This window comes from Rhodococcus sp. JG-3, from assembly GCF_000482405.1.
Taxonomy (GTDB): domain Bacteria; phylum Actinomycetota; class Actinomycetes; order Mycobacteriales; family Mycobacteriaceae; genus Rhodococcoides; species Rhodococcoides fascians.
This window is the reverse complement of the sequence record NZ_KI519398.1, coordinates 3164197-3279539: the sequence shown is the minus strand read 5'-3', so window position 1 is coordinate 3279539 and position 115343 is coordinate 3164197. Positions and strand designations below refer to the sequence as shown.

The window sequence follows — 115343 nt, the reverse complement described above, 5'->3', positions numbered from 1 at the left end:
AGTACCTCGCACCGACCGTCATGACCCGCAAGGGTCAGGCGTACCCCGACACCTGCGTCGGAACCGACTCGCACACGACGATGGTCAACGGCCTCGGCGTGCTCGGCTGGGGCGTCGGCGGAATCGAAGCCGAAGCTGCCATGCTCGGCCAGCCCGTGTCGATGCTGATCCCGCGTGTCGTCGGCTTCAAGCTCTCGGGCGAGATTCAGCCGGGCGTCACGGCCACCGACGTCGTTCTGACCGCCACCGAGATGCTGCGCAAGCACGGCGTCGTCGGAAAGTTCGTCGAGTTCTACGGCGAAGGTGTGGCCGAGGTTCCCCTCGCCAACCGCGCCACCCTCGGCAACATGAGCCCCGAATTCGGCTCCACCGCAGCCATTTTCCCGATCGACGAAGAGACGATCAACTACCTGCGCCTCACCGGCCGCAGCGACGAGCAGCTCGCTCTCGTCGAGGCGTACGCCAAGGAACAGGGCATGTGGCACGACCCGAAGAACGAAGCCGTGTACTCCGAGTACATCGAGCTCGACCTCAACACGGTCGTCCCGTCCATCGCAGGCCCGAAGCGCCCGCAGGACCGAATCCTGTTGTCGGAGTCCAAGGTTGCGTTCCGCAAGGACATCCACAACTACGTGGAGGAGAACCACCCGGCGCACGAGGGTGACAGCAAGCTGGACGAGGCCCTCAACGAGTCGTTCCCGGCCAGCGATCCCGCGTCGCTGAGCTTCGCAGAAGACGATGCAGTCGACGTGCGGTCCGCCGCATACGGCTCCGAAGGTCGCCCGAGCAAGCCGGTTCGTGTCATCACCGACGAAGCAGGCGAATTCGTTCTCGACCATGGCGCCGTCGTGGTGGCAGGTATCACCTCCTGCACCAACACCTCCAACCCGTCGGTCATGCTGGGCGCAGCACTGCTCGCTCGCAACGCCGTCGAAAAGGGCCTGTCCACCAAGCCGTGGGTCAAGACCAACATGGCACCCGGTTCGCAGGTCGTGACCGACTACTACGAGAAGGCCGGCCTGTGGCCGTACCTCGAGAAGCTCGGCTACTTCCTGGGCGGCTACGGCTGCACCACGTGCATCGGTAACACGGGCCCGTTGCTCGAGCCGATCTCGAAGGCGATCAACGACAACGATCTTTCGGTGACTGCCGTGCTGTCGGGCAACCGCAACTTCGAGGGTCGCATCTCCCCCGACGTCAAGATGAACTACCTGGCGTCTCCGCCGCTGGTCATCGCTTACGGCCTTGCGGGCACGATGGACTTCGACTTCGAGACCGACGCGCTCGGTAACGACCACGAGGGCAACCCGGTGTACCTCAAGGACATCTGGCCGTCGTCGCAGGAGATCGAGGACACGATCAAGTCCTCGATCAGCCGGGACATGTTCAGCAAGTCCTACGAGACGATCTTCGCCGGCGACAGCCGCTGGCAGAACCTGTCGACCCCCGAGGGCGACACGTTCGAGTGGGATCCCAACTCGACGTACGTGCGGAAGCCTCCGTACTTCGACGGCATGACGATGGACCCGGCTCCGGTCGAGGACATCAAGGGTGCCCGCGTGCTGGCCCTGCTCGGCGATTCGGTCACCACCGACCACATCAGCCCGGCAGGACCCATCAAGGCCGGTACGCCTGCCGCTCAGTACCTCGATTCGCACGGCGTGGAGCGCAAGGATTACAACTCGCTCGGATCGCGTCGTGGCAACCACGAGGTCATGATTCGCGGAACGTTCGCGAACATCCGTCTGAAGAACCAGCTGCTCGACGACGTCTCGGGTGGCTACACCCGCGACTTCACCCAGGACGGTGGCCCGCAGTCGTTCATCTACGATGCGTCGCAGAACTACCAGAAGGCCGGCATCCCGCTGGTCGTGCTGGGCGGCAAGGAGTACGGCTCCGGAAGCTCCCGTGACTGGGCGGCCAAGGGCACCTCGCTCCTGGGCGTCAAGGCGGTCATCACCGAGTCGTTCGAGCGCATCCACCGCTCCAACCTCATCGGCATGGGCGTCGTTCCGCTGCAGTTCCCGGCAGGCGAGAGCGCCGCGTCGCTCAAGCTCGACGGCACCGAGACGTTCGACATCATCGGCGTCGAGAAGCTGAACGAGGGCACCACCCCGAAGACGATGGCGGTGACCGCGACCAAGGAAGACGGAACCAAGGTCGAGTTCGACGCCGTGGTCCGTATCGATACCCCCGGTGAAGCGGACTACTACCGCAACGGCGGAATCCTGCAGTACGTCCTGCGCAACATGATCAGAGGCTAGTCACACGGCACTGTAGACAAACGCCACGCACAGCGATGGGCCCGGAACTCGATACGTGTTTCGGGCCCATCGCCGTATCGGTACGGGCCCCTTCATCGGAAAGTAGGAGTTTCACACGTGCCCAAGGTCAGTGAAGACCACCTGGCGGCCCGCCGCAGCGAAATTCTCGACGGCGCGCGTAAATGCTTCGGAGAGTTCGGCTACGAGGGCGCGACCGTGCGACGCCTCGAGGAGGCGACGGGCCTCTCCCGCGGAGCCATCTTTCACCACTTCAAGGACAAGGACGGTCTCTTCCTCGCATTGGCGCAGGAGGACGCCCGGCGCATGGCAGAAGTCGCTGCGACGCAGGGTCTGGTTCAGGTGATGCGAGACATGCTGGCTCAGCCGGAGCAGTTCGAGTGGCTCGGAACGCGGCTCGAGATCACCCGACGACTACGAACCGACGCCGACTTCCGAACCAGCTGGGCCGAGCGGTCGGCCGAGCTGACCGACGCGACACTCGGCCGACTCGAACGCCAGAAAACGGCAGGAAAACTGCGGGACGACGTGCCGAACGATGTTCTGGCCGACTATCTGGACCTCGTTCTCGACGGTCTGGTCGCCAGAATCGCGTCGGGCAACGGCGGGTCGAACCTGTCGGCCATTCTGGATCTGGTGGAAGAATCGGTACGCAGGCGCGACCCGGGTCAGGCCAGCTGAATCAGTTCCAGGTAGTCCTGCGACCAGTGGTCCTCGGTGCCGTCGGGAAGGAGGATGACACGTTCTGGTGAGAGCGCCTCGGCGGCACCCGGATCGTGAGTCACCAGAACGACAGCACCCTTGTAACTGCGCAGTGCGTCGAGAACCTGCTCGCGTGAGATCGGATCGAGGTTGTTGGTCGGTTCGTCGAGCAGCAGAACGTTCGCAGCCGAAGACACCAGTCCGGCCAGCGCCAGACGCGTCTTCTCACCGCCGGACAGCGTTCCTGCGGGCTGTTCGAGCTGTGGTCCGGTGAACATGAAGGCACCGAGTAGCGATCTGAGCTCCTGCTCGCCGGTGTCGGGTGCCGCATGCCGGATGTTCTCCCACACCGACGCCATGTCGTCGAGGGTGTCGTGCTCCTGGGCGAAGTAACCTACGCGCATGCCGTGGCCGGGTTCGATCTCTCCGGTGTCTGCCTTCTCGGTTCCGGCCAGAATGCGCAGCAGTGTCGTCTTACCGGCACCGTTGAGCCCGAGCACCACCACGCGGCTCCCCCGGTCGATCGCCAGATCTACGCCGGCAAAGATCTCCAGCGACCCGTACATCTTGGTCAGGTTCTTGGCCATCAACGGTGTCTTGCCGCAGGGGGCAGGCTCAGGAAAGCGAATGTGCGCAACCTTGTCGGATACGCGCTCCGCATCGAGGTTGGCCATCAACTTGTCTGCTCGCTTCGCCATATTCTGTGCCGCAACGGCTTTGGTTGCCTTGGCACCCATCTTGGCGGCCTGGACGCGCAGCGCACCCGCCTTCTTCTCCGCGTTCGCGCGTTCGCGACGGCGCCGTTGCTCGTCCGTGGCGCGTGCGTCGAGGTACTTCTTCCAGTTCATGTTGTAGATGTCGGCCTCACCGCGCACGGCATCGAGGAACCACACCCTGTTCACGACATCACCGAGCAGTTCGACATCGTGACTGATCACGATGAGTCCGCCCTCGTGGTTCTGCAGGAAACTGCGCAACCAGGTGATGGAATCGGCGTCGAGGTGGTTGGTGGGCTCGTCGAGCAGCAATGTGGTGTTCGAGCGTCCGCCACTGCCGTCGGATGCGGCGAACAGAATGCGAGCGAGTTCGACGCGTCGACGTTGACCACCGGACAGGGTCCGCAGCGGTTGACCGAGGATGCGATCGGCCAAGCCGAGGCTGTTGCAGATGCGAGCCGCTTCGCTTTCGGCTTCGTAGCCGCCGAGGGACGCGAACCGCTCTTCCAGCTCGCCGTACTTACGGACGGCTTTGTCGAGCAATGTCTCGTCGGCAACCTCGGCCATCAGAGCCTGCTGCTTCTCCATACTGTGCAGGAGGGTGTCCAGCCCGCGGGCCGACAGCACCCGGTCCTTGGCCAGCACGTCCAGGTCGCCCTCTTTGGGATCCTGCGGGAGGTAGCCGAGATCTCCGGTGCGTACGACCTCGCCGGCATACGGTTCGCCCTCGCCCGCCAGGATGCGCAGCGTGGTGGTTTTTCCGGCACCGTTGCGGCCGACCAGCCCGATGCGGTCACCTGCCTGCACGCGGAGCGCGGGCCCCTCGGTGGACAGAAGGGTCCGCACACCGGCACGAACTTCGAGGTCGGTGGCGGTGATCACGCGTGAGCTCCTAGCGATTGCCGAACAAGATGAGTGCTCGTCGACCGACGAGCGAGCAATGAAAGCGCCGTAGGTCGGCACAGCAAACCCCCATTTTAGCTCAGCATTCACGTGCCTCCACCCAGGAACGCAGGTGACCCCGGTAACGTCTGAGCGATGACCGACGTCACCGAAACGGCCACTGCCCGCCCAGCCCTGCCCCTCGACCTCACCGGACGGACCGCACTGGTCACCGGGGGTAGTCGAGGCATCGGCCGCGCGATCGCCGCAGAACTGCTCGCGCGCGGTGCCAACGTGGCCATCACTGCGCGTAAGCGGGAACCGTTGCTGGCCGTCGCGGCGGAACTCGGCGACTCCGTACTCGCGCTGGACGGTAACGCGGGCGACCCGGAACACCGGCGCACCGCAGTGGACCGCACCGTCGAGACCTTCGGTTCGCTGGACATCCTGGTCAACAACACCGGTATCAACCCCGTCTACGGCTCGCTGATGGATGCCGACCTCGTCGGTGTCAGCAAGATCTTCGACACCAACGTCGTCGGCACACTCGGTTTCGTGCAGAACGCATTCCATGCGTGGATGGGAGAACACGGCGGTGCGGTCGTCAACATCGCCAGCGTCGCAGGCATCCGCTCCACCGGAGTCATTGCCGCGTACGGCGCATCCAAAGCTGCGTTGATTCGGCTCACCGAGGAGCTGGCATGGCAGCTCGGTCCGAAGATCCGCGTCAACGCGGTGGCGCCGGGCGTGGTGAAGACCAAGTTCGCCGAGGCGTTGTTCTCCGGCGGTGAAGAAGCAGCAGCGGCCGGCTACCCGATGAAGCGACTCGGTACCCCCGAGGACGTGGCATCGCTCGTCGCGTTCCTGGTCTCGGACGCGTCCTCGTGGATCACCGGCGAGACGGTGCGCGTCGACGGTGGCCTGCTCGCCACCGGCGGAATGTGAGCGACCTGTCGGCCGACGTCGCCGTGGTCGGGCTGGGACCGGCGGGTCGCGCGATCGCCCACCGCTGCGCGGCCGCGGGTATGGACGTTCTCGCACTCGATCCGCACCCGTCCAGAACCTGGACGCCGACCTACTCGGCATGGGCGGACGAATTGCCGTCATGGCTCTCGGAGTCTGCAATCGCCTCGACTGCACGCAGGCCCGCAGTGTGGACCGATCGGCATCGCGTCATCGACCGGACGTACTGCGTGCTCGATACGCGTGCCCTGCAAGCCTCGCTGTCCCTCGACCTCGTACGAGTGCGCGCGGGCACCGCAGTCGACGTCACCGGCACCCGCGTCACCACCGTCGACGGGACGGTCGTCACGGCTCGCCACGTCGTCGATGCGCGAGGAACGCTCGACTCGCGTGATCTGGCGCAACAGACCGCATACGGAATCGTCGTCGAGCGGGAACGCGCCGAGCCCATTCTGGAAGGCTCCGACGCCTGGTTCATGGATTGGCGTACCGACAACGGCGTACGACCCGGTGAAGTTCCGAGTTTTCTCTATGCCGTCGCACTCGACGACCACCGCGTTCTGCTCGAAGAAACGTGCCTGGTCGGCAGGCCCGCCCTCCACCTCGATGTACTCCGGACTCGTCTGCATCATCGTCTCGCCCGACGCGATCTCGTGCCGACCGGGACCGAGGACGTCGAGCGGGTGCGCTTTTCGGTCGAACCTCCGCCGCGCTCGCGGCTGCACACCCCACGAAGCGGGCCCGTCCTGTTCGGGTCGCGGTCGAATCTGATGCATCCGGCGACGGGATACAGCGTCGCCGCGTCGTTGGCGTCTGCCGATCACCTGGTCGACGGACTTCGCATCGGCAAGCCGGGGAGCCGACGTGCACTCCACACCTGGACGGTGCAGAAGCTACGCAATCTCGGTCTGCGCACTGCGTTGAGCCTCGAGCCGGAGATGGTTCCGCAGTTCTTCGCCAGCTTCTTCTCGCTGCCGGTCGAACTGCAACGCTCCTACCTGTCCGGTCACGACGACGCCATGGGGACCATGACCGCGATGCTGAGAATGTTCCCTACGCTTCCGGTCTCGGCCAGGCTCGCCATCGCGCGCACCGTCGTCCACGCTCCGAGACGCGGCTGAGTTTCTCGGCAACGGTCGACACACAGGCGCCCGGTCGGCGATCATGAACACATGCGCAGCATTTGGAAAGGCTCGATCGCCTTCGGACTCGTCAACGTTCCGGTGAAGGTCTACTCGGCCACCGAGCAACACGACATCCGGTTTCATCAAGTGCACGCAAAGGACGGCGGACGAATCAAGTACGACCGCATCTGCCAGGAATGCGGAAAATCGGTCCAGTTCGCCGACATCGACAAGGCGTACGACTCGCCCGACGGCGAGCGCGTGATCCTCACCGACGACGACTTCGACAAACTCCCCGCTGCCGAGAAGCACGAGATCCCCGTTCTCGAATTCGTTCCGACCGAGCAGATCGATCCGATCCTCTACGACAAGAGTTACTTCCTGGAGCCCGACTCGTCGTCGCCCAAGGCGTACGTACTGCTGCGAGAGACGCTGGAAGAAACCGAACGCACCGCGCTGGTCCATTTCACGCTGCGACAGAAGACGCGGCTGGCCGCCTTGAGGGTCCGTGACAACGTGCTGGTCATCCAGACTCTGCTGTGGCCGGACGAGGTACGAGCCGCAGAATTCCCGTCGCTCGACGACGCCCCGTCGGCGCGCCCGCAAGAAGTGAAGATGGCGACGTCGCTCGTCGAGAGCATGTCCTCGGAATTCGATCCGACGGAGTACACCGACGACTACCAGATCGAACTGCGCAAACTGATCGACGAGACACTGGCGAACGGTGGCGAGAAGGTCATCCACACCGAGGCCGAGTCACAGGACGACGGCGAGGACGCGGAGGTCGTGGATCTGGTCGCCGCCCTCCAGCGCAGCGTCGAGGCCGCGGGAAAGAACGCTAAGTCGGGGTCCGATTCGTCGACAACATCATCTTCGAAATCTTCGTCGTCGAAAACACCGGCCAAGAAGGCCGCTGCCAAGAAGACCACTGCGCGGAAGACCCCGGCAAAGAAGGCTCCGGCCAAGAAGGCCGCAGCGAAGAAGGCTGCCCCGTCGACCGACGAAGCGAAGGGTGCGTGACGGGGCAGCCGGACCGGACCGTCAGACGGTGAAGCCGAGGGCCCGAAGCTGCTCGCGTCCGTCGTCGGTGATCTTGTCCGGTCCCCACGGCGGCATCCAGACCCAGTTGATCTTGAGGTCGGCGGCGAGCCCACTGCGCACGAGCGCACCACGGGCCTGATCCTCGATGACGTCCGTCAACGGGCAGGCCGCCGATGTCAGTGTCATGTCGACGGTGACGATGTCCTCGGCGTCGATCTTGATGTCGTAGACCAAACCGAGATCGACGACATTGATTCCCAGCTCGGGGTCGACGACGTCGCGCATCGCTTCTTCGAGGTCCTCGAGCACCTTGATCTCGTCGGCGGTGAGTTCCACCGGCGTCGTCGTCACAGCCGGTGTGGTCTCTGTTGCGTCGGTCATGATTGCTGTCCTCCGGAAAGTGCCGACTGGGCGGTCTCGCCCGTCGTAGCTGTCGTATCTGCGTCCACTACTTGAACAACCGCATCCTTGAAAGCCATCCAACCCAGCAAGGCGCATTTCACGCGAGCCGGGTACTTGGCCACACCGGCGAACGCAATGCCGTCGCCGATGACGTCTTCGTCTCCCTCGACGGTACCTCTGCTGCCGACCATCTCGCTGAACGAATCCACGGTCTTCAGGGCGTCCTGAACTGACAAGCCGACCACCTGATCGGTCAGCACCGACGTGGCGGCTTGGCTGATCGAGCAACCCTGGCCGTCGTACGAGACGTCCGCAACGGTGCCGTTGTCGACGTGAACCCGCAGAGTCACCTCGTCGCCGCAGGTGGGATTGACGTGGTGCACCTCCGCACCGAACGGCTCGCGCAGTCCACGACCGTGCGGATGCTTGTAGTGATCGAGGATCACTTCCTGGTACATCTGTTCCATTCGCATCAGGCGTGTCCCTCCTCACCATTGCGGTCGGTGCCGAAGAACGATTGCGCGCGACGAATCGCGTTCGCGAGCACCTGCACTTCCTCGACCGTGTTGTACAACGCGAAAGACGCCCGCGCGGTCGCTGCCACTCCGAAGCGCCGATGCAGTGGCCACGCGCAATGATGACCGACGCGAATGGCGACGCCTTCGTCGTCGAGAATCTGCCCCAGGTCGTGTGCGTGGATACCGTCGACGACGAACGACACTGCCGAACCTCGATCGACGTTCTCCGTCGGACCGATGACTCTAACGCCGTCGATCTTTGCGAACTCGGCGAGAGTCGCTGCGACCAAGGTCTTTTCGTGAGCTGCCACGGCGTCGATACCGATGTTGTCGAGGTACCGCACGGCGGCACCGAGCCCGATGACCTGCGACGTCATGGGCACACCGGCCTCGAAGCGTTGCGGCGGAGGCGCGAACGTCGTCTTCTCCATCGTGACCGTCTCGATCATCGATCCGCCGGTGATGAACGGCGGCATCGCATCGAGCAGCGCGGCCTTGCCGTACAACACTCCGACACCTGAGGGTCCCAGCATCTTGTGGCCGGAGAACGCTGCGTAGTCGACATCGAGGTCGTGGAAATCGACCTTCATATGGGGCACGGATTGGCACGCGTCGAGAACGACGAGCGCGCCGACAGCTCGGGCGCGACGCACCAACTCCTCGACGGGAGCGACGGCACCGGTCACGTTCGACTGGTGGGTGAACGCGACGACCTTCACCGCGGACGACAATTCCAGCGAGTCGAGGTCGATCCGACCGTCGTCGGTCACCCCGTACCACCGCAGAGTTGCGCCGGTACGGGCCGCAAGCTCTTGCCACGGAACGAGATTGGCGTGGTGTTCGAGTTCGGTGACGACGATCTCGTCACCGGGTCCGAGATGACGATCGAAGCGCTGATCGGCCAACACGTACGTCACGAGGTTGAGCGACTCGGTTGCGTTCTTGGTGAAGACGATCTCGTCGACGTCTGCACCGACGAACGCGGCGATATCCGCCCTGGCTCCCTCGTACGCGTCGGTGGCTTCCTCGGCCAGCTGATGCGCCCCGCGGTGCACCGCCGCGTTACAGGTGGTGAGGAACTCGCGTTCGGCGTCGAGTACCTGCACCGGCCGCTGCGAGGTTGCGCCGGAATCCAGATACACCAACGGCTTTCCGTCGCGGACGGTGCGCGAGAGGATAGGAAAATCGCGGCGAACGGTAGCGACATCGAACGATGTCGCTACCGTCACAGCTGCCGGTGCAGCCATACTCATGCTCCGGTGGTCGCGGCCTGCGTGTAGCCGGCGTAGCCGTTGGCCTCGAGCTCGTCGGCCAGCTCGGCGCCGCCGGACTTGACGATCTCACCGTTGACGAAGACGTGCACGAAGTCGGGCTTGATGTAGCGAAGAATGCGGGTGTAGTGCGTGATCAGCAGCACTCCCCCGTCTTCACGCTCCTTGTACTTGTTCACGCCCTCGGACACCACGCGCAAAGCGTCGACGTCGAGGCCGGAATCGGTCTCGTCGAGGATGGCGATCTTCGGCTTGAGTAGTCCCAGCTGCAGGATCTCGTGACGCTTCTTCTCGCCGCCGGAGAAACCCTCGTTGACGTTGCGCTCGAGGAAGTTCGCCTCGATTTCGAGCTCGCTCATGGCGGTCTTGGCTTCCTTGACCCAGTGCCGCAGCTTGGGGGCTTCGCCGCGCACGGCGGTGGCGGCGGTGCGCAGGAAGTTCGACATCGACACTCCGGGCACCTCCACCGGGTACTGCATCGCCAGGAACAGACCTGCGCGGGCGCGCTCGTCGACGCTCATCTCGAGAACGTCTTCACCGTCGAGGGTGATGGTGCCGGAGGTGACGGTGTACTTCGGGTGGCCGGCAATGGCGTACGACAAGGTGGACTTGCCGGAGCCGTTGGGCCCCATGATCGCGTGCGTCTCGCCGGACTTCACGGTCAGATCGACACCTTTGAGGATGTCGATCGGCTCGGCGGACGAGTCGGTGTTGGCGACGCTGACGTGCAGATCGCGGATTTCGAGTGTGGACATCAAAGTTCCTTTGTGCAGTCGAGAAAGGTTCGGTTGGGCCTACGCGCCGACGACGGCGAGCTCGGTCTCGATGGCAGCATCGAGACGCTCGCGTACGGCGGGGACCGGAATCTTGTCGATGATTTCGTGGAAGAAGCCGCGGACCACCAGTCGACGGGCCACCTCCTCCGAGATGCCGCGAGCACGCAGGTAGAACAGCTGCTCGTCGTCGAATCGGCCGGTAGCACTGGCGTGCCCTGCTCCGACGATCTCGCCGGTTTCGATTTCCAGGTTCGGTACCGAATCGGCGCGAGCGCCGTCGGTGAGCACGAGATTTCGGTTCAGTTCGTACGTCTCGGTGCCCTCGGCCTCGGCGCGAATGAGAACGTCGCCGATCCATACGGTGTGTGCGTCGACGGTGCCGGGTCCGGTTTCACCCTGGAGCGCGCCCTTGTACATCACGTTCGACTTGCAATGCGGAGCCGAATGGTCGACGAGCAGTCGCTGCTCGAGGTGCTGACCGGCGTCGGCGAAGTACACACCGAGCATGTTCGCGTCACCGCCGGGCGCGCTGTAGCGCACGGTCGGGCTGATGCGCACCAAGTCGCCGCCGAGGCTGACGTTGTAGTGGCGCAACACCGAGTCACGTCCGAGCAGGGCGTGGTGGGCGGCCACGTGCACCGCGTCCGACTGCCAGTCCTGGATCAGCACGACGTGCAACTGCGAGCTGTCACCCAGCACGAACTCGACGTTCTCGGCGTACGTGCCGCTGCCGCGCTGATCGATCACCACGGTGGCGCGAGCAAACGTGCCGAGGCGAATCTGCACGTGTCCGTAGGCGACGTGGTCGACGCCCGGTCCGTCGATCGTGATCTCGATCGGCTCCGCTACCTCGACCTCGTTGGGAACACTGACGATCGTGGCCTCGGTGAAGGCCGAATATGCCTGTGCGGCAATCCGATCGGCAGGCACGCCGGCCTTCCCGAGTCGATCGTCGTCGCGTCCCACGGTCTCCACGACCACCTGGTCCGCAGCCCCGACGGTGACCTGAGCGGTCCCGTCGGCGACTGCCGAACCGTCGTGCAGGCCGCGAAGGCGACGCAGCGGCGTGAAGCGCCACAGTTCGTCACGGCCCGACGGCACCTCGAACGCGTTCACGTCGTACGACGTGAATTGAGCGCCCTTGTTGGCGACGAGCTTCGACTTGTCTTCCTTGGCGGAATCGGGGTTCTCGGATGCCACGGCACCCATGACTCCGGTGAGGGGGTTGTTCACTTATCCGACCGACCCTTCCATCTGCAACTCGATGAGCCGGTTGAGCTCGAGCGCGTACTCCATCGGCAGTTCGCGAGCAATGGGCTCGACGAATCCGCGGACGACCATGGCCATCGCTTCGTCCTCGGTCATGCCACGGCTCATCAGGTAGAACAACTGATCGTCGCTGACCTTCGAGACAGTGGCCTCGTGACCCATCGACACGTCGTCCTCACGGATGTCGACGTACGGGTAGGTGTCGGACCGACTGATCGTGTCGACCAGCAGGGCGTCGCACTTGACCGTCGAACGCGAGCCGTGCGCGCCCTTGTTGATCTGGATCAGACCGCGGTAGGACGTCCGTCCACCGCCACGGGCGACGGACTTGCTGACGATGTTCGACGACGTGTGCGGTGCCAGGTGCAGCATCTTGGAACCGGTGTCCTGGTGCTGATCGGGCCCTGCGAACGCGACCGAGAGAACCTCGCCCTTGGCGTATTCGCCGGTCATCCACACAGCCGGGTACTTCATGGTGACCTTGGAGCCGATGTTGCCGTCGACCCACTCCATCGTTGCGCCTGCTTCTGCCTTGGCGCGCTTGGTGACCAGGTTGTAGACGTTGTTCGACCAGTTCTGAATGGTCGTGTACCGGCAACGACCACCCTTCTTGACGATGATCTCGACCACGGCGGAGTGCAGCGAATCGGACTTGTAGATCGGCGCGGTGCATCCCTCGACGTAGTGCACGTAGGCACCCTCGTCGACGATGATCAGCGTGCGCTCGAACTGGCCCATGTTCTCGGTGTTGATCCGGAAGTAGGCCTGCAGCGGGATGTCGACGTGCACGCCCGGCGGGATGTAGATGAACGATCCACCGGACCACACTGCGGTGTTCAGGGCGGAGAATTTATTGTCGCCCGCGGGGATGACGGTGCCGAAGTACTCGCGGAACAGCTCCGGCTGCTCCTTGAGTGCGGTGTCGGTGTCGAGGAACAACACACCCTGTGCCTCGAGGTCCTCACGGATCGAGTGGTAGACGACCTCGGACTCGTACTGAGCGGCAACACCGGACACGAGGCGCTGCTTCTCGGCCTCGGGGATGCCGAGCTTGTCGTACGTGTTCTTGATGTCCTCGGGCAGGTCGTCCCACGTAGCGGCCTGCTTCTCGCTGGACCGCACGAAGTACTTGATGTTGTCGAAGTCGATGCCGTCCAGGTCGGAACCCCAGTTGGGCATGGGCTTGCGGTCGAAGGTCTTGAGAGCCTTCAGACGGGCTTCGAGCATCCATTCGGGCTCGCTCTTCTTGGCCGAGATGTCACGGACGACAGCCTCGGACAAGCCGCGCTTGGCGCTCGCGCCGGCCACGTCGGAATCGGCCCAGCCGTATCCGTAGGTGCCGAGCGATGCGATGGTCTCGTCCTGAGTCAGCGGCGCGGCGGGTGTCACCTGGTCTGGTGTGACGGTCATGCGGGCTCCTTCCGGAGGCGTGTGCGTTCTCCGACACGGGGCTGCGTGTCGGACGTCATCTTGTGTGAACTATCTGTCGATACGTCGGTATCGGATCGACCGCTCCTCGATCGCGTCGAGGTGAGCGGTACGTGTGTGGTGCAAGCGCAGTTGCCGTTCGCAATGGTGGCAAGACGCTGCACATGCGTGCCGAGGATCTCGGCGAACGCTGCTTGTTCGGCCTCGCACAGTTCGGGAAACTCTGCTGCGACGTGCGACACCGGGCAATGGTGTTGGCAGATCTGCACTCCGTTGCCGACTTGCCGCGTGGTGGCCGAGAATCCCGCCGCACTGAACGCGTCGGCAATTCTTCCCGCCGCCGTTTCCACGGCATGTGCGTCGGAACCGGTCGCGGGTTCGACGTCGGCAACGATGGTGTTGACGCGTTGCCGCGCGAACGTCTCGATGGCGTCGTTGCCACCGATCTTGCGCAGCTGCCGCATGGCGGCTCCGGCCAGATCGTCGTAGGTGTGGCCCAGCCGATTGCGGCCGGCTGCCGTGAGCTGAAAATGCTTGGCCGGTCGCCCGCGTCCACGCTGACGTGCTCCCGCCGGGGTGGTGATCCTGGCCTCGCCTGCATCGATGAGCGCATCGAGGTGGCGCCGGACACCGGCCGCGCTCAATCCCAGGCGAGTGCCGATATCGGACGCGGTGATGGGGCCTTCTTCGAGCAGTAGGGTGACCACTGCGCCCCGCGTCTGCCCCTCGGGGGCCGATGCCGGTCGCACCGACGACGCGCCTGCTCCGGCGGTCGATGGATCGACGCTTTCCGGACGCACGAGCGAGCTCTCGGTTGTTTTCACAACACCAGTGTGACGGAATTGTTTCACCTGGTCCAGCAAGGGTGCCCTATCCCTCAGGTGAATCCGAGCCGGGCGACGCAGGCCGCGGAGTCCGGAGGACCGCGTGAATCGCGCCATGGCACACAGCTACGCTCCCACTGTGCCATCGACCGAGAGTGAGCAGAGTTCCGAGAACTCGCCTTCCGCGACCGGTGCCAGCTCGTCCCCCGATCCCGAGAACCCCGAATCCACGCGCGGCACGCTGCTGCACAGGATGATTCTCACCCCTGCTCGGCGCGTGTTCGGCCTGGAACCGACCCCACCGGGTGCCGGTGTCGCCACGTTGCACGGCGACGAGCCGGAGGCACCCGGTCTCGATCCCGCCGAGACCGTTCAGCTACGCAACATTCGCCGTTTCGGAGCCGCGGGCGCGCTGCTGATGGCGATCGGCGCGCTCGGCGCGGGTGCGCAGCCGGTACTGCAGAACCCGATCGCGGGCGTCCGGTTACTGAGCCTGCCGTCGCGCATGGCCACGTCGGCTCTGACGGTGACCATGACGGGAACCGTCGTCGTGGTCCTCGCGTGGCTACTGCTCGGCAGGTTCGCGTTGGGGCGGACGCGATCGGGCGCGACTCCTCGCCGCCTGTCCCGATCGCAGATGGACCGAACTCTGCTGCTGTGGATCCTGCCGCTGAGCGTCGCACCGCCGATGTTCTCGCGCGACGTCTACTCCTACCTGGCCCAGAGCGAGATCACGGCCCGCGGTCTCGACCCCTACGAGATCGGCCCCGTGGATGCACTGGGGGCCGACAACGTCCTGACCCGGACGGTGCCCAACATCTGGCGAGAGACTCCGGCACCCTACGGTCCGCTGTTCCTGTGGATGGGGCGCGGGATCACGTACTTGACCGGCGAGAACATCGTCGCCGGCATCTTCCTGCACCGACTGCTCGCCTTGGCGGGAGTCGCGCTGATCGTTTGGGCGCTGCCGCGTCTCGCACGCCGCTGCGGGGTCGCGTCGGTCACGGCACTGTGGCTCGGTGCAGCGAATCCGCTGTTGCTGTTCCACCTGGTCGCCGGAATTCACAACGAGGCCCTGATGATCGGGCTCATGCTCGCGGGTACCGAACTGGCGCTGCGTGCGATCGAGCGCCCGGGTGCGTTGCGCAGCACCGATATCGCGTTCCTCGTCGGCGGAGCGGGTGTGATCGCACTCTCGTCGACGATCAAGATCCCGTCGCTGATAGCGCTGGGGTTCGTCGGCATGGCGCTGTCGAGACGGTGGGGCGGCACTCTGAGATCGGTCGTCTACGCTGCGCTGCTGCTCGGCACGATCGCCGTTGCCGTCCAAGTCGCCGTGAGCCTGGGTAGCGGACTCGGATTCGGTTGGATCCACACTCTGGGTACCGCGGGGGTGGTGCGCAGCTGGATGTCGATTCCCACGATTCTCGGCCTGGCTACCGGATTCGTCGGCGTGCTGCTCGGCCTCGGCGATCACACCACCGCTGTGTTGAGTCTCACTCGGCCGATCGCAGCCGTCGTCGCCGGCGTCATCGTGATCCGCATGCTGGTCGCTGTCCTGAGGGGCCGACTGCACTCGGTGGGAGCGCTGGGGGTGGCGCTGGGAGCAGTGGTTCTGCTGTTCCCGGTAGTCCAGCCCTGGTACCTGCTGTGGGCGGTGATCCCGCTGGCAGCATGGGCCACCACTCCGTCCTTCCGGCGTCCCGCCATTGCCTTCTCGTCCTTGGTCAGCGTGATCCTCATGCCGAACGGCAGCGAATACCAGCCGTTCCAGATCGTGCAGGCCGCAGTGATGACCATCCTGACCATCGTCGTGTTGTATCTGCTGACACGGAACCGGCTGCCGTGGCCCACGCGCAGCGGACCACCGGCACCCGAGCGGCACACCGACGAATACGCTGAGTCCTCGTGATCTCCGGGACTTCGAATGCGGCGCAACCTGTCGTGCAGTTGACCGACGTGCGCAAGTCCTACGACGGCACCACCGCCGTCGACGGACTGAGCCTGAGCATCGGTGCGGGTGAAGTTCTCGCGCTGCTCGGCCCGAACGGTGCCGGAAAGACCACCACCGTCGAGATGTGCGAAGGCTTCGTCGTACCCGACAGCGGCACGGTCAGAATCCTCGGCCTCGACCCCATCGCCGAGTCCGCCCAGCTCCGACCCCGCATCGGCGTCATGCTGCAGGGCGGCGGTGCCTACCCGGGGTCCAAGGCGGGCGAAATGCTCGAGCTCGTCGCCTCGTACTCGGCCGACCCTCTCGACACGACGTGGCTGCTCGACTGTCTGGGCCTGACCTCGGCGGTCCGCACACCCTATCGGCGGTTGTCCGGTGGCCAGCAGCAGCGACTGGCGTTGGCCTGTGCCATCGTCGGCCGCCCCGAGTTGGTGTTTCTCGACGAACCGACAGCCGGACTCGACGCCCAGGCCCGACTGCTGGTGTGGGAATTGATCGACGCACTTCGACGCGACGGCGTCGGCGTTCTACTGACCACACATCTGATGGACGAGGCCGAGCAGCTGGCGGATCGGTTGACGATCATCGACAACGGCCGCATCGTCGCCTCCGGATCCCCGTCCGAGCTCACCAAGCAGGGAGCCGAGGGACAGCTGCGCTTCTCCGCTCCCCCAGGTCTCGATCTGTCCCTGCTCGACGCGGCCCTGCCCTCCGGTTACGTACCGTCGGAGACGTCACCGGGGTCGTACGTGGTCACCGGAGTGATCGAACCGCAGATCCTGGTGGTCGTCACCTCCTGGTGCGCGCAACAGAACGTGCTTGCGACGGAGTTGCAGGTCGATCAGCGGCGGCTCGAGGACGTCTTCCTCGAACTGACCGGCAGAGAATTGAGGATGTGACGGTGCGCAGAGAAGCCCGGCTCGCCGACAACCGTTTCGAGACAGGACTGTTCGCGCCGCGCCCACAGCCGGCGTCGGCCGCCCGGATGCTGTTCGCGCAGTCGCGTCTCGAGCTGAAGTTGTTGCTGCGCAACGGTGAGCAGCTGCTGTTGACGATGTTCATTCCGATCACGCTGCTGATCGGACTCACTCTGCTGCCGTTCGGTGAGCTCGGCGACGACCGCGTCGCGCGGGTCGTCCCGGCGGTGATGATGGTGGCCATCATGTCGACGGCATTCACCGGACAGGCGATCGCCGTCGGGTTCGATCGACGCTACGGCGCCCTCAAGAGACTCGGTGCCACGCCGCTCCCACGGTGGGGAATCATCGGCGGCAAGTCGGTAGCCGTCGTGATCGTGGTGATCATGCAGTCGGTTCTGCTGGGCTCGATCGGCGTCGCCCTCGGCTGGCGACCGAGTCCGGCAGGTCTGCTGCTGGGAGCGGTCGTCATCGCTTTGGGGACGGTCACGTTCGCCTCGATGGGGTTGCTACTCGGCGGCACCCTGCGGGCGGAGATCGTGTTGGCATTGGCCAACGTCGCCTGGTTCGTGATGCTCGGGATCGGCAGCGCGGTGTTCGTCGACGACCAGATTCCGCAGGGCCTGCAGAACGTCGCACGGATAGTCCCGTCCGGCGCACTCGGCGAGGCGCTCAACCGCGGTGTGGCCTCGTCGTTCGACCTCTTCGGGATCGCCGTGCTGCTCGTCTGGGCTGCGGTCTGCGGCACTCTTGCGGTCCGAACCTTCAAATTCACCTGAGCGAGGCTTTCCGCCGGTCGCTCTACCCAACGACGCTGTGTAGTTGATCGGCGTTTACCATCGTGGAGTGCCCTACCTCCTACGGAAGCTCTACGGCGTGTTCCTGCGCCTCGTGGCCTACCTGCCCCTGCCCTCGCTGCGGGTACAGCGGGTGCTGGCGTTCATCGCCATCCTCACCCAGGGCGGCATAGCCGTCACCGGTGCGGTGGTTCGAGTGACCGGCTCCGGGCTCGGGTGCCCCACCTGGCCACAGTGCTTCCCCGGAAGCTTCACGCCGGTCGGAGTATCCGAGGTTCCGGTGCTGCATCAGGCAGTCGAGTTCGGCAATCGACTGCTCACCTTCGTGGTGGTCATCGCCGCTGCGGCGGTCGTTCTCGCTGTCACTCGCGCGGCCCGGCGGCGCGAGGTGTTGCTCTTCGCGTGGTTCATGCCGCTGGGAACCGTCGTGCAGGCCGTCATCGGTGGCGTCACCGTGCTGACCGGCCTGCTGTGGTGGACAGTGGCCATTCACCTCGTGGTGTCGATGGCAATGGTCTGGCTGGCTACCCTGCTGTTCGTCAAGGTGGGTGAAACCGACGCCGCGCCGAAGTCGCTGCCCACCGTCCCCGCCGCGCTACGCGGGCTCACTGCCCTGTCCGGCGTCGCGCTGACCGGCGTACTGATCGCCGGGACGATGGTGACCGGTGCCGGCCCGCACGCCGGCGACAAGAGCATCGACGAGCCGGTACCGCGCCTGGGCATCGAGATCGTCACGCTGGTGCACGCCCACTCGCAATTCCTGGTCGGGTATCTCGCGCTGCTCGTCGGGCTCGGTTTCGCTCTGTACGCGGTCGGAGCGCCGACTGCCGTCAAGCAGCGGCTGCACGTTCTGGTGGCGATCGTGCTGGCCCAGTCCCTGATCGGCCTGGTGCAGTACTTCACGGGCGTTCCCGCAGTACTCGTCGCGTTCCACGTTGCCGGTGCCGGTGCCTGCACGGCTGCCACGGCTGCGCTGTGGGCATCGTGCAGAACACGCGGGCCTGCGGTTGCCGATCGGGAAGCCGACGTGGACAGGGTCGCCGCAGCGTCCTGAGGCCCGGCAGTCTTCGGGTGTCGGCTCCTCAGCCGGCTCGACACGCGCGTGTCCGAGCACAGCAGTTTCGAATCGCAGTGGAGGGGCAGCCGACCTCCCCCTCAGATGGCCGACTGCCCCTCCACTGATTTCGACGCATAGGACCGCGAGACGGTTCCCGTCGAGTCGAAAAAACTTTGCGACTCTCGTCCTACCCGACGATGGCCTGGTTGCGGGCCTTGGGGAACTTCTTCTGCCGAGCGACCCAGCCGGCCATCTTCTCGTAATGGCCCGGTGCCGGATTGACCGAACTGACCAGCTCGCGGTCCCACTCCGCCTCGGTCAGTTCGTCGAACCTGGCGACTATCGCGTGTGCGACCGCTGTGGACGGAACCACCTGGTCTCCGAGCACTCCGTCTGCGCCGACCAGCGTGAGCCGGGTTCCGGCCCGACCGATGGGTTGGATCACCACACTTGCCGAGTTGCCGTGATCGGCGAGAAAAGCCTTCACAGCCGCGAGAGTTCCCTTCGGAACCTCGTTGGACGTGTCCTTCTCGTTGCCCGCACTGTCGATTTCGGTAGCCATGCAGACACGATACCGAGGTCGTCCACCGTGGCGGCATCGGCCCGCCGAATCGCTACTGATCGGTAACTTGTCGCACCCGTCGTGGAAGCGTGCGTCCGCTCTCGAACTCACATCGCTCCCGTGTAGAACAGGGATATGCGTGCCATTCGAGTAGACAACACCGGCGGACCCGAGGTCATGGTCGTCGTGGACGTGCCCATTCCCGAGCCCGGACCGGGGCAGGTTCTCGTGCGCGTCGACGCCATCGGGATCAACTACATCGACACCTACTTCCGCCGCGGCCTGTATCCACGGTCCCTGCCCTACATCCCCGGCGACGAGGGTTCCGGAGTTGTCCACGAGGCCGGCCCTGACGTCACCGCGTTCGCTCCTGGGGACCGCATCGCCTGGGCGGCCGCGCCGGGTAGCTATGCCGAGTTCGTCGTCGTGTACGCCTCGTCCGCCATATCCGTTCCCGACGGCGTTCCGGCCGATCAGGCGGCGTCGGCGCTGCTCCAGGGCATGACTGCGCACTACCTGATCGAGTCCACCTACCCGGCGCGCAGCGGCGACACGGTCCTCGTGCACGCGGGCGCGGGAGGCGTCGGACTACTGCTGACCCAGATGGCGGTCGGAAAGGGCGTACGGGTCATCACGACGGTGTCCACCGATGCCAAAGCAGAGCGGTCGGCCCAGGCCGGTGCCGCCCACGTACTGCGGTACGACGACGACATTGCGGCCCAGGTTCGCGAGCTCACCGGCGGCGAGGGCGTCCATGCCGTCTACGACGGTGTCGGAGCCGACACGTTCGAGGCCAGTCTGGCGTCGCTGCGCATCAGAGGCACGCTGGCCCTGTTCGGTGCTGCGAGCGGACCGGTACCGCCGTTCGACCCACAACGGCTCAACGGGGCCGGATCGGTGTTTCTGACCAGACCCACGCTGGCGCATCACATACGGGACCGGGCCGAGCTCGAATGGCGTGCGGGCGATGTGTTCGAGGCGTTGTCGAGCGGCGCTCTGACGGTCGAGGTCGGCGCTCGCTACGCGCTCGAAGATGTCGCGCAGGCACATATGGACCTGGAAGGACGTAAGACGACCGGTTCGATCGTTCTCGTCCCCTGATCGGGTGCAGATGTGAGGAGGCGCTCGCTCAGGAGACCAGCTGGGCGAGCGTCTGCCAGCCGAGGACAGAGTCGACGGCGAGGCCGCAGAACACCAGCGCCAGGTATTCGTTGGACAGGATGAACAGTTTGAGAGGCTTGACCGGTGTTCCAGCCCGCACGCCTGCGTACAGGCGATGCGCCACGACGAGGAACCAAATTCCCGATGCCACCGCGATCACCGCGTAGACGACGCCGGAGCCCGGGGCCAGTGCCAACGTCGCAGCAACCGTGGCCCACGCGTAGAGCACGATGTGCTTGGTCACCTTGGTCTCCGACGCGACGGCAGGAAGCATCGGGACGTTGGCCGCCTGGTAGTCCTCCTTGTAGCGAAGCATCAAGGCCCAGGTGTGCGGCGGTGTCCACAGGAAGATGACGAGGAACATCACCAGCGCCTGCCAGCCGATCGTGCCGGTGACGGCGGACCAGCCGATCATGACCGGCATGCAGCCGGCGGCACCGCCCCACACCACGTTCTGCGAAGTTCGGCGCTTGAGCACCAGGGTGTAGACGAAGATGTAGAAGCAGATCGTGACGACGGCCAGCACGCCGCTGAGGAGGTTGGTCGTCGCCCAGAGCCAGAAGAACGAGAACACCCCGAGGACGAGACCGAACACCAGTGCGTGCGACACAGGCATCGCGCCGCGGGCCAACGGCCGCTTCTCGGTGCGCTTCATCACCTTGTCGATGTCTGCGTCGACCACCATGTTCAAGGTGTTCGCGCTCGCCGCGGCCAGCATTCCACCGAACAGTGTGGTGAGAATCAGCCACGGGTCCACGTGACCGCGATCTGCCAGCAGCATCGCGGGAATGGTCGTGACGAGAAGTAGTTCGATGACCCGAGGCTTCGTCAGCGCGACATAGGCCAGGAAGAGAGCCCACGCTCTGCGCGGCGCCGACGCCGGCGCGGCGTGTTCGGTGTCGCCCTGGTCGTCTGCTCCGAATCCGGGGCCGCCGGCGAAACCGTGTCCGCCCGGCTGCTGCCCAATTCGCACTGCGTCTCCTCGCACGACTGTCGTTCTCTGGCGCTCGGCCACTTGCCACGCGCCGTCGGGCACGCGGGTTCGTTCCTGGCGGCCGACCGATCCTGGGAGAACCCTCACGAGGACCTCGGCCACCGACGCGCACGCGGATGGTCCCGGTTCGGAAATTGCCCCCGGGAGCCGTCGAGCATGCGCCTACTACAGACGATGGTAGACGGCGGGGTTTGCACGTCCAATTCGCAGGGCACCCAAACCGAAGAACGATGCGGCGACGCCACACACGTTCGTGCTCCGACGGGGGAAGGCACGACAGTAGCGTCGGTCGGAACTAGGCTGGTGGGGGACGTCCTTCGGCATCGACTACGTTCGCGCCTCACGCAGGCGCTGTGCAGTTACCGCCGAGCGACGAATCCTCGGAGCCACAACTCGAACGAATGTCAGGAGATTTCTGCTCGTGTCGATCACAGACGATATTGACGTCCTCACCACGGCGCACCACCCCAGCGACTGGACGGACCTGGACACCCGGGCGGTCGACACCGTTCGTGTCCTGGCAGCGGACGCAGTGCAGAAGGTCGGCAACGGCCACCCCGGAACCGCGATGAGCTTGGCTCCCCTCGCGTACACCCTCTTCCAGCGCACCATGCGCCACGACCCCACCGACACCCACTGGATCGGCCGCGACCGGTTCGTACTGTCGTGCGGTCACTCGAGCCTCACCCTGTACTTGCAGCTCTACTTGGGCGGTTTCGGTCTCGAGCTCGCAGACATCGAAGCACTGCGGACCTACAAGTCCAAGACCCCGGGGCACCCCGAGTTCCGCCACACCGACGGCGTCGAGATCACCACCGGCCCACTCGGCCAGGGACTGGCATCCGCTGTGGGAATGGCAATGGCATCGCGCCGTGAACGCGGACTGTTCGATCCCGAACCTGCGCTCGGCGAGAGCCCGTTCGATCACTTCATCTATGTGATCGCCTCCGACGGCGACATCGAAGAGGGCGTCACGTCCGAGGCGTCGTCGCTCGCTGGCACCCAGCAGCTCGGCAACCTGATCCTGTTCTACGACGACAACAAGATCTCGATCGAGCACTCGACCGACATCGCCCTGTCCGAGAACACCGCCGCGCGGTACGAGGCCTACGGGTGGCACGTACAGGTCGTCGAGGGCGGCGAGAACGTCACCGCGATCGAGGACGCCATCGAGGCCGCCAAGGCCGTCACCGACAAGCCGTCGATCATCGTGCTGCGGACCATCATCGGGTTCCCGGCTCCGACGATGATGAACACCGGTGCCGTCCACGGTGCCGCGCTGGGCGACGACGAGGTCGCGAAGGTCAAGCAGGCCCTGGACTTCGACCCGGCCAAGACGTTCGAGGTCAGCGACGAGGTCATCGGCCACACTCGCAAGCTCCAGGAACGCGGCCGCGCCGCACACAACGAGTGGATGACGCAGTTCGAGTCCTGGGCAGCCCGTGAGCCCGAGCGCAAGCAGTTGCTCGACCGTCTTCAGCAGGGCACGCTGCCCGAGAACTGGACCGACGTGCTGCCCACGTGGGAGCCCGGCAGCAAGGCCGTCGCCACGCGTGCGGCGTCGGGCGAGTTCCTCAACGCCGTCGGACCCGTTCTTCCGGAACTGTGGGGCGGCTCGGCCGACCTCGCAGGCAGCAACAACACCACGATCAAGGGTGCGAAGTCCTTCGGCCCCACGTCGATCTCCACCGACGACTGGGACGCCGAGCCCTACGGCCGCACGCTGCACTTCGGTATCCGCGAGCACGCCATGGGTGCGATCCTGTCGGGCATCGTCATGCACGGTCCGACCCGCGCGTACGGCGGAACGTTCATGCAGTTCAGCGACTACATGCGGCCGTCGGTTCGCCTGGCGTCGCTGATGGACATCGATCCCATCTACGTATGGACCCACGACTCCATCGGCCTCGGCGAGGACGGCCCGACGCACCAGCCGGTCGAGCACCTCGCGGCCCTGCGTGCGATTCCCAACCTGTCTGTCGTACGCCCCGGTGACGCCAACGAGACGGCCTACGCCTGGCAGTCGGTGCTCGCCAGGTCGAGCAGCAGCGGGCCCGTCGGCCTGGCGCTGACGCGTCAGGGCATCCCGATCCTGGAAGGCACCAGCTTCGAGGGCGTCTCGAAGGGTGGCTACATCCTCTCCGAATCGTCGAAGGCCAGCCCTGACGTCGTCCTGATCGGCACCGGTTCCGAACTGCAGTACGCAGTGGAGGCCCAGAAACTGCTCGAGGCGCAGGGCATCGCGGCACGCGTGGTGTCGATGCCGTGTGTCGAGTGGTTCGAGAGCCAGGACCAGAACTACCGCGACCAGGTCATTCCGCCCACCGTCAAGGCGCGGGTGTCCATCGAGGCCGGCATCGCGATGCCGTGGTGGAAGATCGTCGGCGGTTTCGGCGAGATCATCTCGCTCGAGCACTACGGCGAATCTGCCGATGCGGCAACACTTTTCCGCGAGTTCGGCTTCACGGCCGACGCCGTCGTCGCGGCCGCGCAGCGCTCCATCACCAACGTGAAGGGATAACTCATGACCCAGAACAAAAACCTTGCCGAGCTGTCCGCCGCCGGAATTTCGGTCTGGCTGGACGACCTGTCCCGCGACCGCATTCGGTCGGGCAACCTCAAGGACCTGATCGACACCAAGAGCGTCGTCGGCGTGACGACCAACCCGTCGATCTTCCAGGCCGCATTGAGCAAGGGCGATGCTTACGACGAGCAGGTCACCAAGCTCGCCGGCGAAGGTGCCGATGTCGAGACCACGATTCGCACCGTCACCACCGACGACGTCCGTGAGGCGTGCGACATCCTCGTACCGCAGTACGAGGCCAGCGCGGGCGTCGACGGCCGCGTGTCGATCGAGGTCGACCCCCGCATGGCGCACGACGCGGACAAGACGTACGAGCAGGCCGTCGAACTCTGGAAGATCGTCGACCGTCCGAATCTCCTCATCAAGATTCCGGCAACCGAAGAAGGCATCCCCGCCATTGCCAAGGTGATCGGTGAGGGAATCAGCGTCAACGTGACCCTGATCTTCTCCGTCGAGCGCTACGAGCTGGTCATGAACGCGTACCTCGAGGGTCTCGAGGCCGCCCGCGCCGCCGGTCACGACCTCGACAAGATCCATTCCGTGGCGTCGTTCTTCGTGTCCCGCGTGGACAGCGAGATCGACTCCCGCCTGGACGCCATCGGCACCCCCGACGCCGAGGCCCTCAAGGGCAAGGCCGCGCTGGCCAATGCGCGCCTCGCGTACGTGGCGTACCAGCAGGTCTTCGAGGTGGCTCCTCGGTTCCGCGAACTCGCGGGCAACGGTGCACGTCCGCAGCGGCCACTGTGGGCTTCGACGGGCGTCAAGTCCGACGCCTACCCGGACACCATGTACGTCACCGAGCTCGTCTCTCCGAACACCGTGAACACGATGCCGGAGAAGACCATGGACGCGGTCGCAGACCACGGCGAGATCGTCGGCGACACCGTCTCGGGTAAGGGACCGGAGTCGCAGGAGATCTTCGACCGCATCTCCGCCCTGGGAATCGACCTCACCGACGTCTTCCTGACGTTGGAGAACGAGGGCGTCCAGAAGTTCGAGGCTGCGTGGAACGAGCTGCTCGAAGCTACCGAGGAGCAGCTCCGCCAAGCAGGTCAGAAGAGCTGACCTGTGCCCACCGCAGACACAGAAAACCTGAATTCCGCGGACTGGCGTAATCCACTTCGCGACGCGCGAGACAAGCGGCTCCCCCGCATCGCCGGGCCGTGCAGCATGGTCATCTTCGGGGTGACCGGTGATCTCGCGCGTAAGAAGCTCATGCCTGCGGTGTACGACCTGGCGAACCGGGGGCTCCTACCCCCCGGTTTCGCCCTGGTCGGCTTCGCTCGCCGTGAGTGGCAGAACCAGGATTTCGAGAAGATCGTGCACGACTCGGTACGCGATCATGCTCGAACTCCGTTCAGCGAAGAGGTGTGGAACACCCTTGCCGAGGGCTTCCGGTTCGTTCAGGGTTCGTTCGACGACGATGCCGCGTTCGACGAGTTGTCGCGGACTCTCACCGAGCTCGACACCACCCGCGGCACCGGCGGAAACCATGCCTTCTACCTCTCGATCCCACCCGGCGCGTTCCCTGTTGTACTGCAACAACTTTCACGCTCCGGACTGGCCCAGGCGCAGGACGGCAACTGGCGACGCGTCGTCATCGAGAAGCCGTTCGGTCACGATTTGCAGAGCGCCAAGGAGCTCAACGCGATCGTAAACCGAGTGTTCCCCGAGGACACCGTCTTTCGGATCGATCACTACCTGGGCAAGGAGACGGTGCAGAACATTCTCGCGCTGCGCTTCGCCAACCAGTTGTTCGATCCGATCTGGAACGCGCACTATGTGGACCACGTGCAGATCACGATGGCCGAGGACATCGGATTGGGTGGCCGCGCAGGCTATTACGACGGAATCGGGGCAGCCCGCGACGTCATTCAGAACCATCTCCTCCAGTTGCTCGCGATCACTGCGATGGAGGAGCCGGTGAGTTTCAACCCCACCGAGCTGCAGTCCGAGAAGATCAAGGTGCTCTCGGCGACCAAGCTCGCCGAGCCGCTCGATCGCACGTCCGCCCGCGGGCAGTACTCCGCCGGGTGGCAGGGCAGCCAGAAAGTGAAGGGGCTCAAGGAGGAAGAGGGGTTCGACTCCGAGTCGAACACCGAAACCTACGCCGCCATCACCCTCGAGGTCGACACTCGGCGCTGGGGTGGAGTTCCGTTCTATCTGCGTACGGGAAAGGCGTTGGGCCGCAGAGTCACCGAGATCGCAATGGTGTTCAAGCGTGCCCCCCATCTGCCGTTCGACGCCACCATGACCGAGGAACTGGGGCAGAACGCACTGGTCATTCGAGTCCAGCCGGACGAGGGCGTCACGATGCGCTTCGGTTCCAAAGTTCCCGGGTCCAGCATGCAGGTGCGCGACGTCAGCATGGACTTCAGCTACGGCCAGGCGTTCACCGAGTCATCTCCGGAGGCGTACGAGCGACTGATACTCGACGTACTCCTGGGTGAGCCCTCACTGTTCCCGGTCAACGCCGAAGTGGAACTGTCGTGGAAGATTCTCGACCCGATTCTCGAGTACTGGGCCTCGGGCGGCACCGCCGAACCGTACGAGGCCGGCACCTGGGGTCCGTCCTCGGGTGACGAGATGATGCACCGCACCGGACGCGAATGGAGAAGGCCGTGATTGTCGACATTCCCGCCACCACGACGGCCGAGGTCGGCAAGAAGCTCGTCGAGGTTCGTGAAGCAGGTGGCGCGGTCACCATCGGCCGTGTGCTGACCTTGATCGTCGCCAGCCGTGATGCGAGCAAGGCCGAACGGGCGATCGATGCCGCGAACGAGGCGAGCCGGGAACATCCCTGTCGCGTCATCGTCCTCATCCACGGTGATCGGTCCGCCGAGTCGAGTCTCGACGCCCAGATCCGCGTCGGTGGAGACGCCGGCGCGTCCGAGGTCGTCGTACTACGACTGAACGGCGAGCTCGCCGATCACGAACACAGCGTCGTCATTCCGTTCCTGCTGCCGGATACGCCGATCGTCGCCTGGTGGCCGGACGAGGCACCGACGGTACCGGCGAAGGATCCACTGGGCCGGTTGGCGATCAGGCGGATCACCGACGCCACCAATTCGTCGGATACCACCGCAGCGATCAAGGGACGGCTGAGCAGCTACACCGAGGGTGATACGGATCTGTCGTGGAGCCGAATCACCTACTGGCGCGGCCTGCTGGCGACTGCCCTCGATCAGGCACCGTTCGAGGCCGTCACCTCGGCCACCGTGTCGGGACTGGCAGAGGAGCCTGCACTCGACATTCTGGCCGGCTGGTTGGCGGCGAAGCTCGACGTGCCGGTCTACCGGCGAGCCGGCGAGCTCAAGGTCGAGCTGACCAGGGAGAACAGCAGTATTTCGCTGACCCGTCCGCAGACCGGAAAAACCGCCACACTGCGGCGTACCGGTCAGCCCGACGCTCAGGTTGCTCTGGCACGTCGCAACACCCGCGAGTGCCTGGCCGAGGAACTGCGGCGGCTCGATACGGACGAAATCTACGAACTCGCCCTCCACGGTCTGTCGAAAGTGAGCTATGAGTAATCAGTCGGTCCTCCGATACCTCGACGCACAAGGGCTGGTCGATGCCGCCCGCACTCGCTTCGTCGACGTTGTCGTCGCGGCGCAGGCCGAGCGCGGTGTCGCGTCGGTGGTGTTGACCGGAGGCGGGACAGGAATCGCCCTCCTCGAGGCATTGCGCGCGGATTCCGGGGCCATCGACTGGTCGCGGGTGGATATCTACTTCGGTGACGAGCGCTTTCTGCCCTCGGGCGACCCCGAGCGCAACGAGGTCCAGGCATCGGACGCGCTGCTGAAGCACGTGGACGTGCACCCGGATCGACTGTTCACGATGGCGACGTCGGACGGTGCCTACGGCTCCGACCCGGAAACGGCTGCGGCGGCGTACGCACAGACGCTGCACTCACGGGCCGACGACGGTCAATGCCCCGACTTCGACATCCACCTGTTGGGTATGGGCGGCGAGGGCCACATCAACTCGCTCTTCCCGCACACCGACGCGGTGCGCGAACAGCATCGCTTCGTCGTGGCCGTCGAGGACTCCCCCAAGCCGCCGCCGGTACGCATCACACTCACCCTGCCCGCCGTCCGGAGGGCGAAGCACGTGTGGTTGCTGGTGTCCGGTGCAGGGAAGGCCGAGGCCGTTGCCGCCGCCGTCGGCGGAGCAGCGTCCGACGACTGGCCGTCGGCCGGTGCCATCGGCGCGGAATCGACGGTCTGGTTCGTCGACGAGGCAGCGGCCTCACAGCTGGACCGGTGATCGGCTCGAGCCACAGCTGACAGCAGACGTACTGCGGCGTCGATTCAGGAGATTCACTCCCCTGAATCGACGCCGTAGTCGTTCGAACCGACGCCGTCCGAAGCACTGCCGTCCGAACCACGCATGGACTCGCCGTCGTCACCGAGTCCGCCTCGGAAGTCCGCATACCGCGATCGAGCGATCACCCGATACGCCGTCCCGTCCCGCCACCCGTCGAGAGTGTTTCTGCACGTCCTCATACCCGGTTGGACGCAGACTGTCGGCCACCGGTTCCGCGGCAGCGCAGCGAGACGTACGGTGCTAGCCGCTGTTGCGTAGTGCCGTGGCCAGGCCGTTCATCGTCAGCAGGATTCCTCGTTTGACCCGTTCGTCGTCGTCGCCGTTGCGGTATCGACGCAACATCTCGACCTGCATCTGGTTGAGAGGTTCCAGGTACGGGAACCGGTTGTGTACCGATCGCTCCAGCGCCGGGTTGTCCTCAAGCAGTCGACTGTGACCGGTGATCTTCAGATACATCCGAACGGTGGTGGCGTGTTCGGCCTCGATCATGCCGAAGATGCGTGCGCGGAGGTCGGCGTCGGGAACGAGTTCCGCATACCGAGCGGCGATGCCCAGATCGGACTTGGCCATGACCTGCGCCAGGTTGGACAGCACAGTGCGGAAGAACGGCCACTTTCGATACAGATCCGCGAGTACCTCCAGCTTGGAGTCGTCGTCACCGACCCACTCCTCGAACGCCGATCCGGTGCCGTACCAGCCGGGCAGCATGACGCGGCACTGACTCCACGACATCACCCAGGGGATAGCACGCAGGTCGTACACGGAATTCGTCGGCTTACGCGACGCCGGACGCGACCCGATGTTCAACTCGCCGACCTCGGCAACGGGCGTGGACGTGCGGAAGTACTCGACGAACCCGGGCTCCTCGTGCACCAGCCGGCCGTACGCTGCCCGAGCTTTGGCCGCGAGATCGTCCAGAACGTCGTAGGCGGCCTCGGCGCCGTCACCCAATCCTTCGAGGTCGAGCAGCGTCGATTCGAGTGTGCCCGCGACCAACGATTCGAGGTTGCGCCGCGCCATCGACGGTTCGGCGTACTTCGCTGCAATGATCTCGCCCTGCTCGGTGAGACGAAGCGATCCCTGCACCACGCCGGGCGGTTGCGCCAGAATCGCGTCGTAACTGGGGCCGCCGCCGCGCCCGACGGTGCCACCGCGACCGTGGAAGAGTCGCAACCGAATTCCTGTCTTACGGGACGCTTCGAGCAGGTCGAGTTCTGCCCGATACAGCGCCCAGTTGGCCGCGAGATAGCCACCGTCCTTGTTCGAGTCCGAGTAACCGAGCATGACCTCCTGGTTCATGCCTCGACCGGCGACGAGAGCTCGATAGATCGGAACGTCGAGAGTGGCGAGCAGCGTCGCGGCACCCTGCTGCAGGTCCTCGATCGTCTCGAAGAGCGGCACGACACCCACCGTCGACGTAGGTGCCGAACCGTCGACGCCGGGATCGAAGATCCCCGCTTCCTTGAGCAGCAGGGCCGCCTCGAGCATGTCACTGACGGACTGACACATGCTGATGATGTAGTTCTGAACGGTGTCCGGGCCCAGGTGGTCGATGGCCTCCTTGGCCGCCTTGACGATGCCCAGTTCCTTCGCAGCGAGGTCACTAAGTTGCGCGGTGGGCCCGATCAAGGGACGCCGAGTGGCGAGTTCGTGGGACAGCACCGACACGCGCTCGTCCTCGTCGAGAGACCGGTAGTCCTGATGAACCCCGGCCCAGGCCAACAGCTCCGCGACCACTTCCTCGTGGGTCTCGGAGTTCTGCCGCATGTCCAGAGCCTGGAGATGAAATCCGAACGTCTCGACCGATTGCCGCAGTCGAAGCAGCCGATCGTCGGCGATCAGACCGTCTCCGTCGGCCCGGAGCGCGCGGTCCAGAGTGTCGAGATCGTCGAGGACTTCCTGCGGGCTCGCATACGGGTTGGCACCGAGATCGATTCCGGACACCGGAACCGCGTCGAGCACCGCCCGTGCCGTTGCTGTCAGCCGGGCCCGGATACCGACAACGGCAACACGGTACGGTTCGTCGGCCCGGCGGTCGTCCGGTTCCGCAGACGCCTCGGCCAGAGCCTCCAGTTCCTCGGTGACCGCGACGAGCCGCGCGGACATCGACAACTCTTTCTCCAACGCAACCAGTTCGTCGAGGTAGTGCTCGAACGCCACGTAACCGGCCTGATGAGTGGCCGTGTGCACCACCTCGCCGGTGACGTTCGGGTTACCGTCGCGGTCTCCTCCGATCCACGACCCCGGCCGAAGTATCGGCCGCGGCAGCAGGTCGTCCTCCGGCCATCGCGCTCGCAGCGCCGCGCGGACATCGGCATTGAGGGCGGGCATGACATCGAACAGCGAGGACTCGAAGTATCGGAGACCCACTTCGATCTCGTCTTGGATGCGCAATCGCGACAGCCGAATCAGGGCGGTTTCCCACAGCGTCAGCACCTGCCGGCGAATCTGCACGTCGATCACGGCCAATTCCTTGGCGGCTCCGGCGGCTTTGCCCTCCGGGGCAGCCGACGCGACCTCGCGCCGACGCATCAGTGCGGTGATCTTCGATTGGACGTCGAACACCGTTCGACGACGCGTTTCGGTGGGGTGCGCGGTGATGACCGGTGCCACCAACGCGTCGGTCAGTGCGGCGGCCACCTGCTCTCGCGACGGAGCGGCGGCGTCGATCTTCGACCACGTGGCGTCCAGGCTGCTGTCCTGCGGCGGGTCTCCGTTGTCCAGATGAATGGCACGTCGACGCTCGCGGTGGAGATCCTCGGCCAGGTTCGCCAGCAACGAGAAGTGGCTGAACGCGCGGATCAACGGAACAGCTTGCGCCACTTCGACATCGGTGTACCGGCCGACAGAGTCGTCGCGTTCGATCTCCGAGCGGCGCACTGCGAAGGATTCCACTCGCGCGGACTCGATGAGCTCGAAGACCTCGTCGCCCTCGTGTTCGCGAATGATCTCACCGAGGATGCCGCCGAGATAGCGGATGTCCTCCCGCAACGGCTCGGTCAACTCTCGCCCGCGAGCTGTCGGTGTGACGAATGCCGGGGAACCGACTGACTCGTAAGAGGATTCGCTCATCCCCCCAGTATCGTCGCTCGGCCGTCAACTCGCACTCGGAGCCGGGACGGATCAGGTGTACTTGATCTCGAGACCGATCCCGAGGATCGCGATGAGCCAGATGAGGCCGGTGAAGACAGTGAGGCGGTCGAGGTTCTTCTCGACGACCGTGGAGCCGGACAGGCTGGACTGCACGCCGCCACCGAACAAGCTGGACAGACCGCCACCCTTGCCGCGATGCAGCAGGATCAGCAAGATCAGCGCCAGGCTGGTGATGACCAGCAGAATATCCAGAAACAGATCCATGTCCACCTCAAACTCGATTCGATGCCCTCAGCAGCCTACCTGGCCCCACGAACGACTTCGGACACCCCGCCGAAGCGAGGTGTCCGAAACCAGTTCTGTGCAGCGGTGACGATGGCCGATCAGGGCAACGGTCCGCCTGCGGCGATCGCCGACAATGTGGCGAACTCGTCCGCCTTGAGCGAAGCGCCACCGACCAGCGCGCCGTCGACGTCGGGCTGACCGACGATCTCGCCGACGTTCTTGGCGTTGACCGAACCGCCGTACAGCACGCGGACGCCCGCGGCGACCTCGGCCGACGCCAATTCCTTCAATTCCTCCCGAATGGCACCGCACACTTCCTGAGCGTCCGACGCCGAGGCCACGCGTCCCGTGCCGATGGCCCATACCGGCTCGTAGGCGATGACGACCTTGGCGATGTCGTCGGCCGAGAGGCCGTCGAGCGAACCGCGGAGCTGAGCCACGTTGTAGGCCACGTGCTCACCGGCCTCACGAATGTTCAGACCCTCGCCGATGCACACGATCGGTGTCAGCCCGTTCTTCAAGGCAGCCTTCGTCTTCGCCAGCACGACGGCGTCGTCCTCGCTGTGCAACGTGCGTCGCTCGGAGTGGCCGACCACGACGAAGGTGCATCCCAGTTTGGCCAGCATCGACCCGCTGATCTCGCCCGTGAATGCGCCGCTGTCCTCGGCGGAGACGTCCTGCGCACCGTAGGTGAGCAGGAGCTTGTCGCCTTCGATCAGCGTCTGGACGCTGCGGATGTCGGTGAACGGCGGAATGACCGTGACGTCCACCTTGTCGAAGTACTTCTCGGGCAGCGAGAAGGCGATCTTCTGCACCAGCGAGATGGCCTCGAGGTGGTTGAGGTTCATCTTCCAGTTGCCCGCGATGAGCGGCTTACGTGCCATGCGTTACGCCTCCAGGACGGATAGACCGGGCAGCTGCTTGCCCTCGAGGTATTCGAGGGATGCACCGCCACCGGTGGAGATGTGCGAGAAGCCGTCGTCGGGCAGCCCGAGGGTGCGTACCGCAGCAGCGGAATCACCACCACCGACCACGCTGAACGCGCCCTTCTCGGTGGCTCCGATGATCGCCTCTGCGATGCCCTTGGTACCGGCCGAGAACTTGTCGAACTCGAAGACGCCTGCAGGTCCGTTCCAGAAGATCGTCTTCGCATTGGACAGCACGACGGCGAAACGACTGACCGAGTCCGGTCCGATGTCCAGACCCATCCAGCCGTCCGGAATTTCGGACGCCTTCACGGTCTTCGACTCGGCGTCGGCCGCGAACTTGTCTCCTACGACGATGTCGACCGGAAGGTGGATCACGTCGCCGAAGCGCTCGAGCAGGTCCTTGCAGACCCCGATCTGATCCTCCTGAAGCAGCGAGTTACCGACCGAATAGCCCTGCGCCGCAAGGAAAGTGAACGCCATGCCGCCGCCGATGACGAGGGTGTCGACCTTGGGAGCCAACGCCTCGATGACGCCGAGCTTGTCCGAGACCTTGGACCCGCCGAGCACCACCGCGTACGGACGAGCCGCATCCTCGGTCAGCTTGGCCAACACCTCGACCTCGGCGGCGACGAGCGTGCCCGCGTAATGCGGAAGCAGCTGCGCCACGTCGTAGACCGACGCCTGCTTGCGGTGCACGACGCCGAATCCGTCGGAGACGAATGCCGCATCATCGCCGGCCAGAGCAACGAGCTCACGAGCCAGTGCGGCTCGCTCGGACTCGTCCTTGCTGGTCTCACGCGGATCGAAGCGGATGTTCTCGAGCAGCAGTACGTCGCCGTCGGTCAGGCCCTCGGCGCGTGCCTCGGCGTCCTGACCCACCACGTCTCCTGCGAGCTGGACATGCCGGCCGAGCAGCTCGCCGAGCTTGGCAGCGACCGGAGCCAGGCTGTACTTCGCATCGGGCTTGCCGTCGGGGCGACCGAGGTGAGCGGTGACGATGACCTTCGCTCCGGCCTCGACCAGTGCACGAAGAGTCGGAATCGACGCCTGGATGCGGCCCGGATCGGTGATCGTGCCGTCCTCGAGCGGGACATTGAAGTCCGATCGCACGAGGACGCCACGTCCTTCGACACCGGCATCGAGCAGATCCTGCAGTGTCTTGACAGCCATCGGTGTCAGAGGGACTTGCCGACGAGACCGATGAGGTCGGCGAGGCGGTTGGAGTAGCCCCACTCGTTGTCGTACCAGGAGACGATCTTCACCTGGTCGTCGATGACCTTGGTCAGCGGCGCGTCGAAGATCGACGAGTGCGGATCGGTGACGATGTCCGAGGACACGATGGGATCGGTGTTGTACTTCAGGATGCCCTTCAGCGGGCCCTCCGCGGCAGCCTTCATCGCGGCGTTGATGTCCTCGGCGCTGGCCTTCTTTTTCAGCAGAGCGGTCAGGTCGGTGACAGAGCCGGTGGGGATCGGCACCCGAAGTGCGTAGCCGTCGAGCTTGCCGAGCAGCTGCGGGAGAACCAGGCCGATGGCCTTGGCTGCACCGGTACCGGTGGGGACGACATTCAGAGCTGCGGCACGTGCACGACGCAGATCGCTGTGCGGGCCGTCCTGCAGGTTCTGATCCTGCGTGTACGCGTGAATGGTCGTCATGAGACCCGAGACGATGCCGAACTCGTCGTCGAGAACCTTGGCGATGGGGCCGAGGCAGTTGGTGGTGCACGACGCGTTGGAGATGATGTTCTGGCTGCCGTCGTACTTGTCGTCGTTGACGCCCATGACGATGGTGATGTCCTCGCCCTTGGCGGGCGCGGAGATGATGACCTTCTTGGCACCGGCGTCGATGTGACCCTGAGCCTTCGCAGCGTCGGTGAAGATGCCGGTGGACTCGACGACGACGTCGACACCCAGGTCACCCCACGGAAGTGCGGACGGTCCCTCACGCAGCGACAGAGCCTTGATCTTCTGGCCGCCGACGACGATGGTGTCTTCGCCTTCGAGCGAGACGTCGTGCGGCAAGCGGCCCAGGATCGAGTCGTACTTGAGCAGGTGTGCGAGCGATGCGTTGTCGGTCAGGTCGTTGACAGCAACGATTTCGATGTCGGTGGTACCGAGCGCCTTCTGCGCGTCGACAGCCCTGAAGAAGTTACGCCCGATGCGGCCGAAGCCGTTGACGCCTACCCGGATCGTCACTGTTCGCTCCTAAAAGTTGTGAAAACAGATGTCTGGTCGTGCCTGCATGCGGGGTGCCACACGCGGTACCTACCCTAGTGTGCGCTCCGGCGGAGCGCGCGCATCACTCGACCGAGGCGCTCTACGCCTCGTCGAGCAGCTCTGCGGTGACCGCCGACTCGGTGTCGGGTATCCCGGTCTCCTTCGCTTTCCGATCGGCCATGGACAGCAGACGCCGGATCCGACCGGCCACCGCATCCTTGGTCATCGGCGGGTCGGCCAACTGACCGAGTTCCTCCAGTGAGGCCTGGCGGTGCTGAACCCGAAGCGAACCTGCCGCAGCGAGATGATCGGGTACGTCGTCGCCGAGAATGTGCAGAGCCCGCTCGACGCGAGCGGCGGCCGCAACCGCGGCCCGAGCGGACCGGCGCAGGTTGGCGTCGTCGAAGTTGGCCAGACGGTTGGCGGTGGCCCGCACCTCGCGGCGCATCCGGCGCTCCTCCCACACCAACCGGGTGTCCTGAGCGCCCATCCGCGTGAGCAACGCTCCGATTGCTTCGCCGTCTCGTACGACGACTCGATCGGTGCCGCGCACCTCACGTGCCTTGGCTGCCACTCCGAGGCGCCGAGCGGCACCGACGAGGGCGAGCGCTGCTTCGGGCCCGGGGCAGCTGATCTCGAGCGCGGACGACCGGCCCGGCTCGGTGAGCGAGCCGTGGGCGAGAAACGCGCCGCGCCACGCGGCCTCGGAGTCGCCGACCGTGCCGCCCACGACCTGAGCGGGCAGGCCACGCACGGGACGTCCACGGAGGTCGAGCAGCCCGGTCTGGCGGGCCAGAGCCTCACCGTCCTTGGCCACGCGCACCACGTACCGAGACGTCTTGCGCAGGCCTCCGGCACTGAGCATGTGGACATCCGAGGAGTAGCCGTACAGCTCGAAGATCTCGCGTCGCAGCCGCCGTGCGATGGAGCCGAGATCCACCTCGGCCTCCACCACCACTCGACCCGCGACGATGTGCAACCCGCCGGCGAAACGCAGCAGGGCGGACACCTCGGCCTTGCGGCAGCTGACCTGACTGACGGTGAGCCTGCTCAGCTCGTCCTTGACCTCCGCTGTCATGGCCACGAAGTGATCCCCTCTCTGCGCGCCGCTGTCGGTACCGAGCCGTCGGTGGACGACACGATGGCTCCGAGAGCAGCAGCCAGCTTTCCGTAATGATGTGCGTGAGTGCCGGTTTCGGCAACGTCGACGTAGACGACCCCAGCGCCGAGCCGGGCAGCGGCGCGCGCCACGTGCTCGCGGTTGCTGCCCTCCGGGACCGAGGCGGAATCGACCAACACGTGGTCGATTCCCAAATCAGGTGCGTGTTGGGAGAGTACGTGGACATGGCGCTCGGCGGAGAATCCGGTGGTCTCCCCCAGCTCCGGTGCCAGGTTGAGTACGAGCACCTTGGGCGCACTCGTGCGCGCCAATGCAGCGAGCTGATCGGGCACCAGAACGTGGGGAATGACACTCGAGAACCACGATCCTGGCCCGAGCACGACCAGGTCCGCCGCGGCGATGGCGGTCAGCGCCGCCGGCGTCGCAGGCGGATCCGGTGGCAACAGCCGCACGCGTCGAACCTTGCCGGGCGTCGTGGCGACGGCGACCTGACCACGAATGACGCGACTCACGCGTGGGTCGTCCTCGAGGCCGGACACATCGGCCTCGATGTCGAGCGCAATCGGTGACATCGGCAGCACTCGTCCGTCGATACCGAGCATGTGCACCATCTCGTCGAGGGCAGCTATCGGGTCGCCGAGTACTTCGGTGAGCCCGGCGAGAACCAGATTGCCCACCGAGTGGCCGGCCAAGGCGCCGGTGCCCCCGAATCGGTGCTGAATGACGTCGGTCCACAGCTGGGTCCTGGCGTCCGAGCGCGCCAGGGCAGCCAGCGCCATCCGCAGATCGCCGGGCGGGATGACGCCGAGTTCTGCCCGCAGACGACCCGAGGACCCGCCGTCGTCCGCGACCGTCACGACTGCAGTGACATCGCTGCTGAGCAGCCGAGCTGCCGACAGCGTCGCGTACAAACCATGGCCGCCGCCCAGCGCGACGATCTTGGGACCCGAACCCGATACCGGACGGTGCGGAGTATCGCTCATTCGCGGCCCAGATCACGGTGCAGGACGCGGACCGATACGTCCCCCTGTTCGGCGAGAATACCGGCCAGGGCCTCCGTCATCGCGACGCTTCGGTGCTTTCCTCCGGTGCAGCCCACGGCCACCGTCATGTATCGCTTGCCTTCCCGCACGTATCCCTCGATGGTCAGATTCAACAGATGCGTGTACGTCTGCAGGTAGTCGTGCGCCCCGTTCTGTCCGAGAACGTAGTCGCGCACATCCGCATCCTGACCGGTGTGTTCGCGCAGTTCGGGCACCCAGTGCGGATTGGGCAGAAAACGCACGTCGCAGACCAGGTCGGCATCCATCGGTAGGCCGTACTTGAAGCCGAAGGATTGGACCGTCACGCCGACGCCGACAGTGTCAGCGGCCCCGAAGACCGTTTCGATCTTGCGCCGAAGCTGGTGCACCGACAACGAGGTCGTGTCGACGGTCAGGTCGGCGGCCGCCTTGACCTGCGCGAGCCGTAGACGCTCGGCGGTGATCCCCTCGGTCAGAGTTCCGTCCTGGCCGTCGTTCTGCAACGGGTGACTGCGCCGATTCGATTCGAACCGCTGGACCAGCACGGCGTCGGACGCATCCAGGAACAGCACGCGATTGCGCACACCCTTGGAGTCGAGTTCCTTGACCACCCAGCCCAGATCGCCGGTGAACAGGCGGCTGCGCACGTCCATCACCAAGGCGAGACGCTCGATACGGGGCTGCGACTCCAGCCCGAGATCGACCATCTTGGAAATGAGCTCGGGCGGCAGGTTGTCGGCCACGTACCAACCCAGATCTTCGAGAATCTTGGCGGCCGTGCGCAACCCGGCGCCGGACACGCCCGTGACCAATGCCACTTCGATGCCGTCGTGCGGCGAGTCGGCCCGCTCGTCGGGGTTTCCGGGGTGCGGCTCGGACGGTGGGTGTGCCTGTGTCTGGTGTTCGCTCACTACGAAGCCTGTCCCGCCGATTCCACACGCGGTTCGATCGCATGGTCGGCCGTGTTCTCGCCCGGTGTCGTTGCCGTTGCGCTGCCATCATCGCCTACATCGGCCCCGCTCGGGTCGGAACCCAATGCGGCCAGCACCGACTTGGCGGTGGTCGCGCCGATTCCGGGGACCTCGACGATCTCTTCGACCGTTGCCTTCTTGAGATTGGCCACCGATCCGAAATGCGCCACCAGCGCGGTTCTCCTCGACTCGCCGAGCCCGCGCACCGAGTCGAGGGCCGACGCAGTCATACGGCGTGATCGCTTGCTTCGATGGAAGGTGATGGCAAATCGGTGCGCCTCGTCGCGCACTCGCTGCAGGAGATACAGAGATTCACTCGTGCGCGGCAGGATCACCGGATCCTCCTCCCCCGGTACCCACACTTCTTCCAGTCGTTTGGCGAGCCCGACGACGGCGACGTCGGTGACACCGAGTTCGTCCAGCACTGCTGCGGCCGCTGCGACCTGTGGTGCACCGCCGTCGACGACGAACAGGTTGGGCGGATAAGCGAACCTGCGTGGCCTACCGGTTTGGGGATCGAGCGCGGCTTCGGGAGCCAGATCGCCGCCGCTGCCGACAGCGTTGGCTCCGTCTGCAGAATGACGGAGGAAACGACGCCGGGTCACCTCGGCGATGCTGGCGACGTCGTCGGAATGCCCGTCGCCTGCCGCTTCCTTGATCGCGTAGTGGCGGTAGTCGCTCTTGCGCGGCAATCCGTCCTCGAACACGACCAGTGACGCGACCACATCGGTGCCCTGCACGTGCGAGATATCGATGCATTCGATTCTCAGCGGTGCCGAATCCAGATCGAGCGCCTCCTGAATGCCTTGCAGCGCAGCGGATCTCGATGTGAAATCACCCGCACGCTTCAGCTTGTGCTGCTGCAGAGCCTCTTTGGCGTTGCGTTCGACGGTCTCGGCCAGTGCCTTCTTGTCGCCGCGCTGCGGAACCCGCAAAGTGACATTGGATCCACGCAACTCGCTGAGCCACACCTGCACTTCGTCGGCGTTGTCCGGTAACACCGGCACCAGTACCTCACGCGGAACCGCGTTGGACCCGCCGTCATCGCCGCCCGGGGTCTGCGCGGACAACGCAGCCTGTTCGCCGTAGAACTGGGTGAGGAACTGTTCGACGAGGGCGGGGAGGTCGGCCTCGTCCTGCCGTTCGATCACCTCACCCGCCTTCTCGACCACCCACCCGCGCTGTCCCCGTACGCGGCCACCGCGGACGTGGAAGACCTGAACGGCGGCTTCGAGGGCGTCGGTGGCGAATGCGACCAGATCTGCGTCGGTACCGTCACCGAGCACCACGGCCTGCTTCTCCAACGCCCGACGCAGCGCGCCCACGTCGTCACGTAACCGTGCCGCGGTCTCGAAGTCGAGATCCTCCGAGGCCGCCTGCATCTTCTTCTCGAGCTGTCGCACGAGTTTGTCGGTCTTGCCGGCCAGGAAGTCGCAGAAGTCCTCGACGGTACTGCGGTGTTCTTCGGCACTGACGCGTCCCACGCACGGCGCCGAGCACTTGTCGATGTACCCGAGCAGGCAGGGGCGTCCGATCTGGTTGTGCCGCTTGAAGACTCCGGTCGAGCACGTTCGTGCCGGGAACACGCGCAGCAGCAGGTCGAGCGTCTCGCGAATGGCCCAGGCATGAGCGTAGGGACCGAAGTAGCGCACGCCCTTACGGCGGGGTCCGCGATACACGAACAGACGTGGGAATTCCTCGTTCATCGTCACCGCGAGCATCGGGTAGCTCTTGTCGTCGCGGTAGCGGACATTGAACCGTGGATCGAATTCCTTGATCCAGTTGTACTCGAGCTGCAGTGCCTCCACTTCGGTGGTGACCACCGTCCACTCCACGGAAGCCGCGGTGGTCACCATCTGCCGGGTCCTCGGATGCAGCGAGGCCACGTCGGCGAAGTAGGAATTGAGGCGACTGCGCAGGCTCTTGGCCTTGCCTACGTAGACGACGCGACCGTGCGGATCGCGGAATTTGTACACGCCCGGTTCCACCGGGATGGTTCCGGTGGCCGGACGATAGGTAGCGGGGTCGGACACGCCTTCCACGTTAGCGGTCGGGTCCGACGTTCTCCGCATCTCCAGCTCAGCAGCGGTGCACCAGAGCGTGCGGCTGTACGTCAGTCCTGATCGACGCGTGCGGGCGCGTACTCGCGCTCGAGCGCACGGAACTTTCGGACGGCCGCGACGGCGTGCTCACGGTCGTTGGACTGGATGGCCATGACATTGATGAACTCGTCGTCGGGGATGTCGACCCTGGCCCACATCGCCCCGTCGGGAAATGACAGGCCACGCACGAGATCCCACTCGATCATCCGCTCCGAGAACACGTTTCGGACCGCCACACCTGCCGGACCGACGCGAATGCGCGGGCGGGTGAGCAGCAGAGCCAGGCCAGCCAGCAACACGCCTATTCCCGCCATCGCCAGCTGATCGGCGGTCCTGAAGTAGACCCCGGTCGGCGACACCCGAAGCAGCACCGCGACAGTCGAGTGAGCGACGACGAGCAACACCGCGGCAGCGATCGCGTATCGGGCCGACTTACGGGACTTCACTTCCATGTCCCATTCGGACGGGGATTCGTCGCGCGTCATTGGAAGTCCTGATTCGTCCACGGCTGCCGGAGGTGCTTGAGGGTCAGGGCCGTGTCGATGGCGGCCGCGGTGGCCTGCCCACCCTTGTCCTCGAACGAGTCGGGCAGACCGGCGCGATCGAGCGCCTGCTGCTCGTCGTTGGTGGTGAGCACCCCGTTGGTGACCGGAGTGCCCTCGTCGAGCGATACCCGTGTCAGGCCGGCTGTGACGGCATCGCAGACGTACTCGAAGTGCGGTGTGCCGCCGCGGATGACCACGCCGAGAGCGACGACGGCATCGTGGGTGCGAGCCAGGGCCTGGGCGACTACGGGTAGTTCGATGGCTCCGGCGACGCGTATGACCGTGACGTCGCGTACCCCGGCGGACTCGGCTTTGCGGAGCGCACCGGCGAGCAGCGCCTCGGAGACCGTCCGATGCCACTGACCGGCCACGACAGCCAACTTCAGATCACTCGCGCCTGCGAGCTGCAGGGTGGGTTCGCCGTCGCCGCTCATGGGTTGACCCCGTTCTCGCGGGCAGGAGTGGAGCCTGCGGAATGACCGTTGTCACCAGGAGTGGAGCCTGCGGGGTGTGCGGGGTCATTTTGCTCGAAGTCGTCCAGGCCGACCAGGTCGTGGCCCATGCGGTCGCGTTTGGTGCGCAGGTAGGTCAGGTTCTCGGCGTTGGCGCGCAACGGCATCGGCACCCGCTCGGTGACGTGCAGGCCGTAGCCGTCGAGCCCGACTCGTTTGGCCGGATTGTTGGTGAGCAGGCGCATGGACGAGACCCCGAGGTCGACGAGGATCTGGGCACCGATTCCGTAGTCGCGGGAGTCTGCGGGCAGACCGAGCTGCAGGTTGGCGTCGACGGTGTCCGAGCCTGCGTCCTGGAGTTGGTAGGCCTGGAGTTTGTGCAGCAGGCCGATTCCGCGTCCTTCGTGTCCTCGCATGTACAGCACGATTCCCCGGTCCTCGGCCGCCACCATTTCGAGGGCGGCGTCGAGCTGTGGGCCGCAGTCGCAGCGCAGCGATCCGAAGACGTCGCCGGTGAGGCATTCGGAGTGCACCCGGACCAGCACGTCGCTGCCGTCGGCGTCGGGGCCGGAGATGTCGCCGCGCACCAGCGCGACGTGTTCGACCTCGTCATAGATGCTCTGGTAGCCGACGGCCCGGAACGTGCCGTGGCTGGTGGGGATTCGCGCGTCGGCGACGCGGACGACGTGCTTCTCGTGCTTACGGCGCCACGCGATCAGATCGGCGATCGAGATCAGTGCGAGGTCGTGTTCGTCGGCGAACACCCGCAGCTCGTCGGTCTGCGCCATCGATCCCTCGTCCTTCTGGCTGACGATCTCGCAGATGACTCCGGCCGGGCGGAGGTCGGCCATACGGGCGAGGTCCACGGCCGCCTCGGTGTGGCCGGGTCGGCGCAGTACGCCGCCTTCCTTGGCGCGCAACGGGACAACATGGCCGGGGCGGGTGAAGTCGTTCGCTCCGGTGTCGGGGTCGGCGAGCAGGCGCATCGTGGCTGCTCGGTCGGATGCGGAGATACCGGTTCCGATACCTTCTCGCGCGTCGACGGTGACGGTGTACGCCGTTCCGTGTTTGTCCTGGTTGGTGGCGAACATCGGCGGCAGGCCGAGTCGGTCGCAATCCTCACCGGACAACGGGACACAGAGGTAGCCCGAGGTGTAACGGACCATGAAGGCAACCAGTTCCGGGGTGGCCTTCTCGGCGGCGAAGATGAGGTCGCCTTCGTTCTCGCGGTCCTCGTCGTCGACGACCACCACTGCTTTGCCCGCAGCGATGTCCGCAACTGCGCGCTCGATACTGTCGAACCTGGTCACGAAAGTGCGCTCCATAGGTCTCGGGCCTGGCTCAGCGCCCTGGAAATGTCTCCGATGCACCGTTACCTGCGTGCACTTCAACAGTACTTACTGTGCGTCGATCGCCTGCAGCCGCTCCACGTACTTGGCGATGACGTCGACTTCGAGGTTGACCGGTGAACCCACCTCGGCCGTGCCGAGTGTGGTCAGGTCGAGGGTGGTGGGGATCAGCGAGATCTCGAACCAGTGCCCGCCGTCGTCGACTCCGAGCCCGGACACGGTGAGCGAGACACCGTCGACCGTGATGGATCCCTTCTCGACGACGTAGCGTGCTACCGACGTGGGCATGGTGATGCGCACGACGGTCCAGTTCTCGGACGGGCTGCGTCCGGCTACCGTGCCGGTTCCGTCGACGTGTCCTTGGACGAGGTGCCCGCCCAGCCGGCTACCGAGTGCCGCTGCGCGTTCGAGGTTGACGCGACTGCCGACATCCAGAGCGCCGAGGCTCGATCGGTTCAACGTCTCCTGCATGACGTCGGCGGTGAATCCGCCGTCGGGAAGTACTTCGACGACGGTCAGACATACTCCGTTCACCGCGATGGAATCCCCGTGGCCGGCGTCGGAGGTCACCACCGGGCCCCGGACGGTGAAGCGAGCGGCGTCGGGCAGCTCGTCCTTGGCCACGATCTCGCCCAGCTCTTCGACGATTCCGGTGAACATCTACTTCGCTCCTTCGGGCACGACACTCAGAAGAACGTCGTTGCCGATCATGGTGACTGTCTCCGTGCGGAACCGAATTGCGTCGGCAATTGTTCCGATCCCCGCATTCTCCACCGCAGCCGGGCCGGCCCCCAACACCGCAGGTGCGATGTAGGCGACAACGCGGTCCACGAGACCGGCGGCGAGGAACGCGCCGGCCAGAGTCGGACCACCTTCTATCTGGATGTCGGTGTACTCGCTCAGCGCGTCGATCACCGCAGCCGGGTCGTGTGTGTCCAGAAACACCGTCGGTGCCTCCGGACCGCGGATCGCGGCGGTCGCCGGTACGGGTCTCGATCCGACGACAACTCGAACCGGCTGATGCGATGCCAGGGTGCCGTCGGGGCGACGAGCGGTCAGCCGTGGATCGTCGGCCAGTACGGTTCCGGTTCCGACGACGATGGCGTCGAGCTTGGCCCGTTCGGCGTGCACGTGCGCCCGCGCCTCGGGTCCGGTGATCCACTGGCTCGTTCCGTCGGCAGCCGCGCTGCGTCCGTCGAGCGTCGCGGCGTATTTCCAGGTGACGTGCGGCCGGCCGGTGCGTTGTTTGTGCAGCCAGGCCCGCAGTGGCCCCTGCTGTACCTCGCGTGCCCCCACGCCCTGTTCGACGCGAATCCCGGCGTTCCGCAGCGCGTCTGCCCCGCCGGACGCGAGCGGGTTCGGATCCGCCACCGCGAACACGACCGACGCGACCCCGGCTGCGACGAGGGCCTGCGAGCACGGTCCGGTGCGGCCCGTGTGGTTGCACGGTTCGAGTGTCACCACCGCGGTGCCGCCGCGCGCACGGTCGCCGGCCTCGGTGAGTGCGACGATCTCGGCGTGCGGGCCGCCGGGTGGACGGGTGGAGCCGGTGCCCACCACGACGCCGCGGGCGTCGAGGATCACGGCACCGACCCCGGGGTTGGGGCTACTGATGCCCCGAGCGGCCTCGGACGCCTCGACGGCCAGAGCCATCGCCTCGACGACCGACACGGCCGAGCCCGGGGCGTCGGTCACGACAGGTGGTGCGATACGCGGGCGGCCCGGCCGCGGAGATCACGCACTGCGGCGGCGGGATCGGCGGTGTTGTACACGGCCGAACCGGCCACGAAGCAATCTATGCCGGCCTCGGCGGCCTGCTCGATGGTGTCGGAGTTGATGCCGCCGTCGATCTCGACCACCAAGCGTAGATCTCCGGAATCGACAAGTGCCCGAACAGCTTTGGCCTTGGACAGCACTTCGGGCATGAACGACTGCCCGCCGAAACCGGGCTCCACACTCATCACCAGCAGAGTGTCGAAATCGCGCAGAATCTCGAGGTAGGGCTCGATCGGGGTACCCGGCTTCACCGACAGGCCGGCTTTCGCACCGGCGGCCCTGATGTCGCGCGCCACGGCGCTGGGGTCATCCGTTGCTTCGGCGTGGAACGTGACGTTGTACGCCCCGGCCTCGGCATACGGCGGGGCCCAGCGCGCCGGATCCTCGATCATCAAGTGGCAATCGAGGGGAATGCTCGTTGCTTTGAGCAGACTCTCGACCACCGGTAGCCCGAGGGTGAGGTTGGGGACGAAGTGTGCGTCCATGACGTCGACGTGGAGCCAATCGGCCCCCGCGACGGCATCGGCTTCGGCGGCGAGGCGCGCGAAATCGGCGGACAGAATAGAGGGAGCGATCATCGGGGAAACCACGACTGGTGAGCCTAGTCGAGCCGGTATCGTGCCGACATGGCCACCATGGACTCCGCGAGCGCCGTCCTTGCCGAATTGCCCGAAGTCACCGAAAGCGTTCGGTACGGGAATCCCGCCTGGGGCATCGGCAAGCACGTGTTCGCGTGGGTACGACCGTTCAGCAAGGCCGACCTGAAACGATTCGGCGACGAGACCCCGCCCACCGGACCGATCCTGGCCGTCAGGACTGCCGACCTGCACGAGAAGGAAGCCATCCTCGCCGCACATCCGCGCTCGTCCTTCACGATCCCGCACTTCGACGGGTTCTCTGCTGTTCTGATCGACGTCGACAACGCCGAGGACGACGAACTGCGCGAACTCCTCGTCGACGGATGGCTGGTGTACGCACCCGCGGACGTGGCCGAGGAGTTTCTGGCCGGAGGGTGATCAGACCGGCTTGCGCAGCGCCGCCATGAACATCGCGTCGGTACCGTGCCGATGCGGCCACAGTTGCACCGACGGGCCGTCACCCAGTTGCGGTACTCCCGGCACGAGCGCGCGGGTGTCGAGCTGTTCGACGCCGTACCGGCGTACGGCGTCGGCAACGACGGCCGCTGTCTCGGACAGATGCGGCGAGCACGTCGAGTACAGCACCACCCCGCCGGGCCGGACCAGGTCGATCGCTGCCGCCAGCAGTTCCTTCTGCAGGGTGACCAATGCCGCCACGTCGGACGGTTGGCGACGCCACCGCGCTTCGGGGCGACGACGCAGCGCTCCGAGACCGGTGCACGGCGCGTCGACGAGCACGCGGTCGTAACCCGCGTCGAGTCCGGACTCGCGGCCATCGACGATGTGCACCGTCACCGGTAGGTCCTTGGCGGTCTTGGACACGAGGTCGGCGCGGTGCGGGGTCGGTTCGACGGCGTCGACCCGTGCGCCGTCGATCTCCGCCAGGGCACCGAGCAGGGCGGCCTTGCCGCCCGGACCGGCGCACAGGTCCAACCATCGGCCACCGTCGTCGCCGAGCAACGGTGCCAACGTCAGCGCGCGGCCGACGAGCTGACTGCCCTCGTCCTGAACTCCGGCCAGACCGTCGCGGACAGCATCGAGCTTGCCGGGGTCGCCGCCGTCGAGGTGCACCGCGTACGGCGAATAAGGACCTTCCTCTCCCCCGGTGATCAGCGCCAATTCTTCGGCGGAAATCTCTCCCGGTCGCGCGACGAGGTGGACCGAGGGACGCGCGTCGTCCGCCTCGAGCACCGCGGCGAGTTCGCCGGCATCGGCTCCGAGCGCATCGGCGAAGGCCTGCGCAATCCACTTGGGATGGGCGTATTCGAATGCCAGGTGACCGACCGGATCCGCCGTCGTCGCCGGTGCCAGCTCGTCGACCCACTGCGCTGCGGTTCGCTCGGACACTCGTCGCAGCACGGCGTTGACGAAACCTGCCTTGCCGGAACCGAATTCGGAGCGGGCGAGATCCACCGACGTGGCGACGGCTGCATGCGGGGCAACCCGGGTGCGCAGCAGCTGATAGGCCCCGAGCCGAAGGATGTCGAGCAGCGGTCCGTCGATCTCTACGGCAGGCCGCCCGGCCGCGTGCGCGATCACGGCGTCGAGCACACCCCGCGCGCGAGATGCGCCGTAGGCGAGTTCGGTGGCCAGCGCGGCATCGCGCGAATCCAACTTGCGTTCGCGGAGCAAACCGGGCAGCACCAGGTTCGCGTAAGCATCGCGCTCCCGCACCGCTTTGAGCACGTCTCTGGCCGCACGCCGTGCCGGATCGATCGCGTCGACCGCACGGGGTCCGGTGCCCTGCGGGGGCCGGTTCCCTTTGGGCCCACGTGCCCCCGGTGACTTCTTGACGTGCTTGCGGGGCTGGCTCGACTCGCGCTTACGAGGCCTGTCGGGCTCTGTCATCGTGCCACCGCCGTATCGTCCAGCCGAGCGCCGCGCGCCCAGTCGAGTGCCCTCATGACCTTCTTGCCCTGAGGTTGAATATCACCGAGAACGACTGCGCCGGTTCCGGTTCCGATGTGTACACCGGTCTTGCGTACGTCGATCGTTCCCGGCTCCAACGCGTCCGGCGACAGCTGAACAGGAGCGATCTTGACGCGGAGATCCCCGATGGTCGTCCACGCTCCCGGGGCCGGTGTGACGGATCTGATGTGTCGGTCGACGAATGCCGCGGATCGCGTCCAGTCGATGCGCGCGGCATCGACTGTCACTTTGCTCGCGTAGGACACACCGTCCTCGGATTGCGGTAGCGCTGCCGCCGTTCCGTCCTCGATCGCGTCCAACGTCGCGGCGAGCAAATGGGCTCCGCTCGACGCCAGACGCCCGAGCAGATCACCCGTGGTGTCGGAATCCCGAATCCGTTCGGTGGTGACACCGAGTACCGGACCGGTGTCCATCCCGACGTCGAGAAGGAACGTCGATGCGCCTGTGACGTCGTCGCCCGCGGCGATCGCGGCCTGTACCGGTGCCGCGCCACGCCACGCGGGCAACAGTGAGAAGTGCAGATTGATCCAGCCGTACCGAGGTATGTCGAGTATCTGTTGCGGCAACAACGCGCCGTACGCAACGACCGGGCACACGTCGGGGGCGAGGTCGGTCAGCGCCGCCACGAACTCCGGGTCCGACGGCCTCGCGGGAGTGAGTACCGGGATGCCGTGCTCGTCCGCCAACACTCCTACGGGCGAGCGCACGGTCTTGCGTCCACGGCCGGCTGCGGCGTCGGGCCGGGTGACCACGGCGATCACCTCGTGCCGTTCGGACTCCAACAGTCGCGCGAGTGACGGGACCGCGGGTTCCGGTGTTCCGGCGAAGACGACGCGCACTGAAGGCAACTCCCTGGGATGGACGAAACGATGTCGGTTGTCCATCCTAGGGAGTCACGACAGCGTGCGACGATTCCGCACCGACGATCACGTCGCGTCGGTGCTGTCGGAACTGTCGGAAGCGTCCTCCGCGAGGATGCGATACAGCGATCGGCGTGCCTCGATGAGCACCTCGGCTGCCTGGTCGACCTGACGCACGGTTCCGACTCCGGCCACCTGACCGGCCGCACCCATCAATTGTCCGATCAGTGCCCGAAGATCACGTGCATCGATGCCGACGGAATCGGCTACGTCGTCCCAAGGACTGCCGAGATCTGCTCGATGGTCGTCGACATGACGCCTGCCCTCGGCCGTCAGTGCTGCCGTCTTCCGGCCGGCCACCTTGTCGATCAGCACCAAGCCCTCGTCTTCGAGCTGCGACAGGGCCGGGTAGATCGATCCCGGGCTCGGCTTCCAGGTTCCGTTGCTCTTCTCGGCGATCTGCTGGATGAGTTCGTAACCGTGCATCGGCCGGTCCTCGAGCAGCAGGAGGATCGCCGCGCGGACATCGCCACGTCGGCCCCGACCGCCTCGGCCCCGACCACGACCGAAGTCGGCATTCGGCCCGAAACCGCCGGCCCCGAAGCCACCGGCCCCGACACCACCGGGCCACATACCGTCACGCCCCCGCCCGACAGGACCTCCCCGACGTCTGCCGTGTTCTCCGTGACCTCTCCTTCCCCGACCTGTCTCGTGTCGTTCTCCGCCGTCTGGTTCTCCGTCTTCTGCCGGGCCGTGCTCGTCGTCCTGCACAACCCACATCTGGAACGGCGCGCCACGTCGGCGCGGGTCTCCGTGCCGATTGCCTGCGAGTCCCATCCGGGGACCTCCGCGGCGTCCGAATTCGTGTGCAAAGCCTTCGAATGCGTAGTTCATCTCGTTCTCCTTCGTATCGATTGAACAAGTCGACGATATATCGGCAATAGAACTTTGACAAGGCCCTGAGGTTGCCTCTCTATCTGGACGACGGGAACGCGACAGGACAGAGAAAGCCCATCACCCGATCCGAATGGGATCGATCTGAATCCGTACGCCCGCGCCGAGCTTCTTGGCGCTTCGGGACGCCTGCGCAGTCGACAGCGCTCGCGCCAGCGCTGCTCCGGTGCTTCGCGGAACCCGGATCAGGAGCCGCTGCACGTCTCCGGACAACCCGTCCTCGCCGCTACCCGCAGGTGCGCGTTGACCGTCCGGGAGATCGACGGGACCCAGTACCTCGACCGTCTCGGGTAGATCTGCACTGTCGACCAACGCTGTGATCGCGTCGGTGGTCCCGTCGATCGCCGCCACGTGAACGGCCGGTGGAAACCGAACCTCGACTCGTTCGTCCAGCTGACTGCGCGCGTGCCACAGCGGATCCCAGCGCACCAGGGCCTGGACGGTGGGGATCTCGGACTCGGCCACCACGACCACACGTCCCCCAGCCGCCCCGGGCCGAACCATCGACGCAGCCGTCATCCAGCGGCGCAGTGTCTCTTCTGCCGCACGCAGATCCGCCCGGCCCAGCAGCGCCCAACCGTCGAGCAGCAGCGCGGCGCCGTATCCGCCGTCCACGGTCGGCTCGGCACCGACGGTCGACACCACGAGCGAACCACCGGGGCGCACGGTATCGAGGACGGTGGCCCCACCGGAGTTGTGTATCGGCACGCCAGGGAAGGCGCGGCCGAGCTCCTCGGCCGTGCGTCCCGCTCCGATCACCACGGCGCGCAGGTTGCGCGACCCGCAGACCGTGCAGCGGTGTGCGGCATCGGCGATTCCGCACCAGGAACACGTCGGGCTGCCCGCGCCGTCGCTGCCCGGAGCCGAGGGCAGGGCGAGCGGACCGTTGCAGCGTCGACACCGAGCCGGATGGCGGCACTTCGCACACGCCAGCGACGGAACATAACCGGCGCGTGGAACCTGAACCAGCACAGGGGTATCCGCTTTCAGCGCCGCACGTGCGGCCTCGAAAGCGATCGCCGGTAGCCGCGCGACCCGGGCTGCCGGATCCCGAGCGAGCGCGTGGTCCGAGTCGGCCAGCGCGACCACGTGAGGTTGCCGTTCACGCACCAGCTCACGTGGGGCGACCAGGTCGTGGGCCCAGCCGGAATCGACGAGAGCCTCGGCCTCGGCCGTCCGGGAATGTCCGCCGACGACGACCGCGGCTCCCGACACGTGCGCGCGGAGCAACGCCACCTCACGTGCATGCGGATACGGTGAGCGTGGTTCGGCGAAACTGTCGTCGCCGTCGTCCCAGATCGCGATCAGGCCGAGGTTCGACACGGGCGCGAACACCGCACTGCGTGTGCCCACCACGACAACGGGGCCCGACCTCAGACAGCGCAACCACTGCCGGTACCGCTTGGCCGGTCCCAAACCGGCCGACAGCGCCACCACACGGTCGGCCCCGACTGCCGCGGCGCATGCACCCTCCAGACGATCGAGATCCCGTTGGTCGGGCACCACGACCACTGCGGACCGTCCGCTCCCCACGGTGACGGCAGCCAATTCGGCCAATCGAGCGGGCCACACCTCGCCGGGTAGGGCCTGCCACACCGCACGCGGAACACGGTGCTCGCCGAGGGCATCGAGGAAATTGGAGCCATGGGTATACGCCGCCCAGCCCGTGCGATCGACGACCGGCTCTGCTGCCTCGTCGACGACCGGAGGGGGCTCTGCCTCGACCCGTGCGTGGCGAGCCGGAACCGCCAGACGCAGCACATCCGCTCGCGTTCCTGCGTAGCGATCGGCCACCGCCGACACCAACTCGGCGATCTCGGGAGTCAGTACGCGCTCGGCGGACACGACCCGGTCGAGCCAGCCGAGACGACCGGGATGATCGGTCTCGGCCAGCCTGGCGAGTACGAACCCGTCGACGAGCCGGCCGGCAAAACGGACGCGTACCCGCACACCGGGCTGGGCATCGTCGCTGGCGTCCTCGGGAACGAGGTAATCGAACTCGCGGTCGAGGTGCGGCAGCGGAAGCATCGGAAGAATGCGCGCGATCGGCAGATCGGTTGCCGCTACCGGCGTCACACCAGCCACCGCACCTCCTTCTCGATCGTCACCCCACACTCGTCGTGGGAGCACCGAGCCGGTGCGAACAGGGTACGTGCGGCAGCATCGCTGCCGGAGTGGAGGGACCTACAGGCCTGCCGCATCCCGGAGCTTGTCGGCGCGATCGGTGGATTCCCACGGAAGATCGATGTCGGTACGTCCGAAGTGACCGTACGCGGCCGTCTGCGCGTAGATCGGGCGCAGCAGGTCGAGGTCGCGGATGATGGCACCGGGACGGAGGTCGAAGACCTCGCTGATCGCCGCCTGAATACGCGCGGGATCGGTCTTCTCGGTGCCGAACGTCTCGACGAACAGACCGACCGGTGCTGCCTTGCCGATCGCATAGGCCACCTGCACCTCGATGCGGTCGGCCAGACCGGCTGCGACTGCATTCTTGGCGACCCACCTCATTGCGTATGCGGCGCTGCGGTCGACCTTCGACGGGTCCTTGCCCGAAAATGCTCCGCCGCCGTGCCGAGCCATGCCGCCGTACGTGTCGACGATGATCTTTCGGCCGGTCAGACCGGCGTCTCCCATCGGACCACCGAGCACGAACTTTCCGGTGGGATTGACCAGCAACCGGACGTTCGAGGTGTCGAGAGTCGGTACGTCCAGCTCTTCGAGTACCGAGCCCAGAACCTTCTCACGGATGTCGGGAGTGAGCAGGTTGTCGAGGTCGATGTCTGCTGCATGCTGCGTCGAGATCACGACGGTATCGAGACGAACGGCGTCGTCCCCGTCGTACTCGATGGTGACCTGAGTCTTGCCGTCCGGACGCAGATACGGCAGCACACCGCTCTTGCGAACCTCGGTCAGTCTCCGAGAAAGCCTGTGTGCCAACGCAATCGGCAGCGGCATGAACTCGGGTGTATCGGTGTTGGCGTAGCCGAACATCAATCCTTGGTCGCCTGCACCCTGACGGTCGATCTCGTCGTCGGACAATCCCTCGACGCGGGCCTCATGCGAATGGTCGACGCCCTGCGCGATTTCGGGTGACTGCGCGCCGATGGCGACGTTCACACCACACGAGTTTCCGTCGAACCCCTTGGCGGACGAGTCGTACCCGATCTCGAGCACCTTCTCGCGCACGATCTTCGGGATGTCCGCGTAGGCGGTGGTGTTCACCTCACCTGCGACGTGGACCTGGCCCGTGGTGACGAGCGTCTCCACCGCCACTCGGGCTCGCGGATCCTCGGTGAGAAGAGCGTCGAGGATGGAATCGCTGATGGCGTCACAGATCTTGTCTGGATGACCTTCTGTAACGGACTCGCTGGTGAAAAGCCGACTACCGGACTTGCTCACGGACTTCCTCTCGACGCATGTTCTTGCCCGACCCGACGGCTGATGCCGGCCGAGCACTCCACGAAAATTGATGTTCCCTCGGTGTTATCGCCCCTGTGGGAGCCACGCAAACCTTTACGGCGCTGTCGCCCTGGTACCCAGAACGCTAGCTGCTACGACATCGATCGTGCACCCTCGACATCAGCGGGTGTCCGAAGTGGGCCGCGTATCGCGGGAGCGAAGCATCTGGGCGACCGAATCCAACACCCTGCTGGCGAGCAGAGCTTTCGAGCCCTCCCCCAGCGCGGCCTCGGAGCCGTCGGACCCCAACAACCAGCCGTCGTTGTGGTCGACCTCGAAGGCCTTGCCGTCACCCACCGCATTGACGACGAGCAGATCGCAGCCTTTGCGTTCGAGCTTGGCTCGCGCGTAGGTGAGCACGTCACCGTCGGCGTCGCCCGTCTCGGCGGCGAATCCGACGATCACCGTCGACGATCGGACGTCTCCGCTGTGCCGAGCCGACACGAGACCGGCGAGGATGTCGTCGTTGCGGACCAGAGGAATCGACGACGGTTCGTTCGAGCCCTTCTTGATCTTGCTGCTCGCGATGGACTCGGGTCTGAAGTCGGCGACCGCAGCCGCCATCACCACTGCGTCGACGTCGGTCGCATGCGAGCGCACCGCGTCCTGCATATCGGACGCGGTCTTCACGTGGACCACATCGACCGCCGCGGGCGCCTCGAGGTCGCTGGTGTACCCGGCGATCAAGGTCACGTGGGCACCGCGCTGGGCAGCGACTCGAGCCAACGCGTACCCCTGCTTGCCGGAACTCCGATTCCCCAGAAAACGAACGGGATCGAGGGGTTCCCGCGTACCACCGGCCGAGATCAGAATTCGCCGTCCCTCGAGATCGCGCGGCATCGCGTCCGCACGTTCGGTCAGCAGCATGGCGAGAGCGAAGATCTCCTCGGGCTCGGGCAGTCGGCCCGAACCGGTGTCGCGTCCCGTCAACCGGCCGGACGCAGGCTCGATCACCTGGGTACCGCGCGATCGGAGCGTGGTGACGTTCGCGACGGTGGCCGGGTGTTCCCACATCTCCGTGTGCATGGCCGGGGCCAACACGACGGGGCACCGAGCGGTCAGCAACGTCGCGGTGAGCAGATCGTCCGCCCGCCCGCCCGCGATTCGAGCCATCAGGTCTGCGGTGGCCGGCGCGACGACGACGAGATCCGCTTCCTGCCCGAGCCGGACGTGCGGCACCTCGGGCACATCGGCGAACACGCCGGTGTGCACCGGCTGGCCGGACAACGCCTCGAATGTTGCGCGGCCGACGAATTCGAGCGCCGACGCAGTCGGAATCACTCGAACCTGATGGCCGTTCTCGGTGAATTTTCGAATGAGCGCACAACTCTTGTAGGCGGCGATACCACCGCCTACTCCGACGACCACATGCACGTCAGGTGTCCCCTGTCGGGTTCTTATTCGCCTTCGGTGTGCTCGAGGAGGTCTGCGTGAATCTCGCGAAGCGCGATGGACAGCGGCTTTTCCTGTAGACCGGGCTCGACCAACGGTCCCACGTATTCGAGGATGCCGTCACCGAGCTGGTTGTAGTAGTCGTTGATCTGGCGTGCACGCTTGGCCGCGTAGATGACGAGGGCGTACTTCGACGAGGTGCGCGCGAGCAATTCGTCGATGGGTGGATTGGTGATGCCGAGCGGCGTGTCGTAGGCCGGCAGAGCGCTGCGTCCGTCGAAGTCGGAAACGGCCGCTGAAGTGCTGCTCACTGATGATCTCCTGAAATTGCATCGTTGGTGCTACGAACTAGCTGGTCGGGGCCTCGTGCGCCGTGAAAATGGTCAGCTGTTACCGACCGACGACCTACCGACCAATAAGGATACCAACTGTTCGCACGAATGGTCGACATCGGTATTAACAATGACCGTGTCGAACTCGTCCTGTGCCGCCAATTCCACCCTTGCCGTTTCCAACCGGCGCTCGGTGGCGGCGCTCTCCTCCGTCGCTCGGCCGACCAGTCGAGAGACCAGGTCTTCCCACGTCGGCGGTGCCATGAACACCAGCAGAGCTTCCGGCTTGGACACCCGAACGGCCCGTGCCCCGGCCAGGTCGAGCTCGAGCAGCACCGGACTGCCGGCCTCCAATGCGGCATCCACCGCGGCAGCAGGAGTTCCCGACCGCTGCAGGCCGCCGTGGATACTCGCCCACTCCAACAACTCGCCGTCGGCGATCATCCGGTCGAACTCCTCGGCCGACACGAAGTGGTAGTCCTGACCGTCCACCTCGCCAGGCCGCGGCGATCGCGTCGTGACCGACACGCTGAAGACCAGCTCCGGTAGCGCCGCGCGCACGAGCCGAACGACACTGGACTTGCCGACGCCGGAAGGGCCGGACAGCACCACCAACCGGCCCCGCTTCTTCTCCGGCACGGACGTCGCCGCAGTGTCACTCACCGTCGTCAGGCCTCGAAATCGAACTTCGTCAACAGCGCTTTGCGCTGCCGATCCCCGAGTCCGCGCAGTCGCCGAGTGGGCGCGATCTCCAACTCCGTCATCAGCTCCGCGGCCTTGACCTTGCCCACCTTCGGCAACGCCTCGAGCAATGCGGATACCTTCATCTTGCCGAGAATCTCGTCCGTCTCGGCGTCCTTCAGAACCTGCTTGAGGTCGGTGCCGCCGCGCTTGAGGCGCTCCTTGAGCTCGGCGCGAGCCTTGCGGGCGATAGCTGCCTTCTCGAGGGCAGCAGCGCGCTGCTCGGGGGTCAACTGGGGAAGGGCCACTGTCGGTTCCTCCGTCTTCTCGTTTCGGGGCGAGCGACCGGTCCGATCAGGATCGGTTCGCCGCTCATCGGTAGGTGCCTGCCGAGGACCATCCGTGCAGGGATTCCCGGTCGATTCGCATTGTCGTCGGCAGCGTTAGCGACCGTACCGACGACGGGCGCTCACCGCTAACCCACCCCCACACGCTCGCCGACGCGACCATGGACTATGCGAGACCCGCTTCGATCTCGTCACGCAACTGGGTCGCCGCCGCACGCAACGCCGTCACCGACGGACCCGCCGCCAGCACACTCCGAGAAGAGTTCGGCAACAGCAGCTCTCGGCAATCACGGAAGATCTCTGCCAGATCGTTCACCGTGGCACCCTGGGCACCCAGGCCGGGCGCGAGCACCGGCCCGCGATAGCCCGACAGATCGAGGCCGTGATCACGGGTGGCCCCGACCACCAGGCCCACCGTGTCTGCATCGACACGGTTGCGCGCAGCCGCCGCGTCGACGATCGACTGCGCAACGGACCCACCCGTCGAGATCGACGCGTGTTGCAGCGCGGAGCCCTCCGGATTCGACGTCCGGGCAAGGACGAACACGCCGCGGTCGTGAGCGACAGCTCGGTCGATTGCCGCACCCAACGAGTCGAACCCCAGGTACGGCGACACCGTGACGGCATCGGACGACAACGGAGAACCCGGCTCCAGCCACGCCTGCGCGTACGCATCCATCGTCGTTCCGATATCGCCGCGCTTGGCATCGGCGATCACCAACGTGCCTGCGTCCCGCAACACCCCGACAGTGCGCTCGAGAACCGCATAGCCGGCCGAACCGTACGACTCGAAGAACGCCACCTGAGGCTTGACGACAGCCACCTCACCGACGAACGCCTCCACACACAGCTCGGCGAACACCTCGAGACCATCCGCCGAGCGCGGCAGGTCCCACGCCTCGAGCAGAGCCGGGTGCGGATCGATACCGACGCACAGCCGACCGCGCGCGGCGACCGCTGCCCGGAGCCGGTCCGACCAACTGTGGTGATGACTCACGGCAGAACCAGGCCTTCCTTCAGACCCGCATGCAGATCCTGCAGGGAACGAACACCGATTCCACCGGCGATGGCGGCCTCGATGCCCTGCACTGCGGCCGACGCACCCTGCACCGTGGTGATGCACGGAATATTCTGCGCCACAGCGGCACTACGGATTTCGTACCCGTCGACACGCGGACCGGAGTTGCCGTACGGGGTGTTGATGACCATCGCGATGTCGCCGGCCAGAATGCGGTCGACGATCGTCTGCTCACCCTCCGGGACATCCTCGCCCGACTGCTTGTACACCTGCTCGCACTTGATTCCGTTGCGCCGCAACACATCTGCGGTTCCTTCGGTGGCCAGGATGTCGAACCCGAGATCGGCGAGTCGTTTCACCGGGAAGATCAACGACCGCTTGTCCTTGTTCGCCACCGATACGAATACTGCACCGCCGGCGGGCAGCGAACCGTACGCGGCGGTCTGACTCTTGGCGAAGGCAGTGCCGAAATCGAAGTCGATACCCATCACCTCACCGGTGGACTTCATCTCCGGGCTGAGCAGTGTGTCGACGCCGGTTCCGTCCGCGCGGCGGAACCTGTTGAACGGCAACACCGCTTCCTTGACGGCGATGGGCGCACCCGCCGGGACGGTGCCACCGTCTCCGGTCTCCGGCAGGATTCCCGCAGTCCGAAGTTCGGCGATGCTCTCCCCCAACATCACTCGGGCGCAGGCCTTCGCCAGCTGCACGGCCGTCGCCTTGGACACGAACGGCACCGTCCGGCTGGCTCGAGGGTTGGCCTCGAGGACGTACAGAATGTCGTCCTTGAGGGCGTACTGCACGTTCAGCAGGCCCTGGACACCGATTCCCTTCGCGAGGGCTTCGGTCGATCGACGCACGTTCTCCAGGTCGGTCTTGCCGAGCGTGATCGGCGGGAGTGCACATGCGGAGTCGCCGGAGTGGATGCCGGCCTCCTCGATGTGCTCCATGATGCCGCCGATGTAGACCTCGGTGCCGTCGCACAGCGCGTCGACGTCGATCTCCACGGCATCTTCCAGGAACCGGTCGACCAGCACCGGTCGGTCGTCCGAGATCTCCGTCGCATTGGAGATGTAGGTCGCGAGGGATGCCTCGTCGTAGACGATCTCCATGCCGCGTCCACCCAGCACGTACGACGGGCGCACCAGCACCGGGTAACCGATTCCTGCGGCGATCTCACGGGCCCCGTCGAACGTCGTCGCGGTGCCGTATTTGGCTGCCGGCAGTCCGGCCGCGTCCAGTACCTTGCCGAACTCTCCGCGGTCCTCGGCGAGGTCGATGGCCTCGGGCGAGGTTCCGACGATGGGTACGCCTGCGGCTTTCAGTCGCTTCGCCAGACCGAGCGGGGTCTGTCCGCCCAGCTGCACGATGACTCCACGAACCGTGCCCGACGCCGCCTCTGCTCGGTAGACCTCGAGCACGTCCTCGAACGTCAGCGGCTCGAAGTACAGGCGGTCGGCGGTGTCGTAGTCGGTGGAGACGGTCTCGGGGTTGCAGTTGACCATGACCGTCTCGTAGCCGGCCTCGGACAGCGTCAGCGCCGCATGCACACAGCTGTAGTCGAATTCGATGCCCTGACCGATACGGTTGGGACCGGATCCGAGGATCAGTACCTTGGGCCGGTCCGGCTGCGGGGCAACCTCGGTCTCGGCTTCGGGGTCGAGCTCGTAGGTGCCGTAGTGGTACGGGGTCTTGGCCTCGAACTCCGCCGCACAGGTGTCGACGGTCTTGTAGACCGGGTGCACACCGAGCTCGTCGCGCAGCGCCCGCACTCCGTCCTCACCGTCGAGTTCGGGTCGCAGAGCGGCGATCTGGCGATCGGACAGACCTTGGTACTTGGCCTGACGCAGCAGCGCCTCGTCGAATTCGGCCGCCTCGCGAACCTGGACGCCGAGTTCGTGGATCTGCTGGAACTGATCGAGGAACCACGGGTCGATCTTGGTCGCCTCGAACAGCTGCTCGAGGGTGGCACCGAGAGCGAATGCCTTCTCGATCCCGTACATCCGACCGTCCTGCGGTACGGACAGGTCCTTCAGCAACGCGTCCAGACTTTCTGCCTCGACCTCGGGGCCGGTCCAGTAGCCCGCGCGCTTGGTTTCGAGCGAGCGCATCACCTTGCCGAAGGCCTCGGTGAAGTTGCGGCCGATGGACATCGCCTCGCCGACGGACTTCATCGTCGTGGTCAGTGTGCCGTCGGCACCGGGGAACTTCTCGAACGCGAATCGCGGTGCTTTGACGACCACGTAGTCCAGCGTCGGCTCGAAGCAGGCCGGCGTCTCCTTGGTGATGTCGTTGACGATCTCGTCGAGGGTGTACCCGATGGCCAGCTTGGCGGCCATCTTGGCGATCGGGTAGCCCGTGGCCTTGGACGCCAGAGCCGACGAGCGTGACACTCGCGGGTTCATCTCGATGACGACCAGTCGGCCGTCGGCCGGATCCATCGCGAACTGGATGTTGCAGCCGCCGGTGTCGACGCCCACCTCACGCAGGATGTCGATGGAGAGGTCGCGCATCTTCTGGTACTCGCGGTCGGTGAGCGTCATCGCCGGCGCAACGGTGACCGAGTCGCCGGTGTGCACGCCGACGGGATCCACGTTCTCGATGGAACACACGATGACCACGTTGTCGCGGCCGTCACGCATGAGCTCGAGCTCGTATTCCTTCCAGCCGAGGATGGACTCCTCGATCAGCACGTTGGCCGTCGGGGACGCCGCCAGGCCGCCTCCCGCGATCCGGGTCAGATCCTCGTCGTTGTAGGCCAATCCCGAACCGAGCCCACCCATCGTGAACGACGGCCGGACGACGACCGGGAAACCGAGCTCGGCGACGGTCTCGCGTACCTCGTCCATCGTGTAGCAGACGGCCGACTTGGCGGATTCTCCACCGACCTTGGCGACGATGTCCTTGAACTTCTGGCGATCCTCGCCGCGCTGGATCGCGTCGAAGTCGGCACCGATCAGTTCGACGCCGTACTTGGTGAGAATGCCCTGATCGTGCAGAGCGACAGCTGCATTGAGAGCCGTCTGTCCGCCCAGGGTCGCGAGCACGGCCTGGATGGGGTGGCCCTGCTCGGCCTCGCGAGCGAAGATCTTCTCGATGAACTCCGCGGTGATCGGCTCGACGTACGTCGCGTCGGCGAACTCCGGGTCGGTCATGATCGTGGCCGGGTTCGAGTTGACGAGGCTGACCCGCAGTCCTTCCTCACGAAGCACTCGACACGCCTGGGTGCCGGAGTAGTCGAACTCGCAGGCCTGGCCGATGACGATCGGGCCGGATCCGATGACCAGGACGTGGTTCAGGTCTGTGCGGCGTGGCATTACTTCTTCTCCTGAAGGACGCTGGTGAAACGGTCGAAGAGGTAGGCGGCGTCGTGCGGGCCGGCCGCGGCCTCGGGGTGGTACTGCACCGAGAAGGCGCTGCCGCCGATCAGCTCGACGCCCTCGACGGTGCCGTCGTTGGCGCAAGTGTGGCTGATTCGTGCCCGGCCGAAGTCGGTGTCGAATTCCTCGCCAGCTTCACCTTCGAGTGCGAACCCGTGATTCTGCGCGGTGATCGCGATGCGACCGGTGGTGTGCTCGATCACCGGGATGTTCATGCCGCGGTGGCCGAACTTCATCTTGTAGGTGCCGCGGCCGAGTGCCCGCCCGAAGATCTGGTTGCCGAAGCAGATGCCGAACAGCGGCAGCTCACGTTCGAGCACCTGCCTGGTCAACGCGACACTGGTGTCTGCCGTGGCCGGGTCGCCCGGGCCGTTGGACAGGAAGACACCGTCCGGGTTCAGTTCGAGAACCTGCTCGATGCTGGTGTTCGACGGCACCACGTGCACGCGGATACCGCGCTCGGCGAACATTCGCGGAGTGTTGGTCTTGATGCCGAGATCGACTGCCACGACGGTGAATCGAGCATCGCCGGTGGGTTCGATGGTGTACCCGGCACCGGTGGTCACTTCGCCGGCGAGATCCGCGCCGAGCATGGACTGCTGACTGGTCACCTGCTCGAGCATCTCTTCGGAGGTGCCGAGGGCGTCGCCCGAGAACACTCCCGCCCGCATCGAACCGCGCGTACGCAGGTGCCGAACCAGGGCACGCGTGTCGATTCCGGCGATGCCGACGACGTTCTGCGCCTCGAGCTGGTCTTGCAGCGTTCCGGTCGAGCGCCAGCTCGACGTCCGGCGCGCTGGATCTCGGACGACGTAACCGGCGACCCAGATCTTGTTGGGATCCTGGGCACTGGCCGCCTCGCCGTCCTCCTGGTTCCAGCCGGTGTTGCCGATCTGCGGAGCCGTGGCCACCACGATCTGGCGGTGGTAGCTCGGATCGGTCAGCGTCTCCTGGTATCCGGTCATACCGGTGCAGAAGACGGCTTCGCCGAGCGTGCGCCCCTGGGCCCCGAACGTGGTGCCGCGGAACGTCCGGCCGTCCTCCAGAACAAGAACTGCGCTGCTCACGCGGTTTCCTCCTTGGTTTCTCCGGTGAAACCCTCTGTCCACACCGGGTAGATCTGCTTGTCGTCGGCCCTGAAGCCCGTGTCTATCTCGGTCCCCGTCGGCAACTCCCATCGGATCACCAGGAGACCGTCCTTGGTCATGACCTTGCCTGCGAGTCCGCGCTCGGTACGGATCGCCCGGATCGATTCGTTCGGAATCCAGATGGGTGACTCGCCGTCCCGATCGAGGAGGATTCCCTTCTCATGCCGTGACAGCTCGCCGGTGGCGCGGTGGCCGATGTCGCCCACGGCGATCCGGTCCTGCCAACTCGGCGCAATGGTGCTGCCGACGTAGAGCCCGGTGGCCGGCTGGATTCGATTGGCACCCAGATCGTCCGGCACGGCCGGGAACTCGCCGATGCGTCCTTCCTGACGCTTCTGACGCCCGCGCCAACCCCAGAAGATCAGCGCGATCATCAGTGCCCAGAACAGGATGAAGCCGATGACGATGAGAACTCTGTCCACGGCTCTACTCCCCTGCCCTGTTCGCCACGACTCCGTCGCGGACGGTGATACGTCCACGGAACACGGTCGTGGTCACCTTGGACGAGAAGCTCATGTCCTCGAACGGTGTGTTGTGTGCGACGCTGGCGAGCTTCTTGCCCGACACCGTCCAGTCGGCCTTCGGATCGACCAGCGTCAGGTTGGCGATCTCGCCCACCTCGATCGGACGGCCCTGATCGGCCAGGCCGACGATCTCGGCCGGACGTTCGCTCATGACCCGCGCCACACCGCGCCAGTCCAGCAGACCCGGGTTCACCATCGTGTCGACGACGATCGACAGCGCGGTCTCCAGTCCGAGCATCCCGGGCCGCGCGATGGAGAACTCACAGCATTTGTCCTGCTCGGCATGCGGCGCGTGATCGGTTGCCACACAATCGATCACGCCGTCGGCCAGACCCCTGCGCAACGCGTCCACGTCGGACTTCTCGCGCAACGGCGGGTTCACCTTGTTGACGGCGTCGTACGTCTCCAGACGCGAGTCGTCGAGGAGCAGGTGATGGGGCGTTACCTCGGCGGTGATCGAAATACCCTGCCCCCGAGCCCATTTCAGCAACTCGACGGTGCCGGCAGTGGAGGCATGGCAGATGTGCACCCGCGCATTCGCGTCCCGAGCGAGGAGGGCATCGCGCGCGACGATCGATTCCTCGGCGGCACGCGGCCAACCGGTGAGACCGAGCCGGGCGGCGTTGGGACCCTCGTGAGCGACCGAACCGACGGTCAATCGCGGCTCTTCCGCATGCTGGGCGATCAACACTCCGAGCGAACTCGAATACTCCAGTGCGCGACGCATGATCAGTGGGTCGTCGACGCAGTGGCCGTCGTCGGAGAACATCTTGACCCGACCGACCCCGGCAGCCATCGTGGCCATCTCGGCCAACTGCTTGCCTTCGAGCCCCACGGTGACGGCCCCGACGGGGTGCACGTCGACCAGCCCGACTTCCTGTCCGCGGCGCCACACATGGTCGGTCACGACGACCGAATCCGCGACCGGCGAGGTGTTGGCCATGGCGAACACGGCGGTGTACCCACCCAGAGCAGCTGCGGCGGAGCCGGATTCGATGGTCTCGGTGTCTTCCCGACCGGGCTCCCGCAGATGGGTGTGCATGTCGACGAAGCCGGGCAGCAGAACCTGGCCGCGCGCCTCGACCACGTCGGCACCGTCGGCGTCGACGTCGGGCCCGATCTCGACGATCTCCTCTCCAGTGATCAGGACGTTCGTTTCGGGGCCCTCGCCGTACAGCAGGACTCCACGCAGCAGTACCGACGGTGCCGGAGCGGTCATGATGCTCCCCCGTCCGAACCGACCAGCAATCGGAACAGGACTGCCATCCGCACGTGAACTCCATTCGTAACCTGTTGCAAGACTGCAGTTTTGGGCGAGTCGGCCACCGAGGACGCGATCTCCATACCGCGCAGCATCGGCCCCGGATGCAGCACCACGGCGTGCTCGGGCAGCAAGTCGAGTCGGCGCTGCGAAAGCCCGTACGTGATCGAGTACTCCCGCGCCGACGGAAAGAACCCGCCGTTCATCCGCTCGGCCTGCACCCGAAGCATCAACACCGCATCCAACCCGGGTAGCTCGGCATCGATGTCGTGCGAGACCCGAACCGGCCAGCCCTCGACACCGACCGGCAGCAGAGTCGGCGGCGCTACCAGCACGACGTCGGCTCCGAGGGTGGCCAGGAGAATCGCATTCGATCGCGCTACCCGGCTGTGCAGAACATCGCCGACGATCGCGATCCGGCGACCGGAGATCTCGCCCAGGCGTTGCCGAACCGTCAGGGCATCGAGTAACGCCTGTGTGGGGTGTTCGTGGGTACCGTCGCCCGCATTGATGACCGCCGGACCGCCGCCAGCCCCTTGGTCGGCGGTCCACCGGGCGATCTGGTGCGCGGCACCGGACGCAGGGTGGCGGACGATGAGTGCGTCGGCACCGGCCGCGCGCAGGGTCATCGCAGTGTCGCGGAGGGACTCCCCCTTGGATACCGACGAACTGCTGGCGCTGACGTTGATCACATCGGCGCTCATCCATTTGCCCGCGACCTCGAACGACACCCGAGTTCGGGTGGAGTTCTCGAAGAAGACGGTCATGATCGTCCGGCCGCGCAACGTCGGCAGCTTCTTGACCTCGCGACCGAGCAGTGCCTGCTCGAAACGCTCGGCCTCGTCGAGCAGTTCGGTGGCGGATTCCGCAGTGAGGTCGGCGACCGACAGCAGGTGTTTCATCGCGTCGATCCTCCCTCGGACAAGCTGACGCCATCCCGCCCGTCGTGCTCGGAGAGCAGCACCGAGACGTCCTCGGAGCGGGCCGTGGGCACGTTCTTGCCCACGTAATCCGCCCGGAGGGGAAGTTCGCGGTGGCCGCGATCGATCAGGACCGCGAGTTGGACGGCGCGAGGGCGTCCGAGATCGCGCAGCGCGTCGAGCGCCGAGCGGACGGTACGGCCGGAGAACAGCACGTCGTCGACCAGAACGACCAGGGCATCGTCGACTCCGCCGGTCGGCACCGAGGTGCGTTCGAGTGGACGGTGCGGTTTGTTGCGCAGATCGTCGCGGTACAGGGTGATGTCGAGCGAGCCGAGCGGGGGCCGCACGCCGGAGAACGCCTCGATACGTTCGGCGAGACGCTCGGCCAGGGTGGTACCGCGAGTGGGAATGCCCAGCAGCACGACACGCGGTGAGTCGGGAGCGTCGAGCGCGGTCTTCTCGATGATCTGGTGGGCCATGCGAGAGATGGTCCGACCTACATCGGCTGCGGACAGCAGCTCACGGACGGCAGAATCGGCGGATGAACTTTCGGGCGCAGGCAAACTACGACCTCCTTCTCCGCCTCTCTGGACGGATCGTTAAAGGATGTCTGGCACTAGAACTGCGTAAAGCCTAGCAACGCTCTGCGAACCGGACCCACCAGGCTCGCAGAGCGTTCGGTCACACTGCCGTGGACGGGTGTGTCACTGATCGGAGTCGACCGTCGCATCGTCCGGGCCTGCGGCCTGGGGACGCGACGACACAGCAGCCGCAGCAGCGCGAACCTGCGGTGCCACGAGCACGATCTGGCCGAGTACACCGTTGACGAAGCCCGGCGAATCGTCGGTGGACAGCTGCTTGGCCAGCTCGACGGCCTCGTCGACAGCAACGACCGGTGGGACGTCGGTGGCGTGGAAGAGCTCCCACACCGCGACCCGCAAGATCGCCCGATCGACTGCGGGCAGGCGGCCGATCGTCCAATCCTTGAGATGATCGGCGATCACGCCGTCGAGTCGGTCCAGGTTCTCTGCCACCCCCTCGACCAGCGTGGAGGTGTACTCACTGACCGGTGCGATCGTGTCGTCGCCGCGCGCGAGTTCGATCCGTTCGCTGGTCAGATTCACCGGGTCGACGTTGCGCGCTTCTGCCTCGAACAGGAAATCCACGGCACGCTTGCGGGCCTTGTGGCGCGCACCCAGCTTCTTCGCGCCGGGGACGCCGTTCTGCGAACCGGAGGATGTCGACTTCTTCGATGACACGTTAGGAGTTCACACGCCCGAGGTAGTTGCCGTCACGGGAATCGACCTTGAGCTTGTCGCCGGTGTTGATGAACAACGGCACCGAGATCTCGGCTCCGGTCTCGAGCGTGGCCGGCTTGGTGCCGCCGGTCGAGCGGTCTCCCTGCAAGCCGGGGTCGGTGTGCTTGACCTCGAGCTCGACGGTGACGGGGAGCTCGACGTACAGCGGGACGCCCTCGTGCATCGCGACCTGGACGCGAAGGTTCTCGAGCAGGAATCGCGCGCCGTCGCCGACGGTCGCCTCACCGATGGAGAGCTGGTCGTAGGTGTCGGCATCCATGAACACGTAGTCGCTACCGTCGTGGTAGAGGTACGTCATGTCGCGTCGGTCGACCGTTGCGGTCTCGACCTTCACACCGGCGTTGAACGTCTTGTCGACGACCTTGCCCGACAGCACGTTCTTGAGCTTGGTTCGCACGAACGCAGGCCCCTTACCGGGCTTGACGTGCTGAAATTCGATGATCGACCACAGCTGGTTCTCCAGGTTGAGAACCAGTCCGTTCTTGAAATCGCTGGTGGAAGCCACTTGCTTCGCGTCTCCTCAATCGTTTGTGCGCGTGACGCGCCGTCGGTCACGTGCGGGATTCGCTCCCGCCCGCGCGCTAGACGGACGTGAGTTCCTTGCTTGTCAGGGTGAGCAGTTCCGGACCCTCGTCGCGAACGACGAGTGTGTCCTCGATCCGAACGCCGCCGCGGCCGGAGAAGTAGACACCCGGTTCGACGGTGACCGCTGCACCGCTCAGCAGTGTACCGGTGCTCGACTTCGCGATTCCCGGCGCTTCGTGAATTTCGAGGCCGACTCCGTGACCGAGCCCGTGCAGGAAGTACTCGCCGTACCCTGCCTCCTCGATGACCGACCGCGATGCGGCGTCGACCGAAGCGGTCTCGATACCGGGTGCCAGCGCCTCTCGGCCTGCGGCCTGCGACCGCTGCACCAGTTCGTACAGTTCGCGCTGCCACTGCGCCGGCGCACCGATGACGAAGGTCCGCGTCATGTCCGAGTGGTACCCGGCCACCAGCGCACCGAAGTCCAGCTTCACGAAGTCTCCCTCGGCCAGGACGGCGTCAGTCGGGCGGTGATGCGGCACCGCGGAGTTCACTCCGGCGGCGACGATGGTCTCGAACGAGACGGCGTCGGCACCGTGATCGAGCATCAGCGATTCGAGCTCGCGAGCCACCTCACGCTCGGTCCGGCCCGCGCGAATCCCGCCGCCGCTCAGAAGCTCGGCGAGCGCGTCGTCGGCGGCGCGGCACGCGTCTCGAAGCACACCCACCTCGTACTCGTCCTTGACCATGCGCAGCGATTCCACGACTCCCGGCGCGCGCACCAGTTCGAGGCCGCCGTCGAGCTCGGCCCACGCGCGATGGGCGTCGACCGTGACCACATGACTCTCGAAGCCGACACGGGTGCCGCGACCGGAAATACCGGCACCGAGCAGGTGCAGCGCCGACGCGCGGTCGATCTCTGCGCGCAGATCGGGAACCTGCTCGGCGACCTGGGTGACGTAGCGGCCGTCGGTGCAGATCACTGTTCGCTCGTCACCACCGGTCGACACGAGCAGCGCGGCATTCGAGCCGGTGAAGCCGGTCAGATAGCGCACATTGAGCAGGTCGGTGATCAGAATCGAGTCGAGGCCGTCCTGGATCAACAGCTCTCGCAAGGCACCGCGGCGGGCGCCGAAATCAGCAGACATGTTCCCGACATTACTGGTCGGCCGTCAACGGATCGGGAGCCTCGGCTGCGCCGCCCCCACGGCGAACCTGTGGGCCCCGACACACAATCGGCCACGTGCGGATATGCTGTGCCGCATGACTGGGTGGGCAGTGCGTGGCATAGGTATGGCTTTGATCAACGTCGTCGCTCGACTGCTGCTGGGGGCAGCGGTGTCGATGTGGCCTCTGAGCGGTTCGGCGCTGCGATGGGTGGCGTATGCCCTCGTCGTGCTCGTCATCGCCGTCTGGGCCGGCATCGACGGGATCCGCGACCGACGCAGAAACCCCGACCCGGACAAGGGCGAGGACCTGACGATGGTCTGGCTGAAGGCTGCTGTGGTCGGCGGCCTGCTTGCTGGATTGATCAGTTGGATCATCGATTTCTTCGTCGACTTCAGCCTGGGCCAGAACGGACTGATCTTCGAGCTGACCTCGGGCGCAGCGTTCACGATCCTGACGGTGTTCGTCGTCGCGAGCATCGCGATGTTCGTCGGCAGGCAGATCGTCAACCGCGAGGCGAAGAAGAAGTTGGCCACCTCCGACGCCGAGCGAGCACACGAGCGCCAGCTGGTGAACGCGGGCTCGGCCGAGCGGGCGGACCAGGCGGGCACACGGTCGCAGGCCGAACCGCAATGGGCACCCGAGCACGGCGAGGCCGACACCGAGGTGTTCTCGGCTGTCGACGCCGACGGCAAGCCCCGGATGGACAAGCGCGGCAACCGTCACGGGAGCGCCGACGGCTCCTGATCCACGCGGCACACGTCCAACGGGCGGTGGTCGATGCACCGATGCATCGACCACCGCCCGTTGTGTGTTCAAAGCGTGTCGCAGGCGTACAACACCTGGATCTACAACATGATGGCGGAACCACCGGCCGCCGGAGCCTCGCGCCCCACAGCCGAGAAAGCCGCGACGAGCAGAGCCGGGTCCGGGCCCTCGAGTCGACCGGGCTTGGCCAATCCGTCCAGGACGACGAAACGAAGCAGGCCTGCGCGGTTCTTCTTGTCCGTCTGCATTCCCTTGAGCAGATCCGCGAATGCGTGCTCGTCGTAGGTCACCGGCAGACCGACCGATTCGAGAATCGTCCGATGGCGGTCCGCGGTCGCGTCGTCGAGCCGGCCCGCCAGACGACCGAGCTCGGCGGCGAACACGAGCCCGACCGACACCGCAGCTCCGTGCCGCCAGCGATACTGCTCGCGTCGCTCGATGGCGTGGGCGAGGGTGTGCCCGTAGTTCAGGATCTCCCGTAGATTCGATTCCCGCAGATCGGCGGCCACGACCCTGGCCTTGACTTCCACGGACCGTCTGATGAGCTCCGGCAGTACGTCGCCGGTCGGATCGAGCGCCGCAGCGGGGTCTGATTCGATGATGTCCAGAATCACCGGGTCGGCGATGAAGCCGGTCTTGATCACCTCGGCCAGGCCCGACACGATCTCGTTCTTCGGCACTGTCTCGAGTGTCGCGAGGTCGACCAGCACCGCGGCCGGTTCGTGGAACGAGCCGACCAGGTTCTTGCCGGCATCGGTGTTGATTCCGGTCTTTCCACCGACGGCGGCATCGACCATGGCCAGCAGAGTCGTCGGAACGTGGACGATTCGAACGCCGCGCATCCACGTCGCCGCAACGAAACCGGCGAGATCGGTGGCCGCGCCGCCGCCGAGCGAGACGATGGCGTCACTTCTGGTCAGGCCGATGCGTCCCAGCACCTCCCAGCAGAATCCGGCGACCGCGAGGTCCTTGCCGTCCTCGGCGTCCGGAATTTCGATGCGGTGTGCATCGATCCCCTTGTCCGCCAACGCTGCTCGCACTGCTTCGGCCGTCTCGGCCAGGGGTGGCTGATGGAAGATCGCGACCGTCGCGGTTCCGGCGAGCTCGTCGACGAGGTCCGTCAACAGGCCTCGGCCGATGATCACCGGGTACGGGTTGGCACTCTCGACCTGGACGCGTACGGGCTCTGTCATCGAATCACCTTCATCTACTGGGGGTTTCGTCGTTCACTTCGCGAACGGGCACCGGTGCGAGAGCAGTGAGCTTGGCCACCAACTGATTCACGACTCGGGCCGGACTACGACTGTCCGTCCGCACTCGCACGGTGGCAACCGAGCGATAGAGGGGGCGGCGGTGACGCATCAATTCCTGGTACTTGGCGCGCGGGTCCGGGCCCGCGAGCAGTGGCCGAGACGTGTTGGCTCCCGTTCGCCGAAGCCCCTCCGACACACTGATTTCCAGATAGACCACAGTGTGCGCAGCAAGCAGCTTCCGGGTTGCAGCCGACAACACGGCTCCGCCGCCGAGGGAAAGAATGCCGTCGTGCGAGGCCAGGGCATCGGCGACGATCCGCTCTTCGATCTCGCGAAATGCAGGCTCACCGTCGTGCGAGAAGATATCCGCAATGGTTCGCCCGGTTTTTCGTTCGATGGCCACGTCGGTATCGAACAGATCCAGATTCAACGCCTGGGCCAGTCGCCGTCCGATGGTCGATTTTCCTGCACCCGGCGGTCCGACGAGGACCGCGTACGGGCTCATCGCGGAGGTCGGGCGGCGGTGCCCTTCACGTAGTGGTCGACGTTGCTCGTCGTCTCCGCCAGCGAATCCCCACCGAACTTCTCCAACGCTGCCTGCGCGAGCACGAGGGCAACCATCGTCTCTGCCACGACCCCGGCGGCCGGAACAGCGCATACGTCCGAGCGCTGGTGGATGGCGACCGCTTCGTCGCCGGTCGACATGTCCACCGTCGACAGGGCGCGGGGAACCGTGGAGATGGGCTTCATCGCGGCACGCACCCGCAGAGCCTCACCGTTGGTCATTCCGCCTTCGATCCCGCCCGCACGGTTCGTCGAGCGGAGAACTCCGTCGGGCCCCGGCTTGATCTCGTCGTGTGCGACACTGCCGCGTCGGCGCGCGGTCTCGAAACCGTCGCCCACCTCGACACCCTTGATCGCCTGGATGCCCATCAGCGCAGCCGCCAGTCTGGCGTCGAGCTTGCGTTCACCCGAGACGAACGAGCCGAGGCCGACCGGCAGTCCGTGCACGACGACCTCGACGATGCCGCCGAGGGTGTCGCCGTCTTTCTTGGCGGCTTCGATCTCGGCGATCATGGACTCCTCGGCGGCCTTGTCGAAGGCCCGCACCGGAGACTCGTCGATGGCATCGATGTCCGCGCCCGCGGGCGGCGGGCCGACGTAGGGATCCGAGGCACCGATGGAGATCACGTGCGAGACGACGTCGATGCCGAACGCCTGCTTCAGGAACAGCCGCGCGACCGTTCCGATCGCCACCCGCGCCGCGGTCTCACGCGCACTGGCACGCTCGAGCACCGGACGTGCGTCGTCGAAACCGTACTTGAGCATCCCGGAGAAGTCGGCATGCCCGGGTCGTGGTCGAGTCAGTGGAGAGTTGCGGGCCAGATCGGCGAGGACGGCCTCGTCGACGGGGTCGGCCGACATCACCTGTTCCCACTTCGGCCATTCGGTATTACCGACCTCGATCGCCACCGGCCCGCCCATGGTCCGGCCGTGACGAACGCCGCCCGTGAGGGTCACCTTGTCCGCTTCGAACTTCATGCGAGCACCGCGGCCGTAACCGAGGCGGCGGCGAGCGAGTTGGCGAGCAATGTCGTCCGAGGTCACCTCGACTCCCGCGACCATTCCTTCGAGGATGGCGACGAGAGCGGGTCCGTGGGATTCTCCGGCAGTTATCCAGCGCAGCACTCGAACATCTTTTCACGTCGTGGCCGCCGCAACTGCCAGCAGGGTGGCCGCGCACATCGACGGCCCGTGCGCGATGCGCGCACCGGGGTATCCGCAGACCGCCGCGATCGACCCCACCACGGCTGTGGCCACCGGCGCCGCCAACGCCGCGACGGTCCACCCGGCTGTACCGCCCAGGCAAGCGATCGAACCCACCGACCAGGCGAGCTTGACGTCACCCGCGCCGAACGCCCTCGGCGCACCGAGATGAACCACGAGGTAGATGCCGAACAGCAGCCCGCCGCCCAGCAGAGCCTGAGCCGAACCCGTCGCCACCAGCACTGCCGGAACCACGACCGCACCGGGAACGGTCAACACGTTCGGCAGCCGGCGACACCGCAGGTCGACGGCGATCAGCGCTGCGAACCACCACGTCAGTACGCACCAGGTGATCAGCCCCCACGACGCGGCATCCGGGCTCTCCCCGAACCGCCACCACGCCCACCCGGATCCGAGGACACACAGCGCCGGTAGAAGACGCGGCTGCCATCGACGCAACACGACGCGCAGCACCACACCGGCGACAGCACCGACCGTGACAGCAACACCCAGACTCCACATGGCTCGAAGCGTCGCACCGAGACGAACCGAGTTGCGCGCACAGTCCAGGTCACGTAAAGACCTGTGGACAACCGCCGCCCTGTGTACAGCCGATGTCTTGTGCACTGCCGATGACCCGACGGGCGCAGATCGAGGTTGCTCGCCGGTCGACCACAGACGCGGCTACAGAACGACGCCGAGCGCCTCTCGCATGGCCGATCGGGGTGCCGGCATACCGGTGAATTGCTCTACCTGCCCGTAGGCCTGGTTGAGCAGCATCGACAGTCCGCTGATGACCGTTCCGCCGGCGTCGTCGACCGCAGCGGCGAGTGCGGTCGGCCAGGGGTCGTAGATCGCATCGAGTACGACGGGTGCCCGGCCGAGAGCGGCCGCGAAGGGGGCAACTCCGGCTGCGGGCACGGTGCTGACCAGCACGGCCGACGCCGCTGCGACGTCGGCGAGCCCGGGATCGCTCAACTGTGCGAAGTCGGCGCGGAGCCCGGCGGCCACCGCGCACTCGAGAGTGGCCGTCGCACGATCGGCCGATCGAGCAACCACCGTGACCGACGCGGCACCCAGTGTTGCCAGTGCCACGATCGCGGGTCTCGACGTACCTCCTGCACCCACCACCGTCACGGCGGCACCGGTCAGATCGTCGATTCGAGCATCTCGCAGTGCGCCGACGACGCCGTCCACGTCCGTGCAGTCCGCCCGCCATCCCGACGTCGTCCGCAGCAGAGTGTTGGCCGACCCGGCCAGGACGGCGCGTTCGGTACGTTCCGACGCGTACGTCAGAGCGGCGACTTTGCCGGGCATCGTCACCGACACGCCGACCCAATCCGGCCCGAAACCGTCGACCAGTCCGGGAAGTTGCTCGGCCGTGCACTCGATGCGGTCGTAGGTCCACTCGTCGAGGCCGAGGGCGCGGTAAGCCGCCCGATGGAGCACCGGTGACTTCGAGTGCTCGATCGGGCTGCCGAGTACGGCGGCACGCATGTCAGCGGCCGCTGTCGAGGAATCCGGCTTCCACCTTGCCGATGTTGGCCAGGTGCTCGTCGTAACTGCGGGTGAACAGCGTCTCCCCAGCCTGGTTGATGGTCACGAAGTACAGCCAGTCTCCGTCGGCCGGCATCTCGACGGCCTGTACCGCACCGATGCTCGGGGACGAGATCGGAGTGGCGGGCAGCCCTTCGCTGGCATAGGTGTTCCAGGGCGTCACCGTGGCGCGATCGGCGTCGGTGGTGGCCACCTCGGTGGTGTCGAGCGAGTAGTTCACCGTCGAGTCGAATTCGAGCTTCTGCGGCACCGCGAGACGGTTGAGGATCACCCGCGCCACTTTGCTGAAGTCCTGCGGCAGGGATTCACGCTCCACCAGCGAGGCCGCGACGAGTGTGTCGTACGGGGTCAGTCCGGAGTTGCTGCCCGCGGTGAGGATTCCGGTGTCCTCGTACCGGGTGGCGCTCTCGGACACCAATTGCTTCAGGATGTCCGCAGGAGCGGCGCTGGGATCGAAGTCCCACGTTCCGGCGGAGATCAGACCCTCGAGTTGCCGGTCTCGGTCCGGCACGCCCTCGACGCGGTCGGTTGCCCACTGCGGCACTCCCAGGGCTGCCGGATCGTCGACCGCTCCTGCTGCGTTCAGATCGTCGTAGCTGATGCACGTCGGACTGCCGCTGCCGGTCCGATCCACGCAGCTGGCCTCGGAGATCAAGGTGTAGATCCCCTTCTTGACCGAACCGGTGTTCACGTCTCTCGCGTCGTGCAGTTGACGCCCCTCCGAGATGACCATGTTTCCCACCCGCGAGGCAGGATCCACCAGCTCCTCGACCGCGCGGGAAGCCGGAACACCGCTGGTGAGCAGGTAGAAGCCCGGCTGGACCGACGTGATCGCATTGTTCTGCAGCGCAGCTTCGAGGAACGCTCCGGAACTCGCCACCACGCCCTTGTCCGCAGCCTCGGTACCAATTTGCTGGGCGGTGTCGTTGGGATGGACCTGAATCACGACTCCGTCACCGGACGAACCGGCCGCGAAGTCCTCGTTCGGTGTCGTTCGATTCCCGAACTTGTTCACTGCGAAGTACCCCCCTCCTGCCACGGCGACGACCAACAGCAGCCCGAGAACCAGGGCGACGACTCGGCCACGACGCTTCCGGCTGGACGCAGCGCGTTCCCTGCGACCGGCGGCGCGGCTCCGACCCACGGCCTGCGGCATCGCTCCGGCATCCGGGTCGACTACCGGGCCGCCGCCGGCCTCGCGGTCCGCACGACGGGTGCCCTGCGTATGCGGTTCACTGCGTTGCGGCGGCCGGGACCGATTCATACTCCGGTGGAACTCACTGCCCTCGTCCACGCGATACCCGATCGGATCGGTGTGGGCCTCGTCCGGGGCCACCCGCCGTCGACCCCGATCATCGGACCCATGGTTGCTCACTCGTCGACCTCCGTCGATCCTGAATTCGTCGTTGCTCGGTGCGCCGCGGCCCGTCGTTCGTCGAGCCAACCCTGCAGTATCGCTACCGCGGCGGCCTGGTCGATGACCGATCGCTGATCCTTCGCGCGCACACCACTCTCCCGTAAGGCACGCGACGCGCTCACCGTAGTCAGTCTCTCGTCGGCCATGCGAATCGGCACGCCGGCCAACCGCCTGTGCAGAGAACGGCCGAATCTCTCCGCCGCGTCGACTGCACTTCCACGTTCACCGCGCAACGTCCGAGGCAGTCCGATGACGACCTCGACGGCCTCGTACTCGGCGATAATTTCCGCCACCCGGACGACGTCCGGCGCATCGGATCCCTTGACCTTGGACCGCGGCACCGTTTCGACGGGCGTCGCGAGGACGCCGTCGGGGTCGGACGACGCGATGCCGATGCGAACGCTCCCGACGTCTACGCCGATGCGTCGGCCGCGGCCCGGATCGTCGACGCCGGGTCGATCGGGGCCTCGCCCCTGAGTCGGCACGATCGTCAGTGGGTGGTGAGTTCGGTCAATCGCGCCCGAGCGGCGTCGATCCCTGCGGCGATGCCCGCGACATCCGAGCCCGATCCCTGGGCGAGTTCGGGCTTGCCACCACCTCGGCCACCGATGCTCGGGCCGAACGACGCGACCAGCTCGCCGGCCGCGATTCCGGTCTCCTGGGCGGCCTTGTTCACCGAGACCACGAACGGGACCTTGCCACCGACCGTGCCGAACAGCACGACCACGGCCGGATCCGTCCCGAGTCGGCCGCGGATGTCGGTGGCCAGCGTGCGCAGGTCGTTCCCGCCGACGCCGTCGGGTGCCTGCGCGACGACTGCTCGCACGTCACCGAACCGTTCGGCCTTACCGACGTACTCTCCCGCCGAGGCCAGTACGGCCGCGGCCTTGACCGACTCCAGTTCCTTCTCGGCGACCCGAAGACGCTCCACCAGGTTCTCGATGCGCGCCGGCACCTCCTCGGACGGGACCTTCAACGACGACGCGACGCCGGCCAACAGCGCGCGTTCCTTCGCCAGGTAGCGGTACGAGTCGAGGCCGACGAAGGCTTCGACGCGGCGTACACCCGAGCCGACCGAGGATTCGCCGAGGATGGTGACCGGACCGATCTGCGACGAGTGTTGGACGTGAGTGCCACCGCACAGTTCCATCGAGAACGGCCCGCCGATCTCGACCACGCGGACCTCGTCGCCGTAGTTCTCGCCGAACAGCGCCATGGCCCCCATCTTCTTGGCGCTGTCGAGGTCGGTGACGAGGGTGTTGACCTCGTAGTCCGAGCCGACCGCATCGTTGGCGACATTCTCGATGTCGTCGCGCTGCGCCTCGGACAACGATCCCTGCCAGGAGAAGTCGAAACGCAGGTACCCCGGCTTGTTCAGCGAGCCTGCCTGCGTCGCATTGGGTCCGAGCACCTGGCGCAGTGCAGCGTGGACCATGTGCGTGCCCGAGTGCCCTTGGGTCGCACCCTTGCGCCAGGCGTGGTCGACGTCGACGTGCACGGTGTCGCCCTCGGTGATCTGGCCGGTATCGACCACGGACTTGTGGGTCCACACCTTCTTGGCGATCTTCTGCACATCGTTGACCTTGACGGTCAGGCCGGGTGCGGTGATGGTGCCGATGTCGGCGATCTGACCACCGGATTCCGCGTACAGCGGGCTGCGGTCGAGGATGATCTCCACGCTCTCGCCGGCGACCGCGGTCGGAACCCGAACGCCATTGGAGATCAACGCGAGAACCGTTGCCTCGGAACCGAGTTCGTCGAACCCGGTGAACTCGGTCGGCGAACCGTCGACGAAATCCTTGTAGACGGTGAGGTCGGCGTGTGCATGCTTGCGCGCGCGGGCGTCCTCTTTGGCGCGAGTGCGTTGCTCGGCCATCAACGAGCGGAATCCGTCCTCGTCCACGGACAGTCCGGCCTCGGCGGCCATTTCGAGCGTCAGGTCGATCGGGAACCCGTAGGTGTCGTGCAGCGCGAAGGCTTCGGCGCCGCCGATCTTCTTCGCGCCCGACGCCTTGACGGCCTCCGCGGCACCCTCGAACAGCCGCGAGCCCGACGTCAGGGTCTTGAGGAAGGCGGTCTCCTCCCCCACTGCGACGGTGAGGATGCGATCGAAGTCCGTGACCAGGTTGGGGTACGACTCGGCCATGGTGTCGCGGACGACGGTGATGAACTGCGCCATCGTCTCGTCGGGTGCGCCGAGGAGACGCGCGGATCGGACGATGCGACGCAGCAGGCGCCGAAGCACGTAGCCGCGGCCGTCGTTGCCGGGATTGACTCCATCGGAGATCAGCAATGCAGCGGTGCGCGCGTGGTCGGCGATGACGCGGAAACGGACGTCGTCGTCGTGGTTACTGCCGTAGGTCCGACCCGACAGCTCCTCTGCCTTGGCGATGACCGGCCGCACGAGATCGGTCTCGTACACGTTGTCGACGCCCTGGAGCAGGAATGCCACGCGCTCGACGCCCATGCCGGTGTCGATGTTCTTCTTCGGCAGTGGGCCGAGGATCTCGAAATCGTCCTTGCTGATGCCTTGGCCGCGTTCGTTCTGCATGAACACGAGGTTCCAGATTTCGATGTACCGGTCCTCGTCGGCTTCGGGGCCGCCTTCGGCACCGAACTCGGGGCCTCGGTCGTAGTAGATCTCCGAGCAGGGCCCACAGGGTCCGGGGATTCCCATGGACCAGTAGTTGTCGGCCATTCCACGACGTTGGATGCGTTCGTCGGGCAGACCGGCGATCTCCTTCCACAGCTCGATCGCCTCGTCGTCGTCGAGGTAGGCCGTGGCCCAGATCCGCTCGGGATCGAACCCGTACCCGCCGTCTTCGACGCTGTCGGTCAGCAGGGTCCAGGCATGCTTGATCGCGTCGCGCTTGAAGTAATCGCCGAACGAGAAGTTTCCGGCCATCTGGAAGAACGTGTTGTGCCGAGTGGTGATACCGACGTTCTCGATGTCGAGGGTGCGCACGCACTTCTGGACGCTCGTCGCCGTCTTGTACGGCGGCGTCTGCTGCCCGAGGAAGAACGGCACGAAGGGAACCATGCCCGCGTTGACGAACAGCAGGTTGGGATCGTCGAGGATCAACGACGCACTGGGTACTTCGGTGTGTCCCGCCTTCACGAAATGGTCGAGGAAACGCCTGCGGATCTCATGGGTCTGCACTGATACAGGTTAGCGTCGTCAGACCCTGTGCCGATTCGAGGGCCTATCGGCCTCGGATGATGCGCCGCAGTTTCCCCACCCTGGTCGCGATTTCGCGCTCGGCACCGTGTTCGGTGGGTTCGTAGTAGTTCACGCCGACCAGTTCGTCGGGCGGATACTGCTGCCCCAGCACGCCACCCGGACTGCTGTGCGGGTATTTGTATCCGACGGCGTTACCCAACCCCTGGGCACCCTTGTAGTGGCCGTCGCGTAGATGCGGCGGCACCGATCCGGACTTGCCTGCGGCGACGTCGGCCATGGCCGCTCCGAGGGCGCCGATCACGGCACCGGACTTGGGCGCTGTCGCCAGGTGAATGGTTGCCTGCGCCAGCGCCAGTCGCGCCTCCGGCATCCCGATCATCTGCACGGCACTCGCCGCGGCGGTGGCCGTCTGCAGTGCGGTGGGATCGGCCATCCCGATGTCCTCGCTCGCATGGACGACGAGCCGCCGCGCGATGAAGCGGGCGTCCTCCCCCGCGGTGATCATGCGTGCGAGGTAATGAAGTGCGGCATCGACGTCGGATCCCCTGATCGACTTGATGAACGCGCTGATGACGTCGTAGTGCTGGTCGCCGTCACGGTCGTAGCGCACCGCGGCCTTGTCGACACTGGCCTCGACCGTCGCGAGGTCCAGCGTTCCGTCGGTTGCGGCGCCCGCTGCCGCCTCGAGCGCCGTCAACGCTCGGCGGGCGTCACCGGCCGCGAGCCGCACCAGGTGATCCATTGCGTCCTCGGCGATGGTCACCGCACCGTCCAGGCCTCGGGGATCGTTGGCCGCACGGGTCAGCAACAGTTCGATGTCCTCGGAGCCGAGCGGCTGCAATTGCAGCACCAGCGATCTCGACAGCAGAGGTGACACCACCGAGAAGGACGGATTCTCCGTCGTGGCGGCCACGAGCAACACGATTCGGTTCTCGACGGCGGCGAGCAGTGCGTCCTGCTGGGTCTTGGAGAAACGGTGGACCTCGTCGATGAACAACACGGTCTGCTCACCGGACAACAGCCGGCGGCGCGCGAGTTCGATGACGTTGCGCACTTCCTTGACCCCGGCCGACAGGGCGGACAACGCCTCGAACTTGCGACCGGTCGCCCCCGAGATCAACGACGCCAGCGTGGTTTTTCCTGTTCCGGGCGGGCCGTACAGCATCACCGAGGACGCTCCGGATCCCTCGACGAGACGACGCAACGGTGCGCCGGGTGCCAGCAGATGAGACTGTCCGACGACCTCGTCGAGCGTCGTCGGTCGCATGCGCACAGCGAGCGGTGCGTCGGGTCGCATGTACGTGGAAGTCGGACGGGGCTCGTCGATCATCGGATCCGGTGCCGCGGGTGGATCGAACAATCCGTCGCCGTCCGACTCGTCGTCCGAGATGTCACTTCCGAAACCGCCGCTCACTGGTCGAACGCTACCGATTCGACGGTACGAAAGGCGAACGCGTTCGCGCTCAGCGGTCCCGCTTCGCGCGCAGAGCGGACACGACCGACTCGGCGTAGTCGGCGATATCGGGCTCTCCCGAACGCACTGCGCTGTCCTGGAGCACCGACCAACGCGAAATCAGCGCCTGCGACCGCGGTACCGACAGCTGGTGTGCGCGCGCCGCGGCAATTCGAGTGTGATCGTCGGGTAGGAACCAGTACGTGGTCAGCCACACCCAGATCAACCTCGCGTCGAGCAGCTTGGTCGCCAGCACGTGGTCGTCCGCCAGTGCAGGCCAGATGCCGACGACCTCCGAACGCCACGCGTCGATCATGGCCTGCTCGCGATCGTGCGAGAGCTCGAAACTGCACAGACACCCCGGGAACGACGCCAACGCGTACGTGATGTCGAGAGTGGCGTCTCGAAAACCGCCCCACTCGTAGTCGAGGAATCGAACGCCTTCGTCGTTGACGATGATGTTGTCGGGACACAGATCCGACGGGCTGAAGGCACGGAACGCTCCGTGTGCGAACAGCCGTCCGCTGCGCGAGACCCGTTCGAGAAGGACGTCCGGTGGTGCCCCTACTCCGAGCAATCCGGTCAACATGCCGGGTACCGCGGCGAGGGCGTCGGGTATCTGCGCGGAAATTCCGTCAGCCGAGTCGGGCTGGCCGACCCGCCGAAGCAATGCTGCGAAATCGTCCTCACGGCCCACGGTTGCCGCATGCATGCGCCCGAGCGCCTGAGCCATGGCCATCAGCGAGTTGGTGACCATCGATGCATCGGAACTGCGCAGCAGCGTGGGGATCGCACTGGCGTCACCGAGGTCGCTCAGAATCAACAGCCGAGCATCGAGATCGTAGGCGTGCAGCTCCGGCCCCGGCCTGCTGTCGGTGGCCAGCGCATTCGCGAACTGGTACGAGGCGGCCTCGCGTAGAAATGCACTCGACCCGGCGACATCGGTGAGCTCGGAATGCAGCTCCGATTCTCCGGGAAGATCGCGCACCTGCTTGATGACAAGGGTTCGCGGAAGCTGAAAAGGATTCTCGGACACCTTCACTCGCAACACGATGGCTTGGCCACTACCCCCGAGGTCGACGGGATCGATCAGCGTCACCGGTGCCCCGGTGCGCTTGGTCAGTAGTCGCTGGGCTGCTGCCACTACCTCGGATACAGGGTCTGCAAGTGTTGCGGTCATCGTTGTCCAAGCTACCTGTTCGCTACGTCGTACTGTGCCGTGTCGCCGGCTACGAAAGAGACACGATTGTCCGTTTTGCGGCTTTCGAGATCCCATTCGTAGACCCGACCAGCTGGCCGGTTACCCCGAAGCCACCAAAGTATGCAGCGCGAATTACATTGGTGCAACGTCGACCGACACCGCGATCGTGCTCTTCTCGGCCTCGGTGTAGATGACCCCGCGCAACGGCGGAACGTCGGCATAGTCGCGGCCCCAGGCGACCGTCGCGTACCGCTCGTCGACCAGCTGATCATTGGTCGGATCGAAGGCCAGCCAGCGGTCGTCGGGCATCCACACCGCGGCCCACGCATGGGTCGCATCGACACCGATCATGCGTTCCTTGCCCGGTGGCGGTTCCGTGGCGAGATAGCCCGACACGTACCGTGCCGCCAACCCCTGCGACCGCAGACAGGCGATGGCCAACCGAGCGAAGTCCTGACAGACCCCCGAGCGTGCGGCGAGGACGTCGACCACGGTGGTCGATACCGTCGTGGACCCGGACAGATACCGAAAGTCGGTGAAGATCCGGTGCGTCAGATCGACGATGACGTCCGCGAGCGGACGCCCCGGCGTGAAACTGGGCGCGGCGTACGCTCGCACCTCGTCCGTGATCTCCGGCGTCGGCAGATCGAGGGCGAACTCCACCGCCGATGAACGTGCCGAGTCCGCTGCATCGGTCCTGGTGGGGTCGAACATGGCCATCCGGGCCGATTCCCACGGGGCAGTCGCAGGCCACGACGTGGTCTCGTCCACCGGCCGCGGGTACACCTCGACGAGCGAATCCGCCGTGACGACCAGCTTCTCGTGATCGTTGGTCACGTGGAAGTACACGTCTTCGTTGCCGTAGACATCGACGCCGAACGATTGATCGGTGGGTGGCGGCTCCACCGTGACCGACTTCTCGACGCAGTGCTGCCCGTCCATGTCCCGCGGCGCGAGAAATCCTCGCCCGTAGGACGACGTGACGCGATCGGAGTAGGTGTACGTGGTGATGTGCTTGATTCGGTACCGACGACTCGTCATCGTGCCCCGCTTCCGATCCGCGCACCGACGCTGCCCCACAGCGGCTGGGTACCGCCCGGCAGCGACATGTGCGTCGCGAGAACAACTCGGGACAGTTCTTCGAGCGAATCGTGAATACCGTCCACGAGCTCGATCAGTTCCACCCGCCGCCCGGTGGCGTCGACCGACTCCAAGTCACCCGGGTCGACGCGACGCAACCGAACCCGCATCTGCTCGACGAGTTGTTCGGGCCGCGAGCTACCGGACGCATCCGGTAGTGCCCCGAGATCGTCACGTAATCGGTCGAGTTGGTACACGAGTGCGCGAGGGTTGCCGGCGTCGAACAGCAGCAGCTGCGCAACTGCAGCGGGCCGTGCACGACCACTGTTGCGTCGGCGATAGATCACCGAGGACTCTGCCGCAGACAGCACCGAATCGATGACCGCCTGTTCGGTGGACGGCGTCAGGGCGTGACTCAGAGTCGCTGACAGCAATGCTGTCAGTTGCAATCCCCGCTCTATTCGCTTGCCCGCGTCCATCAGGTACCAACCGGCGTCGCGAACCATCGACTCCGACGCCAGTCCGGACAGCGCGAGCAGACCGCGCAGCACGCTCGATTGCGATGCAGCCAGCTGGGCACCGTTGTTGACGGCCGACTCGCCCAACTCATCGAGCGCGGTGTCGATGCGAGCGAGCACTGCCCAGGTGTCGTTCGAGAGTTGATCGCGCACCGCACGAGCTGCCTGTTGCATCCGATCGACCGACTGCGCCAGTGAACCGAGGCGCTCCACCGAGAGCATCAGCGAACGCATTTCGGCCATCGCATCGGCGCGGATCGTCTCGTCCAGGAATCCCGGTCCCGTGCGCGATACCTTCGTGACCGCTTCCAGCAGAAGCGGCAGGCTGTCGCTGCCGTCGAGCCACGGCATCGAGCGATAGTCCTGATCCCGCTCCCGGGCGGCGATGAGCAGACGTGTCATGTCCTCCGCGCGTTCGCTGTACCGACCGAACCAGAAGAGATCGCCCAGCACACGCGGGGAACTGACCACCTCGACGTTGGACGCGGCGTACTGCGGCAACTCCTCCACCGTGGCAGGCGGGGTGTGCGGAGCAGAATCGGCCGGAGTGACCCTCTCCACCGACTTGACCCACACGTCCTTGGAGGCGACGGTGATCAGTGGTTCGGTGACCGGCGCCGTGATCATGACCTGACCCAGACCGCCTCGCATCGGGGTGTAGCCGACCCGCTGCGCGACGGTGAACAAGCGCATTCCGACCTGGGCCGGAGCAACCGCCAACTGCTCCCCCGACCCGCTGCCCCACGACGAACCCACCGGAGCCAGCGAGAACTCCGGCACTTCCTGACCGGTCCATTTCCACGGAGCTGCCTCGACCTCGTCCCACAGCGCCCGGGCCGCCTGCTCGGTGAGATCGTGACCCACGACCGCGCGTCGGGACACGGTGGATCTCAATACCAGCGATCGGAAGCGAGTTCGCATGTGCGAGAGTGCGATCGGATCACCGCCCCAATAGGTGGGGACCGAATCGAGAGTCAGATCCTCATCCAGCAGAGCCCGGCTCAGAGCCGGCAGCAACGGTGTCAGTGCGGGATTCTCGAGGACTCCGCTACCGAGAGTGTTGACCACGCTCACCGCACCGCGCCGCAGGACCTCGACCAGACCGACCACACCCAGATGCGAATCCGGACGCAGATCGAGCGGGTCGACGAACTCGGCGTCGACGCGTCGTAACACCACGTCCACCCGTCGCAGTGTGCCGAGCGAACGCATCCACAAACAGCCGTCCCGCACCACCAGATCGGCGTTCTCGACGAGCGGGAAGCCCAGAACCGTTGCCAGATAAGCCTGATCGAACGCCGTCTCGGAATGCGACCCCGGCGTCAACACCACCACGACAGGATCCTCGGCGGACGCGGGTGCAGCGTCACGCAGCGCCAAGCGCATCGCGCGAGCGAACGTCGACAGCGGCCTCGGATTGCTCGCCTGGAACAGCTCCGGCATCGCCCGCGACATCACTCGCCGATCGGCCAGCGCATACCCCACCCCGGACGGTGCCTGAGTGCGATCCGCAACGACCGAGAACCGGCCGTCGGACCCGCGCGCGATGTCGGCTGCGTGCATGAACAACTGATGCGGACCCGGGACGGTGATGGCGTGCGCCGGTCGAAGATAGCCGGGGTTGCCGAAGATCAGCTCGGGCGGAATCAGACCGCGCCGGACTGTCTCCTGCGCACCGTAGATGTCGGTCAGGATGGCGTCGAGCAGTTGCGAACGTTGAACCAGCCCCGCTTCGAGCCGATCCCATTCGTCCGCTGCAACGACGTACGGGACGCTGTCCAATCCCCACCGCACGGAACTGGGCCCGGGCTCGTTGCCGCCCGTCGGAATCGGGTTGTACGTGATTCCGTGATCGTCGACCAGCCGGCTGACCCGGGACTGCAACGTCTGCATGGCACCCGGGCCGGCGTCGCGCATACCGTCGACCAACTCCGCCCAGTGCGGACGCACCGTGTCGTCGGCAGCGAGCATCTCGTCGAACAGATCTCTGCGACCCGTCACGGCCTCACGTCGACCGTGATATTCGAGCCACGGTGACACGAGGTCGGGTGACGCGGGGTCGGGCGCACCGGCCGCCGTCTCGCTGCGGCCCGCCTCACTGTGAGCGGTATCCACGGGCACCATCGAGCCGTTGTTCCTTCCGTCGGTCGATCACACTCCGTCGCCGGATGAGGCGTGGTCGTTGCCGAATCCACCCGTTCCGCGTCGGACCGAAATCGCTACCGGGCGACTCGTTCTTTTCTTGCCCGCCTCAGGACGTGTGAACCCCGGTCCGGCGCAGGTCCAGCATGCCGGGCGCAGTCACGTCGATCGCTTGGCGAGCGTGCATCTCGAGCAATCTTGCTATGTCCACCTTGCCGGACGTGAACCCGCCCTCCTCGAAACGACCGTTGCGTCGCGCTTCCGCCTCCACCGAGTTGACCGGTGGACCGTCGTACGACCGTCCGCCGGGGTGCACCACGTGATACGAGCACCCGCCGACTGCGCGTCCGGTTTGCATCTCCACCAGATCGAATCGCAAGGGACTCTGCACCTCGATCGTGGGGTGCAGCGCGCTCGGCGGTTGCCAGGCGCGATAGCGAACTCCGGCGACCTGGACGTCCTGTCGCTCGGTGCGCAACATCGGTACCGGCACCCCGTTGCAGGTCAACAGGTAGCGGCCCACATCGGCACCGGCAACGCGAACCTGGATGCGCTCGACCGAGGAGTCCACGTAGCGCGCCGTGCCCGACGACGTCGACTCCTCCCCGAGCGTGTTCCACGGCTCGATTGCACCGCGCAGTTCGATCTCGGCATCGCCGACGACGGTGGTACCGATGCGCGGGAAACGAAACTCGGTGAACGGGTCCAGCCAGCTGGTATCGAATTCGATGCCGTGCTCGCGGAGGTCCTCGGCGACCCGGCCGATATCACCGATCACGAAGTGCGGCAACATGTATCGACCGTGCAGGTTGGCACCGTGCCGAATCAGTGGTGCTTCGAGCGGGGTATCCCAGAATCGCGAGACCATCGAGCGCACGAGTAAGGACTGCACCATCGCCATCTGATGATGCGGCGGCATCTCGAATCCGCGAAGTTCGAGCAGACCGAGCCTGCCGCGGGTGGAGTCGGGGCTGTACAGCTTGTCGATGCAGAACTCGGCACGGTGCGTGTTCCCGGTGATGTCGGTGAGCAGGTGCCGCAGCGCCCGATCGACGACCCACGGCGATGCCGAACGGTCAGCACCGGTCAGACGCTTGATCTCGCTGAACGCAACCTCGAGCTCGTAGAGCGACTCCTCACGACCTTCGTCGGCTCGGGGGGCCTGCGAGGTGGTACCGATGAATCGACCCGAGAACAGGTACGACAGCGACGGGTGACGTTGCCAGTGTGTCAACAGAGACACCAGCAGGTCCGGTCGGCGCAGCACCGGCGAATCGGACGGTGTGACGCCACCCAGAGTGATGTGGTTGCCACCGCCGGTGCCGCGAGTGGTGCCGTCGTTGTCGAAACCCTCGGTACTCAACCGTGATTTACGCGCCTCGAGATACAAGCGCTCCATCAGCTCGTTCTGCTCCGCCCACGACGACGTCGGCTGAACGTTCACCTCGATGACCCCGGGATCCGGAGTGACCGTGAGGGTTTGGATACGGGGATCCGAAGGCGGGCCGTAACCCTCGAGGACGACCGGTGTCTCGATCGCGGATGCGGCGCGCTCCACCCGAGAGACCAGATCGACGAAGTCGTCCAATCGATCCATCGGCGGCATGAACACGTGCAGTACGCCGTCGCGTACCTCGGCGACCAGTGCGGTCACCGCAGTTCCACCCACTCCGGACGTCTCCCGCACCGCCTGCGCGTAGCGCGACTCGGCCGGGTCGACGGCCCGGGGTGGTTGCTGCGTCAGCTGCGGGGTCGGCAGATCGGGTTTCGGTGCGGTGGGATCGGCCGGGTTCTCGACCGGACCCCCGTCCCACGAGATCGCTCGTAGCGGCAGACGGAGCCCGGCGGGAGAATCCCCCTCCAACAACACGATTCGCCCACGTCGCAGCTTCCAGTCTGCGCTCTGCCAGCCAGTGCCGTCCTCGGTCCGCGAGATCGGCAGCACGAATGCCGCCGGTTCGTCGGTACTGGCGTCGAGCCGTTCGAGGAGAAGCCTTCTCGCAGCTGCGGAATCTGTCCCCGGTTCGAGATCGTCGGCGTCGGCCGGAGGATCCCCGTAGGGCTGACGCACCAGATCCAACAGCTTGACGAGCGGATCCTCGTAGGCCGGACGCGCTTGCGAGGCGGGCAGACCCAATCCGTCGACCAGTCGGTCGATCAGCTTCTGCGATACGGAATTGTCGACTGGATCAGGACGCAGATCGTGCGCCGACCACGGATCGGCTATGAGGTCCGAGTCGTGCCACAGTGCCTGGCCGTCGGTGCGCCAGAACAAACCCACCTGCCATCGTGGGAGAGGCTCACCGGGATACCATTTGCCCTGGCTGCGCTGGACCATGCCGTCGGGCGCGTAGATGGTTCGAAGTCGTTCTGCGAGAACGCTGGCCAGCGTGCGCTTGTGCGGACCGTCTGCGGTGGTGTTCCACTCGGGCGCTTCCTGGTTCTCGATGGCGACGAACGTCGGCTCACCACCGACGGTCAATCGAATGTCCTGATCGAGCATGCGCCGGTCGATCTTCTCGGCCGTGGCCTCGATCGCGTCCCACTGCTCGGCCGTGTATGGCAACGTTGTACGCGGATCCTCGTGAACACGCACCACAGTGTTCGAGAAGTCCAGTTCGGCTGTGCATTTGCTCGTCGCGCCGGAAATTGCGGCCGCGGTCGACGGATGCGGCGTGGCCGACAGTGGAATGTGCCCCTCGCCGGCGAACAGGCCCGAGGTGGGGTCCATTCCGACCCAACCGGCACCGGGGAGATACACCTCGGTCCAGGCGTGCAGGTCGGTGAAGTCCTCGACCGGCCCGGACGGACCGTCCAGCGATTTCACGTCCGAGGACAATTGGACGAGGTAACCCGAGACGAAACGCGCGGCCAGGCCCATCTGACGAAGGACCGACACCAGCAACCACGCGGAGTCGCGGCACGATCCCACGGCGGACGTCAACGTCAGGTCCGGGGTCTGCACTCCGGGCTCCATCCGCACGGAGTAGCCGACGTCCGCCATCACGGCCTGATTGGCCATGACGAGAAAGTCGATGGTGCGCAACGATTCTCCCCGCTCGACGACGGCGGCCTGCAGCTTTTCCACCCACGCGGACACGACCGGTCCGGGCCCGGAACCGGCCTTGTCCTCGTCCACCGGGCGAAGATAGGGCTCGAGATCGGGCAGATCGTGTTCCTCGTATGCGAAGCCGAAGTGCTCCGCCCATTCCTCGACGAAAAAATCCAACGGATTGATCGACGCCATGTCCGCAACGAGTCCGACCGTGATGGACAGATGGTCGGTTCGCTCGGGGAACACCACGCGGGCGAGAAAGTTGCCGAAGACGTCCTGCTGCCAGTTGACGAAATGCTCGGCCGGCTCGATCTTCAGCGAATACGCCTCGATGGGAGTGCGCGAATGCGGTGCCGGTCGCAGCCTGATCTCGTGCGGAAAGATCTTGACCGTGCGGTCGAATCGGTAACTGGTGCGATGTTCGAGTGCAACCTTGATGCCCACGGCGAGCCCCTCGTGATAGTCCCGGTATGGGTAGAAACAACAACCCTAGTGGGCCCCGGCCCGGTGCGCTCGGCAAGAATTCGAACCATCGACGATGCCCGACGGTATTCGGGCCCGCACGACCGTCCACGTGTCGAACGCCTTGACACGCCTCATCGGTCTACGGTTCGCTCAGCTTCGAAAATGCGGACGAATCGTCGACGTACCACGCCAGACATGAAGGGTGAACCGTGAGTGAAAACCCGCCCGACGGACCGCAATACGGTCGCGGACCCAACCCGGACCAGCCGGACCCGAACACGCCGCAGACACCGGGAAACGGGTACCCACCACCCGGCAACTACCCGCATCAGGGCAGCTACCCGCCACCGCCCGGCAACTACCCGCCCCAAGGCAACTACCCGCCTCAGGGCGGCTATCCTCCCCCTCCCGGAAACTACCCACCGCCGCCCGGAAACTACCCACCTCAGGGCGGCTATCCGCCTCCGGGCGGCTACCCACCCCCTCCCGGAAACTACCCACCGCCGCCCGGAAACTACGGGAACTACGGAAATCAGAACTACGGACAGACACCTCTCGGACCCAACCCCGGTCGACTCGACGTCGGTGCTGCACTGAGCTACGGCTTCGACAAGTTCAAGGCCAACACCGGACCGTGGCTCGGTATCACGGCCATCGTGTGGGCGGTCAGCGTCGCCGTGTTCATCGTCACGTTCGCATCGACCCTGACGGCCGCGGTCGCTGCTGCCGACCGAGGTGAAAGTACTGCCGTCGCGGCGACGTCGGGCGCATTCCTGGTGGTGACCACGATCGCGACATTCGTGTCCTACTTCGTGAATGCGGCATACGTACGGGGAGCGTTGGACGAAACGGGTGGGCCACAGAAGCCGACGTTCGGCAGGTTCTTCCAACTCACGAACGTTCCGCAGATTGCGGTACTGGCTGTGATCTGGACGGTGGCCAGCGTCGTGCTGAGCTTCGTTCCTTTCCTGGGCACCGTCCTGCTGGTCGTGATCGGTTTCCTCGCGAACTTCGCACTGACTTTCCTGATCGATCGAAACCAGTCGGCGATCGAGTCGATCAAGTCGTCTATCGACCTGACGGTCAAGAACTTCGGCCCGGTCCTGCTGCTGTTGCTGGCCCTCGCCGCCATCAACTTCATCGGCATTGTGCTGTGCGGCCTCGGTCTGCTCGTCACCCTTCCGGTCTCGGTGATCGCCACCAACTACGCCTACCGCGTACTCACCGGCGGGCCCCTGACTCCCGCGCGCTGATCTCGCACCACGACAGACGCGAATGTCCCCGTAACGCACTGCGTTACGGGGACATTCGTTCTTGCGGACCTCGAGTGGAGGCTAGGCCTCTGTCGGCGCTTCTTCCTTCTTCTCCGGCGTGAAGTCGACGCCCGATTCCTTGCGCTGCTGCGCGGTGATCGGTGCGGGCGCGTCGGTCAACGGGTCGATGCCGCCACCGGACTTGGGGAATGCGATGACCTCACGGATGGAATCGACTCCGGCAAGCAGCGCGGTGATGCGATCCCAACCGAACGCGATTCCGCCGTGCGGCGGCGCGCCGTAGCTGAAGGCATCGAGAAGGAAGCCGAACTTCTCCTGGGCCTCTTCCTTGCCGATCCCCATGATCGCAAACACTCGTTCCTGAATGTCCTTGCGATGGATACGAATACTGCCGCCGCCGATCTCGTTTCCGTTGCAAACGATGTCGTAGGCGTAGGCCAGAGCAGATCCCGGATCGGTGTCGAATGTGTCCATCGACTCCGGCTTCGGCGACGTGAACGCATGGTGCACGGCCGTCCACGCCCCGGACCCGACGGCGACGTCGCCACTGGCGGTGGCGTCGGACGTGGGCTCGAACAGCGGCGCGTCGACGACCCACACGAACGCCCACGCCTTGGGGTCGATCAGGTCGAGCTTGCGTGCGATCTCGCCGCGGACGGCGCCGAGCAGTCCGCGGGAGGCCTTGACCGGACCGGCGGAGAAGAAGATCGCGTCGCCGTTCTTCGCGCCGACGTGCGCAGCGAGGCCGTCCCGTTCGGCGTCGGTCAAGTTCTTCGCGACCGGGCCGCCGAGGGTGCCGTCCTCACCGACCAGCACGTAGGCCAGGCCCTTGTGTCCACGCTGCTTGGCGAATTCCTGCCAACGGTCGAGCTGCTTACGGGGCTGCGACGCACCGCCGGGCATGACGACCGCACCGACGTACGGAGCCTGAAAGACGCGGAACGTGGTGTCGGAGAAGAAATCCGTGCACTCGACCAGTTCGATGTCGAATCGAAGATCGGGCTTGTCGGAGCCGTACCGGCGCATGGCCTCGGCATAGGTGATCCGCGGGATGGGTGCCGTGAAGTGGTGCCCGACGAGCTTCCACAGCGACGCCAGAATTTCTTCGGCCAACAGGATGACGTCGTCCTGGGTGACGAAGCTCATCTCGACATCGAGCTGGGTGAACTCGGGCTGACGATCGGCACGGAAGTCTTCGTCTCGATAGCAGCGAGCGATCTGGTAGTACCGCTCGATACCGCCGACCATCAGCAGCTGCTTGAACAGCTGCGGGCTCTGCGGCAGTGCGTAGAAGCTACCCGGCTGCAGACGAGCGGGAACGAGGAAATCCCGTGCGCCCTCGGGGGTGGAACGCGTCAGCGTCGGGGTCTCGACCTCGACGAACTCGTGGTGCGCCAGAACCGATCGGGCGGCGGCGTTGACGTGCGAACGCAGTCGAATCGCATGGCCGGGGCCCTCACGGCGCAAGTCGAGGTAGCGGTATTTAAGGCGTGCTTCCTCACCGGGCTGATCGTCGAGCTGGAACGGCAACGGTGCGGCCTCGGACAGGACCTCGATCTCGGATGCCTCGACCTCGATGGCACCGGTGGGGATCTCGTAGTTCGCGTTGCCTTCGGGACGACCCTCGACCTTGCCGGTCACCTTCACCACGTACTCGGCGCGCAGTCGGTGGGCCTGCTCGAGCGCAGCACCCTCACGGAAGACGACCTGAGACACACCGGATGCGTCACGCAGATCGATGAAGATGACGCCACCGTGATCGCGTCGACGGGCCACCCATCCCGTCAACGTCACAGTTCGGTCGACGTGCTCGGGGCGTAATGAGCCGGCGAGATGGGTGCGCAGCACGGGTGTCCTTTCGAGAAAAATCCGCTGATCGTGTTCTTCGCTCACCGATCCTACGGAGCACATCGCCGCAGAAGGAAACGAGATCCCGTCCCGGCATGCGAAGCTAGGGCCGACAACGGCGGTATCGGTTCGCACGGAGTATGCGGGCTCGGCGGAGGGGAACTCCAGCATGACGTTCAGAGAAGGCTCGCAAATGGAGCCGGGCCGAGTTTCCGTCGGCGGTAGCGGAGGGGGCGGCGGACGAGGCAAGTTGGCCATCGGCGGCGGAGCGGGTGGACTGGTCATCATCGTCCTTGCACTGCTGTTCGGCGGCGATCCCGGCGCAATCCTGAACCAGATCAGCGGCGGCGACAGTTCCGCCGGGCAGAACGGCTCCGGGTCGTCGGGAACTCTCGAATGCACCGTCGCAGAGGCGAACAGCAGCGTCGACTGCCGTATCGGGTTCACGGCGTCGAGCTTGGACACCGTCTGGGAATCACAATTGCAGTCGCAGACCGGCGTCGCCTACGTCCAGCCGGACGTGCGGTTGTTCTCCGGCGCTACGAACACCGGGTGCGGTAACGCGACCAGCTCCGTCGGTCCGTTCTACTGCCCGGCCGATTCCACCGCCTATTTCGACACGAGCTTCTTTCAGGTCCTCGTCGATCAATTCGGCTCCAGCGGCGGCCCCCTGGCGCAGGAGTACGTCGTGGCGCACGAGATCGGCCACCACATCCAGAATCAGCTGGGCGACATAGGCCGCGCGCAGGCCGATCCGCAGGGACCTGAGTCCGGCGGCGTCAAGGTGGAGTTGCAAGCCGACTGCTACGCCGGAATCTGGGCGCACTACGCGGCCGAGACCGTCGACCCGAAGAGCGGCGTCCCATTTCTGGAACCGCTGACCGCCACCGATATCGACGATGCCCTGTCGGCAGCGTCGTCGGTGGGCGACGACCGGATTCAGCAGGCGTCCACCGGTCGCGTCAACCCAGAAGGCTGGACGCACGGCTCGTCGGCGCAGCGGCAGGCCTGGTTCACCGTGGGATACGAGACCGGACAAGTGGCGGCCTGCGACACGTTCTCGGCTCGCGACCTCGACAATCCCTGAACCGGTACTACTCAGAACAGCGTGAGTGCCGGCCCCGAGGCCACCAACCCGCGGGGTTCGGCAGGCTCGTTCGCGGGCAACGCGCGGGTCTGGTCGGCGGCGAAACCGTAGGTGTCGAGCAGCGGATCGATTCTCGCCTTCAGCCACTGCTTGTACTCCGGAGTCACGTACGCCCCGTGTCCGTAGAGCTGGCGGTATCTACGTACCAACGCCGGGTGCTCCTTCACCAGCCAGCTCATGTACCAGTCCTTGGTGCTCGATCGAAGATGCATCGGCAGCGCCGTGACGGTCGTCGCCCCGGCCTCGGCCAGTGCAGCGATCAGCCCGTCGAGTTGTCTGGCTCCGTCGGTGAGAAACGGAATGACCGGCGCCACCAGCACACCGCAGTCGAGTCCCGCATCCCGCACGGCGCGGATGAGGTCCAATCGTGCTCGCGGACTTGGCGTTCCGGGTTCGAGCTGCTTCTGCAGATCTGCATCGTGGATCGCCAAACTGATGCTCACGTGTACGTCGACCTTCTGTGCAGCCAGTGTCAGCAGCGGCAGATCCCGTCGCAACAGCGTTCCCTTGGTCAGGATCGAGAACGGCGTACCCGACTCGGTCAACGCCCGAATGATGCCGGGCATCAACCGATATCGCCCCTCGGCGCGCTGGTAGGGATCGGTGTTGGTCCCGAGCGCCACCGGCTCCCGCTTCCAGGATCGACGTGCGAGCTCTTTGCGGAGGACTGCCGCAACGTTCGTCTTGACGACGATCTGCGAGTCGAAATCGTTGCCGGAATCGAGGTCCAGGTATTCGTGTGTCGGCCTCGCGAAGCAGTACCGGCACGCATGCGAGCATCCACGCATCGGATTGACGGTCCACGAGAACGGCACCTGCGATTCGCCCGGAACCTCGTTCAGGGCACTCTTGCACAGCACCTCGTGGAAGGTGATGCCCTCGAACTCCGGGGTCTGCACGCTGCGGACGAGCCCGGACCGTTCCAGCCCCGGTAGCGCGCCCTCGTCTGCGGCATCGAGAGTCTGACCGGCCCATCGCATGCACACAGTCGAACATTTGTTCTATGCCGTGTCAAGGTCGGCATCGCTCCCCCGCATCCCCCGGTCGGGTCCGGCAGCCGACAAGCGATAGCGTAGGGCCCGAAGTCGATCCTAGGAGTGCACCGCACGTGACCGCCCCGAACACACCGACCCTGGAACCCATTCTGCGCCTGGGCCTCACCCTGGGGCCGGCCATCGAGATCGGTTCGGTGCCCGAAGGCGACCGAATAGTCACCACCGTCCTCGGCGGGGCCGCACCCGGCCCCGACATCGAGGGCACTCTGGCCGCTCGATCGACCGTCGTCAGCGTTACCCGGCCCGACGGGTGCACCGAGTTCAGCAGCGATCTCGTCCTCGAATTGGCAACCGGCGGTTACCTTTCGCTCGACTACCGAGGAGTCCAGTTCGGACCGGCCGAGGTCATCGACGCATTGAACGATCCCGACCGTGAGGTCGACCCGTCGACCTACTACTTCCGCGGCACGTTGCGAGTGTCGACCGCTGTTCCGAAGTTCACGTACCTCAACCGGGCCCTCGTCGTCACCTCCGGCTCACGATCGGCCGAGGCCGTGGTGCTCGACGCCTTCCTGGTGACCTGACAGCCGTCCGCTCATCCGAGCAGCTGCGCGACCTCACGGTCGGTCAACGTCGCATGCGGAGTGCGACCCTTGCTGCGAACCAGTTCGATCGCTCGGTAGAGGGGCCGTTCGTCCAGCCCGGCGTCGCGCGCCTCGGCCCGCAGCTGGTCCACGAGCACCGACGCGATGGCCGCCGCGGGAACAAGTTCGGTGGTCCACAGCGAATCGGCGAGCGTGCGCAACGCAAGAATCGGCAGTTCGCGGCCGCCGCCCCTGGTGTAGAGCGCCAACGGCAGAACGATACGAGTACGACCGTCGTAGAGCCGCAGCGAGATCTGGTCGATTCCGGCCGTGCGGATGGTCATTTCCGCCGTCACCACCTCCGGCATGTTCAGCCGTCGGGTACGCAGTCCCCGAGCGCACAGCCGTGGCCCGTCGAGCCACACCCGGCGGCGCAATCCCAGCCAACCCGACAGCGCCGCCGGACCACCGACGATCACTCCGACGAGGACTGCCACCCACACGGGGACGACGAGCGCCAGAACGACGCCCAGCACGACTCCGACCAGTAGCGAACCGACCACGATCTTGCGCAACCGCGGCGCGAGGAACTCCGCCGAGACCAGATCGAGGGCTACCGGACCCGCCGAGGGCCGAGGGTCATCGGCCAAGGTGCACTCCGAGGACGTCGACCACGTCGGCCAACGCGACCGTCTCCTGCTCGCCGTTCGAAAGGTCTTTCATCACGATGGATTCGGCCGACAGCTCTTGATCGCCCAGCACGAGCGCGTATCGGGCTCCCGAACGATCGGCCGCTTTCATCGCTCCCTTCATGCCGCGATTTCCGTACGCCATGTCCACGGCAATTCCGCGTTCACGCAACTGCGCCGAGATGTCGACGATCGCAAGTTTGGCCGCGGCACCCATCGGGATGCCGAACACCTGACACCGCGACGTCGTGCCTGCGGTCTTGCCCTCGGCGGCCAACGCGAGGACGGTGCGGTCGACACCGAGCCCGAATCCGATACCGGACAGCGCCTGCCCGCCCAACTGCTCCATCAGGCCGTCGTAGCGGCCGCCGCCGCCGATGCCCGATTGGGCCCCGAGGCCGTCGTGCACGAACTCGAACGTCGTCTTCGTGTAGTAGTCGAGTCCACGAACCATGCGCGGGTTGACCAGGTAAGGAACATTCATCACATCGAGGTAGGCCAGCACCTCGTCGAAGTGCTGCTTCGCAGAATCGGAGAGATGGTCGAGCATCAACGGCGCGTCGGCAGTCATCTCGCGAACCTCCGGCCGCTTGTCGTCGAGAACCCGCAGCGGGTTGATCTCGGCGCGTCGACGCGTGTCCTCGTCCAACGGAAGCGCAAAGAGGAACTGCTGCAGCAACTCTCGATACTGCGGGCGGCAGGTGTCGTCACCGAGCGAGGTGATCTCGAGCCTGAAGCCGGTGAGACCGAGGGCGCGGAACCCCGCGTCGGCCACGGCGATGACCTCGGCGTCCAGCGCCGGGTCGTCGACGCCGATCGCCTCGACACCGACCTGCTGCAGTTGGCGGTAGCGGCCGGCCTGCGGGCGCTCGTACCGGAAGAACGGTCCGGCGTAGGCCAACTTGACCGGCAGCGCCCCGCGGTCCAAGCCGTGCTCGATCACAGCGCGCATGACCCCGGCGGTTCCCTCGGGACGCAATGTCACCGATCGGTCGCCGCGATCGGAGAAGGTGTACATCTCCTTGCTGACCACGTCGGTCGATTCGCCGACTCCCCGGGCGAACAACCCGGTGTCCTCGAAAATCGGGAGTTCGATATGGCCGTACCCGGCGGCGCGGGCGGCACCGAGGAGGCCCTCCCGGACAGCGACGAATTCGGCCGAATTCGGGGGGAAGTAATCGGGAATGCCCTTGGGCGCGGAAAAGGTGGTCGGCTTGCTCACGGTCACAGCTTTCCTTGCTCGGGGTCGCCGAGTCCAACGAGGAACGGATTGGACCCGCGCTCCTGACCGATGGAACTCTGTCCGCCGTGTCCGGGGAGCACGACGGTCTCGTCGCGCAGCGGCAGCAACCGCGACGCGATGGACCGTAGAAGTTGATCGTGGTCGCCGCCGGGCAGATCTGTCCGGCCGATCGACCCGGCGAACAAGGTGTCGCCGGTCAGCGCCAACGGAACCGTCCCGTCGGGACCGTTGGCCTCGGTGAGGAACACCACCGAGCCCTGCGTGTGCCCTGGAGTGTGCACGACCGTGAAGTCGATTCCCGCGAGGCTCAGACGTTGCTCGTGCGCCAACTCGATCACCTCGTCCGGCTCGTGGAACTCGAGGTCGCCGAGCACGGCAGCGAGCGTCGGACCGGTCCCTTTGATCGGGTCCGCCAACATGTATCGATCCTCGGGCGCGATGTATGCGGGGATTCCGTACTTCGAGCAAATCGGCTCCACGGACCACGTGTGGTCCAGATGACCGTGGGTCAGCAGCACCGCCGTCGGGGTCAGCGAGGATCGCGTCAGGAAGTCGACCAACGGATCGGCGGCATCCTGGCCGGGATCGACCACGACGCACTCGGAGGCGTCGTCCTGAGCGAGGATGTAGCAGTTCGTCTGAAACATTCCTGCGGGGAATCCGGTGACGAGCAAGACAATCGCTCCTAAGAGGCAGAGGCCGAAGTACCGAGCCAGCTTAGTGGGGAGGTTCTCGTCGGGTCCCCCCAGCATGCTCTCAGGCAATGATGGCAAACTCGCGTTGGCCGATTGTCGGCCGGCTACCACACGACCCACCCGCTCAGCGAGCAGGCGTGGTCGAACCAGGACAAGCGGGAGGACACGAATTGCCCAGCAACGAGCAACGGCGCGAGGCTGCCAAGCGAAAGCTCGAACGCCAACTCGTACGACGCGCAGAGCGAGCACGACGTCGGAAGCAGTTGACGATCGCCGGCTCCATCCTCGGTGTGGTTGCGGTCGTGGCCGTTGTCTCGGTCGTCTTCGTGGTGACCCGCGGTGACGACGACGCGAGCACGGCGCAGGACTCGACCACGTCTGCACCGGCCGATTCGATCATCGCTGCGGGCCGTACGGAACCGCTGCCCGAGACGGTGAACTGTTCGTACCCTGCCGCCGCACAGCCGGCCGCCAAGCCCAACACCCCTCCCCGCACCGAGAACATCCCCACCAGCGACGAACCCTTGAGCTACAGCATGGCCACCACCGCCGGCAACATCGGCCTGACACTGAACAACCCCGAATCCCCGTGCACGGTGAACAGTTTCGTGTCCCTGGCCAATCAGGGCTACTTCGACGGCACCACCTGCCACCGCCTGACGACGGGTGCCGGCCTGCAGGTGCTGCAGTGCGGCGATCCCACCGGCTCCGGTAGTGGCGGGCCGGGCTACCAGTTCGCCGACGAGTTCCCCACCGACACGTACGCCGAGGGCGATCCTGCCGCGCAGACTCCTGTCCTGTACCCCCGCGGAACCCTGGCGATGGCCAACGCCGGCCCGGGAACCAACGGCAGCCAGTTCTTCCTCGTCTACGGCGATTCGCAACTCCCACCCGCCTACACCGCCTTCGGCACGATCGACGAGACCGGTCTCGCCACCTTGGATGCCATCGCGGCCAAGGGTGCGCAGGGCGGTGCCTCCGACGGCGCACCGGCCGAGCCGGTGGACATCACCTCGATGCAGAGCGACCTGTGACACGCGTACCCGGTCTGGTGATCGCAGCCTCCGCTGCGGTACTTCTTCTCGCCGGCTGCTCCGGATCGACGGAGACCGCTGCCGCGCCCGCTCCGGCCGGTTCGACGACCGCTGCCTCGACGTCGGCCGCGACGACCACCCCGCGGCCGCCGCTGAATCTGTCGCGGTTCGGTGCGCTGCCGCCCGTTCCGCAGCCGACCACCGATACGGTCTCGTGTGCGTACCCGGCGGAGTCTCCGGCCGCCAAGGAGGTTGCTCCGCCTCCGACCGAGAACATCGACGTCTTCGGAACGGTCGACGTGACGCTGTCGACGACCCAGGGCGACATCGGAATGACGCTCGACCGTACCGAGGCCCCGTGCGCCGTCAACAGTGTGGTCAGCCTGGCTCAGCAGGGCTACTTCGACGGCGCACCGTGTCACCGGTTGACCACATCCCCCGGCCTCGAAGTGTTGCAATGCGGCGACCCGTCGGGATCGGGTCGTGGCGGCCCCGGCTACAGCTTCGCCAACGAATACCCCACAACGGCGTTCGCCGACGATCCCGCGCAGGCCCAGAACCCGGTCGTCTACCCCCGTGGCACCCTGGCCATGGCCAACGCAGGCCCTGACACCAACGGCAGCCAGTTCTTCCTGGTGTACGCCGACTCTGTGCTGCCGCCGCAGTACACGGTGTTCGGCACCATCTCCGAAGCCGGCCTGCAGACCCTCGACGCCATTGCGGCCGGTGGAGTCAGCGGCGGTGCAGAGGACGGAGCACCGGCGAATCCGGTGGTCATCACCTCGGCAACCTGAGGTACCGCACGACGACGACAGGGTGAGCAGAAATGTCTGCTCACCCTGTCGTCGTATCGGGTCGGAATTCGGTCAGGCCGCCGAGGTGAGCCGGTACACGTCGTACACGCCCTCCACGTTGCGCACGACGTTGAGCACGTGCCCCAGATGCTTGGGGTCACCCATCTCGAACGTGAACTTGCTGATCGCCACCCGATCGCCCGACGTCGCGACGGATGCCGAGAGGATGTTGACCTTCTCGTCGGCCAGAGCCTTCGTGACGTCCGAGAGCAACCGATGCCGGTCCAGGGCCTCGATCTGAATGGCCACGAGGAACACCGAGGAGGCCGACGGTGCCCATTGCACCTCGATGAAGCGCTCGGACTGCTCCTCGAGCGACCGCGCATTGGTGCAGTCGGTGCGGTGGACACTGACCGACCCGCCGCGGGTGACGAACCCCAGTATCTCGTCCCCGGGTACAGGGGTGCAGCACTTGGCGAGTTTTGCCACGACACCCTCGGCACCGGTGACCAGTACCCCGGCGTCTCCGACCTGACGCGGTCTGGTCGGAATGGTCGACGGCGTAGAGCGCTCCGCGAGTTCTTCCTCGACGTCACCGACACCACCGAGATGAGCGACCAGCCTCTGCACGACGTGGCGAGCAGAAACGTGGTTCTCACCGACCGCGGTGTACAACGCTGACACGTCCACGTACCGCAGTTCGTGGGAGATGGCCGACATGGACTCGGCATTCATCAAGCGCTGCAACGGAAGTCCGCCGCGACGGACCTCTTTCGCGATGGCGTCCTTACCGGCTTCGAGGGCCTCTTCGCGACGTTCCTTGGCGAACCACTGCCGGATCTTGGTCTTCGCACGCGGTGACGCGACGAAGCCCTGCCAATCTCGACTCGGCCCGGCCGTGACGGCCTTGGACGTGAAGACCTCGACCACCTCGCCGTTGTCGAGGGTTCGTTCGAGTGCCACCAGGCGACCGTTGACCCGGGCTCCGATACAGCGGTGACCCACTTCGGTGTGCACCGCATAGGCGAAGTCGACCGGACACGATCCGGCGGGAAGCGTGACTACATCGCCCTTCGGGGTGAAGACGAAGATTTCCTTGACCGCCAGGTCGTAGCGCAGCGATTCGAGGAACTCGCCCGGGTCGGCCGCTTCACGCTGCCAGTCGAGCAACTGGCGCATCCACGCCATGTCGTCGACCTCGGCGTTGTCCTGCGAGTGCTTGCCCTTGGTCTCCTTGTATCGCCAGTGAGCAGCGATACCGAACTCCGCGGTGCGGTGCATGTCCCTGGTGCGAATCTGCACTTCGAGTGGCTTGCCCTCGGGCCCGATCACCGTGGTGTGCAGCGACTGGTAGACGCCGTACCGTGGCTGCGCGATGTAGTCCTTGAAGCGGCCCGCCATCGGCTGCCACAGCGAGTGCACGACGCCGACCGCGGCATAGCAGTCGCGGATCTCGTCGCACAGAATGCGCACTCCCACGAGGTCGTGGATGTCGTCGAAGTCCCGGCCCTTGACGATCATCTTCTGGTAGATCGACCAGTAGTGCTTGGGACGTCCCTCGACGACGGCGCTGATTCTCGATGCCGCCAGTGTGGCGTTGATCTCGGCCCGTACCTTCTCGAGGTACGTGTCGCGGGACGGTGCCCGATCTGCGACCAACCGAACGATCTCGTCGTACTTCTTGGGATGGAGAATGGCGAAGGCCAGGTCTTCGAGCTCCCATTTGACGGTGGCCATACCCAGCCGATGAGCAAGCGGCGCAATGACTTCCAGTGTTTCCTTGGCCTTGCGGGCCTGCTTCTCCGGGGGCAGGAATCGCATCGTGCGCATGTTGTGCAGTCGATCGGCGACCTTGATGACCAACACCCGCGGGTCCCGCGCCATCGCGATGATCATCTTTCGGATGGTCTCGCCCTCGGCGGCCGTCCCCAGTACGACCTTGTCCAGCTTGGTGACCCCGTCGACAAGATGGGACACCTCGTCACCGAACTCCTCGGTCAACTTGGCCAACGAGTAGCCGGTGTCCTCCACCGTGTCGTGCAGCAGGGCCGCAACCAGCGTGGTGGTGTCCATACCCAGTTCGGCGAGGATGTTCGCCACGGCAAGTGGATGGGTGATGTACGGGTCGCCGGACTTGCGCATCTGTGTGGAATGCAGCTCGTCCGCGACGTCGTAGGCCCGCTGCAGCAGCGTCAGATCGGCCTTGGGATACAGCTCGCGATGCAGACTGACCAGAGGTTCGAGGACGGGCTTGACCGCCGCGCTGCGTCCGGCCGTGATGCGACGAGCGAGCCGCGCCCGAACTCGACGGGAGGCCGAGGTGGGCACGGGTGCCGAATTGCGTGCACCCGACGGCGCCTGGTCGTCGGCCTGCGCCGAATCACTCGACACCGGCTCGCGCACGCCCGGTCTGTCCACCACCGGATCGTTGACCACTGCGGTATCGACGACCGCGCTCGTATCGCCGGACGCGACCGAATCCGCACCGGTTCCCGGCCGATCGGCGACTGCGGGCCGCTCGGGCAAGGGCTGATCGATGTAACGGGTCACTCTCATCACCTCCTGCCACACATTCGCGCCGACGCCAGGACAGATCCGGTCGACGCTGTATCAGTCGACTTTAGTCCTCAGACTCGAACCAGGCAGGCGAGCGGGTAGTCACTGCACTTGCTGCGGCCGTCGAGCGCCTCGATTTCCAACACCACGGTCGCCCCGACCACCACCGCGCCCTGCTCGGCCAACAACCGAGCTGTCGCATCGACGGTACCGCCGGTGGCGAGGACATCGTCGACCACGAGCACCCGTCGACCGGCCAGCTCGATGGAGGTCGGAATCTGCAGTTCCGCGGTTCCGTATTCGAGATCGTAGGTTCGCGAGTGCACGGGCGGCGGCAGTTTGCCCGCCTTGCGTACAGCGAGCACCCCGCAACCGAGCTCGAGTCCCACGCCCGCTCCCAGCAGAAACCCTCGGGCATCGATGCCCGCCACCAGATCGACGTTCTCGAAACCCTCCGCCAATGCCGTGACGACGCTGCGCAACGCGGGCCCCTCCGCGAACACCGGGGTCAGGTCGCCGAACCGCACCCCGTCCACGGGAAAATCGTCCACCCACCGCGTCAGCCGATGCACGGCCGACACGGCATCACCGCGCACCCCGCCGTCCTGAGTCACTGTCGCATCGCTCATTTCAGAAGTACCCACCGATCCATGTTCCAGCCGGCACCGGCCGCCGTGGGGTTGGCCACGACGTCCTGCATACCGTCGCTCACGACGGTGGTGCGCGGCTCGCTGTACAGCGGAAGCGACGGCATGTCGTTCCACAGAATGTTCTCGCCCTCGGTCGCCAACGCCAGCACGCGCTCGGGATCGTCGGTCACCGCCAGCTGGTCGACGATCGAGTCGATCCGCCCGTTGCTGTACCCGCCCACGTTGAGGCCGATACCGGTTCGCAACGAGTACCGTGCGACGACGGACGACGCCGAGCCGGTCGGCCCTGGCAGCGACCCCGCGCCGCCGAGAACGGCGTCCACTGTTCCGGCACGAAGCGCGGACGGCGTGAACTCCGGTGAGCTCGCGTCCTCGACGGTGATCCCCGCCGCCGCACAATCGCTCGCCATTCGGCTGACCAGCTGAGCGCGGCGCGCGTCCGGTGCCAGGTAGCCGACGCGCACGGTCAGCGCACTGTTACCCGACGCGGCCAGTTCCCTGCCCGCGCGGTCCAGGTCCGACCGCTGGTACCGGTCGCCGACCGTCGCGGCAACCGAGGGGTACACCAGTGTGTCCGGTTGCATCAGCCGAGAATCGACGACGCTGGAGCCGGGCCCGGCCGGCGGTGCCTCGAAGCCAGGGTGCCCGAGTGTGTCGAACAGGTCCGTTCGCGGGATGCATGCGGCCACGGCCCGGCGAGCACTCGCCTCCGCCAGCGCGCCCTGGGTCGCGAACGTCAGCTGCTCGACGCCTCGCGACGGTTCCGTGACGGTCTCGAACCCCTCTGTCGAACCCAGATCGATCGCGCCCGCACCCTGGTCGATCACGTCCAGAGATCCGTCGGCAATCTTCGCCGGGACGTCGGTGCCCTTGGGCCAGATCACGACTCTCTGTGTCTCGGGCGGAATGCCCCACCAGGCGTCGTTCGCGACCAGAACCAACCCGTCCTCGGCGGTGTACGAGTCGACGCGGTACGGACCGGCCGACGGCAAAAGAGACGTGTCGACAGAACCGGGCGTCAACGTCCACCCGGTGTTCCAGAAATCGGCGATCCGAGAGAGGACACCGTCATCGCCGGCCACTATGGGATCGACGACGTTCGGTACCCCGGCCGCGCGCGCAGCCACGTGTGCGGGCAACAGATCGGTGGCGCCGAACAGAGCTCGCCAGTTCTGGTAGCTGCGGCCCGGGGCGAAGACGACGGTGGCGTCCTTGGACCCGGGGACGCAGTCGATGCTCGCGATGTCGGAGTATCCCGCCGTCGACGCCGCGTCGAACAGGGGACGGTCGGTGGCGAACCGGCCGCTGTTGGCGGCCCACGCCAGCACCAGGTCATCGCACGCCATCGGTGCGCCGTCGGAGTATTTGGCCGCAGGCGCGATCGTGTACTGCAGCGTCAAAACGTCCCCTGGCACGACCGCGACGGTACCGATGTCGTTGTCCGACAGCGCATCACCGTCCGGTCCCAGATAGCTGAACCCGACCTGGACTCGTGTGAACGCCTGACGCGCTCCCGACGCGGCCCCGTCGACGGTCCTGGCGTTGTAGTTGTTCACCACGTTGTCGAACGAGTACCCGATGGAAGGCACCTTGTCCTCCGAGGCCGAACATGCGGTTAGCGACGCTGCGGCCAGACCCGCTGCCAGCAGTGCCGCGCTCCACCTACGTTCCACGTACACTCTCCATCTCTACGATCTCGCTATCGGCGCTTCTTGTTCCGCTTCCCAGTGGGGCGATTGCCGGGCTGCGGTGCCGACGCCTTGCTGACATCCACGCCGACGGCCACCGGTTCGGGTGCGAGACCGGCGGCGCGCGCCGCCGCGTCGGCACGCTTGGAGTGGACCTTGCGAGTGTGGACCGCGACCGGGCCCCACTTCTCCTTGAGGGTCACCAACAGCGGCGTGGCGAAGAAGATGGACGAGTAGGCACCGACGATCATGCCGACGAGCTGCACGAGAGCGAGATCCTTGAGCGTTCCCACGCCCAGCAGCCAGACCGCGACGATCATCAACGCGATGACCGGCAGAACACCGATCACGGTCGTGTTGATCGATCGCATCAGAGTCTGATTCACGGCGAGGTTGGCCTGCTCCGCGTACGTCTTGCGATGCAGGTTCAAGATGCCTCGGGTGTTCTCCTCCACCTTGTCGAACACCACGACGGAGTCGTACAGCGAGAAGCCCAGAATGGTCAGCAGGCCGATCACCGTGGCCGGGGTCACCTCGAAGCCGACGAGTGAATAGACGCCCGCGGTGACGACGAGGTCGAAGCCCAGTGCGGCCAGGGCCGCCAGCGCCATGTCTCGTTCGTATCGGATGGCGATGTAGATGCTGACGATCACCAGGAACACCGCGAGGGCTATCAGAGCCTTCTGGGTGATCTGACTCCCCCATGTCTCACTCACGTCGGAGACGCTGATGGCATTGGGCGTTGCGGTGCCCGAGTTGTCCTGTGGCTGGAAGGACTGGAACAGCGCCTGTCGAAGAGTGTCGACTTCGGCTGGATCGAGCGCCTCGGAACGGATCTGCACCGTGGCCGCGGCACCCGAGCCGACCGTCTGGACCGACACCGGGGGCATGCCCAACGAGTCGTTGTAGACGGTTTCGACCTGCTCGGTGGAGATGTTGTCCGCGGCGGGCAATGCGATGCGGGTGCCGCCCTCGAAGTCGATACCGAGCGTGAACCCACGCACCAGAAAGCTGAGCAGGCAGATCAGCACGATGACGCCGGTCAGCACGTAGTAGAACCTGCGGCGTCCGACGATCTCGAATGCACCGGTGCCGGTGTAGAGACGAGATAACCAACTGTGCCTGGGCTGCGTGGACTGGTCGACGCTCGAATCGTCGAGAGGCGATGGGGTCGAGGTGGCCGTATCGGACATGTCATGCCTCCTTCGACGGCGACGCGGCGCCGGTCTTGACGGCGACTGCCTTGTTGGCGGCGCGCTTTCGTTCGAGCGCGATCTGCTGGACCGCGCCGAGACCGTTGACGGACGGCTTGGACCAGAATTTCGACTTCGACGCCAGATTCACCAGCGGCCACGTCACCAGCACCACGACGATGACGTCGAGGATGGTCGTCAGTCCCAGCGTGAACGCGAAGCCGCGCACCTGACCCACTGCCAGTACGTACAGAACGGCAGCGGCGATGAAGCTGACCGCGTTGCCGGACAGGATGGTCTTGCGTGCGCGGGCCCAACCGCGGGGCACTGCTGATCGGAAGCTGCGGCCCTCGCGAATCTCGTCCTTGATGCGTTCGAAGAACACCACGAAAGAGTCCGCGGTCATGCCGATACCGATGATCAGGCCGGCGATGCCGGCGAGGTCGAGGGTGAAGCTGATCCACCTGCCGAGCAGGATCAGGATGCCGTAGACGACGAGCCCGGCCAGCGCCAACGACAGAGCCGTGAGCAGGCCGAGGGCTCGGTAGTACAGCAGGCAGTAGACCAGCACGAGGGCCAAGCCGATGGCACCGGCGATCAGGCCTGCTTCGAGTGACGCCAATCCCAGTGTGGCCGAGACCGTTTCGGCCTCGGAGGACACGAACGACAGCGGCAGCGAACCGTACTTGAGCGTGTTGGCCAGTTCGGAAGCGCTCTGCGCGTTGAAGTTGCCGGTGATCGACGTGGCACTACCGGCGGGAGTGGCACCCTGAATGACCGGCGCGCTGATCACCTTCGAGTCCAGTACGAATGCGGCCTGCTTCTGCAGGTTCGCAGCCGTGAACTGCGCCCAGGTGTTCGACCCCTCGGAATCGAACGTCAGGCTCACCTGGAACTGAGCCTGCTGGTTGTCGAATCCGGACGTCGCGTCGGCGATCTGCTGACCGTCGATGATCGTGGGACCGAGAAGGTAGACAGCTGTTCCGTCGGTGGAGCAGGCCACGAGCGGGAGTGCAGGATCGTCGTTGCCGGCGAGCGGGTCCGCGGCGTTGCAATCGAGCGACTGCATGGCGAGCTGCTGTATCTGCTGATCCTCGCTCTGACGAAGCGCCTTCGCGTCGGCGATCTCCTGGGCTGCGCGATCGGCGTCGGACAGCGACGCGTTTCCGGCGGGATCACTCGTGGTCGGGGCGTCCGTCGCGGGTGCGTCCGAGGCCGGAGCACCGGTTGTCGGAGCGGGGGTCGGGTCGACCGTCGTCGGATCCTGCGCCGGAAACACCCGACTCTGCGGAGCAGCTGGAGCAGCAGGATCGACGGCTGTCGCCGGATCCGCCGGCGCAGCCGGGTCCGTCGGAGTCTGCGGAGAACCCGGCGTCGCCTGGCCTGCGGATGGTGCAACCGACCCCACCACCGGACGAATGAACAGTCGAGCGGTCTGCCCCAGAGTTCTCGCCTGAGAGCTGTCGTCACCGGGCACCGTGATGACGAGATTGTCGCCGTCGATGACCACCTCGGAACCGGACACGCCGAGACCGTTGACGCGGGTCTCGATGATCTGCTGCGCCTGCTTGAGGCTGTCCTGCGACGGCGCATTTCCGTCGGGCGTGCGTGCAGTCAGCGTCACTCGCGTGCCGCCCTGCAGGTCGATTCCCAACTTCGGCGAGGGGTCTTTGTCTCCGGTGAAGAAGACCAGGGCATACACCGCCGCCATCAGCACCGCGAAGACGGCGAGATAGCGGGCGGGATGCACCGATCCGCTGGAAGGTGCCACGGTGTGTGATTCTCCTCTGGGCGGTGGAAAAGTGTTTGTTCCTGTTGGCTCGTGCCTCGTTGTGTCAGCGGCGGGCGGTGCGATTGTGCACCACGACGCTCACCGCAGACGAAACCGCTGCCGGATTGTGTCTCCGACAGCGGTTCGGATCTTCGCTACGTCACTCTTTTTCGAGGCGCTTCGTCGTCTGCTCGACGGTTTCGTCGGCGGGGTTCCCGACGTCCTTGTGCAGCGACGGAGCTGCCGGCTCGGTGGGGCCGACCGCAGCGGTGCCGGCGCCGGGCACCGAATCGAACGTGTTCTCGTCCGACTCGCCGTCGTCGAACTCGGTGTCGTCGGGCAGAACCTCACGCACGACGGCGCGTGACCACGTGGTGATGACGCCGTCGGCGATCTCGAGGTCGATCGTGTCGTCCTCGACGAGGACCACTCGTGCATACAGGCCTGCAGTGGTGACGACCTCGTCGCCGACCTTCAGCGAGTCCTGCATTTCCGTGGTCTTGGCCAGCACCTTCTTCTGTCGGCGCGCGTTGAGAAACAGCGGTACCAGAAGGGCCACAATCAGCAGCGGAAACAGCAAATCCATCGGAAGGTCAGTCCTCGAAGTTCGGTTCGATAATCGTCATTGTCTCGTGCGAGAACATCGCTGGTGCGGGCCTCGCAGCTACCCAGTGTGCCATCACCTGTGGCCCGCTCGGTCCGTTCGTCTCGTGTTGCGGCCGTTTCACTCGAATAATCCCTGCTGGACCTCGGCCGATCGCACCGAAATTCCCCCGACCGCGAGGTCCGGTGGCGGGGTGAGACCGAGGTGGTGCCAGGCGGCGGCGGTGGCGACGCGACCGCGCGGCGTGCGGGCGATCATCCCGGCCCGCACCAGGAACGGCTCGCACACTTCCTCGACCGTCGAGGGCTCCTCGCCGACGGCGACAGCGAGAGTGGACACTCCCACCGGTCCCCCGCCGAAACTTCGGATCAGCGCGCTGAGGACTGCACGGTCGAGGCGATCCAGTCCGAGCTTGTCCACGTCGTAGACCACCAGCGCGGCCTTGGCGGTGTCCTGGGTGACGGTGCCGTCGCCGCGCACGTCGGCGTAGTCGCGAACTCGGCGCAGCAGTCGGTTCGCGATTCGGGGTGTGCCACGCGAGCGTCCTGCGATCTCGGCGCAGCCGTCACGGTCGATGGGGACACCCAGAATCCCGGCGGATCGCATCAGAATTCGTTCGAGTTCACTCGGCTCGTAGAAATCCATGTGCGCCACGAACCCGAAGCGGTCGCGCAGCGGTCCGGTGAGCGCGCCGGACCGGGTGGTCGCACCGACGAGAGTGAACGGGGCGACCTCCAAGGGAATGGATGTCGCCCCCGGCCCCTTGCCGACGATCACGTCGACACGGAAGTCCTCCATGGCCAGATACAACATTTCCTCGGCCGGCCGGGCGATCCGATGAATCTCGTCGATGAACAGCACGTCCCCTTCGACGAGGTTGCTGAGCATCGCGGCCAGATCGCCCGCACGCTCGAGGGCGGGCCCGGAGGTCAACCGCAGTGACGTGCCGAGTTCCGCGGCGATGATCATCGCCATGCTGGTCTTTCCCAGGCCGGGCGGACCCGACATCAGGATGTGATCGGGGGTGCCGCCGCGCATCTTCGCCCCCGAGAGCACCAGCTGCAGTTGCTCACGCACCCGAGGCTGACCGATGAAATCGGTGAGGTTCTTCGGACGCAGACTGGTCTCGATGTCGAGGTCGTCGGACATGGCCTCCGCACCGACCTGGGATTCCCCGAACTCGTCGTCCTCGGTCACGCCGACCTACCTGGACTTACCGAGGTACGCCAACGCGGCCCGCAGTGCGGTGGACGTCGTGGCCTCGGGCTGCTGTGCGAGTACCGCGTCGGTGGCCTCCTCGGCCTGCTTCGCCGGAAATCCGAGACCGATCAGGGCTTCGACGATCTGATCGCGCATCGAGTTGCCGGCCCCGGAACCGGGCACCGCGGAACTGCCGGCGCGGCCGACAACGGCGTCGACCTTGTCTCGCAGCTCGACCACCATCCTCTCGGCCCCGCGCTTGCCGATACCGGGAACTCTGGTGAGGGCCCCGATGTCGCTGTCCGCCAAAGCTGTTCGCAGGGAGTCGGGTTCGTGTACCGCAAGTGTGGCCATCGCAATTCGTGGCCCGACTCCGGAAACCGTGAGCAGCAGCTCGAACAGCTCACGTGATTCCTTGTCGGGAAACCCGTACAGCGTTTGCGAGTCCTCGCGAACGATCATGGTGGTGAGCAGAGTGGACTCGCTCCCCCGATGCAGCGTCGCCAACGTCGCCGGTGTGGCATTGACGCGATATCCGACACCAGCCGCCTCGAGTACTGCGTGATCGAGAGCGATGTCGATCACCGACCCGCGAATGGATGCGATCACCGTGCGCCCGCCTCCTTCTTGGCCAGTTTCTCGATTTTGCGCGCCACGGCGGCGCGAGCTTTGCGTTCCTCGGCCAGACGCGCGTCGTACTTGCGCTTCTGTTCGGCGGCCATCGCCTCGGCTTTGGCCATCCGGGCGATCATCGGGGCGCGCCAGCAGTGACAGATACCCAGAGCCAACGCATCTGCGGCATCAGCGGGAGTCGGCGCGGTCTGCAGCCCGAGAATGCGCATGACCATGGCGGTGACCTGCGCCTTGTCGGCCGAACCGTTGCCGGTGACGGCTGCCTTCACCTCACTGGGAGTGTGGAAGCAGACGTCGATACCGCGCCGGGCCGCAGCCAGTGCGATGACGCCGCCTGCCTGCGCGGTGCCCATGGCCGTCCGTACGTTGTGCTGAGCGAACACTCGCTCGATCGCCACGACCGACGGCTTGTGTGTATCGAGCCAGTATTCCGCTGCTTCGGATATCCGCAGCAGACGCTGCGCGAGATCCATGTCGGCGGGAGTCCGGACCACATCCACGTCGAGAGCGACGACTGTGCGACCGACGCCTCCCTCGATCAAACTGAGCCCACACCTGGTGAGACCGGGGTCGACACCCATCACCCGCACGCCACCACACCTTCCGCTTACGAACTGTTGTTCGATAGCGTAGCGGAGCGCACCGACGGATCAGGGCTACGACACCCGGTCGATCACCGTGAGCAAAAGGACCGGGTCAGTCCTCGTCGTCCAGTTCGGCCATGACCTCGTCCGACAGGTCGACGTTGGACCAGACGTTCTGCACGTCGTCGCTGTCTTCGAGGGCGTCGATCAGCTTGAAGACCTTGCGCGCTCCGTCCGCGTCCACCGGGACGTTGACCGAAGCCTGGAAGCTCGCCTCCGCGGAGTCGTAGTCGATGCCCGCGTCCTGCAGTGCGGTACGCACTGCGATCAAATCGGTCGGCTCACTGACGATCTCGAACGTGTCGCCGTTGTCGTTCACTTCCTCGGCACCGGCCTCGAGAACCGCCATCAACACGTCGTCCTCGCTCTGTCCGTTCTTCTCGAGCGTCACGACGCCTTTGCGTGAGAAGAGGTAGGACACCGAACCCGGATCGGCCATGTTTCCGCCGTTTCGAGTCATTGCTACTCGAACCTCGCCTGCTGCACGATTGCGGTTGTCGGTGAGGCACTCGATGAGGATGGCGACACCGTTGGGGCCGTAACCCTCGTACATGATGGTCTGCCAGTCGGCTCCGCCCGCTTCTTCGCCGGCTCCGCGCTTGCGCGCACGTTCGATGTTGTCGTTGGGAACCGACGTCTTCTTCGCCTTCTGGATGGCGTCGTAGAGCGTCGGGTTGCCCGTGGGGTCACCACCACCCGTGCGGGCCGCCACCTCGATGTTCTTGATGAGCTTGGCAAACGACTTGCCGCGTCGGGCGTCGATCACCGCCTTCTTGTGCTTGGTGGTGGCCCATTTTGAGTGGCCGCTCATGCGATAGAGCCCCTTCCTGCTCGAATTCGGTGTTGTCGACTTTACTCGCCCGTGTCATCGCTCCGCCCCAACCGGCGATTACGGGTTTCTACGCGCTGCGCACCATGTCCACGAAGAGTCGGTGCACTCGATCGTCTCCGGTGACCTCGGGATGGAAGCTGGTGGCCAGCACTCGGTTCTGCCGCACGGCAACCACGCGGCCCGCAGCTGGCCCGTTCGGGACGGTGGCGAGTACTTCGACGTCCGCACCGACACGCTCGACCCAAGGCGCACGAATGAACACTGCGCGCATCGGTCCGCCCTCGATCTCGGCGAATTCGAGATCGGTCTCGAACGAGTCGACCTGTCGGCCGAAAGCGTTGCGGCGCACGGTGATATCGAGACCGTCGAGGTGTTCCGCGTCGGGCCTGGTGTCGAGAATGTCCGACGCCAACAGGATCATCCCCGCGCACGATCCGTACGCGGGCATACCCTCGGCCAGACGAGCGCGCAGCGGCCCGAGCAGATCGAATACACCGAGCAGAGTGCTCATCGTCGTGGATTCGCCGCCGGGAATGATCAACCCGTCGATTCGGGCGAGTTCGTCCGGCCTCCGCACGGTGATTCCGTGCGCACCGCTCGACTCCAGTGCGGCCAAGTGCTCGCGAACATCGCCCTGCAGTGCGAGTACGCCGATCGTCGGCGGCGTCACTTCAATCCGAAGGGATCGACGTGTGGCTTCGAGGTGTCCCGCTCGAAGCGCATCAGTCCCTCTTGGACGACGGCGGCGACCATACGACCGGAGATGTCGAAGATTCGCCCCTGTGCCAGTGCTCGTCCGAAATCAGCGGACGGCGACGTCTGGTCGTAGAGCAGCCATTCGTCCGCTCGGAACGGCCTGAGGAACCACAGCGCGTGATCGAGGGAGGCCGTCTGCGTGACGGCGTCCGGGTGCGGCACCTTGGCCGATCCGATGAGCGTCATGTCGCTCATGTAGGCGAGCGCGCAGACATGGAACACCTGATCGTCGGGCAGCGTGTCGCGGTACCTGAACCAAACCCGTTGCTGCGCAGCGAAACTGGGATGCTTGACGGTCTGATCGTCGGGAATGAGACGGATGTCCCATTCGGACCACTCCTTGTAGTAGGAGGTGTCGTACTCCGCCAGAGTGGTGGGGTCGGGCAACGATTCCGGTCCGACTACCTCGGGCATGAGGTCCTGATGGGAGATCCCGTCGTCGTCGCCGTGGAACGAGGCGGACATCGTGAAGATGGCCTTGCCGTGCTGAATTCCGGTCACTCGACGGGTGCAGAACGACCGGCCGTCCCGAATACGATCGACCATGAACACGGCCGGCTCGTTCGGGTTACCCGGCCGGAGAAAGTAGCCGTGCAGCGAATGCACGCGGAACTCGGGTGCCACGGTGCGCACGGCCGCGACGAGCGCCTGGCCGGCAACCTGGCCGCCGAACGTCCGCGGCAGCCGGCTCGGGAACGTGCGTCCCCGATAGATGTCGTTCTCGATTCGTTCCAATTCGAGAATGTCCTCGATGCTGGCCATGGCTGTGTCCACCTTTCTGTGACAACGGCTCAGGCTAACAATGAGTGGACCAGGCAAGATGGTCGGTGTGGGTCAACCGATACCGATATTTCCCGATCTTCTGACCAGGTCGATCGTCGATGCGTGCCCCGCCGGGTCGCGAACGATCGTTGTCGTCGACGGTGCCGACGCCGCGAAGCCGGTCGAGTTCGCCACTCGCACAGCCGAACACGCCCGCGCACAGGGCAGGCCTGCCGACGTCGTCGACCTGCACGATTACGTCCGGCCGGCGTCCATTCGATTCGAGTATTCGCGAACGGACGAATTGAGCTACCGCACTGTGTGGTTCGACTACGATGCCGTGATCCGCGAGGTCATCGCGCCGCTGCGTTCCGGTGGCCGAGGTCACTATCTGCCGCGTCTGTGGGATGAGGCAACCGATCGATCCGCCCGCGCTCGTACCGTCGAGGCCGCGCCGAATCACATAGTCCTGATTGCCGGCCCGATGCTGCTGGGCCGAGGACTGGACGTCGATCTTCGAGTGCAGTTGCGGTTGTCCGAGGGTGCGCTGCGTCGGAGAACCGACACGGCCGACCAATGGACCTGCACGGCACTGCTCGAGTACTACGACTCGATCGACGACTACGCCGAGCGGCCGGACTTCGCGGTCCGATGGGACCATCCGAACCGCCCGGCACTGGAACGCAGTCAGTAGCTACGCAACCGGAAGAGGACGGTCACCAACCGCGCTCGGCGAGCCGGTGTGCGACGGGCAGGTCGTCGACGTTGATGCCGACCATCGCCTCGCCGAGTCCACGGGAGACCTTGGCGAGGACATCCGGGTCGTCGAAGAAGGTAGTGGCCTTGACGATTGCCTCGGCACGTTCTTTCGGGTTGCCGGACTTGAAGATTCCCGATCCGACGAACACTCCCTCGGCACCGAGTTTCATCATCATCGCTGCGTCGGCCGGGGTGGCGATACCGCCGGCGGTGAACAACGTGACGGGCAGCTTTCCGGCACGGGCGATCTCGACGACGAGATCGTACGGAGCCTGCAATTCCTTCGCCGCGACGTAGAGCTCGTCTTCGGGAAGTGATGTGAGACGGCGAATCTCGTCGCGAATCTTGCGCATGTGGGTCGTCGCGTTCGAGACGTCGCCGGTGCCGGCCTCGCCCTTGGAGCGAATCATGGCTGCGCCCTCGGTGATTCGACGCAGTGCTTCACCCAGGTTGGTGGCACCACACACGAACGGAACGGTGAAATTCCACTTGTCGATGTGATTGGCGTAGTCGGCCGGGGTGAGGACCTCGGACTCGTCGATGTAGTCGACACCCAGGCTCTGCAGGATCTGCGCCTCGACGAAGTGCCCGATGCGGGCCTTGGCCATCACCGGAATGCTGACCGAGGAGATGATGCTGTCGATCATGTCCGGATCGCTCATCCGCGACACCCCGCCCTGCGCGCGGATGTCGGCGGGAACGCGCTCGAGCGCCATGACGGCAACGGCACCGGCATCCTCGGCGATCTTCGCCTGGTCTGCGGTGACCACGTCCATGATGACGCCGCCCTTGAGCATCTCGGCCATACCGCGCTTGACGCGAGCGGTGCCGATTCCGTTCTCGTTGGACCCGCCGTCAGCGGATCCAGTTGAAGCAGCGGGCGAATTGGGGGCGTGTGGGGTACTCAAGCCAACTCCTGTGTTCTCGGCAGTCCGGATCTTCGCGCAGACCCGCGGCCCTGCCCGCGAAGGGGCGGGCCGGCGCGGCGACGCGCCCAGAACTGTAGGCCGCTACCGCGTCGTTTCCCATAACCACTTGACGATTGCTGGACTGGTCGGAAAGGTCCAGATTGTCAGCGGATGGCCCTAACGTCCGGGTCGCCGCGTCGCGCGAGCGCAACGTTGACCTCGTCGAGAAGTTCGGCCAGATCCTGTGGATACACGTTTTCGCCGACCGCACTCAGCGCCCGGATGTCTGCCTCGGTACACCAGCGATGCCCGGTGACGGTTCGTCGCTCGAAGTCCGTGAACCCGGCACTCTCGGGCTCGAACTCCTGCGTCCGATGCGCGAAGAACAGTTCCTCGGATCGGATCAACGTTCCGTTGAACGGGAAGGTCGCGACTCGACGCCACAGCGGTCCGCGCAGGTCGGACGCGTCGACGGTCAGGCCGGTCTCCTCGTGCACTTCGCGTACCGCCGCCTCGCGAAGGGACTCCCCCTTCTCCACCGCACCTCCGATGGTGAACCAGAAGAACGTCTCGGGCACCGTGGGGTCGTGTCCACGCAGGAGCAGGACACGGCCACGCTCGTCGAGCAACACCACCCGCGCAGAGGTACGCGGCGTCGCCCGAGTCTCACTACCGAACGTTGCCACGGCCGAGCGCTCCGCGATCTCGAAGTACGACGGCAGGGCGGCGGTGCCGCCGAGATGCAGCCACCGGACCGGACGGCGTACCCGCAGAGCGAGGGTGTCTCGGACGGCGTCGTTGTGGAACCGTCGTGCGATCAACACGCGTGCTTCGGCGTCGGCGAGTTCGGCGACGAGTTGTGGTGGCAACGCGGCCGGTTCGACGACGGCGAGTGCCATGGACACCGCGTTCTCCGCTTCCTCCCGCTGCGATCGGTCGGCGCGTTCGGCTCGATCTGCCAGTGCAGCAAGCTCTTTGCTCGACGACACCGAGCCCCGGGTGGCGGCCGACACGGCTCGCGCGACGACGGCTCGGCGCGCGAGTGCAGCATCGAGGGCCTGCCAGGCGAGGTCGGTGCGAACGTGGAGCCGATCGAGTCGGTTGGCGGTTCCGTAGGCCCACAGCCCGACGACGAGGATCAGAACCGCGATCAGTCCGAGGACCAGGATGGTGACGGCAGACAGTGTCATCAGCTCGCGGCTCGCACTTTCTGTCCGCCGAGGGTGACCGTCTCGTACACGCGCAGAATCTGCTCGGCGACAACAGGCCAGTCGTACGTGGACACGGCCGCCGAGGCGGCGTCGACGAGACGCTCGCGGACGGCGTCGTCGGACAGAATGGAGGTGACGGCTGCCGCGAGGGCCGCGGAATCGTCGATCGGAACCAGCAGGCCACATGCGCCGTCGCGTAGGACCCGACGGAAAGCGTCCAGTTCGCTTGCCACCACGGGGGTTCCGGCTGCCATCGCCTCCACCAGAACGATGCCGAAGCTTTCGCCGCCGAGGTTGGGGGCGCAATACACGTCGGCGCTACGCATCGCGGAAGCCTTCGTCGCGTCGTCCACCTGGCCGAGGAAGGTCAGATGCGAGGCCAGCGCGCCTGCTTCCTTGCGAAGCTTGTCCTCGTCGCCCCTGCCGACGATGAGAATTTCGATGTCGGGGTGAGATTCGACGAGGGCCGGTAGCGCGCCCAGCAGCACGGCCATTCCCTTGCGCGGTTCGTCGAAGCGGCCCAGGAACAGCACCGTCCGGCCCGGACGCGGATAGCCGTCGAGCACGTCTGCGTCGGCGAACGCCGGCACGTCGACTCCGTTCGGAATTTCGACCGCATCGGACCCGAGCGCCTCGACCTGCCATCGCCGTGCCAACTCGGACACGGCGATCCGGCCGCTGATCTTCTCGTGATAGGGCCGCAGCACGCCCTGGAACGTGCTGAGCACGAGAGACTTGGTGGTGGATGTGTGGAACGTGGCCACGATCGGGCCGTCCGCGGCCTTGAGTGCCAGCATCGACAGACTCGGCGCATTGGGCTCGTGAATGTGCAGCACGTCGAAGTCGTTCTCCGAGATCCACTTTCGGATCCGTGAGTACGTGACCGGGCCGAATCGCAGCCGGGCGACCGACCCGTTGTACGGAATGGCCAAGGCTTCTCCGGCCGACACCACGAATTCGGGGAGCTCGACGCCGTCCGAGGCGGGAGCCAGAACGCTGACCCGGTGACCGCGTTCGATGAAGACCTCGGCCAGCTGCTGGACGTGGGCCTGCACTCCGCCCGGCACGTCGAACGAGTACGGGCACACCATGCCGATTCTCATGTGCCCTCGATTCGGGCTCGTCGCTCTGCCGACCAGTCGCTCATCCACAGCGGCTGCAGCATGTGCCAATCGGCGGGATGAGCGCGGATTCCGGCCGCGAAATGATCCGCAACCGTCTGGGTCGCAGCGGCTACTCCCTGCGAGACGTCCACCGCGGGCGAGATGTCGAATCCCCAACCGTCGCCGTCGAAATAGCCGTGTACCGGGAGCAGCGTGGCACCGGTGTCGATGGCGAGCTTGGCCGCACCCGCCGGCATTCGTGTCGGTTCCCCGAAGAAGGTCACCGGTACTCCGTGCTTCGCCAGGTCTCGTTCGCCGAGGAGGCAGACCACCTTGTTCTGGCGCAGTCTGTCGGACAACGCGAGCAGGGGCGGTTGCTCGCCGCCGCTGAGCGGAAAGATCTCGAATCCCAGGCTCTCGCGATACGCCACGAAGCGTTGGTACAGCGACTCCGGCTTCAACCTCTCTGCCACGGTCGAGAGGCCACCGTGCGTGCGCACCAACCACATTCCGGCCATGTCCCAGTTGCCGCTGTGCGGTAGTGCGAGCACCACTCCCTTGCCGGCGTCGAGTGCCGCTTCGAGATGTTCCTTGCCGTACACGCACCGATCGATGACGGCCGCCTGAGCGGCCAGGTCCATCGACGGCAGCCGGAATGCCTCACGCCAGTACCGGGCGTAGGAGCGAACACTCTCTCGGATCAGGTCATCCGGGACCTGCTCCGCCGTGGTCCCCAGCACCCGAGCAAGATTGCGGCGGAGCTGATCCGGGCCGCCGTTACGGGACGAGGCGAAGTCGGCACCGCGGTCGAACAACCGACGGGCGACACCCTCGGGTAACGACCGGACGAGACGCCACCCCGCGGCGTACCCGGCGTCGGACGCGCGTTCCGACAGATTCATGTCGGCTCCACACCGCCGTCGTCGGAGACCGATGGAGCCGGCGGCACGATGATGTCGCGGGCACCCTCGGATCCGCGGACGGCGAGCACTCGTTGGAACACGGTCACGATGCTCAGCGCGGCAAGAATCCACATTGCGGGATAGATGAGACTGTCCAGCCACGGTATGTCGAAATGTCTTCCGACACCGGTGAGCCCGGCCCCGACCAGAACGATGACGAGGCGGTCGGGTCGTTCGATCCAACCACCGTCCGCGGACAGGCCGCTGGCCTCGGCGCGCGCCTTGGCGTACGAGATGACCTGCGAGGTGACCAGACAGACGAGAGTGGCAACGAGCAGTAGCTTGTCGTTCTCGGAATACACGGCCCACCAGGCCAAGCCGCCGAAGATCGCGCCGTCCGCAACGCGGTCGCACGTCGCGTCGAGAACGGCACCGTACTTGGTGCCGCCTCCGCGTGCGCGAGCCATCGCGCCGTCGAGCATGTCGAACAGAACGAACAGGGTGATGACGATCGAGCCCCACCACAAGTAGCCGGCAGGGAACATCGTCACCGCAGCGGTCACGGTGACGACCGTGCCGATGATGGTCACCGAGTCCGGAGTCAGGCCGGTGCTGTTGAGCGCTCGGCCCAACGGGGCCGTCAACTTCGAGACCGGCGCACGGCCGAAGATGCTCAGCACGCCGCACGCTCCCCTTGCCGGTGGTTCATTCGTTCCAGGCCGAGGCAAGCAGGGCCCGAGTGTC

General features: G+C 65.7%; 104 protein-coding genes (2 of these 104 only partly in view). 23 read left to right on the top strand and 81 right to left on the bottom strand.

The genetic code is table 11. The features are described 5' to 3' along the window. Together K414_RS0116975 and K414_RS0116970 are read left to right on the top strand one after the other, a co-directional pair. Positions 1–2264: the 3' portion of an aconitate hydratase gene (locus K414_RS0116975; RefSeq protein ID WP_027497032.1), read on the top strand. The gene continues 547 nt to the left of window position 1, outside the view; 2264 of the gene's 2811 nt are visible here — the last part of the coding sequence; its start codon lies beyond the left edge, outside the window; its stop codon occupies positions 2262–2264. A gap of 117 nt (positions 2265–2381) precedes the next feature. After that, on the top strand, positions 2382–2963 hold the full coding sequence (locus K414_RS0116970) for a TetR/AcrR family transcriptional regulator (RefSeq protein ID WP_027497031.1): 582 nt from the start codon (positions 2382–2384) through the stop codon (positions 2961–2963). Here the strand turns inward: K414_RS0116970 and K414_RS0116965 are convergent. Continuing rightward, complete coding sequence (locus tag K414_RS0116965; RefSeq protein ID WP_027497030.1) at positions 2951–4582, bottom strand: ABC-F family ATP-binding cassette domain-containing protein; 1632 nt, start codon at positions 4580–4582, stop codon at positions 2951–2953. The two genes, K414_RS0116970 and K414_RS0116965, sit on opposite strands and share 13 nt — an antisense overlap. A 156-nt stretch (positions 4583–4738) precedes the next feature. On the opposite strand from K414_RS0116965, the gene K414_RS0116960 reads away from it, so the two are divergent. Genes K414_RS0116960 through K414_RS0116950 form a run of 3 tightly spaced genes read left to right on the top strand, consistent with a single transcriptional unit; the run spans position 4739 to position 7689 of the window. Continuing rightward, a complete protein-coding gene (locus K414_RS0116960; protein ID WP_051365146.1) occupies positions 4739–5527 on the top strand; it encodes an SDR family oxidoreductase in 789 nt (262 codons plus the stop codon). Further along, positions 5524–6666: a lycopene cyclase family protein gene (locus K414_RS0116955; RefSeq protein ID WP_027497028.1), complete on the top strand. Its 1143-nt coding sequence runs from the start codon at positions 5524–5526 to the stop codon at positions 6664–6666. The genes K414_RS0116960 and K414_RS0116955 overlap by 4 nt, the downstream gene beginning before the upstream one ends. A gap of 51 nt (positions 6667–6717) precedes the next feature. Continuing rightward, positions 6718–7689: a Ku protein gene (locus tag K414_RS0116950; RefSeq protein ID WP_027497027.1), complete on the top strand. Its 972-nt coding sequence runs from the start codon at positions 6718–6720 to the stop codon at positions 7687–7689. Positions 7690–7710: 21 nt separating this feature from the next. On the opposite strand, the gene K414_RS0116945 is transcribed toward K414_RS0116950, so the two are convergent. From K414_RS0116945 to K414_RS0116915, 7 genes are read right to left on the bottom strand one after another with little or no spacing between them, the layout of a single operon-like run. Continuing rightward, entirely contained in the window at positions 7711–8091 is a 381-nt protein-coding gene (locus K414_RS0116945) for a metal-sulfur cluster assembly factor (RefSeq protein WP_027497026.1), read from the bottom strand. Continuing rightward, positions 8088–8585: a Fe-S cluster assembly sulfur transfer protein SufU gene (gene sufU, locus K414_RS0116940; RefSeq protein ID WP_027497025.1), complete on the bottom strand. Its 498-nt coding sequence runs from the start codon at positions 8583–8585 to the stop codon at positions 8088–8090. Before sufU ends, K414_RS0116945 begins: the two co-directional genes overlap by 4 nt. After that, the gene (locus tag K414_RS0116935; protein WP_032388406.1) at positions 8585–9877 is read right to left on the bottom strand and encodes a cysteine desulfurase; all 1293 of its coding nucleotides are present in this window, start codon (positions 9875–9877) and stop codon (positions 8585–8587) included. Before K414_RS0116935 ends, sufU begins: the two co-directional genes overlap by 1 nt. Positions 9878–9879: 2 nt before the next feature. Beyond that, complete coding sequence (gene sufC / locus K414_RS0116930) at positions 9880–10656, bottom strand: Fe-S cluster assembly ATPase SufC (protein ID WP_027497023.1); 777 nt, start codon at positions 10654–10656, stop codon at positions 9880–9882. Between the two features lie 39 nt (positions 10657–10695). Beyond that, positions 10696–11886 (bottom strand): Fe-S cluster assembly protein SufD, encoded by a 1191-nt coding sequence (gene sufD / locus K414_RS0116925; protein ID WP_094694594.1) that lies wholly within the window; start codon positions 11884–11886, stop codon positions 10696–10698. 24 nt (positions 11887–11910) lie between these two features. After that, positions 11911–13356, bottom strand: a complete 1446-nt coding sequence (gene sufB, locus K414_RS0116920) for a Fe-S cluster assembly protein SufB (protein WP_027497021.1) — start codon at positions 13354–13356, stop codon at positions 11911–11913. Next, entirely contained in the window at positions 13353–14234 is an 882-nt protein-coding gene (locus K414_RS0116915) for a metalloregulator ArsR/SmtB family transcription factor (protein WP_027497020.1), read from the bottom strand. The genes sufB and K414_RS0116915 overlap by 4 nt, the downstream gene beginning before the upstream one ends. 217 nt (positions 14235–14451) lie before the next feature. On the opposite strand from K414_RS0116915, the gene mptB reads away from it, so the two are divergent. From mptB to K414_RS27225, 4 genes are all read left to right on the top strand, one after another. Continuing rightward, a complete protein-coding gene (gene mptB / locus K414_RS27230) occupies positions 14452–16110 on the top strand; it encodes a polyprenol phosphomannose-dependent alpha 1,6 mannosyltransferase MptB (protein ID WP_205912936.1) in 1659 nt (552 codons plus the stop codon). Further along, positions 16107–17051: an ABC transporter ATP-binding protein gene (locus K414_RS0116905; protein ID WP_032372458.1), complete on the top strand. Its 945-nt coding sequence runs from the start codon at positions 16107–16109 to the stop codon at positions 17049–17051. Before mptB ends, K414_RS0116905 begins: the two co-directional genes overlap by 4 nt. Further along, positions 17048–17848 carry an ABC transporter permease gene (locus K414_RS0116900; protein WP_027497018.1) on the top strand — a complete coding sequence of 267 codons (801 nt, stop codon included), beginning with the start codon at positions 17048–17050 and terminating at the stop codon, positions 17846–17848. Before K414_RS0116905 ends, K414_RS0116900 begins: the two co-directional genes overlap by 4 nt. Before the next feature lie 67 nt (positions 17849–17915). Next, positions 17916–18920 (top strand): heme A synthase, encoded by a 1005-nt coding sequence (locus K414_RS27225; protein ID WP_094622132.1) that lies wholly within the window; start codon positions 17916–17918, stop codon positions 18918–18920. A 190-nt stretch (positions 18921–19110) separates the two neighbouring features. On the opposite strand, the gene K414_RS0116890 is transcribed toward K414_RS27225, so the two are convergent. Further along, entirely contained in the window at positions 19111–19485 is a 375-nt protein-coding gene (locus K414_RS0116890; protein WP_027497017.1) for a hypothetical protein, read from the bottom strand. Positions 19486–19620: 135 nt separating this feature from the next. Here K414_RS0116890 and K414_RS0116885 point away from each other — a divergent pair, with 135 nt between their 5' ends. Then, positions 19621–20586 carry a quinone oxidoreductase gene (locus K414_RS0116885; RefSeq protein WP_027497016.1) on the top strand — a complete coding sequence of 322 codons (966 nt, stop codon included), beginning with the start codon at positions 19621–19623 and terminating at the stop codon, positions 20584–20586. Between the two features lie 28 nt (positions 20587–20614). Here K414_RS0116885 and K414_RS0116880 read toward each other — a convergent pair whose 3' ends face one another. After that, positions 20615–21619 (bottom strand): heme o synthase, encoded by a 1005-nt coding sequence (locus K414_RS0116880; RefSeq protein WP_027497015.1) that lies wholly within the window; start codon positions 21617–21619, stop codon positions 20615–20617. A gap of 442 nt (positions 21620–22061) precedes the next feature. Between K414_RS0116880 and tkt the strand changes: the two genes are divergently transcribed. From tkt to pgl, 5 genes are read left to right on the top strand one after another with little or no spacing between them, the layout of a single operon-like run. Further along, positions 22062–24161, top strand: coding sequence for a transketolase (gene tkt, locus K414_RS0116875; protein WP_027497014.1), 2100 nt, complete (start codon positions 22062–22064; stop codon positions 24159–24161). 3 nt (positions 24162–24164) lie between these two features. Further along, on the top strand, positions 24165–25289 hold the full coding sequence (gene tal / locus K414_RS0116870) for a transaldolase (protein ID WP_027497013.1): 1125 nt from the start codon (positions 24165–24167) through the stop codon (positions 25287–25289). Positions 25290–25292: 3 nt separating this feature from the next. Next, the gene (gene zwf, locus K414_RS0116865) at positions 25293–26849 is read left to right on the top strand and encodes a glucose-6-phosphate dehydrogenase (protein WP_027497012.1); all 1557 of its coding nucleotides are present in this window, start codon (positions 25293–25295) and stop codon (positions 26847–26849) included. Then, positions 26846–27754 (top strand): glucose-6-phosphate dehydrogenase assembly protein OpcA, encoded by a 909-nt coding sequence (opcA, locus tag K414_RS0116860; RefSeq protein ID WP_027497011.1) that lies wholly within the window; start codon positions 26846–26848, stop codon positions 27752–27754. The genes zwf and opcA overlap by 4 nt, the downstream gene beginning before the upstream one ends. Next, positions 27747–28490, top strand: coding sequence for a 6-phosphogluconolactonase (pgl, locus tag K414_RS0116855; protein ID WP_027497010.1), 744 nt, complete (start codon positions 27747–27749; stop codon positions 28488–28490). Before opcA ends, pgl begins: the two co-directional genes overlap by 8 nt. A 53-nt stretch (positions 28491–28543) precedes the next feature. Here the strand turns inward: pgl and K414_RS28970 are convergent, their stop codons facing one another. The 16 genes from K414_RS28970 to rpe form a co-directional block, all read right to left on the bottom strand. Then, positions 28544–28729: a hypothetical protein gene (locus tag K414_RS28970; protein WP_152530442.1), complete on the bottom strand. Its 186-nt coding sequence runs from the start codon at positions 28727–28729 to the stop codon at positions 28544–28546. Positions 28730–28790: 61 nt separating this feature from the next. Beyond that, positions 28791–31622, bottom strand: a complete 2832-nt coding sequence (gene ppc, locus K414_RS0116845) for a phosphoenolpyruvate carboxylase (protein ID WP_032372464.1) — start codon at positions 31620–31622, stop codon at positions 28791–28793. Positions 31623–31673: 51 nt separating this feature from the next. Further along, on the bottom strand, positions 31674–31907 hold the full coding sequence (gene secG, locus K414_RS0116840) for a preprotein translocase subunit SecG (RefSeq protein WP_027497008.1): 234 nt from the start codon (positions 31905–31907) through the stop codon (positions 31674–31676). A gap of 119 nt (positions 31908–32026) precedes the next feature. Continuing rightward, positions 32027–32812, bottom strand: coding sequence for a triose-phosphate isomerase (gene tpiA / locus K414_RS0116835; protein ID WP_027497007.1), 786 nt, complete (start codon positions 32810–32812; stop codon positions 32027–32029). A 3-nt stretch (positions 32813–32815) separates the two neighbouring features. Continuing rightward, positions 32816–34027: a phosphoglycerate kinase gene (locus tag K414_RS0116830; RefSeq protein WP_027497006.1), complete on the bottom strand. Its 1212-nt coding sequence runs from the start codon at positions 34025–34027 to the stop codon at positions 32816–32818. 5 nt (positions 34028–34032) lie between these two features. Next, positions 34033–35052, bottom strand: coding sequence for a type I glyceraldehyde-3-phosphate dehydrogenase (gene gap / locus K414_RS0116825; RefSeq protein ID WP_008716538.1), 1020 nt, complete (start codon positions 35050–35052; stop codon positions 34033–34035). A 121-nt stretch (positions 35053–35173) separates the two neighbouring features. Continuing rightward, positions 35174–36157 carry a DNA-binding protein WhiA gene (whiA, locus tag K414_RS0116820; RefSeq protein ID WP_027497005.1) on the bottom strand — a complete coding sequence of 328 codons (984 nt, stop codon included), beginning with the start codon at positions 36155–36157 and terminating at the stop codon, positions 35174–35176. After that, positions 36148–37176: a uridine diphosphate-N-acetylglucosamine-binding protein YvcK gene (gene yvcK, locus K414_RS0116815; RefSeq protein WP_051365145.1), complete on the bottom strand. Its 1029-nt coding sequence runs from the start codon at positions 37174–37176 to the stop codon at positions 36148–36150. Before yvcK ends, whiA begins: the two co-directional genes overlap by 10 nt. Further along, entirely contained in the window at positions 37173–38039 is an 867-nt protein-coding gene (gene rapZ, locus K414_RS0116810; RefSeq protein ID WP_027497003.1) for an RNase adapter RapZ, read from the bottom strand. The genes yvcK and rapZ overlap by 4 nt, the downstream gene beginning before the upstream one ends. 86 nt (positions 38040–38125) lie before the next feature. Further along, positions 38126–40219, bottom strand: a complete 2094-nt coding sequence (uvrC, locus tag K414_RS0116805; protein WP_048318514.1) for an excinuclease ABC subunit UvrC — start codon at positions 40217–40219, stop codon at positions 38126–38128. Positions 40220–40299: 80 nt separating this feature from the next. Next, a complete protein-coding gene (locus K414_RS0116800) occupies positions 40300–40773 on the bottom strand; it encodes a PH domain-containing protein (protein ID WP_027497001.1) in 474 nt (157 codons plus the stop codon). Beyond that, positions 40770–41267 (bottom strand): 6,7-dimethyl-8-ribityllumazine synthase, encoded by a 498-nt coding sequence (gene ribH / locus K414_RS0116795; protein WP_027497000.1) that lies wholly within the window; start codon positions 41265–41267, stop codon positions 40770–40772. The genes K414_RS0116800 and ribH overlap by 4 nt, the downstream gene beginning before the upstream one ends. Next, a complete protein-coding gene (locus K414_RS27220) occupies positions 41264–42595 on the bottom strand; it encodes a bifunctional 3,4-dihydroxy-2-butanone-4-phosphate synthase/GTP cyclohydrolase II (RefSeq protein WP_237606207.1) in 1332 nt (443 codons plus the stop codon). The genes ribH and K414_RS27220 overlap by 4 nt, the downstream gene beginning before the upstream one ends. Before the next feature lie 87 nt (positions 42596–42682). Next, on the bottom strand, positions 42683–43294 hold the full coding sequence (locus K414_RS0116785; RefSeq protein WP_027496999.1) for a riboflavin synthase: 612 nt from the start codon (positions 43292–43294) through the stop codon (positions 42683–42685). Then, positions 43295–44287 (bottom strand): bifunctional diaminohydroxyphosphoribosylaminopyrimidine deaminase/5-amino-6-(5-phosphoribosylamino)uracil reductase RibD, encoded by a 993-nt coding sequence (gene ribD / locus K414_RS0116780; protein ID WP_037220280.1) that lies wholly within the window; start codon positions 44285–44287, stop codon positions 43295–43297. It abuts the gene before it with no gap. Between the two features lie 38 nt (positions 44288–44325). Further along, a complete protein-coding gene (gene rpe / locus K414_RS0116775) occupies positions 44326–45000 on the bottom strand; it encodes a ribulose-phosphate 3-epimerase (protein WP_027496997.1) in 675 nt (224 codons plus the stop codon). Between the two features lie 36 nt (positions 45001–45036). On the opposite strand from rpe, the gene K414_RS0116770 reads away from it, so the two are divergent. Beyond that, positions 45037–45426, top strand: coding sequence for an MmcQ/YjbR family DNA-binding protein (locus tag K414_RS0116770; RefSeq protein ID WP_027496996.1), 390 nt, complete (start codon positions 45037–45039; stop codon positions 45424–45426). On the opposite strand, the gene K414_RS0116765 is transcribed toward K414_RS0116770, so the two are convergent. From K414_RS0116765 to K414_RS0116670, 19 genes are all read right to left on the bottom strand, one after another. Then, positions 45427–46896 (bottom strand): transcription antitermination factor NusB, encoded by a 1470-nt coding sequence (locus K414_RS0116765; protein WP_027496995.1) that lies wholly within the window; start codon positions 46894–46896, stop codon positions 45427–45429. It abuts the gene before it with no gap. Then, on the bottom strand, positions 46893–47816 hold the full coding sequence (fmt, locus tag K414_RS0116760; protein ID WP_027496994.1) for a methionyl-tRNA formyltransferase: 924 nt from the start codon (positions 47814–47816) through the stop codon (positions 46893–46895). The genes K414_RS0116765 and fmt overlap by 4 nt, the downstream gene beginning before the upstream one ends. A gap of 87 nt (positions 47817–47903) precedes the next feature. Continuing rightward, a complete protein-coding gene (locus K414_RS28620) occupies positions 47904–48674 on the bottom strand; it encodes a PadR family transcriptional regulator (RefSeq protein WP_237606518.1) in 771 nt (256 codons plus the stop codon). Between the two features lie 177 nt (positions 48675–48851). Beyond that, positions 48852–50819, bottom strand: a complete 1968-nt coding sequence (locus K414_RS0116745) for a primosomal protein N' (RefSeq protein WP_176457092.1) — start codon at positions 50817–50819, stop codon at positions 48852–48854. 156 nt (positions 50820–50975) lie between these two features. Further along, positions 50976–52190: a methionine adenosyltransferase gene (gene metK, locus K414_RS0116740; RefSeq protein ID WP_027496990.1), complete on the bottom strand. Its 1215-nt coding sequence runs from the start codon at positions 52188–52190 to the stop codon at positions 50976–50978. Positions 52191–52370: 180 nt separating this feature from the next. Continuing rightward, a complete protein-coding gene (coaBC, locus tag K414_RS0116735; protein WP_027496989.1) occupies positions 52371–53624 on the bottom strand; it encodes a bifunctional phosphopantothenoylcysteine decarboxylase/phosphopantothenate--cysteine ligase CoaBC in 1254 nt (417 codons plus the stop codon). A 23-nt stretch (positions 53625–53647) separates the two neighbouring features. Then, on the bottom strand, positions 53648–53953 hold the full coding sequence (gene rpoZ, locus K414_RS0116730; RefSeq protein ID WP_008716576.1) for a DNA-directed RNA polymerase subunit omega: 306 nt from the start codon (positions 53951–53953) through the stop codon (positions 53648–53650). Positions 53954–54025: 72 nt separating this feature from the next. Further along, entirely contained in the window at positions 54026–54637 is a 612-nt protein-coding gene (gene gmk, locus K414_RS0116725; RefSeq protein ID WP_037219334.1) for a guanylate kinase, read from the bottom strand. Positions 54638–54642: 5 nt separating this feature from the next. Then, the gene (mihF, locus tag K414_RS0116720; RefSeq protein WP_027496987.1) at positions 54643–54963 is read right to left on the bottom strand and encodes an integration host factor, actinobacterial type; all 321 of its coding nucleotides are present in this window, start codon (positions 54961–54963) and stop codon (positions 54643–54645) included. A gap of 205 nt (positions 54964–55168) precedes the next feature. Beyond that, positions 55169–55999, bottom strand: coding sequence for an orotidine-5'-phosphate decarboxylase (pyrF, locus tag K414_RS0116715; RefSeq protein ID WP_027496986.1), 831 nt, complete (start codon positions 55997–55999; stop codon positions 55169–55171). Further along, entirely contained in the window at positions 55996–59337 is a 3342-nt protein-coding gene (gene carB, locus K414_RS0116710; protein WP_027496985.1) for a carbamoyl-phosphate synthase large subunit, read from the bottom strand. The genes pyrF and carB overlap by 4 nt, the downstream gene beginning before the upstream one ends. Continuing rightward, positions 59337–60467, bottom strand: coding sequence for a glutamine-hydrolyzing carbamoyl-phosphate synthase small subunit (carA, locus tag K414_RS0116705; protein WP_027496984.1), 1131 nt, complete (start codon positions 60465–60467; stop codon positions 59337–59339). The genes carB and carA overlap by 1 nt, the downstream gene beginning before the upstream one ends. Next, positions 60464–60970: a hypothetical protein gene (locus tag K414_RS0116700; RefSeq protein WP_027496983.1), complete on the bottom strand. Its 507-nt coding sequence runs from the start codon at positions 60968–60970 to the stop codon at positions 60464–60466. Before K414_RS0116700 ends, carA begins: the two co-directional genes overlap by 4 nt. Positions 60971–60974: 4 nt before the next feature. Next, positions 60975–62291 (bottom strand): dihydroorotase, encoded by a 1317-nt coding sequence (locus tag K414_RS0116695; RefSeq protein WP_027496982.1) that lies wholly within the window; start codon positions 62289–62291, stop codon positions 60975–60977. Further along, on the bottom strand, positions 62288–63235 hold the full coding sequence (locus K414_RS0116690; RefSeq protein WP_027496981.1) for an aspartate carbamoyltransferase catalytic subunit: 948 nt from the start codon (positions 63233–63235) through the stop codon (positions 62288–62290). The genes K414_RS0116695 and K414_RS0116690 overlap by 4 nt, the downstream gene beginning before the upstream one ends. Then, positions 63232–63819, bottom strand: a complete 588-nt coding sequence (gene pyrR / locus K414_RS0116685) for a bifunctional pyr operon transcriptional regulator/uracil phosphoribosyltransferase PyrR (protein WP_027496980.1) — start codon at positions 63817–63819, stop codon at positions 63232–63234. Before pyrR ends, K414_RS0116690 begins: the two co-directional genes overlap by 4 nt. 141 nt (positions 63820–63960) lie before the next feature. Continuing rightward, the gene (nusB, locus tag K414_RS0116680) at positions 63961–64515 is read right to left on the bottom strand and encodes a transcription antitermination factor NusB (protein ID WP_032370491.1); all 555 of its coding nucleotides are present in this window, start codon (positions 64513–64515) and stop codon (positions 63961–63963) included. Position 64516: 1 nt separating this feature from the next. Next, positions 64517–65080 (bottom strand): elongation factor P, encoded by a 564-nt coding sequence (efp, locus tag K414_RS0116675; RefSeq protein ID WP_027496978.1) that lies wholly within the window; start codon positions 65078–65080, stop codon positions 64517–64519. A gap of 76 nt (positions 65081–65156) precedes the next feature. After that, the gene (locus K414_RS0116670) at positions 65157–66248 is read right to left on the bottom strand and encodes a Xaa-Pro peptidase family protein (protein WP_027496977.1); all 1092 of its coding nucleotides are present in this window, start codon (positions 66246–66248) and stop codon (positions 65157–65159) included. A 115-nt stretch (positions 66249–66363) separates the two neighbouring features. On the opposite strand from K414_RS0116670, the gene K414_RS0116665 reads away from it, so the two are divergent. After that, complete coding sequence (locus K414_RS0116665) at positions 66364–67014, top strand: B-4DMT family transporter (RefSeq protein ID WP_027496976.1); 651 nt, start codon at positions 66364–66366, stop codon at positions 67012–67014. A gap of 101 nt (positions 67015–67115) precedes the next feature. Here K414_RS0116665 and aroB read toward each other — a convergent pair whose 3' ends face one another. The 13 genes from aroB to K414_RS0116600 form a co-directional block, all read right to left on the bottom strand. Further along, positions 67116–68228 (bottom strand): 3-dehydroquinate synthase, encoded by a 1113-nt coding sequence (aroB, locus tag K414_RS0116660; protein ID WP_027496975.1) that lies wholly within the window; start codon positions 68226–68228, stop codon positions 67116–67118. Between the two features lie 10 nt (positions 68229–68238). Beyond that, positions 68239–68793, bottom strand: coding sequence for a shikimate kinase (locus K414_RS0116655; RefSeq protein ID WP_027496974.1), 555 nt, complete (start codon positions 68791–68793; stop codon positions 68239–68241). Beyond that, positions 68790–69977, bottom strand: coding sequence for a chorismate synthase (aroC, locus tag K414_RS0116650; protein WP_027496973.1), 1188 nt, complete (start codon positions 69975–69977; stop codon positions 68790–68792). The genes K414_RS0116655 and aroC overlap by 4 nt, the downstream gene beginning before the upstream one ends. A gap of 12 nt (positions 69978–69989) precedes the next feature. After that, on the bottom strand, positions 69990–70577 hold the full coding sequence (locus K414_RS0116645; protein ID WP_081701617.1) for a prepilin peptidase: 588 nt from the start codon (positions 70575–70577) through the stop codon (positions 69990–69992). Positions 70578–70739: 162 nt separating this feature from the next. Then, positions 70740–71552, bottom strand: coding sequence for a shikimate dehydrogenase (locus K414_RS0116640; RefSeq protein ID WP_027496971.1), 813 nt, complete (start codon positions 71550–71552; stop codon positions 70740–70742). Position 71553: 1 nt separating this feature from the next. Continuing rightward, entirely contained in the window at positions 71554–72987 is a 1434-nt protein-coding gene (locus tag K414_RS0116635; protein WP_027496970.1) for an endolytic transglycosylase MltG, read from the bottom strand. Beyond that, complete coding sequence (gene ruvX / locus K414_RS0116630; RefSeq protein WP_027496969.1) at positions 72984–73517, bottom strand: Holliday junction resolvase RuvX; 534 nt, start codon at positions 73515–73517, stop codon at positions 72984–72986. Before ruvX ends, K414_RS0116635 begins: the two co-directional genes overlap by 4 nt. Positions 73518–73519: 2 nt before the next feature. Beyond that, a complete protein-coding gene (gene alaS, locus K414_RS0116625; protein WP_027496968.1) occupies positions 73520–76189 on the bottom strand; it encodes an alanine--tRNA ligase in 2670 nt (889 codons plus the stop codon). Between the two features lie 43 nt (positions 76190–76232). Beyond that, the gene (locus K414_RS0116620) at positions 76233–77624 is read right to left on the bottom strand and encodes a replication-associated recombination protein A (RefSeq protein ID WP_027496967.1); all 1392 of its coding nucleotides are present in this window, start codon (positions 77622–77624) and stop codon (positions 76233–76235) included. Positions 77625–77673: 49 nt separating this feature from the next. Continuing rightward, positions 77674–78843: a kinase gene (locus K414_RS0116615; RefSeq protein WP_027496966.1), complete on the bottom strand. Its 1170-nt coding sequence runs from the start codon at positions 78841–78843 to the stop codon at positions 77674–77676. A gap of 153 nt (positions 78844–78996) precedes the next feature. After that, entirely contained in the window at positions 78997–79905 is a 909-nt protein-coding gene (locus K414_RS0116610; RefSeq protein WP_027496965.1) for a transglutaminase family protein, read from the bottom strand. Then, positions 79902–82586, bottom strand: a complete 2685-nt coding sequence (locus K414_RS0116605; protein ID WP_027496964.1) for a circularly permuted type 2 ATP-grasp protein — start codon at positions 82584–82586, stop codon at positions 79902–79904. Before K414_RS0116605 ends, K414_RS0116610 begins: the two co-directional genes overlap by 4 nt. Before the next feature lie 127 nt (positions 82587–82713). Beyond that, positions 82714–86103: a transglutaminase family protein gene (locus tag K414_RS0116600; RefSeq protein WP_027496963.1), complete on the bottom strand. Its 3390-nt coding sequence runs from the start codon at positions 86101–86103 to the stop codon at positions 82714–82716. A 230-nt stretch (positions 86104–86333) separates the two neighbouring features. Here K414_RS0116600 and K414_RS0116590 point away from each other — a divergent pair, with 230 nt between their 5' ends. Then, on the top strand, positions 86334–87377 hold the full coding sequence (locus K414_RS0116590) for a hypothetical protein (RefSeq protein WP_027496962.1): 1044 nt from the start codon (positions 86334–86336) through the stop codon (positions 87375–87377). A gap of 81 nt (positions 87378–87458) precedes the next feature. On the opposite strand, the gene aspS is transcribed toward K414_RS0116590, so the two are convergent. Then, the gene (gene aspS, locus K414_RS0116585) at positions 87459–89246 is read right to left on the bottom strand and encodes an aspartate--tRNA ligase (protein WP_027496961.1); all 1788 of its coding nucleotides are present in this window, start codon (positions 89244–89246) and stop codon (positions 87459–87461) included. A 169-nt stretch (positions 89247–89415) separates the two neighbouring features. Between aspS and K414_RS0116580 the strand changes: the two genes are divergently transcribed. After that, a complete protein-coding gene (locus K414_RS0116580) occupies positions 89416–90333 on the top strand; it encodes a neutral zinc metallopeptidase (RefSeq protein WP_027496960.1) in 918 nt (305 codons plus the stop codon). Positions 90334–90344: 11 nt separating this feature from the next. Here the strand turns inward: K414_RS0116580 and K414_RS0116575 are convergent, their stop codons facing one another. Further along, on the bottom strand, positions 90345–91373 hold the full coding sequence (locus K414_RS0116575; protein WP_027496959.1) for an Rv2578c family radical SAM protein: 1029 nt from the start codon (positions 91371–91373) through the stop codon (positions 90345–90347). A gap of 128 nt (positions 91374–91501) precedes the next feature. Between K414_RS0116575 and K414_RS0116570 the strand changes: the two genes are divergently transcribed. Continuing rightward, on the top strand, positions 91502–91972 hold the full coding sequence (locus K414_RS0116570; protein WP_027496958.1) for a DUF3237 domain-containing protein: 471 nt from the start codon (positions 91502–91504) through the stop codon (positions 91970–91972). 11 nt (positions 91973–91983) lie between these two features. Here the strand turns inward: K414_RS0116570 and K414_RS0116565 are convergent, their stop codons facing one another. The 3 genes from K414_RS0116565 to K414_RS0116555 are packed head-to-tail and all read right to left on the bottom strand — an operon-like array spanning position 91984 to position 94578. Next, positions 91984–92622: a hypothetical protein gene (locus K414_RS0116565; protein ID WP_027496957.1), complete on the bottom strand. Its 639-nt coding sequence runs from the start codon at positions 92620–92622 to the stop codon at positions 91984–91986. After that, positions 92612–93883 carry a histidine--tRNA ligase gene (gene hisS / locus K414_RS0116560; RefSeq protein ID WP_027496956.1) on the bottom strand — a complete coding sequence of 424 codons (1272 nt, stop codon included), beginning with the start codon at positions 93881–93883 and terminating at the stop codon, positions 92612–92614. Before hisS ends, K414_RS0116565 begins: the two co-directional genes overlap by 11 nt. 2 nt (positions 93884–93885) lie before the next feature. Then, positions 93886–94578: an MBL fold metallo-hydrolase gene (locus K414_RS0116555; RefSeq protein ID WP_027496955.1), complete on the bottom strand. Its 693-nt coding sequence runs from the start codon at positions 94576–94578 to the stop codon at positions 93886–93888. A gap of 191 nt (positions 94579–94769) precedes the next feature. Here K414_RS0116555 and K414_RS0116550 point away from each other — a divergent pair, with 191 nt between their 5' ends. Continuing rightward, complete coding sequence (locus K414_RS0116550; protein ID WP_027496954.1) at positions 94770–95633, top strand: peptidylprolyl isomerase; 864 nt, start codon at positions 94770–94772, stop codon at positions 95631–95633. Continuing rightward, positions 95630–96427, top strand: coding sequence for a peptidylprolyl isomerase (locus K414_RS0116545; RefSeq protein WP_051365143.1), 798 nt, complete (start codon positions 95630–95632; stop codon positions 96425–96427). Before K414_RS0116550 ends, K414_RS0116545 begins: the two co-directional genes overlap by 4 nt. A 72-nt stretch (positions 96428–96499) precedes the next feature. Here K414_RS0116545 and K414_RS0116540 read toward each other — a convergent pair whose 3' ends face one another. The 12 genes from K414_RS0116540 to K414_RS0116485 form a co-directional block, all read right to left on the bottom strand. Then, positions 96500–98830, bottom strand: coding sequence for a RelA/SpoT family protein (locus K414_RS0116540; protein ID WP_051365379.1), 2331 nt, complete (start codon positions 98828–98830; stop codon positions 96500–96502). A gap of 224 nt (positions 98831–99054) precedes the next feature. Next, on the bottom strand, positions 99055–99612 hold the full coding sequence (locus K414_RS0116535) for an adenine phosphoribosyltransferase (RefSeq protein WP_051365142.1): 558 nt from the start codon (positions 99610–99612) through the stop codon (positions 99055–99057). Next, a complete protein-coding gene (locus tag K414_RS0116530; protein ID WP_237606205.1) occupies positions 99609–101306 on the bottom strand; it encodes an ABC transporter substrate-binding protein in 1698 nt (565 codons plus the stop codon). Before K414_RS0116530 ends, K414_RS0116535 begins: the two co-directional genes overlap by 4 nt. 26 nt (positions 101307–101332) lie before the next feature. Next, positions 101333–102514, bottom strand: a complete 1182-nt coding sequence (gene secF, locus K414_RS0116525) for a protein translocase subunit SecF (RefSeq protein WP_027496949.1) — start codon at positions 102512–102514, stop codon at positions 101333–101335. A gap of 1 nt (position 102515) precedes the next feature. Then, on the bottom strand, positions 102516–104285 hold the full coding sequence (gene secD / locus K414_RS0116520; RefSeq protein WP_027496948.1) for a protein translocase subunit SecD: 1770 nt from the start codon (positions 104283–104285) through the stop codon (positions 102516–102518). A 160-nt stretch (positions 104286–104445) separates the two neighbouring features. After that, the gene (gene yajC / locus K414_RS0116515; RefSeq protein WP_027496947.1) at positions 104446–104871 is read right to left on the bottom strand and encodes a preprotein translocase subunit YajC; all 426 of its coding nucleotides are present in this window, start codon (positions 104869–104871) and stop codon (positions 104446–104448) included. Between the two features lie 138 nt (positions 104872–105009). Continuing rightward, a complete protein-coding gene (gene ruvB, locus K414_RS0116510) occupies positions 105010–106038 on the bottom strand; it encodes a Holliday junction branch migration DNA helicase RuvB (protein WP_045841916.1) in 1029 nt (342 codons plus the stop codon). Between the two features lie 54 nt (positions 106039–106092). Beyond that, positions 106093–106698: a Holliday junction branch migration protein RuvA gene (ruvA, locus tag K414_RS0116505; RefSeq protein WP_027496945.1), complete on the bottom strand. Its 606-nt coding sequence runs from the start codon at positions 106696–106698 to the stop codon at positions 106093–106095. Next, positions 106695–107312 carry a crossover junction endodeoxyribonuclease RuvC gene (gene ruvC, locus K414_RS27210; RefSeq protein WP_032370470.1) on the bottom strand — a complete coding sequence of 206 codons (618 nt, stop codon included), beginning with the start codon at positions 107310–107312 and terminating at the stop codon, positions 106695–106697. Before ruvC ends, ruvA begins: the two co-directional genes overlap by 4 nt. 106 nt (positions 107313–107418) lie before the next feature. Continuing rightward, a complete protein-coding gene (locus K414_RS0116495) occupies positions 107419–108177 on the bottom strand; it encodes a YebC/PmpR family DNA-binding transcriptional regulator (RefSeq protein ID WP_027496944.1) in 759 nt (252 codons plus the stop codon). An 88-nt stretch (positions 108178–108265) separates the two neighbouring features. Beyond that, positions 108266–108868 carry a pyridoxal 5'-phosphate synthase glutaminase subunit PdxT gene (pdxT, locus tag K414_RS0116490; protein WP_027496943.1) on the bottom strand — a complete coding sequence of 201 codons (603 nt, stop codon included), beginning with the start codon at positions 108866–108868 and terminating at the stop codon, positions 108266–108268. Beyond that, entirely contained in the window at positions 108865–109716 is an 852-nt protein-coding gene (locus K414_RS0116485; protein WP_027496942.1) for an acyl-CoA thioesterase II, read from the bottom strand. The genes pdxT and K414_RS0116485 overlap by 4 nt, the downstream gene beginning before the upstream one ends. Positions 109717–109756: 40 nt before the next feature. Between K414_RS0116485 and K414_RS0116480 the strand changes: the two genes are divergently transcribed. Continuing rightward, entirely contained in the window at positions 109757–110410 is a 654-nt protein-coding gene (locus tag K414_RS0116480) for a hypothetical protein (protein ID WP_237606196.1), read from the top strand. 22 nt (positions 110411–110432) lie between these two features. On the opposite strand, the gene pdxS is transcribed toward K414_RS0116480, so the two are convergent. The 6 genes from pdxS to K414_RS0116450 form a co-directional block, all read right to left on the bottom strand. After that, a complete protein-coding gene (gene pdxS / locus K414_RS0116475) occupies positions 110433–111308 on the bottom strand; it encodes a pyridoxal 5'-phosphate synthase lyase subunit PdxS (RefSeq protein WP_161631833.1) in 876 nt (291 codons plus the stop codon). Positions 111309–111547: 239 nt separating this feature from the next. After that, complete coding sequence (locus tag K414_RS0116470; RefSeq protein ID WP_027496939.1) at positions 111548–112573, bottom strand: NUDIX domain-containing protein; 1026 nt, start codon at positions 112571–112573, stop codon at positions 111548–111550. Further along, complete coding sequence (locus tag K414_RS0116465) at positions 112573–113697, bottom strand: glycosyltransferase family 4 protein (RefSeq protein WP_027496938.1); 1125 nt, start codon at positions 113695–113697, stop codon at positions 112573–112575. Before K414_RS0116465 ends, K414_RS0116470 begins: the two co-directional genes overlap by 1 nt. Continuing rightward, positions 113694–114599, bottom strand: a complete 906-nt coding sequence (locus K414_RS0116460; RefSeq protein WP_027496937.1) for a phosphatidylinositol mannoside acyltransferase — start codon at positions 114597–114599, stop codon at positions 113694–113696. The genes K414_RS0116465 and K414_RS0116460 overlap by 4 nt, the downstream gene beginning before the upstream one ends. Beyond that, positions 114596–115279 (bottom strand): phosphatidylinositol phosphate synthase, encoded by a 684-nt coding sequence (gene pgsA / locus K414_RS0116455; RefSeq protein WP_027496936.1) that lies wholly within the window; start codon positions 115277–115279, stop codon positions 114596–114598. The genes K414_RS0116460 and pgsA overlap by 4 nt, the downstream gene beginning before the upstream one ends. A gap of 25 nt (positions 115280–115304) precedes the next feature. Continuing rightward, positions 115305–115343 carry the end of an HIT domain-containing protein gene (locus tag K414_RS0116450; protein ID WP_027496935.1) on the bottom strand. It continues 516 nt past the right edge of the window, so the window shows 39 of its 555 coding nt (coding positions 517–555); the start codon falls outside the window, past its right edge; it ends in the stop codon at positions 115305–115307.

Coding starts and splice junctions, on each gene's coding strand:
- tpiA (WP_027497007.1), bottom strand. CDS start 32,812: ATGGCACGTAAGCCGCTCATCGCGGGCAACTGGAAGATGAACCTCAAC.
- K414_RS0116465 (WP_027496938.1), bottom strand. CDS start 113,697: ATGAGAATCGGCATGGTGTGCCCGTACTCGTTCGACGTGCCGGGCGGA.
- K414_RS0116885 (WP_027497016.1), top strand. CDS start 19,621: ATGCGTGCCATTCGAGTAGACAACACCGGCGGACCCGAGGTCATGGTC.
- K414_RS0116470 (WP_027496939.1), bottom strand. CDS start 112,573: ATGACACTGTCTGCCGTCACCATCCTGGTCCTCGGACTGATCGCGGTT.
- ppc (WP_032372464.1), bottom strand. CDS start 31,622: ATGAGCGAATCCTCTTACGAGTCAGTCGGTTCCCCGGCATTCGTCACA.
- yvcK (WP_051365145.1), bottom strand. CDS start 37,176: ATGAGCGATACTCCGCACCGTCCGGTATCGGGTTCGGGTCCCAAGATC.
- K414_RS0116770 (WP_027496996.1), top strand. CDS start 45,037: ATGGCCACCATGGACTCCGCGAGCGCCGTCCTTGCCGAATTGCCCGAA.
- K414_RS0116580 (WP_027496960.1), top strand. CDS start 89,416: ATGACGTTCAGAGAAGGCTCGCAAATGGAGCCGGGCCGAGTTTCCGTC.
- K414_RS0116935 (WP_032388406.1), bottom strand. CDS start 9,877: ATGGCTGCACCGGCAGCTGTGACGGTAGCGACATCGTTCGATGTCGCT.
- K414_RS0116945 (WP_027497026.1), bottom strand. CDS start 8,091: ATGACCGACGCAACAGAGACCACACCGGCTGTGACGACGACGCCGGTG.
- K414_RS0116695 (WP_027496982.1), bottom strand. CDS start 62,291: ATGACCGCTCCGGCACCGTCGGTACTGCTGCGTGGAGTCCTGCTGTAC.
- K414_RS0116610 (WP_027496965.1), bottom strand. CDS start 79,905: ATGACGAGTCGTCGGTACCGAATCAAGCACATCACCACGTACACCTAC.
- sufC (WP_027497023.1), bottom strand. CDS start 10,656: ATGTCCACACTCGAAATCCGCGATCTGCACGTCAGCGTCGCCAACACC.
- K414_RS0116960 (WP_051365146.1), top strand. CDS start 4,739: ATGACCGACGTCACCGAAACGGCCACTGCCCGCCCAGCCCTGCCCCTC.
- K414_RS0116800 (WP_027497001.1), bottom strand. CDS start 40,773: ATGACGCGCGACGAATCCCCGTCCGAATGGGACATGGAAGTGAAGTCC.
- K414_RS0116485 (WP_027496942.1), bottom strand. CDS start 109,716: ATGGCCAGCATCGAGGACATTCTCGAATTGGAACGAATCGAGAACGAC.
- K414_RS0116495 (WP_027496944.1), bottom strand. CDS start 108,177: ATGAGCGGCCACTCAAAATGGGCCACCACCAAGCACAAGAAGGCGGTG.
- K414_RS0116745 (WP_176457092.1), bottom strand. CDS start 50,819: ATGCTTCCGCTGCCGCACCTCGACCGCGAGTTCGATTACCTCGTTCCC.
- K414_RS0116535 (WP_051365142.1), bottom strand. CDS start 99,612: ATGAGCGATGCGACAGTGACTCAGGACGGCGGGGTGCGCGGTGATGCC.
- ruvB (WP_045841916.1), bottom strand. CDS start 106,038: ATGTCCGACGACCTCGACATCGAGACCAGTCTGCGTCCGAAGAACCTC.
- K414_RS0116830 (WP_027497006.1), bottom strand. CDS start 34,027: ATGGCTGTCAAGACACTGCAGGATCTGCTCGATGCCGGTGTCGAAGGA.
- aroB (WP_027496975.1), bottom strand. CDS start 68,228: ATGACAGAGCCCGTACGCGTCCAGGTCGAGAGTGCCAACCCGTACCCG.
- K414_RS0116640 (WP_027496971.1), bottom strand. CDS start 71,552: ATGCGTGCCGCCGTACTCGGCAGCCCGATCGAGCACTCGAAGTCACCG.
- K414_RS0116890 (WP_027497017.1), bottom strand. CDS start 19,485: ATGGCTACCGAAATCGACAGTGCGGGCAACGAGAAGGACACGTCCAAC.
- K414_RS0116670 (WP_027496977.1), bottom strand. CDS start 66,248: ATGTCTGCTGATTTCGGCGCCCGCCGCGGTGCCTTGCGAGAGCTGTTG.
- K414_RS0116950 (WP_027497027.1), top strand. CDS start 6,718: ATGCGCAGCATTTGGAAAGGCTCGATCGCCTTCGGACTCGTCAACGTT.
- pgl (WP_027497010.1), top strand. CDS start 27,747: ATGAGTAATCAGTCGGTCCTCCGATACCTCGACGCACAAGGGCTGGTC.
- ribH (WP_027497000.1), bottom strand. CDS start 41,267: ATGAGCGGCGACGGCGAACCCACCCTGCAGCTCGCAGGCGCGAGTGAT.
- sufU (WP_027497025.1), bottom strand. CDS start 8,585: ATGCGAATGGAACAGATGTACCAGGAAGTGATCCTCGATCACTACAAG.
- K414_RS0116575 (WP_027496959.1), bottom strand. CDS start 91,373: ATGCGATGGGCCGGTCAGACTCTCGATGCCGCAGACGAGGGCGCGCTA.
- K414_RS0116690 (WP_027496981.1), bottom strand. CDS start 63,235: ATGAAACACCTGCTGTCGGTCGCCGACCTCACTGCGGAATCCGCCACC.
- K414_RS0116655 (WP_027496974.1), bottom strand. CDS start 68,793: ATGAGCCCGTACGCGGTCCTCGTCGGACCGCCGGGTGCAGGAAAATCG.
- K414_RS0116480 (WP_237606196.1), top strand. CDS start 109,757: ATGAGTGGACCAGGCAAGATGGTCGGTGTGGGTCAACCGATACCGATA.
- K414_RS0116460 (WP_027496937.1), bottom strand. CDS start 114,599: ATGAATCTGTCGGAACGCGCGTCCGACGCCGGGTACGCCGCGGGGTGG.
- mptB (WP_205912936.1), top strand. CDS start 14,452: ATGATTCTCACCCCTGCTCGGCGCGTGTTCGGCCTGGAACCGACCCCA.
- yajC (WP_027496947.1), bottom strand. CDS start 104,871: ATGGATTTGCTGTTTCCGCTGCTGATTGTGGCCCTTCTGGTACCGCTG.
- K414_RS0116615 (WP_027496966.1), bottom strand. CDS start 78,843: ATGACCGCAACACTTGCAGACCCTGTATCCGAGGTAGTGGCAGCAGCC.
- ribD (WP_037220280.1), bottom strand. CDS start 44,287: ATGGCTCTGGCCGTCGAGGCGTCCGAGGCCGCTCGGGGCATCAGTAGC.
- K414_RS0116605 (WP_027496964.1), bottom strand. CDS start 82,586: ATGGTGCCCGTGGATACCGCTCACAGTGAGGCGGGCCGCAGCGAGACG.
- K414_RS0116765 (WP_027496995.1), bottom strand. CDS start 46,896: ATGACAGAGCCCGACAGGCCTCGTAAGCGCGAGTCGAGCCAGCCCCGC.
- K414_RS0116785 (WP_027496999.1), bottom strand. CDS start 43,294: ATGTTCACCGGAATCGTCGAAGAGCTGGGCGAGATCGTGGCCAAGGAC.
- secG (WP_027497008.1), bottom strand. CDS start 31,907: ATGGATCTGTTTCTGGATATTCTGCTGGTCATCACCAGCCTGGCGCTG.
- secF (WP_027496949.1), bottom strand. CDS start 102,514: ATGTCCGATACGGCCACCTCGACCCCATCGCCTCTCGACGATTCGAGC.
- sufB (WP_027497021.1), bottom strand. CDS start 13,356: ATGACCGTCACACCAGACCAGGTGACACCCGCCGCGCCGCTGACTCAG.
- K414_RS28620 (WP_237606518.1), bottom strand. CDS start 48,674: ATGGGACTCGCAGGCAATCGGCACGGAGACCCGCGCCGACGTGGCGCG.
- K414_RS0116665 (WP_027496976.1), top strand. CDS start 66,364: ATGACTGGGTGGGCAGTGCGTGGCATAGGTATGGCTTTGATCAACGTC.
- K414_RS0116645 (WP_081701617.1), bottom strand. CDS start 70,577: ATGTGGAGTCTGGGTGTTGCTGTCACGGTCGGTGCTGTCGCCGGTGTG.
- carB (WP_027496985.1), bottom strand. CDS start 59,337: ATGCCACGCCGCACAGACCTGAACCACGTCCTGGTCATCGGATCCGGC.
- K414_RS28970 (WP_152530442.1), bottom strand. CDS start 28,729: ATGAGGACGTGCAGAAACACTCTCGACGGGTGGCGGGACGGGACGGCG.
- tal (WP_027497013.1), top strand. CDS start 24,165: ATGACCCAGAACAAAAACCTTGCCGAGCTGTCCGCCGCCGGAATTTCG.
- sufD (WP_094694594.1), bottom strand. CDS start 11,886: ATGGGTGCCGTGGCATCCGAGAACCCCGATTCCGCCAAGGAAGACAAG.